The organism is Gilliamella apicola, from assembly GCF_003202915.1.
GTDB classification, from domain to species: Bacteria; Pseudomonadota; Gammaproteobacteria; order Enterobacterales; family Orbaceae; genus Gilliamella; species Gilliamella apicola_Q.
In genome coordinates this window covers 922,745-1,011,596 of record NZ_QGLP01000004.1, presented here as the reverse complement: position 1 = coordinate 1,011,596, position 88,852 = coordinate 922,745, and the positions used below count along the sequence as shown (strand labels likewise).

Genomic DNA, 88,852 nt, shown 5'->3' with positions numbered 1-88,852 from the left:
TGGCATTGATAAAGCCACAACCATTACAGGTAATGCCTGACGGATTGGCAATGATAACTTGTGCCTTTTGACCGGCGACTTCAAGAACACCATTGAGTTGACTTGGATTACGAGAGTTGACCTCATTCAAAATGATTTTAGCTGGTCCGCTACTTTTTAAAAATTCATTACCTTGTACATGACCAGCAATTTGTGTCTGACTGATTTTACTGCTGTTGTTTAATATCGCCCCTTGCTGTGCAACATCAAATTGTCGATATTTATTGTGGGAAACCCCTTTTTTGTTTGGTGTTTGAATATTGACCTGTGTAATACCGTTAGCGGCATTAATTACTTGCGGTTGTTGATGTTTCGCAGCTTGTTTATCGGCAACTATATCGCTGGCACCATAAACGGGTGAACTTAGGGTGACAAAACCCAATGAAAGAGATACGAATAAGGTTATCGGTTTGAGTGTATAAAAAAATGATTTGAGCAGTGGTAACTTTTCATCCTTAGCAGTTTTTTCTTTACCACCTAATGTTTTAGCGATTTCCGCTACCACCATTTGTAGACCACGCTTTTTATTAAAAATAACCCGATATAACTTCTTATTCATCATCTATTCCTTACTTAATACTGCTTATTCTTATTTTAGATTGACTACGGTAAAACGTTAGGACTTGCTTTTGTTTGTATTTATTGCTTCGTATGACTAAATAATTATTTTAATAGTTCCAATTAACATTAAAGCTTAATGTTAATGGCTTGGTTTTAAAACCTTTGAGTTTGTGAATCAGTTTGCCGGCAAAGAGGTCATAGTAAAAACCATAATTATTTCCTCGTATGCCTATTACGCCACCGGTTAAATTCTGCCAGCCAGATGAATAAGCTTATTGACAGGTTTAAACCACGGTGAGTTATCTATTTCCAATAATAGCGCTTGATTAACGTTAAGGTATAAAGGCTCAGTTGGAGAAATAACTTCACTGGTCGCGGTAATGGATGTTAATAAATGGATGTCTAGCGATGAAGGGATTAATGTATCTGGAAGTGCTTTTTCATGCGCTGGTAGATGGATAAACGGTTGTTCACTAAATTGCTGCGTGGGCGGAGGTTCGGCTAAGGCAACCGTCGCGGGTAGAACAATGAAACTCCATGCAAATAAATAGCTTTTCATTAATAAATCCATAATATTAACAATGAAACATCATCACACACAAATTTATACCGAACCATGCTAACATTAAATCAATTCAATGTCGATGCAAAAATTGATATTCATCATTTTATGATTTCTTTTAATATCTTATTTAATGCGATTTTTAATGGTAAACCTTGATTTGCTAGCCATCGTTGACATTAATCTATAGGTAAATTGGCATTAATGTAATCTAATTATCCGATAAAACTCCTCTGCCGATATTTTAAAGTCAGTCAGTCGAGTTATTACGCTGGCTAAAAAGTCCAATGAGATAACCTCACTCAACGAATATATTAAAAAACGGTATTGGCAACTCACAGCTCGCTTAGGTGCCCCAAAAATTTAGTGCATGATGCCAGAGATGCAGGATATCAAGTCCCAGACAAAAAGTAAGTCGAGTTCTTCAAGGCTTAGGTTGTTGAGTAAAGGCGTACATAAATTTAAGTATAAAACTGATATGATTATACCTCATAATGTCGTTAGTAATACGTTAGCAACGAAATTTAATCCCGACAAACTCAATATTATTTGGATAATGGATATCATATACATCAAAATAGGTGAAGGTTGGTTATCTCTGCATGTAATTATCGACTTGTATTGACGATATGCAATTGGTTGGCAAATCAGTCGTTATATTGACCGACATTTAGTCTGTGATGCATCAAAATATGCGTTATTTCGATGTTATTATTCTAAATAGGTATTAGTTCACCGTGCTCAAGGAAGTCAGCATGTTTGATTAATCACAATTACAAAATTAAACGGTTAAATTTTCGCTTATTGTGTAAATTAAATCATCACACTCTCAATCAAGATAGATAATACTTTTAAAATCATCGTGTTATTTATCAATAGTCTAGAGGAATAGTCACCAAATCATCGCCACAGCTGGAAAATTTCATATTGTTTTAGATGCTATTTTTTACTGATTAAGAGTTCAAGGATGAATAAAATAGTAAATCTATCAATGATTGTTATTGAGATATAGGATTTAGCAACTGCACGTTTTTCCAACTAGTTAAGTAACAGCATTGATGTCAGTAATTTTTCAATTTTTTTTTGCTTATTACTAAATTGCATATTGTTATAATTATTAATTAGTTTCATCTTTTATCGTTGCATCTATAATGATAATACTTATTAGCACTAACTGAATGATGCTATTTATCATTAGGCAATAAAAAGGATACTAACATGAGTAAAATATTTGATGATAATTCCCAAACCATTGGTCATACGCCTTTAGTTCGATTAAAACATTTTGGTAAAGGTAACATATTAGCCAAAATCGAATCTCGTAATCCTAGCTTCAGCATAAAATGTCGTATTGCATCGAATATGATTTGGGATGCCGAAAAAAGAGGCTTACTCACCCCTGATGTTGAACTTATTGAACCAACCAGTGGCAATACCGGTATTGCATTAGCCGCGGTGGCTGCCGCTCGTGGTTATAAGTTAACCTTAACTATGCCAGAAAGTATGAGTATTGAACGTCGCAAACTTCTTAAAGCTTTAGGTGCCAATCTTATATTAACCGAAGCGAGCAAGGGGATGAAAGGTGCCATCGAAAAAGCGGAAGAAATCGTTGCCAGCAACCCAAAACACAATATCATGCTTCAACAATTCAGTAATCCCGCCAATCCGGAAATTCACGAAAAAACTACCGGACCAGAAATCTGGCTTGATACTGATGGCCAAATCGATATTTTTATTGCCGGTGTTGGTACAGGTGGAACATTTACCGGCGTAACCAAATACATTAAAAAGACCCAAGGTAAAAATATCACTGCGGTCGCAGTCGAACCGACTACCTCACCAGTCATCACCCAAGCGCTTGCAGGTGAACCTATCAAACCAGGACCACATAAAATACAAGGTATTGGGGCTGGATTTATTCCTGATAACTTGGATTTAAGCTTGATTGATTTGGTCGAAAGAGTCTCTAACGAAGAAGCCATCGAAACGGCGCGAATAATAATGGAAAAAGAAGGCATCTTAGCGGGAATTTCATCCGGTGCGGCAGTATTTGCTGCTGACCGCTTGGCGCGACTACCAGAAAATGCCAATAAAACCATCGTGGTTATCTTACCATCTTCAGGTGAACGTTATCTTAGTACCGATTTATTTAGTGGTATTTTTACTGAAAAAGAACTTGGTTAATTTATATTACAAAAGCAAAACACCGCCAATCGGCGGTGTTTTATTAAATATTATGTCATTAAAACTGAATGTCAATTAGTTCAGTTAATCATTTTGAACAATACCAAAGTGTCGATAAGCATGCGGTGTTGCAATTCGTCCTCTTGGCGTTCTTTGGATATAGCCCTGTTGAATCAAAAAAGGTTCCAATACATCTTCAATGGTTTCACGTTCTTCGCCTATTGCAGCGGCAATATTGTCTAATCCTACAGGCCCACCCATAAACTTTTCGATAATAGCCAGTAGTAACTTACGATCCATATAATCAAAGCCCGCATTGTCGACATCTAACATATCTAAAGCTTGTGTGGCTATATGTTCATCAATAACGCCTTTAGATTTCACATCCGCATAATCTCGTACCCGTCGCAATAAACGATTGGCAATGCGCGGAGTTCCTCGTGAACGTTTAGCAATTAAGTAAGCTCCTTCTTTAGAGAGATCCATTCCTAAAAATTTTGCACTACGGCTTACAATATATTCCAAATCCTCAACCCGATAAAACTCAAGGCGTTGCACAATTCCAAAACGATCACGTAATGGCGATGTTAACGAACCAGCTCGTGTGGTTGCGCCAATAAGCGTAAACGGTGGTAAATCGATTTTGATTGAGCGTGCCGCAGGACCTTCACCAATCATAATATCCAGCTGATAATCTTCCATTGCAGGATACAAGATTTCTTCAACAACAGGGGATAAACGATGGATTTCATCAATAAATAGTACATCATTTGGCTCTAAATTGGTTAACATTGCCGCCAAATCACCTGCTTTTTCTAACACCGGACCAGAAGTTGTGCGCAAATTAACATTCATTTCATTAGCGACAATATTGGCCAATGTTGTTTTACCTAAGCCTGGTGGGCCAAAAATTAGAACATGATCAAGCGCATCACTGCGTTGCTTAGCTGCTTGAATAAATATTTTCATCTGCTCACGCACTTGAGGTTGACCAATATATTCATCCAAATATTTAGGACGAATAGCTCGATCTAGCGACTCTTCTTCTTTTTGAGCCTGTGGTGCAATTAAACGATCCGCTTCAATCATCATCGATCCCTACTTTTTTTATAATGCTGACTTTAATGCTTCACGTATTAGCGTTTCACAATCCATGTCCGGCTTAATGACTTTACTAATGATACGGCTCGCTTCTTGCGGTTTATAACCCAGAGCAATAAGCGCAGAAACCGCTTCACCTTCAATTTGATTGGATGATTTTTTAACGCTGCCGGTCTCAACTGTCGCATTCACATTAGCTAGCTCTTCACCAAATCGTTTAACACGATCTTTCATCTCAACAATCAATCGTTCAGCCGTTTTGGTACCCACTCCAGGTAATTTTACTAACGTCTTAATTTCACCTTGCTCAACTGCGCTAATAAATTGACCTGCGGACATTCCCGATAAAATGGCTAATGCTAATTTAGGCCCAACACCATTGACTTTAATCAACTCACGAAATAACTCTCGTTCTTGTTCATGATTAAAACCATATAACACTTGAGCATCTTCACGCACGGCAAAATGAGTTAACACTATTACTTCTTTGCCATTTTCAGGTAACTCATAAAAACAGGTCATTGGCATAAAAACTTCATAGCCAACACCACCAACTTCAACTAATACTTTGGGTGGTTGCTTTTCAATAATGATTCCACGTAAACGACCTATCACAGCATATCCTTAATAATTAATGTTAATTAAACAATTTGAATACGATAAGACCGATATTGAATAACTTTTACCCTACAACATCAGTCTTATTAGCATGATCAAAATTGAATTAGAATTATAAACGATTGTGAGTTAGTTTACCTGATAGGAAAAAATTAATAAAGATAAACTGTATAAATAGACAGGCGATAAATAGAAATTTTGCCAACATGAGTTGGCAAAACCAATAGTAAAATATAGCTTTAATTATCTAAATTAAAATGGCATTTTAAAACCAGGTGGTAATTGCATGCCACCAGTAACTTGAGCCATACGCTCTTTTTGAGCTTCTTCCAAACGTCGAGTGGCATCATTATAGGCTGCAGCGATCAGATCTTCTAACATCTCTTTATCGTCCTCGGTTAATAAAGATGGATCGATTTCAACGCGTTTACAACTATGTGTACCTGTAACGGTAACCTTTACGATACCTGCACCAGACTCTCCGGTAACTTCTAATTTAGCGATCTCTTCCTGAGCTTGTTGCATTTTTGCCTGCATTTGTTGGGCTTGTTTCATCAAATTACCCAAACCACCTTTTCCACCTGGAAACATAATTATTCCTCATTAAAAACATTTAGTCTGTAATTATACAGGACGAATACTCGATTCATCAATCTTGGCATCAAAATATTGACAAATCGTCTCAACTTTAGGATCTTGATGAATCGTCAACTTAGCTTGTTCAAGCTTTTGTTGATATAAATCCTCACGCAATTCTAACGGCGTTTTATTCGTCTTATTATCATCAATCACCACCTCTAAATTGAGTGTTTTTTGACGATAATTTGACAGCGCGGTTCGCAACTTAATACAATTTGCTGACGATTTAGTTAGATGCTCCACAGCCGAACGCGTATGCAAAATAATATGATTTTCATCAATTAATTCAGGATAGGAATTAATCGCAATTTGCTTAATTAACGGCGCAATCTCCAACTGTTCAATTTCCGCACTCCAAGCATCTTTGCCTACCATCTCTTCAATCAATTTTTTCGTCATCTCTGGCGTCTTATCAACTTTAAGCGATTCACGAACCGATTTTGCATCAATCAACGAGTCATTCTTAGAATCATTTAGTCCACTAGATTGCCATTGATAATTTTCTGCGGTAATTTCTTCTTCATCCACCAAATCATCAATTACCGGTACCTCTACATTACTCTTTGAGTTAGCTAATGGACTAATGCGATTCAATTTAGATTTAACTAGATTGCTTGCTGGTTGATTGACATCAACCGATTCAGACTTTTTTGGCTTCTGTTCCTCTTTGATTAACTGCATTCGCATCTCTAAAATATTTTTAGTGATGGATGACGCATCCTCAGGAAGCGATATCGACGAGTCAGATACAGTAGGCATAGCATTGTTAGCTTGATTGGCCTGTTGTGGTAATGCTGTATTATTGGCTGCCAAAGCAGGTAATTGTGTGTCCGTTTGCTTTTGGGGTTGTTCCTCAACTTGTGATTCAACTGATGACTTATTGGTCTCTTTGATTGTAGAGATCGGAGAAGAACTCACCGAGGTCGTTGCTACTGTTGCCGGCTCAATTTTTGGCAGATTAGACTTTTGGATGGGTGAATGTCTATTAGCCGATGCGCTAACGGTTGTAGCAGGTGGTGTAATCGAATCAATATTTTTAGGCATAAAAGCTAAAGCTCGTAAAAAGCTCATCTCAATGCCCATTTTCTTATCTGGCACAAAAGCGAGCTCTTTTCGACCCATTAATAAAATTTGATAGAATAACTGCACATCATTTGGTGCCATATATTGCGCTAAAAAGCGCAACTGCTCCTCATGATCAGCATAATCACCTAAAGCAGTAGGTACCACTTGCAATAATGCAATTTGGTGCAACAATGCAATACTTTCCGCCAATAAATTATCCCAATCAGCACCTTGTATTGCCGCCGCTGCAATTTGTTGCATCAACGCATTTCCATCACCTTGATAAAGCGCATTAACTAATGCAAATGGGATGCCCTTATCTAAGGTGCCTAGCATAGCTGCAACCGAAACGGCATCGACCTTACCATTGCCGAGTGCAATAGCTTGATCGGTCAAACTTAATGCATCACGCATGCTACCATTCGCAGCTTTTGCTAACAATTGAATCGCTTTTGGTTCACTCTCAATATGCTCTAATTGTAAAATATGATTTAGCTGTTCGCCAATTATCGATGTATCAAGCACATTCAAGTGCAAATGCAAACAACGTGACAAAATAGTAATAGGTAATTTTTGAGGATCAGTTGTTGCTAACAAGAATTTAACGTGTTCCGGTGGCTCTTCTAAGGTCTTTAACAGTGCATTAAAGCTACTGCGTGACAACATATGCACTTCATCAATTAAATAAACCTTAAAACGCCCTTTAGTTGGTAAATATTGAATATTATCTAAGATTTCACGAGTATCTTCGACTTTAGTACGTGAGGCGGCATCGATTTCCAACAAATCAACAAAACGACCTTGTTCAATTTCAAGGCAATTATCACACACACCACAAGGTGTTGCAGTAATACCACTTTCGCAATTTAAACCTTTAGCTAACAAACGGGCGATCGAAGTTTTTCCCACCCCTCGTGTACCTGAAAACAGATAAGCATGATGCACTCGACCAAGAGAAAGGGCATTAGATAAAATCTTCAAAACATGTTGTTGCCCTACTACCTCAGAAAATGATTTGGGTCGCCATTTACGTGCTAAAACTTGATAACTCATAATCACCATTACTTATTACTATTAAATTTTGCTAATCATACCACAATCAGTCAAATTAGTCTTTAAGATGCCGATCGCCGACTTAATAATTGACAACATATTATTGATAAGAAAGATTTGCATTCAATTAGGCTATTAAATCAACATTATTTACGAGAAAATTTACCATAGACACCATCTTAAATAAGGCATTTTTCATTAAAAATCCCTCTTTCTTAACTTTTTACCGATGGAGTAATTTGAACAACTTAAAACCTCATGTTATCTATTCTTAAGCGTAAAATCAGTAATCTCTTCTAAAAACAGATCTCCGTATTTCTCTAATTTAATTTTACCAACACCTGACACGTTAATAAGTTGTTTCTTACTTTCTGGCATAGTTTGCACCATTTCAAGCAAGGTTGCATCACTAAATACAATATAAGGAGGGATGTCATCCATATCGGCAATCTGTTTACGTAATCGCTTAAGATTATTAAATAAGATTCGTTCTTCGTAGGATAAAATAGTGGTTAAATTAATCGCCCTTGCATAACGATTAAGACGACTTTTCTTAACTATTTCTAATCGTGGTTTGGCTAACTTTAACGATACTTCACCTTTCAATATTGGCCTGGCATTTTCAGTCAATTGCAAAGTGACAAACGTTGAAATATTTTGATGCAAATAACCTAAAAAAATTAACTGTCTTATCACACTATGCCAATAATCAGAAGAGTGCTCTTTACCAATCCCATAGACCGATAACTTATCATGACCATTATCTTTAATTTGCGAACGTCCTGATCCGCGTAGAATATCAATAATATATTGCGCACCATAACGTTGTTCGACTCGATAAACACAAGACAAAATCTTTTGCGCATCAATCAATGCATCATATTGCTCAGGTGGATAAAGACAAATATCACAGTTATTACAAGGTTCGGTTCGGTGTTCACCAAAATAATTTAACAACACAATCCGCCGACAAGTCATACATTGAGCAAACGACTCAATCGCCTCAATTTTATGCTGTTCCACTTGCTTCTGCTCATTATCATATTTTTCAGCAATTTGCTGCTGATACCAATTTAAATCTTTATTATTAAATAGCAGTATCGCCTCTGCTGGGACACCATCACGACCTGCTCGACCTGTTTCTTGATAATAGGCCTCAATCGAACGAGGACAATCTGCATGAACAACAAACCTTACATTAGGCTTATTAATCCCCATACCAAAAGCAACCGTTGCAACAATGATTTGGGTATTATCTTTTAAAAAACTCTCTTGAGCGATTTGGCGTTCATTTGTTGATAGACCTGCATGATAAGCCATAGCAGAAAACCCTCGAGCTACAAGTCTGGTTGTCATATCTTCAACTTTAGAACGGCTAGAACAATAAACAATGCCACTATTGCCTTTTTGTGTTTCAATAAATGATACCACTTGCTCTGTGAGATTAAATTTTTCCACCACCGTATAACGAATATTCGGTCGGTCAAAACTGCGAACGACAACCAACGGATCGACTAAATTAAGCTGGTTAAGAATATCTTGCTGCGTCATTTTATCGGCAGTGGCGGTAAGAGCGATGATGGGCACTTTGGGAAAGCGCATTGATAAATGATTTAATTGACGATATTCAGGTCTAAAATCATGTCCCCATTGTGAAATACAATGCGCTTCATCAATAGCGATTAAGGATGGTGGATGTTGCTCAATCATTGACAAAAACGAAAAAACTGCCAGTCGTTCAGGAGAAATATATAATAGTTTTATTGAATGATTTAAATATTGTTGAATAATATATTGTTGTTCGGTTCCAGATTGAGTCGCATTTAAAAAAGCAGCTGGAATGCCATTTACCAATAACTGATCGACCTGATCTTTCATTAAGGAAATAAGCGGAGAAATCACCAAAGCGGTACCTGGCAAAACTACCGCCGGAATTTGGTAACAAAGGGACTTACCACCACCGGTCGGAATAACAGTTAAAACATCACGTCCGTCAATCACTGATTCAATAATATCTTTTTGTTGATTCCTAAATGACTTATAGCCAAAAACATTATGCAGAACATCTTCAATCTGATCTTTTAGTGACATAATAACCTGAACCAGTAATACTTAATAAAGTTGTGGAGTATAGCCAATTTAAAACTGGCAAACCACTAGCAACTTACATTTACTTATAAACAATAATAAAAATTGAATCAATTTCGAATAATCGTTTGGATTAGAGTAGAAATAGAATAATAAAAATGTGACTATTATTCGATTTTTCAATATAAATTTTGCTTATTTTACCATCAAATTTGTTCGACAGATTAAAAAAACAGCTATTTTTAATTATTTTACTTGAAACAAAACAATTTGCCCGCTAATATTTGCGTGTTTCCAAAATATACGCCCGTAGCTCAGTTGGTTAGAGCATCACCTTGACATGGTGGGGGTCAGTGGTTCGAGTCCACCCGGGCGTACCAATTCAAAGCCTTATCCTACAAAACTTACAAGATATTCTAATTAGCTTTAAAAAAACCGTTGAGGTAAAACCTCTGATAAGAAGTTTGTATTGTTAATATCAAAATAGCTAATTTTTGCAGTCCAATTTCTAAATTTTAGTTGATCACACTACTAATTCAGCTGGTGATTTTAATTCCTTACAGAACTATGGCGTTTTTTTTGGTTATTTATCTGTATAATCAGGCTTCAAATTTACACATTTGACGTTCATCTTTGAAAATTTGTTCGGAACCATTTGCGAAAGACAATAGGCAAATTGTCCATAATTATCGAATTAAGTTTGTAGATTGCTGCCGTGATAGCCAATGCGTGTACTACCCTTCTGATTAGATAACTCATATAGTAGCAATATATCATATATGGAAGCCATTTCTTTCCCATTAATAAATAGCATTATTTTCTCCAATTTTAGATATAAGAAACCACCCGAAGGTGGTTTTTAATATTGTATTTGTGTTTTTTAAAAATTAATATGGTCTTTCTGGGAAAGTGAGATTGATATCATTGACGTCTAATTTTTTTAAATTAATCCGATATAGTTTCCATTTCTTTAGCAATGTAATATCGTCATTAGTTGCGGCATCGAATTCTAACTTATCGTTCAGGATATCAATTTCAATGTTGGCTTCCTTCAACAACGATTCTTTAAATTGCTGATTTTGAGTTATTATTTGTTCACCTGTCAACTTCATTGGTTGCGGATCAACGAGAGTCAATTTATCATTTTCAACTTTTAACGCCCTACCTTCCTCATTGGCTTTTATCGCTGCTTCTGCATATTCTTGATTTGTAATTGTCATATTAATATCCTCTTACTGTCCAACGAACTAGTACTGCTCCAGGAATGCTTGATGTAAACGATGCTAGCCAAAACGCGGTTGGATAAACTTCTGCATAAGCAAACTCAGTTTGAGCCCAAGCACCACTATTAATCTTATCAATACTTATTCCATAATTATATGATTTCATTGGTTTTAGCAAATTAATGAATGTTCCGTGTATTGCATTAATGCTCTTAGTTTCTATATATTGAGCATCAGATTGTTCAATAAATCCATCGGAATAAACTCGATACCAAGCGTTACCATTATGATACGACTCAACAACATATCCGCGATTACTAACAGTATTTAAACTATCTTTAATTGAGTTAATTTTATTATCAACATCAGTTAAATCTGTGATTAATGATTTACCATCCACAGTCGGCATTTTTTTGAACTCAACATTAGAACATATTGAGTGGGTAGTTGTTCCATTTACAATACTTTTTGTCGCAGGTAAAGCACCAATTAGATCAGCAGATGCATTAGCGGTTGTAAGGGCCTCATACCAAGGTCCATTTCCTAACGTGTCTGAGCACCTATAATAAATCCCGGGCCGATTGTTATTAATAATTGAGCGCGTTTCAATGCCCAATGATTCACAAGTAGTTCCACATTGATAATTAGTTAATTTTTCACTCATATTTCCATCCTTTAAACAAAAATTCAAAGTACCAATAAGATAATTGAAATAGTTAATTGTGTTTCAGGTAATGTTCTGTTTATGAGTACTTTATAAAGTGCATTGGATCTGCATTTCATAAAATGACTCGTTAAAGATAATGCCACAATCTAAAAAATTAAGTTAATGAATGGATTTGTAATAAAAAATGATACAAGTGTAGTCAATTAGAAATAATTAATAATAGAAATAAAACCATTTGTAAAATAGTGAAGTTTTGTGTATCTGTTAACTTTATTTAGATTGGCTAAATCATTAATGTTCGATATAACAACGCGTTTACAAAATTCTATATTTAGCTATAATCTTAGCATTTCTACATCATCTTCTCACATATCTATAGCGATGGTGTTTTGAAGTGTTGATATATTTTGATTTCTTTCATTTAGCATTGAATTTTTTGATAGATTTTCAAAGCTTTTGTCCATCTTCTTTAAAATCCCTTTCTCGCCATTCCGAGCCAAAAAATAAAACGATCATAATCACGGTTAAAATCTTTCTTTAACCAACTTTGGAATATCTACACTTCAAATTTATATAAAAAGAGAAATCATTATTGCATGTTGTAGGTAGATTTTATGCAATTCGTCTAAAGAACATTTCCCACTAGGACCGTCACGATAGGATTAATAATTAAATTACAACTATTTGATTAATAAAATTAAAGAATAAAATATTTTAGTTTATGATTCATAAAACTAACCATTTTCAATCTCATACTAACAATAAAATACATCTATTTATATTAGGATGACGCCCAATGATAATGAAATAGAAGTGTCGGGCTAATGTTACGTGCTCAATAGTCACGACGATCATAACTTTGTTCGCTACTAAACTGATATCACTATGTGGAATATAATAGATTTTGTTATATAGTTAGATGCTATGAAGTATTAATTGTGAATATTATATCAGATTTATCAACCTAAAAAGCGCTTAACTTTATGTTAAGGGCTATATGTCCTTTTTCATTTATGATATTATTTAATCAGTATAAAAGGAGCAAAAATGTTTAAGTATTTTCATATAATTCATTTTTTAATGACTCATAATTTAAGTCAACTAAAAGAACATTGGCGAAGAGATATAATCAAAAGAAGAAAATTTAAATGGTCAAGACTACTAAAAACTATCACACGCTCAACAGATCTTAACCCCCGTTATTGGTTTTGGTGGAGGCTTGCTAGAGAAATGCATTTACATGGAAGCAAAAAACAAAAATCAATCTCAAATTTAATAAACCTAGGCTTAATCAAAAACTATAATATTGAAATAACCTTAAATGTAGATATTGGATTTAATCCTTTTATAAGTCACTTCTGTGGCATTGTCATTAACGGTAATGCAGAGATCGGGAATAACTTTATTTGCCGCCAAAATGTCACCATAGGCTGGAAAAGCCACCCTCTCAAGGTAATAATTGGAGATAATGTAAAGATCGGAGCATCAAGCGTAATTTTGGGTGGTGAGATAAAAATAGGTGACAATACAGAGATAGGCGCGATGTCATTTATTACTCGAGATATTCCCAATAACTGTATTGTTTACACAGAGAAAAAGAATAAAATCATTGAAAAAACAATTTATTAAATTATTAGCTAGAGCCATTATGTTTAGCGAAATATCTAGTTGGCTTAACTTTTTTATGCTTATAGAAATTTCAGTAATTCACTACTATCTTCTATATATTAAAATAACTGATTTATATTAAAATGGCATCAGATAGCTACAATATCTAGCTAACTGTCAAAAGTTCCATCATAGATATACACAACGATCATAACTACACTCCATAAATAGACGATCAATTGCTACCTAAATTGTACCAATCATTGTAACCACAAATTTAAGATTTTTGTCTTAACAGCTGCCAGCAATGTTATTATCAACCTTAATTCTACATATGCAGATGAAATAGGCTCGACTTATTGAAAAATCAATCCATATGGTAGTTTTTGTTAACCTTCATCTTCAAAACTTATAATGGCGCAATCATTTTTAATTAAGATTGCGCTATTATTCAATAATTGTCGATAATTGTACTCTATACATATCTACGTGATATAATTATAAGCCATCGGTTTAAATCCAGCCTAGAGTACAAATTCTAAACGCTATTTCTTAATTCTAAATTTTTAGTTTCGAAAATAACTTGTCTGAAAAAACGAGCATATACTAAATTAAACCTAATTAACTCTCTTAAATAAAGTAATAACTGAATAAATAGAGTTTATACCTAAATAGATGTTTTTTAATTTTTTGAATATCATTTTATTTTTACAAAACATGAAAAAACATATATTATATTCACTTTATAGTTTAAATTAAGAAAGTATTATTTGTAACATAATGTTTTATATCAAGTATATAAAATTCCAGTAAGAATTGAGGTGGTAAAAAGTAATTAAGAGAGTTATTTAAATGCTAAACCTATTCAAGTTATTTAGTAAAAAGTCAGACTCAAAAATATATGAACAAGAAGCTGTAGCAGAAATTCCCCCTCCTATTATTTTTGGTGAAAATAACACAATTATTTATAAAGATAATAATAATGAAATTCAAATAAATAACTTCAATTATCAAGATTATTTAATTGGGATTAATCTACATGTTATTGGTAATAATAATACTATTATTATTGATAGTAGCGCTAGTTTTAAAAATTCATCTATTAAAATAGACTATTCGAATAATGGCACCTTAAAAATTGAAGGAAATAGTGAACTAAATAATTTAGAAATAATCGCTGATTTAGCCGATAATTTTTTTATTAGCTTTGGTAGAGATAATAAAGTTCAAGGTGGATTATCTATTATATGTATCGAACATAACTCAGGATTTATATCAGGAAATGAATGTTTGTACTCCCATGGAATAAAAGCTATAAGTGGCGATGGTCATACAATTTTAGACCATAGTTCTGGACAAATCTTAAATAAACCTGAGCATTATATAACAATCGGCGACCATTGTTGGATTGGTGAAAGAGTATTATTAACCAAAAATACGCAAATATCTGATAATTCAATTGTTGCGATGGGTAGCATTGTAACCAAGAATTTTTTAGAAGAAAATATAATTATTGGTGGTAATCCTGCTAAAATCATAAAGGAAAATATTGACTGGCACAGTTGTAGAATTAGTGATTATATAAGAGAATTTCAATAAACGTTAATAGATCTATAATCTATTTTACAACAGCAAGCAGAGTTCTAATCACTTGATTATGAGCTTATCTATTAATTTCAGGCTCATTAAAGCATTCATTTTGAAATTTTATTTCATTGTTTTTTAACTTTCTGATTTACTTTTTATTTAATATTTGCACACTTTTGCGCTATATTAATAATCGATTTGACGTTTTGAAAGAATTCTGATTCATAAATTGTAAGCATTAATAACTATTTTAAAAAATTGATCAATTCCTTGTTTTATAGTTATCAAATATAAACAGTGTATATTCAAATTAATTATTTGTTTAGTTTGATTAATCAATTTTTTTGACTTTAAGGATATTAACAAGCAATTAAACTAGGAGCTACTTCTGATTTTCAATTTTATTTATAACTGAGCTCATACTCATTGACATAATGCGTTTGATGGGTAGGCATTTTTCATTATCAATCAACTTTTGAATTTGATCTAGGATGTCGTAGCACCACGGTTTATTTTGAATCAATTCGTGAACCTTTCTAAGGTTATCTTCTTTCATTTTTTTCAACAAATAGAGTATTTACCTAATTTGATAATATAACTTTTTCTGTTTATTGTTAACCTCTTAATAATTCGATCTAATTGCTTATTAGCATCATTAGAAAGCGATACTGCAATGATAAACTCATTCGCTATCAATCTTCCAAAATTTCACCTCACAAATATCATACAATTTGTTGTTTGTACCGTTGGAATAGCGTTACCAAATTGCCATAACTTCCCAGCAAAAAATCCTTAAACTCGTTTATTTTGTTAAAGAAGAAATTCTTCTATTAACTAGGATTAGTGATATAGGAGGCTCTAATTGGAAGCGTAGATTATATGATTCGCATAAAATTTATCAAATCCTTTTAAATATTTAGAAACAGAATGGGAAAAACTCAAAAAACAATTTAAAGATGCTCTAGATTTTTAAAAAAGTCTAATGACTGTTTGATAGCTGATAAATTTATAGAATAGATTGACATATTAAATTTGACCCCAGCAGGAATCGAACCTGCAACTAGCCCTTAGGAGGGGCTCGTTATATCCATTTAACTATGAGGTCAGCAACGATGATTATTCTAATAAATTTATCAAGATAATGCCATTTAATTAATGAAAAATTTTCTATTTTGAACAAACATGATACAATTCATTTATTCGACAATTTATTATTTTTATTCGGTAACATTATGAAAAAAAGAATAATAGGTATGATGTTCTCAGTTATGGCACTGACAAGTTGCGCAACCTATCAACCTGAAACTAACAGCTATAGTGACCCTTTATCAGGTTTTAATAAAACCATGTTTGATTTTAACTACTATGCACTTGACCCGTATATTTTACGCCCTGCTGCTGTAGTATGGAAAGATTACGTGCCAACACCAATACGTAAAGGCGTTGTGAATTTTTCATCTAACCTTTCTGAACCTGCATCGGTGGTCAATAGTGCTTTACAAGGTGAAGGACGAGAATCGGGTAAACATTTAGCCAGATTCTTCATCAACAGCGTTTTTGGTGTTGCTGGTGTTTTTGATGTTGCAGGAATGGCTGATCCTCAGTTACAAAAAGGTGCTAAACATAGTTTTGGTCAGACATTAGGTCATTACGATGTGCCTTATGGTCCTTATGTTGTGTTGCCTTTCTATGGTTCAGCAACGCTTCGTCAGGAAGGTGGTGATCTTGTTGATTCTTTGTATCCGCCACTTGTTTGGTTAGACTGGGAATGGGCATTAGTGCGTGGCGCTGTTGATGGTATAGAACTTCGCGCCGTAGCAATCGAGTATGAAGATTTACTTAAAAATAGCGATGATCCTTATAACTTTATGCGTAATGCTTACTTCCAACGTAATGATTTTAATGCGTCTGGCGGTAAAGTTGATGAGCAAAAAGAGAAACAACGTCAAGAAAGTATTAACAGCATTATTGGCGATATCGACGCCCAATAATTTTCGCTTCGCCTTAATACTAAATAAATTTGATAAAAAACGCCGATTTGTTCGGTGTTTTTTATTTTCCTTGCATTTCCGGCAAATGATGCCAAAACCGTTTTGGCATATTTTGTCGTTGTAATTTAGGGTTAATTCTTTCTTTAATCGTTAGCGCATTACAATAACGATACCACATGGTTTGAAAACGCTTTTCATCATCTGTCAAATAATCTTGATTGATTTTGTTATCAACAATGAGATGATCATCCTCATTTAGCGAAATTTGCTCAAGCTTTTCTAAATTATAAAAATAACCATACTGGCGCTTTTCATCATAAATTGCCCATTTTTGGTCAGCATAACGATCTTTGAAAAATCGTGTGGTTAATGGTAAAGCATTATAAATAGGCTCAATAACCGCAAAATAGATTTTTTCATCAATATCACTTGCTGGGTTTTGGATACTATTAAATCGTACAAATTGCTGTATATGATGCTTCTCTTTATTCACTTTTTTTGCTATATCGTGAACAGCAAGTACATCTGGATCGCCAAAATCGGTTTCAATTGGGCTGTTTGATTTAAAAACTTTGCAAATATAACGAAAGATGATTAAGTCACTTTCAGGCAGTTCAGATAACCACGTAAACAATAGTTGATTTAGGGCGATCGGCGATAACTTTTTCTGTAATGCCGTGTATACTCTTTCATATTTACTGTTCCGATATTCCACTTGGTGAGATTCCGACAGTAAAAGCGGCACTACGTCATCAGCCGTCAACAAACATTCAGGCATTTTTTTAAGTTTAAACGCATCAAAAACCGCACATAACAGCCCTTCAAAAGTTTTGTCATAATAAAACCCAAGCATAGCTTACCACCCCATCACTAGTTGTTGTGGAATAGGATCTTTGTTAATTTCAATAAGAGGCTGATCTTGCAAACTAAGTCGAATATATTCAGCGGATGAATCAAGTAATTTAAAGGTTCTCATTTCATGACAAACAATAAAGAATTGCGCACGTTTGAGCACCACGCCGATCCGTTTTAATGCTTCGATATTGAGTTTTCGATGTCGTCTTGCCATCACAATTAATTTTGCTGATTTCACACCAATACCTGGTACGCGCAAAATTTTTCGATAACTATCTCGATTTATATCGACAGGAAAAAACTGTGGATTACGAATCGCCCAAGATAATTTTGGATCGACAGTTAAATCAAGATCAGGATGATCATCATTAACAATCTCATCGACGTTAAAATCATAAAAACGTAATAACCAATCTGCTTGATACAAACGGTTTTCACGCACTCTCGGTACTTCTTGCAGTATGGGTAAACGTTTATCATAACTATTTACCGGAATAAATCCCGAATAGTACACTCGCTTCATACTTGGCCGTTTATATAACTTAGCGGTAAGTTGTAATATTTGATTATCCGTTTCATCCGTTGCGCCAATAATTACCTGCGTGCTTTGTCCTGCTGGCACAAATTTGGGTGTGGATTTGAGTTTTTTACGGTCTTCAATATTTTCTAGCAAATTCTGTTGAATATGGCGCATGGGTTGATAGATAGTTTGATGATCTTTATCCGGCGCAAGCAGTTTCAAATTGCGTTCCGTTGGGATCTCAAGATTGACACTCATTCGGTCTACCAATAACCCTGCTTCACGAATTAACTCATTACTTGCCCCCGGGATCGCCTTCATATGGATATAACCATTGAAGTGATATTCTTGGCGTAAAATTTTGACCACGCGAATCATTTTTTCCATGGTATGATCAGCACTACGCACAATACCAGAGCTTAAAAAAAGTCCTTCAATATAATTACGACGATAAAATTCAATCGTTAAATCAGCTAACTCTTTCGGCGTAAATCCAGCGCGAGGAATATCATTGCTTTGGCGATTGATACAGTAAGCACAATCAAACATGCAGTAATTGGTCAACATGATTTTTAGTAACGAAACACATCGGCCATCAGCAGTAAAGGAATGACAGATACCACAGCGTGAAGCACTACCAATGCCTTTGTTTTTATTACTGCGAGAAGTACCGCTAGATGCACACGAAATATCGTATTTTGCTGATTCCGCCAATATCTCAAGCTTTGATATCATTTTGTCTTGAATCATAATTATCACCAATAACTGTATATATTCACAGTATTATAGCGATTTTAGATGCCTTAGCAAGTAAATAATCCGATCTAAAATAACAAAGGTTTGTACTATTGAACCACTTTCATAAGCATTTTTATTAAGGAAGTATTAATAATATGTAAAGATTATTAATGCTATTGATAACTTATTTTACAAACCTCACCTTATTTAAATATTAATAAATAAAATCAATCATAGGGTATTGTTCAGCTTACAAGTGTACGCTATAATCAGTCCAATTTTTCATACGAAGCCAGTTAACTTAGGAGTAAAGCATTAGATGAAACGTGTAGTAATTACCGGATTAGGTATTCTTTCAAGCATTGGGAATAATACTAAAGAAGTTTTAGAGTCGTTGAGAGTGGGCCGAAGCGGTATTACTTTCTCGCAAGAAATGAAAGATAGCGGAATGCGAAGTCATGTATGTGGTAATGTTAAATTAGACACCACTGGATTAATAGATCGTAAAGTTGTCCGTTTTATGAACGATGCTTCTATTTATGGGTATCTTGCACTACAACAAGCAATCGAAGATGCAAAATTAACCCCAGAACAAGTATCTAATCCGCGCACTGGTCTCATTGCTGGTTATGGTGGTTCAACTAAAACTCAATACAATGTTGTTGCTGGCATGAAAGAAAAAGGTTTACGAGGTGTTGGCCCTTATGCAGTAACGAAATCAATGTCATCAGCAATTTCTGCATGTCTAGCTACCCCATTTAAAATTAAAGGTATTAGCTACTCAATGACATCTGCGTGTGCAACCTCTGTTCACTGTATTGGTCATGCAGCTGAACTTATCCAACTTGGTAAACAAGACGTGGTTTTTGCTGGTGGTGGTGAAGAATTATGTTGGGAAATGTCATGTGAATTTGACGCAATGGGTGCATTATCCACCAAATATAATGACACACCAGAAAAAGCATCTCGTGCTTATGATAAAAACCGTGATGGTTTTGTTATTGCTGGCGGTGCAGGAATGGTGGTGGTTGAAGAGCTTGAACATGCTCTTGCCCGTGGCGCGCACATCTATGGTGAATTAGTTGGTTATGGCGCAACATCTGATGGTTATGACATGGTTGCGCCATCTGGTGAAGGTGCAATGCGTTGTATGCAACTAGCTATTCAAGATCTTGATGGACCAGTTGATTATATCAATACTCACGGTACTTCAACACCTGTTGGTGACGTTAAAGAATTATGGGCAATTAAACAAGTATTTGGTGATAACATCCCGGCTATCTCTTCAACTAAATCAATGACAGGTCACTCATTAAGTGCAACGGGAGCCCAAGAATTGATCTACTCACTACTTATGCTTGAACACGGTTTTATCACACCAAGCATCAATATTGATGAACTTGCTGATGAAGCAGTAGGCATGAACATTATCACCGAACCGACCGAGCGTGAATTAACGACAGTCATGTCAAATAGTTTCGGTTTTGGTGGTACTAATGCTTCAATTGTAATGAAAAAATATAAAGCATAAAACCAGTTTGTATGTAACTCCAAGTTGAAAATCGCACTAGCCATTGGTTAGTGCGATTTTTTATTGCGGATTGCATAGTTAATCAGTTGTTAGATGAGGATAGTTATAACACTTTACTTAAAAACAACTGGGTTCTTTCATTTTGTGGTCGAGTGAAGATTTGCTCAGGCGAGCCTTGTTCTTGAATAATACCCTGATCGATAAAAATAACCCGAGTCGACATCTCTCTGGCAAACCCCATTTCATGGGTGACAACCACCATGGTCATCCCCTCTTGCGCGAGTGACTTCATTACCGCCAATACCTCACCAACTAACTCAGGATCAAGCGCCGAAGTTGGTTCGTCAAAAAGCATCACTTTCGGGTCCATCATTAATGCACGAGCAATCGCAACACGTTGTTGTTGTCCACCTGATAATTGATTGGGATAAGCATCAATCTTATCAATCAATCCAACCTTAACTAACAGACCTTCCGCCTTAGTTATGGCCTCATTTTTGGGCATTTTCTTTACATCCATTGGTGCCAAAATGAGATTTTGCAACACTGTCATATGCGGAAAAAGATTAAAGCGTTGAAAAACCATACCTACCGATTCACGCAATTGATTAATATTGGTTTTAGCGTCAGGTAATTTAAATCCATTAACTTCAATCTCCCCTGAAGTAATATCTTCTAATCCATTAATGCAACGTAAAAAAGTGCTTTTTCCTGATCCGGAAGGACCTATAATTGAAATCACCTCTTTTTCCTGAATATCACAAGAAATACCACGTAACACATGGATAGTACCAAATTGTTTTTGTAGATTTTTAATGTGAATCACTTTTGCCTAACCTTTTTTCTAAATATTTAACCAATAATGAAAGCGAGAACGTCATTACCCAATATACTATGGAAATAACAATATAAGGTTCAGAGTAAGAACCATACGCAGCACCTGATGTTCTTGCGGCAAAAGCTAAATCAGCAAGACCGATGGCAGCACCGAGTGACGAGTCTTTCAAAATAGCAATGGCATTATTACCTAACGGAGGAAGCATGCGTTTAAAAGCCTGCGGTAAAATCACCTTACGCATGGTACTGCCATAACTCATTCCAAGTGACCTTGCCGCTTCCATTTGGCCTTTATCGATTGATTCGATACCTGCTCTAAAAATTTCGGAAATATAGGCTCCAGCATTTAATGTAATTGCCGTAACACAAGAAATAAAAGCACCATACTCCGAACGCCAATAGCGAGCGGTAGCCACTGAGATAAGATTATCAGAGACCAATAATCCATCACGCGGATTTAGAAAAAACGGCATTAAAACATAATGCACTACCATGATTTGTACAAATAATGGTGTACCGCGAAAAGCACTAACATAAATTTTGACAGGCCATTGCACGCCATAATAAAGCACCCATTTCCACAAACCATATTTGGTGGATGCTGTTCGTCCAATACCTAAAGTCAATCCCCATAATGTCCCTAAAATCACACAAATAATAGTACATTGAACGGTAGTTTTTGCCCCTTCTATAAAAAGGGGGGTATATTCTTCAACAATTTGCCAATTAAATGCCATGACAATTCCACTTTACTCTTTAGAATCTAATGGTAAAGATGGAACATTGCTATCGAACCATTTTTTATAAATTGCAGCGTAAGTCCCGTTTGCAACAATCTTTTTAAGTCCTTCATTGATGCTATTACGTAGCTCAGTATTACCTTTAGCGACAGCTATACCAAAGTATTGCGATTCAAACGTATCATCATAAACTAAATTAAAATCTTTGCCGGGGTGCATTTTGATATAAAACTTAACTACACCAACATCACCAACCGCAGCACTAATGCCTTCTTCATAAAGTTCTTGAAGTAACAACGGAGTATTATCAAAACGTTTGATTGCCGTACTATTTTTACCTAATACTTTAGAAACAACCACATCAGCAGTACTACCGTTAACTACTCCAACAGTATGACTACTTAAATCATTAATTGATTTAATCTCAGTTGAATTTTGTGAAACGATAACTTGTTCAGCAGGAAAATAAGGCAATGAAAAATCGACAGAATTTTTACGTTTATCCGTAATCGTAATACCTGAAATAATGATATCGCGTTCACCATTATCTAAAGTAGCAAAAATACCTTCCCAAGGGGTGTTGATTAATTTGATGTTGAAGTTTTGTACTTCAGCAATCGCTTTAATAAGATCAATATCAAAACCTTCTAATTGTTTATCACTATTTTCGTATTCAAAGGGTCGATAGGTTCCACCAGCACCAACCACATAAGTTTGCTCGCTAGCAAAACTAAATGAAGAGATTAATAATAACAATGAAGATAAAATAACAGTAAAAAGAGAGTTGCGCATACACAGTCCTATCCATAAATAAGTGTTCAAAATATAATAACTTTTAAGCAAAATATTGCAACTTATTATTTAACTTGATTATTATTCTTGATTAAAAGATTGATGCATTTCGAGAGGCTAGATACCCTGCCCCTCAACTTTTTAGGTCAATTGCGTTCTATTTTTACCGTTGCTGCTCATTGCAAATCTTCATTCAGTATGAAATTAAGGATATTAACTAATACCACTAACCATTCACGTTTTCATTGATTGATATCAATAACGAACCGATTCTCGTTTAACTAAGTAAGGTTTAAATAGAAACTCGCGAGGTTCGATTTTATCGCCATTAAGCATTGCAATTAGGCGATCAACCATTAATGTTGCCATATCCGATAATGGTGAAGCTATCGATGTTAATGACGGACTAAACAGGGTATCTAAAAACATATTATCGATACCAATAACGGAGATATCTTGCGGGATTTTCACGCCTAAGCGAGTTAATTCAGAAATAATACCTATCGCTAACATATCGTTAATAGCGACTATTCCATCAGGCAACGCTTTGTTGTTTTTGATAATTTCATTTGCCAATAATTTACCTATTTCCGCTAATTCACTATCACCATAAGCAAATTGCGCCGTACCTTCAATAATACGATTATTAGTACTTAAACCGGCACTTTTTAAACTATCTAAAAAACCTAATATTTTGTTATTCCGACTGGTAATATTTCCTTTTATCGTAGCAAAGACAATATTTTTGCACCCTTGCTGTAATAAAAAATCTGCTGCAAGTTTTCCTGCTTGGAAATTATCCATTGAAATACTATCAATCAGAATTTTTTTGTTGTTATGAGCTTCCTCTGAAGTTAATCCGTCATAATTTACCATCACCATCCCTTTATTAATGGCGTTAATAAAATGTTTCTTTTCAATTGACGATGAAACCACTATGACACCTTTAACCCCAAAAGACAGCAGATCATTGAGAAACAATTTTTCTTGTTTATCTTGACGAGAGGTGTTGGCCAATAGGACTTGATAACCATATTTTTCTTTAGCTATTGATTCAATGTTGTTAACTAAGGCAGCAAAATTTGGATTCATGATGGAAGGAACTAATATCCCTAACATCTTTACATGTCCGGTTTTCAATTGTTGCGCAAGTTTATTCGGATGATATTTTAATACTTTGATACTCTCTTCTATGCGCTTTAATGTTTCTTTTCGCATTTGGTCTATTCGGCCATTTAATACATTAGAGACAGTACTTACAGAGACGCCGGCATGTTTAGCAACATCGCGAATGTCAACCATACTAAATTCCTTAAAGATTTTTATACGCTTTTAGATAAAATACACTATACAAAAAGTTTAGTAACAACTGAACTTATTTTAAAAGATGAGTATAAATAAAGATGGTAATTATGTTAATCAAGTTGTTTACAATTACACTAGTTGATTAAAAATTAATTTGCTAATTAAGTAAAACTTAACTAGCAAATTGATGGTATTAATATCCCATTATGTTAGGTAACCATGTTGTAATAAATGGGAATAAAGCGACTAAGATTATTCCAACAAATATTACCATCTGATATTTAAGCATAGGTTTCATAACATCTTTCATTGTTACTCCACAAATGGTACAGGTAGCATAGAGCCCTAATCCAATTGGCGGAGAAAACAATCCAAAACCCATAGCAAAAACCATTACTATACCATAATGTAATGGATGGAATCCTAGTTGAATTGCAATTGGTACCAGAATAGGAGCAAATATAATTAATGCTGGTGCACCTTCTAATACAGAGCCAAATACAATGAGTATTAAAATCGATAAGATTAAAAATAACCATGCGCCATGATTAGTACCGATAGATACCAAGATATCAGCACATTTTTGCGGGATCATCTCAATGGTTAATGCGTAAGATAAACTTGTTGCTGAGGCAACAATAAATAACAACATCCCTGACATGGCTGACATATCAATAAACAATTTGATGGTTGCTTTTAAGGTTAATTCTCTAAATGCAATGCGACCAACGACTATAGCGTAAACCACAGCAAAAGCCGAGATTTCTGTTGATGTAGCAATTCCAGCCACCACACCACGACCAATCATAAGAATCATTAATAACCCAACAGCTGCACCAAGGATTAACTGTTTTTTAGGCATAAGAACAGGATAAGCATCCGATACATTGATTTTCTTTCCAAAAATATTAGCCGTGATTAATAAAATAATTAACAAACATACGGCTGGTACTATACCGGCAATAAATAAAGCACCAATTGAAATATTTGCAACAAAGCCCATAACGATCAGATTAACACAAGGAGGGATTGATTCAGCCATTACCGCTGAGGCGGCAAATACACCGGCTGCATCTTCGCGACTCTGCTTTGTTCTTTTTACCGCTGGCATTAATACGCCACCGACTGCGGCTACATCAGCTAATTTTGAACCAGAAATACCAGAAAAAAAGGCCATGGATAACACGGTAGTCATATTCAAACCGCCTTTGAATCTACCCATTCCTCTAACAATAAATTCGACTAAACGAGAAGACATACCATTGATTTCCATTGCCGAACCAGCAAGTAAGAAAAATGGTATCGCTAATAATACGAAATGGTCTACGCCTGCCGAAACTTGTTGGGCGAAAAATACAAATGGTAAAGTTGGATTACTTAAGAAAAATACCATCGAAGATAGACCCAAAGTAAAGGCTATCGGAATCCCAGCTATAATTCCTAAGAAAAAACAAGCAAACATAAAAAAGGCTGGTAATGACTCTAATTCAGGAAATAATGAATAACCAGTAAAACCAATAACAATTAACCCTAAAACGCCAATACCACTTCTCAATACTATTTTCTTTTCTTGTTGAAATACATGTTCTAACGTTGCAACAAACATGACTATAGCGCCAATAAATACCGGTATATAAAATAATGCTAACGGCATGCCGGTTTCAGTTGTTTGTTCTAACGATATATAAACCAAATCATAACTTGAAATGACGAGACCAATTGAGACAAAGACTAAAATCCAGCGAGTACTATGCACAACATAGGCTCTTAGCGAGCTAGGTAATAATCCTAAAAATAAATCTATCCCTATATGCCCACCTCTGCCTGAAGAAGTGGCAACACCGAAAAAGACTAACGCTATCATTAATGCTCTAGCTACCTCTTCCGCCCACTCTAAAGGTGAATGGAAAGCATAGCGAAATATAACAGATGAAAATACCACAAGAACATTAATAAAGAGTGATAATCCCCCTAAAATCGCAGTTATTTTTGTTAAAAATCGACTTAATGGGGATATCACTGGGACAAGTAATGTGTTTGTACCAGTAATATCTGACATAACTTTCTCCTGACAACACTCTAAATTATTCAATTGATTGAATAAATTCTACAATTTCTTTTGTTTGTGGATATTTTTTAACAAAATCTTCATGCACATGTTTTGTTTTTTCTTTGTAATAAGCTCTATCCACAGTAACAAAATTGACACCTAGTGATTTAAGTTCATCGATAGCTTTTTGTTCAGAACTTGCCGATAAACTTCTTTCATGATCGGTTGCCTCTTTAGCTGCCGCAATAAAATCCTCTTTAAGTTCAGCTGGAAGGCGTTCAAAAGCATTTTTATTCATTACCGCTACGATTGGGTTATAAATATGTTGACTTAAAATAGCGTTTTTAGTTTGTTCATAATATTTACTGGTCAAAACAGTCGGTGCATCGTGTTCAACACCATCAATAACCCCCATCTGTAAGCCAGAATAAACTTCACCACCAGGCATAGGAATTGGCACAGCCCCCATACTTTTTATGGTTTCAAGGAAGTTAGGTACTGGAAGTGCTCTAATTTTAAGACTGTTCAAATCTTCCGGTTGATTGACTGGTTTTTTGGTATAGATATTTCTTGCACCCAAGCTATAACCAAATCCTAATACTTTAATATTGGCTTTTGTTTGCATAATTGAAGCAAGTTTGGTACCCGCATCACCATCTAATGATCGACCGACATGATCCATATCATTAAATAAATAACCTGAATCAAGAATACCTATCTCTGGTACAATCGTAGACCAAATAGACGTACCCGAAATCATGATATCAATTGCACCAATTTTTACCTGTTGTGCAGCATCGGCTTCTTTACCTAACATGGCATTAGGAAAATAGCTAAATTTAACTTTATCATTTACTCGTTTGGCTAAATTTTCTTTGAAGCTGGCATACCATATATAATGAGCAGAATTATCGTTTTCAGGTAGGGAAGAATAAACTCTGACATTAACTTGAGGTGCCGCATAAGATATTTGCGGAACCAATGCAAAAGAGGACAAGCACAATACAGCGCCAGTTATAATTTTTGTTGATAGCTGTTTTAAATTATTCATATTAAAAACCTTAATTTAGATTAATTGCAAAAAACTTTTTCATCCCGTACCAGCTATAACGTTTTACTGTAACGTTATAGTTAACTATAATTTCAATTAGATAAATTAGTAAACAAGTTTTTTAAGAAAATGTTAAATGTGTGATTTAGATCATATTTAAGAAAAATAATTAAACTGTAACGTTTTAGTGAATTACTTGTTGCAACCTAGCTTGATCGACTAAAGCTACTATTTTGATAAAAATACGATTATTTTATTCTGTGATTTATGTCACATTTTCTAAAAAAATTGGCTATATAATTTAAAACTCATCCCGTTACCAGTAACAGTCAAATTTTATTTCACATAAATTATCTAAAAGGAGATAAAAATGGGTAAGTTATCTGGTAAAAAAGTATTTATTACAGGTGCAGAACAAGGTATCGGCAAAGCAACAGCAAAAGAGCTGATTGAAGCCGGTTGTGATGTTTACCTGCACTATTTTAGTGGCGAAGAAGGCCCTAAAGAGTTAGTTGAGCTAGCCAATAAATTAGGTCAAAGAGCCGAATATGGTTACGCAGATTTAACCAAAGAAGAAGAAACACAACAATGTGTTAATGCGGCAGCAAAATTTTTAGGTGGCATTGATATTCTTATCAATAATGTAGGCGGAATTATTGCCAGAAAATGGTTAGGTGAAATTGATAAACAATTTTGGCAAACCGTAATTGATGTCAATATGACTACCATGTTAAATGTTACCCAAAATGCACTACCATATTTAAAACAAGCTAAAGATGGTGCTAGTATTATCAATCTAGCGTCGTTAGCTGGTCGATCTGGTGGTCATGCTGGTTCATTAGTTTACTCAATGACCAAAGGTGCGGTTTTAACTTGGACGCGATCTTTAGCTGCAGAACTTGGTGAGCATGGTATCCGAGTTAATGCTGTTGCGCCTGGTCTTATTCTTGGTACTCGTTTTCACAATCAGCATACCACTAAAGAGTCAGCAGATGAAACCATAAGATCCATTCCATTAGGTCGAGCTGGTAGTTCTGAAGATGTCGCGCGGGTTATTAAATTTTTAGCATCAGAATACGACGGTTTTGTTTCTGGCGCGACAATCGATATTAATGGTGGAGTTTATAGAATGTAATTAGTTGACTTGACATAATGTAAAGTTATGTCAAGAAACAAGGAAAATTGTATGATAAAAACTGAAATTCTTCATCCGCAGCTATTAGAAACATTAGCAAAATGCGGGCATAAAACAAATATATTAATTGCCGATAGTAATTATTCTTTTGTGACAAACTCTTCACCTAATGCCACAATTGTCTATCTTAATTTCTGTGTGGGAGAGATTAAAAGTACATTGATTCTCGAAAAAATCTTAAAATATATTAATGTTGAAAAAGCCGTTTTAATGGAAAGCCCAGCTGATTTTGTTAATGAAATTGAAGCAGAATACAAAAAACTACTCCCTGAAGCAGTAGAAATAGCACATGTTGCACGTAATGAATTTTATTCATTAGCTAAATCAAACGATACATTGTTAGTTATTGCAACCGGTGAAAATCGGCGATTCGCCAATATATTACTAACTGTTGGAGTGGTGGCTTAGCGAGTTTTTCACTTTCATCTCTATTATTCATCACAAAAAAATACTCAAACGAAGTTTGAGTATTTTTCTATTTCAACTCATCATTTTCAATGCTTTAAATATTCATCTTTTTGATGAAAAAGGTCAATATGGCTGAGCTTATTAACGCTATAACCATAAATAAGAAGGCATGGTTATAACCACCATTGGCGTTATCGATTAGGAAGCCGATGATGAATGGTGATAATACGCCAGCGACTTGGCCGCCAAAATTAACAATGCTTGAAGCTTTGCCCATGATTGCTGGTGGAATCATATGCATTAACATTCCCCAGAAGATAGCGAATGCAATAAACATAAATAGTGCCGATACACATTGGAAGACCATTGCCGCTTGAAGGTTTTCAACTTGGAACATCAAAAATAGAAATATTCCCGAGATGAAAGCCGTTAAGCCATAAACATATTTTAATTTTTGTGCAAACTTATCAGCAAAATAACCGCCAACTAAGGTGCCTAATGCGCCAAATAGAAAAGGTATTGCCGCTAAGATGCCGGTTTTGGATAGTGACAATCCTCTAGCTTCAAGTAAGTAACTTGGTAACCAAGTAGTGAAGCCCCAAAATGTGATGTCGAATAGAAACCAGATTAGCGATAATTTCCACAGTATTGGCATTTTTAATACATTTATTAATGAAGCCGAACTATTTGTGACAGTTTCAACGGTATTATCGTTGTTAATTGCTAATTCTTGTAGTTCATTTGCATCAATCAGCCTATTTTCCGTTGGATTGTTGCGAATAAATTTGTAGATAAAAAAGCCTAATATAAAACCGGGAATACTTAGAATGATGAAGACATCACGCCAACCTAACCATTCAATAATGGCAACCGCCACAATTACCGATATTGCTGGCCCTAAGGTATTAACTGATGATTGAATTGCCGTTGCTCGCCCGCGCTCTTTGGCGGGAAAATAAGTAGCAATAGTTTTCCAAGATGAGGCAGGAAAACAGCCTTCACCGGCACCAAACATAAATCGGGTTAATAACATTAAAGGCAATACATAGATAAGCCCAGTAAAAAGAGTAAACATTGACCACCAAATAATAGCAAAAGCCATCACTTTACGCGGGCCAAATTTATCCGCTAAGTAACCACCGGGAATTTGAAACAGTGCATAACCAATAAAGAAGGCACTGATAATAGAACCTTGCACAGTCTTATCAATACCAAGGTCGTGACCAATAAAAGGCAGTGATACACTCATGACCATGCGATCAAGAAATGAAAGTAACCAACCTGACCATAAAAGTAATAAGATGGTATACCGACCTTTCCATTTTTTTTGCTTATACCCAGAGGTAGGAATTTTAGTATTTAACTCATTCATACGATTTCCTTAAATAGTGTCATCCTAATTAACTTGGAACAACAGTTAACTTATTTTTGTTACAGTTTCTCAACTACATTTTTTAACTGCTCTATTTTTTACTGCTCTATCTTTAAGTATAATATTGAAAATTACCGTATTGATAACTATCGTATTGATAACTACCATATTGTTAATTGCAGTATTTTTATAGTAATTTGTCGCTAATTAGGTCAACAAATTACTATTAATCGTGGTAAATCAAAAGCTCAAAAATCCAATGGGTATAATTCCGTTCACTTTAGTGAACTTTTATTATTATATTTACTATTTGTTATAAACATTCCAAGCCGCTTGTAAACCAGCACCTTGGGTGGTTTTAAAGCCAACCCGATTTAACACGGCCTCGAAAGCGGTTAATGTTTGCATAACACAAGATTTTCTAGCATTGTAGCCCATAGTTCCGATGCGCCATACATTGCCTTTGAGCGGACCAAATGAAGCACCAATTTCAATACCAAAATCATTTAGCATTAAATTACGAACTTCGAGATCGTTGATATGTTCAGGGCGAACAACACCAACAACGTTATTCATTTTGTGATCCAGATCACCAAACAATTTAAGTCCCATGGCTTGTAAACCCGCAACCATCGCCGCCCCATTAATACGGTGACGTTCAATGACATTATCAAGACCTTCTTGCAACACAATTCGCGCACATTCACGTGCAGCATAAAGCATTGATGTCGCTTCGGTATGGTGGTTAATACGTTCTGAACTCCAGTAACGGATAATCATATCGATATCAAAGTAGTTAGAGTAGATCATCTCATCTCGGCCACCTTCATCATTATCCGCTCGAATACCAAGTTCAACACATTTACGAGCTTGGATAATTTCGACCATTTTTGGACTAAGAGTAAGAGGTGCAACTCCCGGAGGACCACTCAAACATTTTTGTAAGCTAACTGATACCCCATCAAGTTGCCATTTATCAACTTCTAGTGGATTGCCTACAATCGATGCAGTTGCATCCACATAAGACAACACCCCATGACGGCGACAAATTTCACCAATTTTATCTAGTGGTTGTAATAATGTGGTTGAGGTATCACCTTGTACACAAAGTAAGAGTTTTGGTTTAACTTTTTTAATGGCATCTTCGATCACATTAGGATCGAAAACTTCGCCCCATGGCACTTCAATAGTATGCACATCTGCACGACAACGATGGGCAATTTCACAAAGTAATAGACCAAAACGACCAAATACTGGCACTAATACTTTATCACCTGGTTTAATTGTTGACACCAGAACTGCTTCAATACCGGCTCTTGCAGTACCATCAATAACAAATGTTTGTTCATTTTGGGTTTTGAAAATATCCCGATAAAGTGACATAGTCTGATTCATATAATCAGTCATAACTGGGTCAAACTGACCAATTAAAGGTGCCGCCATCGCTCTAGTCACACGTGGATCAGCATTGATTGGACCTGGTCCCATTAATAGTCGCGTAGGCGGATTAATTTGGTCATATTTATCTAGGTCTAACATTATTTTTTTCCTTTATTATATCGAGTTAATTAGTTGAAGATTACACTGATTCATCTTCTTTTATCTATATTTTTTAAAAAATTGTTGGCAATGGGATGATGAAATTTAAATAGATTCACAATTTCATTCATCACTTTACCCATATGGGATTTTTTCCAAGCTAATGACAGTGGTGACGGTTTACGTTCATTCACCACTTTACATGCTATCAATTCACCTGACTCTAAATATGATTGGCAAATTGATTTTGGTAAAAAGCCAATACCTAACCCTTTTAAATGGCAAACTAGCTTGGTGCTTATGTTTGGCACAATAATTTCGGATTGACTTGGTAATAACCAGGCTACTCGTTTATTCATATGAACAGAAGTATCTTCAACATTAATTGCTGGATACTTACGTAAGATATCATTAGATAATGCGCCATCAATTTGTGTAATAGGATGATGTTTTGCCGCCACAAACACCCAACTCACTTCACCAAGTGGTAAGATATTAATCATGGTATCGAGCGATTCGGTACCCGTTGCACCGATAGCTAAATGGCATTCACCATGCAATAAAGAATCCCACACTCCCATATAGACTTGTCGATTGATATTGAAAGTTGTGAATGGGAATTTCTCTGTTAAAAACGTTAACAAATCAGTTACCGCTTCAACATCGTATAACAGATTATTGATGGTAATATTAATTTTACGCTCAACACCATCCCGAATTTGTTGCAACTCCTCCGGCATGGTTGATAACCAAAGTAACCATTGACTACATTGTTCATAAAGATGTTGTCCTGCTAGCGTAAGTGTCACGGTTCGCGTGGTGCGCTCAAAAAGCTGAGTATTGAGATCCGCTTCTAATGATTTGATACGATAACTAATTGCCGCCGGTGTTTTGTAAAGTAGCTTAGCCGCTTTAGAAAAGCTATTGCTCTCAACTACTTTTATAAAGGTTCGCATGGTTTCAGTATCTAGCATGATTTAATCCCTTAAAACAAAACGATCTATACCTAACCATATACCAAGTAACAAATCGGATCCAGAGGTGTGACCATAATTCACTAAGTTTTTTATTGATGAATGGTGATAATTATGTTTTTCAAATGATTTAATCACTTGTAACACCAATAAAGAAAATTTTCCTTGCAGTGCATAAGTCAAAAAACTAACACTCACCTTAGTAGTTAAGAAATCTAATGGCAATGGCTCAAAGGCTAATTTTAGTTGTCGCATTTGAGTGGTAAAACGATGATCGCCAGAAATAACTGCCAACATGCCGACAATAATATCATCAAAACTTGGGGTTAAACCCGGTCCTAAACCAATAAACGGTGTAATATCATCAGCGTTGCCATTCATTAAATTAGTCATAGTGCAACATAACATTTCAAGTTGCGGTGGATACTCGCCACTTAAATTATTGCTCAATTCACCAAATAAACCGGTTGGTTGGTTAATTTGCTTTAACAGACTGGCAATATCGGATTTATTAATTAATGAATGACTTTTAAGAGTTAACTGACAAACATGTGTTGCAAGTGAAATGAGATATAGCCCAATTTTCAGTTCGCCAGTTGGTAATTGATAAAGCGGTATCTCACCATCCAATAAAAACGTTAAAAGGTCATCAAAATCAGATGATTTAAGCACCATGCCCATAGGCGATAAGCCACTATTATAACGATGAATGGTGATTAATTTCTGATTTGGAGTGATTAAATTAATAGTTTGCGGATGAGTACTAAAAAGTGACAACTCACCCGCTTCTATCGGAATATCTGCACTAACTAAAAGAGGTTTGATAATATGCGTTGCTTGCGCTATAGCACGCGGTTGAAAAAGCTCAACAGCGCGCATATTTGGTCGCGCCTGATTAATCGGCTTATTTAAGCATTCATCATCGGCATATAGCAAACTCATAATCTACACTTCTAGTTTTTTGGCTAATGCCTCGAGTGCTTTTTCAAAACAGGCTAACGGTGCTCTAACTGTTCCTGCGCCAATTTGACCTATACCGGCTTGTTTATGGGCAATACCAGTATTAATCAATGGTGTGATCCCCGTTTCAACAACCAGACGAAGATCTAAGCCTAAACAGCATCCTTGAAAGTTCCATGTCGGAATTTGCAACAACATATTATGTTCTAGATAAATTTCACTCATCTCTTCAGATACTTCAAATGCTGCATCTGTACCACCCGCGCCAACAAAGCGAGTTACTCCCGGCGCAGCGACCATCGCCGCACCGCCAATTCCAAAGGTTTCAGTGATGGCACTATCACCGATATCTGGGTTAGCATCTTGTTGCGAATAGCCGGTAAAGAACAGACCTTGTGGTGTATTCACTGGAGCAGTGAACCATTGATCGCCAAGTCCACTGACTTTAATACCAAATTCTTTACCATTACGCGTCATTGCGGTAACAATAGTCCCTTCTTTAATCTGCGCCGCGCTATCCATAATCGACTTACAAAATGCCATCGCCACATTTAGGAAGAACTGATCTGTCACGCTTAAAAAGCTAAAGATTTTTTCCATTTCTGCTTTACTACGGTCAAGTAAAATTAATTTTGGAGAAAGTGTTCTTAATAATAACGCTGAAGCGGCAATATTTCGTTGATGGAATTCATCGCCCATGGTAATCGCTTGTGCCATCAAAGCGGTTAAATCGATACCATTATCAAACAGCTTTAACGCATCATTTAAGGCTGGTCCTAATGACTCTTTCATCCAACGATGACGATCTAACACCTCTTGACCATAAGCACCAAAACGCATCACTTTACCAATACCTTCGTTTAAATTGCAGTAGGCGCGATTACCATGGGTAACGTTTTCAACCACAATCATTGGCATATTGGCTGAGGTTATGCCCCCCATCGGACCAACCGCATTAACAGAGTGACAAGGAATAAATTCGACTTGGCCTGATTCTAATAACTGCAAAGCTTGTTTTTCATCTTGCGCCCAACCTTCAAACAAGCAGGCACCAATACAAGCTCCCTGCATTGGTCCAGTCATATCATGCCAAACAATCGGCGGACCAGCATGTAAAAGTTTTTTACCTTGCGCTAAGGTTGGTACGGCTTCTTTCGCAGCAACAACGCCTACCCAATGTGGTCTAGCCGCTTTAATTCTTTCAATAATTTTTTGGTTTGCTTCATTTATTGCGGTACTTAACATATCAAAACCTCTTAATTTAATTTTTGCAAAATAGCCGCTAATTTTTTATTGCCGCCGGCTATTGGCGCCCATTGATAATGCACAACAGGAATATTCGATGATTGAAGATCTTCAGCAAAACTTCTCAAACCAGCATTGATAACACTAATATGACTTAATAAAGGATAGGTTTTAATTAAGTTTGTTGATTTAGTTGGTGTGATCAGTTTTTTGGCAAGCAAAATAGCTTCAGGTAAATTATTCATCACAACAATATTGGCTGCTTTTAATGCTTCGATTTGCTTGCTACGGCATTGTGGATCTTGTTCTGAACCGGTCACGGTCGCGATAACAATCAGTGGATGATTTTCATCTCGCTTAGCACAGGCTTTTTGATAACCAGCAATCACTGATTCGGCTGGATCACCATTTGCACCATAGCCAATCACCAAATCCACAAGTAATACGCCAACATCAGGTTTATCACCTAACTGAGCGATCTCCTCTTCACGAATAGAAGGATCAATCATTGGATGAGGTTTACCCACCGTATAAAAATCATCACCTAAATCGAAAATTTTATGCCCTTGTTGATCTAACATAATTCCTTTATCGTGATGATGACTGGTGGTTAAACCGAGTTCCTGAGCAAGCAACATCGCCGCTTCGGAAGCTAAGGTTCCCCCAGTATATAAGCCAGTAATAGTTTTATTGGCTAAATTAGGTAACTTATTGGCTGTCGCCTCAACAGGACTGAGCAAACAGGCTAATCGTGCGGCTTCATCGAGTGTTCTGGCAAAATAGATATTATCGTCTTGAGGTTTATCGATTTTTGAGCCCAAAAATAGCGCTACTACTGGTTTAGGAATTAATTTCATCGCTGAAATCACGTTTTCCCGTACACTTTCTGCCGGTGGTTTAGAGATAAAGGTAATCACTTGGGTGTCGCTATCGCCCGCTAACATATTTAACGCGGTAAGTGCACTAATACCACCTACTTCAAGCGACAAATCACGGCCACCTAAGCCGATGGCTTGCGTGATACCTTGATTTAATAAAGCGATTTGCGAAACCACCTCTTGAATACCAGTACCAGATGCCCCAATTACGCCAATATTTCCTTTAGGAATAACATTGGAAAACGCTAATGGTGCACCGGCAATAAATGCGGTTCCACAATCTGGTCCCATCACAATTAAATCTTTTTTAGCTGCTTTAGTTTTTAAACGGATTTCGTCTTCGATAGATACATTATCAGAGAAGATCATCACGTTTTTATTATCATCTAATGCCTGATCGGCTAACTCAGCGGCGTACTCACCTGCAATCGAAATTAAGACTAAATTTGCATCAGGTAATTTTTTTGTTGCACTGACCAAGCGTCTAGCTTTAAGTAACTTGGCACCACCTTGTTGAGCTTGAGCAATATTTTTTAAAGCATCCTCAAGTTGTTGACTGATTAACTCAACAACATCTTTAGCATCATCTTTGGTTTTAATAGCGACGCAAATATCATTTGGTGTCGCATCATTAAAACTATCACTCCAAAACCCTGTTGCGGTTAATAACGATTTATTGGCAGGAGTACCCATCATGACAGATACTTCTTCAACCTCATCAAGATTACTGAGTTTTTTCGATATCAACATCAAACTGACAGAATCTTGAAAGCTTCCCTTTTTTATAAAAGATTGAATCATGAGAACAGGCCTCTCAATTATGAAAAATGCGATTAACTTTGAACCTCTTTAAGCTCATTATAAAAATCTACACGTTAGATAGTATTTATATATTACGGAAAAAATGCCGAATAAGCAGGTAATACATCACAAAACATTAACGATATCAAAAGTATAATATTATTTAAAATCAGTATGATAAAGAATTATTAAAAAATTTTTTATAATAATAACTCCTTAATTTAATTAAATTTCACAAACATAAAAAAGCTAGTTTGATCACATTATTATTTGCTATTAATAGTATGGTAAACAAAAAAACCATTTAAAATGATCGGTAATATCGAAATGATATACGCGGTTAATATCAAAAATAGTCGATGTTAACAATGATGGAGTTTTAAATAGCAGGTAAATATTTATGAATATTTTATACGATGATGTTGCTAATGCCGTTAAATGGATATCTAGCTTTGGTGGTTTAGAACAAGGTGGTACTACCCGATTACTTTATACAGCAGAGTGGCTAGCTGCCCAAAAAGCCATCCAAGAAAAACTCTCACATATTGGCATGAACACCTATTTCGATGATGTCGGCAACTTATATGGTCGATTTGAAGGTAGCAAATACAGAGATCAAGTTATCATGTCGGGATCGCATGTTGATACCGTGGTCAATGGTGGCAAACTCGATGGTCAACTTGGCATCATTGCCGCTATGCTTGCCATGAAATACCTTAAAGAAAATTACGGTCAACCGTTACGCACCTTAGAACTTATCTCCATGGCCGAAGAAGAAGGCAGTCGCTTTCCTTATGTCTTTTGGGGAAGCAAAAACGTATTTGCCATTGCTAATAATGAGGATGTTGCTTCAATTGAAGACAATAATGGTATTAAATTTGTCGACGCTATGCGCAACTGCGGATTCAAATTTAACAGCCAAAAAGCGCGTACCGACATCAAAGCCTTTTTAGAAATCCACATCGAACAAGGTGGTGTACTGGAAAGAGAACAAAAAAGCATCGGGGTGGTTACCAGCATAGTCGGCCAACGTCGTTATAATATTCGTTTAATTGGTGAAGCTAATCACGCCGGCACCACGCCAATGAGCTATCGCAAAGATGCCATCTATGCCTTTAGCCGAATTTGCCAAGAATCAATTAATAAAGCAATCAAAGTAGGCGATCCGCTGGTATTAACCTTCGGTCATGTCGAGCCAAAACCGAATGTGGTTAATGTGGTTCCTGGTGAAGTGATGTTCACAATTGATTGCCGTCATACAGATCAAGCAGACCTGAAGCAATTTACTGAAGAACTTGAAGCTGACATGTTACGTATTGCCAAAGAACTTGTTCTTGAAATTGAAATAAATCGTTGGATGGATGAACCACCAATTCCCATGGACAACAAACTAATCAAAATGCTTGAAAACATCTGCAAACAAGAAAATCTAAGCTATCGCGTGATGCATAGCGGAGCTGGTCACGATTCGCAAATATTCGCACCACGAGTGCCAACCGCGATGTTATTTGTACCTAGCATCAAAGGCATTAGCCACAATCCAGCAGAAGACACTAAAACTGAAGATTTAGTCGAAGGAATAAAAGCGTTAACTTACGCCCTTTATCAATTGGCTTATCAAGAATAATAAGGAAATAAAATGACAGAAAAAAAAGGTGGCATTCAGTACTGGCATAAAATCGTCGCTTTACTATTCCTTGGTTGGTTAGTCATGTGGATTTATCGTCCGGTTTTAGCTGCAATTTTTCCGGAAATTCAGCAAACTGTAGGACAGCAATCCAATACTGAACTTGGTTTAATTGCTAGCTGTTACTTTTTTTCCTATACCTTAATGCAAATCCCTGCTGGGATCTTAGTCGATAAATATGGCAAAAAAGCTGTCGTCATTCCCGGTTTTATCCTCTTTACCATTGCGGCAATTATGATTGGTAATGCACAAACTATGACGATGATCTACATCGGTAGTCTGCTCGCTGGTCTTGGTTGTGGATCTTATTATGGTTCGGCTTGGTCCCTGTCAGCTGAAAATATTCCTGCTGAAAACCGTAGTTTTGCTTCAGCCATTATCAATACTGGAGCCGCATTAGGTATGGGAGTGTGTTTACTATCGACTAGCTTTTTAGTTAAAGCTTTAGATATGCCATGGCAATATATGCTCTATATTATTGCTGTACTAACACTCTGCTTAATTGCTGGATTTGCGATCATTATCAAAGAACCATCAGTCAAAACCGTTATTGCTCAGAAAAAACAGCAAAAACCAGATACAAATATTGCGCAAAAAGAAAAAAACAATTTTTTTACTAGCCCGATGGTAGCGTGTTACATCATGTACTTTGCGACATGTTATGGTTACTACATGGTGGTAAGCTGGTTACCAAATTTTCTCGAAACTGAACGTGGTTTTACCGGTGGTAGTATCGGTTCGGCATCATCATTAGTGGCATTCGCCGCCATTCCTGGTGCGTTGGTTATCAGCAAAATTTCGGATAAATTTCGGTCTAAACGACTTTTCTTTATCATTGTCTTGGAACTGCTCTCAGCGATAACTCTTTTAATGGCAGTTCAATCCTCAACCATCACCTTATTATTAATGGGATTAATCCTTTATGGATTATTTGGTAAGTTTGTGGTTGAACCGATTCTCATTTCGCATGTGGCAGATATTGCGCCTAAAAACAGTTATGGTACAGCATTTGGGGTATTTAACTTCTTCGGTATGAGTTCATCAGTAATCGCTCCACCATTAACTGGTTTATTAGCGGATATAACAGGAACCAAAATTACTGGATTTTATGTTGCTATTGCAATCTTATTTATTGCAACAGCCTTATTCTTTGTAATTAATTTGCGTAAACACATAACCAATTAATTACGCAAACTAGCAACTATTTATCGACAAGAAATGCGATAAATAGTTGATTGAAATTAGTATGTTAACGGCATATTTAGCCTAAAATCTCAAGCATATGTTCCAAGGAGATCATTATGGGATATATCAACAATAACATCGGTTACCCAAAAGACCTATTAGCTTCACGCGCAGTGATCAAACGGCAAAATTTTGCCTTAATCCCTCCAGATGGTTTAGTTAAAAATATAATTCCTGGTTTTGAAAATTGTGACATTACTATTTTAGCTACGCCTAAACTTGGAGCTTCTTTTGTCGATTATCTTCTCACCATGTATCAAGGTGGACAAAACTTACAAGGATTTGGTGATGATGGCATTGAAGTATTTGCTTATGTGATTGAAGGCGAAGTTAGTGCTAAAGCTAATGAGCAAACATATCATCTACAAACTGGTGGCTATATCTATTGCCCCGCAGGCGTCAAACTCTATTTACAAAATTTGACGGCTTCGTCGCGTTTATTTTTATACAAACGCCGCTATAACCCTATTTCAGGATATCAAACACGTGTGATTGCCAATCATATTCAACATCTTGAGCGGGTAAATTATGAAAATATGGATAACGTATTCATCCAAGACTTACTGCCTAAAGAGCTCGGATTTGATATGAATTTCCATATTCTCACTTTCCTACCAGGCGCAAGTCATGGCTATATCGAAACCCATGTACAAGAACATGGCGCCTATTTACTTAGCGGTGAAGGTATGTATCTGCTTGATAATCAATGGATACCGGTCAAAAAGGATGACTACATTTTTATGGGTGCCTATGCTTTGCAAGCTTGTTACGCCGTTGGCCAGCAGCCATTAAGTTATATCTACTCTAAAGATTGCCATCGTGATGTGGAACTTTAAACAATAAACATAATATAGGACACCGTATGGAACTCATAGTTATAGCATTAGGTGGTAATGCGATTTCGAAACGAAACGAATTACTCTCTATTGATAACCAATATCAAAATATCAACAGCACCACTAAATTTATTGCAAAATTAGCCAATAAATATCGACTTGTTATTGTGCACGGCAACGGACCGCAAGTGGGACTTCTTGCCCTACAAAATGCTAGTTACCCCAATGTACCTGCTTACCCTCTGGATGTGCTGGTTGCACAAACACAAGGCATGTTAGGTTATATGATAAAGCAAAGCTTACAGCAATATGACAATGTCAACCAAGTCGCTTGTGTATTAACGCAAGTCGAGGTAGATAGTAACGACCCTTCATTTAAAGAGCCTACCAAATATATAGGGCCTGTATATCAACCAGCAGAACAACAAAAACTCCAAGCTCAATATGGCTGGCAATTTAAGCAAGATGGCAAATACCTGCGTCGAGTAGTCGCATCACCAAAACCACAAAAAATTATCGAGCTTGATACTATTAAAGACCTTGTCAACCAAGATACTATCGTTATCTGCAATGGTGGTGGAGGCATTCCGGTAATTAAAGATAAATCGGGCTACAAAGGTATTGAGGCGGTGATCGACAAGGATCATAGCGCCGCACAACTTGCCATTGAACTGAAAGCCGACCATTTAATGATCTTAACAGATACTGATGCCGTATATGAAAACTGGGGAACACCACAACAAACAGCTTTAGGCAAAGTCGATACTAAACGAATACAACCAATGGCAATTGATGACGGCGCTATGGGGCCAAAAATAAAATCAGTCATTGAATTTGTTCAGCAAACCGGTAACACAGCTTATATCGGCAACTTAACCGATATTGAATCGCTATTAGCACAAACCAAAGGCACCATTATCACACAATAGTGCAAAATCTAAATAGCCATAACCAATAGCGTGGCGAGGAGTTTTAAAATGAGACTAGATAGACCAACACTACACAACTTAATTGCCAAAAAATTATATAAAGCGGGATTGACTCAAGAGCATGCCGATATCGCCGCTGATACGCTAGCATTTGCCGATGCTCGAGGCATTCACTCACATGGTGCAGTACGAGTTGAATACTATGCTGAGCGCATTGCCAAAGGAGGCATGACTGCCTATCCTAATGTCAACTATAAACAGACTGGTCCATCGTCAGCAATATTAGATTTTGATAATGGTTGCGGTTTAGTTGCCGCTAAAGTTGGTATGGACAAAGCGATAGAAATGGCAAAAAAAAATGGCGTTGCCGTGGTAGGAATTCGTCGAATGTCGCATAGTGGCTCGCTTTGCTACTTTACTGAAATGGCTGCTAAACAAAACTTAGTCGCCATATCCATGTGCCAGTCTGACCCAATGGCTGTTCCCTATGGTGGCGCCGAAGAATTTTTTGGCACTAATCCTATCGCTTTTGCTGCACCAACTAACGATGAGCGTGTTGTTTCGTTCGACATGGCAACCACAGTTCAAGCATGGGGAAAAGTCTTATACGCAAGATCTAAAGGCGCTGCAATTCCACCAACTTGGGCGGTTGATGAACATGGTGAACCCACAACCGATCCCTACAAAGTAAATGCCTTATTACCAATCGCTGATGCCAAAGGTTATGGTTTAATGATGATGGTAGATGTTCTTTCTGGCATTCTACTTGGCTTGCCATTTGGCAAAAACGTCTCATCAATGTATGCCGACCTCTCTGAAGGTCGAAACCTCGGTCATCTGCATATTGTGATCAATCCTGAATATTTTATTGGCCTAGATATTTTTAAACAAACTATGTCCGCAATGCTTGACCAACTAAAACAAGCTAAACCAGCTAAAGGCGTTAGTGAAGTTTTCTTTCCCGGAGAAAGAAGCAAAAAACGTGAAGCCGATTACTTAAGAAATGGCATAGAGATTGTTGATGATATCTATAATTACTTAATTAGTGATGATATTCATTATAATCGTTATGATCACAAAAATAAGTTTGCGGAATAGACTTTGAATAGCAAAAACCACGTTCCTTTATTTTATTGCTATAAAAAACCATTACTTCAAAATAAACCAACCCCATTTGGGGCAAAAGTTCATTTTAAGCTCCAAAATCGCTTTTTATCTTCGACGCTAACAGCGCCATTGCCTGCCAAGGCAATTATTCTTTAACGTCCTAACGCTTTTTTCATATACCTAACTCTACAACCCCAGGGCTAAGAACTAAGTCCTAAGGATAGATACAAAGCCCACCTTCAGTCGTATTATTGCGTGCCACATAACCATCTGGCGCGTAAACGGTGAAATTGTAATCGCTATGTGATACCTCACTCGTCCAATAACTATAGCTATTGAAGTTAGCACCTGTGTAACTTCTCATGAGCCCCCACTCCGTGAAGAACCCGGCCCCAATGCGACGCTGGTAATGAGCACTAGATGACGATGGTGTAGCACCTTTACAAGTGTTGCTTCCATATCGACAAATCGCGTTAGTTAAATCCTTTATCTCAGGCAGCCGATAATCACCAATTTTTCTACACCACGATGTTGTACTAGAATTAGTGTAAAAACTAGTACCACGGTTGACGAACCACTGCTTTAATACAAAACCATACTTGACGATGACATTACCTCTACCACCAGGACTATCACGACCAACTAACTCAAATACCTGTGGCAAAGATAGCCTATCGATACGAGTTGGATTATCTGAATTCCGTTGCGAATCGTCAGTAACAGCCGGACCAGTTAAAGTGACTCGAACACTAGTTTGGGTTGGAGATGTCATCGTCGCCGTAATACCACCATGCGAAACGGGCTCCCAATATAAGTCCTGATTATTCCCACCTATATCTAAATCAAAATATAAATTATGCGCACCCGTAGTCGGAAAGTTTAAACCATAAGACGACGGCGTAACTGACTGAGGAAGAAACCCCTTATCAGGGTCCCATATGTTAGCAGGACCAGCATAATCATCTGTACCGTATCTGACGACAGGTTTTGCAAAACAAATTACTGGCGTTGCCTTAGGATTAATATAATAACTGACATTACTTGCACTAAAAGGACTTTCATTTGGTACACCATAACGTGTTTTTAATGTACCTTCAGTATTAGATAAGGTTAATTTATAAGGCGCATTACAAATTGTTAACACGGTATTACGTGATACAGCCTGATTATTTTTATCAACAATGGATATACTTAAACTACCCGTAGCAGTAATACCATCAACCCCTTGACCATCGCCATCATCATCCCCCCAATAATTATAGGGGGGACCAATAAGTGAACTTAATGCAATAGAATCTGTATTCGCTGGCACTAACATACCAATATCCAGAAAACTCTGACCGGCAACAGGTAACTCAATAGGATTGTCATTTGAATTAGGGGTTGCGGGAGTGAATTTTCTACCATCAGAAAGGGATATCCCAAGTAGCGCTTCGGTATTAGTCACCCGGGTTTGACCACCGTCGAAAGTTAAATAAGGTGCTGAACCTTGAATAATATTGGTCGTCTTAACGGTTAATGCATGATTAAAAAAAGAAATAGAAAGTAAAACAACCATAGTTAACGCGAAAACAATCTGCTGAGATAAAAAAACTAAACCAACAAATTTTGAAAAATTTTGTCGTGTTTGCTGAAAAAATAAATGGTAGTAAGTTAATAAACTATCTAAGCTTAACTTTAACGAATTTAAATTATAAGTTTGGCAGATTGAAGGGGGGTGACTACAATACATATTGACATTCCTGTCAATTAACTTAATGATTAATTGACAATTTTAAACTAACTTGGTATGAAATTATCCATTCATATAAATATGTTATAAAAGTATAGTGATTGAAAAAAACGATGCAACTTATTTTGACTGTTTAATTGTTAACTTTTGTAAAGTTCAATGAAAAATTATAATTCAAAACCAAAGTGTTAACGATAAAAACACCTACAAATTAAAAATTTGGTCCCTAATTTTTAGCCCTATTTTGAGTTGTTTTTACTTTTTTTGGTATTTTTATCAATTAAGAACATTTTAATCATTGAGCATTTTAAGTTCAAAAAACCGCTCCTCGTATTTTAGTTTATTTAATTTCAAATATTTGTTATTTTTAGCGGGTTTTGTGGCTATTTCTATATAACGTTTACGGCCGAATAAAGAAGGTTTGCGCGAACCCTCTTTACCAATACCCGCAGCGACTATGCAAGTGGTCACGATGTAACTACCTTCCGTCTTCGTTCGCTCTTAACGCACCGGTTTAATTTGTTTCTGACAAACTACAGCCTTGTCGAATTTCCCTGTTTTTGCCTGTTTACCATACTAATCTCTCTCGATTGTCAGTACTTTGCTAATGTCGCGCCACAAAATCGCTTTTATCGCACACTTTGTCAGCCTGCTTCCTTAGCTAGGCAATTATTCTTTAACGTCCTAACGCTTTTTTCATATACCTAACTCTACAACCCCAGGGCTAAGAACTAAGTCCTAAGGATAGGTACAAAGCCCGCTTTCAGTCGAATTATTGCGTGCCACATAACCATCTGACCCGTAAACGACGAAATTGTAATCTCTATGTGATACCTCACTCGTCCAATAACTATAGCTATTGAAGTTAGCACCTGTGTAACTTCTCATGAGCCCCCACTCCGTGAAGAACCCAGCCCCAATGCGACGCTGGTAACGATCACTAGATGACGATGGTGTAGCACCTTTACAAGTGTTGCTTCCATATCGACAAATCGCGTTAGTTAAATCCTTTATCTCAGGCAGCCGATAATCACCAATTTTTGTACACCACGAAGTTGTACTAGAATTAGTATAATAACTAGTACCACGGTTGACGAACCACTGCTTTAATACAAAACCATACTTGACGATGACATTACCTCGGCCATCAGGACTATCACGACCAACTAACTCAAATACCTGTGGCAACGATAGCCTATCGATACGAGTTGGATTATCTGAATTCCATTGCGAATCGTCGGTAACAGCCGGGCCAGTTAAAGTGACTCGAACACTAGTTTTGGTTGGAGATGTCATCGTCGCCGTAATACCACCATGCGAAACGGTCTCCCAATATAAGACCTGATTATTCCCACCTATATCTAAATCAAAATATAAATTATTAGCACCTGTAGTCGGAAAGTTTAAACCATAATTTGATGAAACAAATGACTGAGTACGAAAACCCTTATTAGGGTCCCATATGTTAGCAGGGCCAGCATAATCATCTGTACCGTATCTGATGGAAGGTTTTGCATAACAAATTACTGGCGTTGCCTTAGGATTAATATAATAAGTGACATTACTTGCACTAAAAGGACTTTCATTTGGTACACCATAACGTGTTTTTAATGTACCTTCAGTATTAGATAAGGTTAATTTATAAGGCGCATTACAAATTGTTAACACGGTATTGCGTGATACAGCCTGATTATTTTTATCAACAATGGATATACTTAAACTACCCGTAGCAGTAATACCATCAACCTCTTGACCATCGCCATCATCATCACCCCAATAATTATAAGGGGGGCCAATAAGTGAACTTAATGCAATAGAATCTGTATTCGTTGGCACTAACATACCAATATCCAGAAAACTCTGACCGGCAACAGGTAACTCAATAGGATTGTCATTTGAATTAGGGGTTGCGGGAGTGAATGTTCTACCATCAGAAAGGGATATCCCGAGTAGCGCTTCGGTATTAGTCACCCGGGTTTGACCACCGTCGAAAGTTAAATAAGGCGCTGAACCATGAATAATATTGGTCGTCTTAACGGTTAATGCATGATTAGAAAAAGAAATAGAAAGTAAAACAACCACGGTTAACGCGAAAACAATCTGCTGAGATAAAAAAACTAAACCAACAAATTTTGAAAAATTTTGTCGTGTTTGCTGAAAAAATAAATGGTAGTAAGTTAATAAACTATCTAAGCTTAACTTTAACGAATTTAAATTATAAGTTTGGCAGATTGAAGGGGGGTGACTACAATACATATTGACATTCCTGTCAATTAACTTATTGATTAATTGACGATTTTAAACTAACTTGGTATGAAATTATCCATTCATATAAATATGTTATAAAAGTATAGTGATTGAAAAAAACGATGCAACTTATTTTGACTGTTTAATTGTTAACTTTTGTAAAGTTCAATGAAAAATTATAATTCAAAACCAATGTCTTAACGATAAAAACACCAACAAATTAAAAATTTGCCCCCTCAATTTTTAGCCCTATTTTGAGTTGTTTTTACTTTTTTTGGTATTTTTATCAATTAAGAACATTTTAATCATTGAGAATTTTAAGTTCAAAAAACCGCTCCTCGTATTTTAGTTTATTTAATTTCAAATGTTTGTTATTTTTAGCGGGTTTTGTGGCTATTTCTATATAACGTTTACGACCGAATAAAGAAGGTTTGCGCGAACCCTCTTTACCAATACCCGCAGCGACTATGCAAGTGCATAGTCTAACTGATGAATAAGTGCTTAACTTCTTCTTACAAACTTAATCGTATTAACGGTAAAAAAATTTTGTTTTAAAGTAAAATATATCTTTTTTACACGTTTGTCAGACTAGTTGGGGATTTTAAACCGAATTTAAACTATAAAAAATTGTGTTCTTCAACTTCTTATAGACTGTTTATAATTTTTCAATCTCAATAAACTCCAAATAATTGAATATATAGAATATATGATTAACATTAATGTATTTACATTCCCCCAAAAGCACTTCTCACCTATTTTTACTGAAAAAAATACATTCCTCAAAAATAAACCTGACCAATTAGGGTAAAAGTTCATTTAAGCTCCAAAATCGCTTTATATCCTCGACGCTAACAGCGCCATTGCCTTGCCAAGGCAATTATTCTTTAACCTCCTAACGTTTTTTCATATATCTAACTCTACAACCCTAGGCTAAAAACTAATAAGGATAGACGCAAAGCCCGCTGCCCACCGAACTGTCATACACAGGCCCATTGTCCCCGTAAACTATGAAGTGATTACCATTATCTTTTGTATCACTCGTCCAATACCTACCGGTGTGGAAGTTAGCTCCAGTGTAACGTTCCATGTTCCCCCACTCCGCGAAGAAACCTGAACCAATGCGACGCTGGTAACGATTATTAGATGACGATGGTGTAGCACCGACAGCACCTTGACAGTGAGAACCGGAAAAAGTACCTTGACAAGTCGCGTTAGTTAAATCCTTTACCATAGGCACCCGATAATCACCAATTTTTGTACACCACGATGATGAACTTGAGTAATTGTAGTAACTAGAACCACGATGGACAAACCACTGCTTTAACACAAAACCATACTTAGCGATAACATTACCTTGACCACCAGGACTATCACGACCAACTAACTCAAATACCTGTGGTAAAGATGGCCTATCAATACGAGTGGGATTGTCTGAATTCCATTGCGAAGCGTCGGTAACAGCAGGGCCAGTTAAAGTGACTCGAACACTAGTTTTCGTTGCAGATGTCATCGTCGCCGTAATACCACCATGCGAAACGGGCTCCCAATATAAGACTTGATCATTAGCAGCTATAGTTAAATCAAAATATAAATTATTAGCACCCGTAGTCGGAAAGTTTAAACCATAAGACGATGGCGTAACTGACTGAACACGAAACCCATCATAAATATCCCATATGTTAGCTGGGCCAGGATCTCTAATGTTAGCTAAGCTAGGTTTTGCAAAACAAACCACTAGCATTGTTGTCTTAGGATTAATATAGTAAGTTACCTCACTCTCACTAAAACGACTTTCATTCGGTACACCATAACGTGTTTTTAATGTACCTTTAGTATTAGATAAAGTTAATTTATAAGGAGCTTTACATGCATCTACCGTTGTGTTGCGCGCAACTGGTTGATTATCTTTATCAACAATGGATAAACTTAAACTACCGGTAGCAGTAATACCATTAACCCCTTGTCCATCACCATCATCATCACCCCAATAGTTAAAAGGTGCGCCAATAAGTAAACGCAAATCAATAGAATCAACGTCCGTTGGCACTAACATACCAATATCCGCAAAACTCTGACCTGCAACAGGTAAAACGATAGGATTGTCACTTAAATTAGGGGTTGCAGGAGTGAATGTTCTACCATCAGAAAGGGATATCCCGAGTAGCGCTTCGGTATTAGTCACCCGGGTTTGACCACCGTCGAAAGTTAAATAAGGCGCTGAACCTTGAATAATATTGGTCGTTTTAGCGGTTAACGCATGATTAGAAAAAGAGATAAACAGTAAAACAATTACGGTTAATGCGAAAACAATCTGTCGAGATAAAAAGGCTAAACCAAGAAATTTTGAAAAATTTTGTCGTATCTGCTGGAAAAATAAACGGTAGTGAATTAATAAACCATCTAAACTTAACTTTAACGAATTTAAATTATAAGTTTGGCAGGTTGGGTGTTGGGTGTTGGGTGTTTAAAATTATAATCCATTTTCGACGTTCCTGTCAACTAACTTTATGTTTAATTTACATTTAATAACTATGAACGGCTAAAACTATAGCTGTTCGCTTCCTTTTAAGGGAAAATAGTATAAAGATTGAAAAAAATCCTCGCAACCTGTTTTAATTACCTAATTGTTAACTTTTGTAAAGAGCAGCACTAAAGTCGTTAAAATTGCATTGTTTAAAGCTTAGTCTAACTAATGAATAAGTGCTTAACCTCTTCTTACAAACTTAATCGTATTAACAGTAAAAAAATTTTGTTTTAAAGTAAAATATATCTTTTTTACACGTTTGTCAGGCTAGTTGGGGATTTTAAACCGAATTTAAACTATAAAAAAATTGTGTTCTTCAACTTCTTATAGGCTGTTTATAATTTTTCAATCTCAATAAACTCCAAAATCGCTTTATACCCTCGACACTAACAGCGCCATTGCCTTGCCAAGGCAATTATTCTTTAATGTCCTAACGTTTTTTTTCATATACTTAATTTACAACCCAAGGACTAAGAACTAATAAATAAGTACTAAGGATAGACGCAAAGCCCGTACCCGGGGTTACCACTTGAGTAGGTAACCACTTCACCATTTTTCGCGAAAACCTGGAAGTGGGTATCATCTTTTTCATCAGCCGCCCAATTATTCGAGTTGGGGAAAGATGCATTACCGTAGCTCCGCATGCTCCCCCACTCCGTGAAGAATCCGGCGCCAATTCGACGTTGGTAATGATTATTAGATGACGATGGTGTTGCACCGACAGAGCCTTCACATTTAGAACCAGCCCCATTTCCTTGACAAGTGGCGTTAGTCAATTCCTTTACCATAGGCACCCGATAATCACCAATCTTTTTACACCACGATAATGCACTTGAATAACTGATGTAATTATTATTACCGCGGGTGACAAACCACTTCTGTAACACAAAACCATACTTGACGATGACATTACCTCGGCCACCAGAACTATCACGACCAACTAACTCAAATACCTGTGGCAAAGATATCTTATCGATACGATCTGGATTATTTGTATTCTGTTGCGAAAGGGATCCAACGGCAGGGCCAGTTAGGGTGACACGAACACTTGTACTTGTTGATCTGGTCATAGTGGCCGTAATACCACCATGCGAAACGGGCTCCCAATATAAGACCTGATTAATACCACCTATATCTAAATAAAAATATAATTTATTCGCACCTGTAGTCGGAAAGTTTAAACCATAAGACGATGGTGTAACTGACTGAGTAAGAAAACCCTTATCAGGGTCCCATATGTTAGCAGGACCAGCATAATCATCTGTACCCATATTAGTGATAGGTTTAGCAAAACAAATCACTGGCGTTGCCTTAGGATTAATATAATAAGTGACATTACTTGCACTAAAATGACTTTCATTAGGTACACCATAACGTGTTTTTAATGTACCTTCAGTATTAGATAAGGTTAATTTATAAGGGGCATCACAAATTGTTAGCACGGTATTGCGTGATACGGGCTGATTATTTCTATCAACAATGGATAAGTTTAAACTACCGGTAGCAGTAATACCATCAACCCCTTGACCATCACCATCATCATCACCCCAATAATTATAGGGTGGACCAATAAGTGAAGTTAGTGCAATAGAATCTGTATTCGTTGGCACTAACATACCAATATCCGCAAAACTCTGACCGACAACAGGTAAAACAATAGTATTTTTGTTGGAATTATTAGTTGCAGGAGTAAATGTTCTACCATCAGAAAGGGATATCCCGAGTAGTGCTTCGGTATTAGTCACCCGGGTTTGACCACCGTCGAAAGTTAAATAAGGCGCTGAACCTTGAATAATATTGGTCGTCTTAACGGTTAATGCATGATTAGAAAAAGAGATAAACTGAAAAACAACCACGGTTAATACGAAAACTATCCGCCGTGATAAAAAGGCTAAACCAAGGAGATTTGAGAAATTTTGCCGAAATTGCTGAAAAAATAAATGGTGGTAAGTTAATAAACCATCTAAACTTAACTTTAACGAATTTAAATTATAAGTTTGGCAGATTGAAGGGGGGAGACTACAATACATATTGACATTCCTGTCAATTAAATTAATGATTAATTGACGATTTTAAACTAACTTGGTATGAAATTATCCATTCATATAAATATGGCATAAAAGTATAGTGATTGAAAAAAAACGATGCAACTTATTTTGACTGTTTAATTGTTAACTTTTGTAAGGCTCAATGAAAAATTATAATTCAAAACCAACTTGTTAACGATAAAAACACCAACAGATTAAAAATTTGCCCCTCAAATTTTAACCCCATTTTGAGTTATTTTGCTATGTTCTGGTATTTTTATCAATTAAGAACATTTTAATCATTGAGTATTTTAAGTTCAAAAACCTGCTCCGCACATTTTAGCTTATTTAGTATCGGATGTTTGTTATTTTTAGCGGTTTTGGCTATTTCTTTATAACGTTTACGACCGAATAAAGAAGGTTTGCGCGAACCCTCTTTACCAATACCCGCAGAGACTATGCAAGTGGTTATGATGTAACTAACTTCCGTCTTCGTTCGCTCTTAACATATCGGCTGTGATTTGTTCATTACAAACTACAACTTTACCAAACATCCCTGTTTGTCATGTTAATCTATCCCTGTTGTCAGCACATTGCCTTGCCAAGGCAATTATTCTTTAACCTCCTAACGTTTTTTATATATCTAACTCTACAACCCAAGGCTAAGAACTAATAAGGATAAACGCAAAGCCCGCTGCCCACCGAACTCTCATACACAGTCCCAAGGCCCCCGTAAACTGTGAAGTGATTACCATTATCTTTTGTATCACTCGTCCAATACTTACCGTCGTGGAAATTAGCTCCAGTGTAACGATCCATGCTCCCCCACTCCGCGAAAAACCCAGCGCCAATGCGACGCTGGTAACGATTATTAGATGATGATGGTGTTGCACCGACAGCACCTTGACAGTTAGAACCGGAAAAACTACCTTGACAAGTCGCGTTAGTTAAATCCTTTACCATAGGCACCCGATAATCACCAATTTTTGGACACCATGATGATGAACTTGAGTAATTGTAGTAACTAGAACCACGATGGACAAACCACTGCTTTAACACAAAACCATACTTAGCGATAACATTACCTTGACCACCAGGACTATCACGACCAACTAACTCAAATACCTGTGGTAAAGATGGCCTATCAATACGAGTGGGATTGTCTGAATTCCATTGCGAAGCGTCGGTAACAGCCGGGCCAGTTAAAGTGACTCGAACACCAGTTTTCGTTGCAGATGTCATCGTCGCCGTAATACCACCATGCGAAACGGGCTCCCAATATAAGACTTGATTATTAGCAGCTATATTTAAATCAAAATATAAATTATTAGCACCCGTAGTCGGAAAGTTTAAACCATAAGACGATGGCGTAACTGACTGAACATGAAACCCATCATAAATATCCCATATGTTAGCCGGGCCAGGATCTCTAATGTTAGCTAAGCTAGGTTTTGCAAAACAAACCACTAGCATTGTTGCCTTAGGATTAATATAGTAAGTTGCCTCACTCTCACTAAAACGACTTTCATTCGGTACACCATAACGTGTTTTTAATGTACCTTTAGTATTAGATAAAGTTAATTTATAAGGAGCTTTACATACATCTACCGTTGTGTTGCGCGCAACTGGTTGATTATCTTTATCAACAATGGATAAACTTAAACTACCGGTAGCAGTAATACCATTAACCCCTTGTCCATCTCCATCATCATCACCCCAATAATTAAAAGGTGCGCCAATAAGTAAACGCAAATCAATAGAATCAACGTCCGTTGGCACTAACATACCAATATCCGCAAAACTCTGACCTGCAACAGGTAAAACGATAGGATTGTCACTTAAATTAGGGGTTGCAGGAGTGAATGTTCTACCATCAGAAAGAGATATTCCGAGTAGCGCTTCGGTATTAGTCACCCGGGTTTGACCACCGTCGAAAGTTAAATAAGGCGCTGAACCTTGAATAATATTGGTCGTTTTAGCGGTTAACGCATGATTAGAAAAAGAGATAAACAGTAAAACAATTACGGTTAATGCGAAAATAATCTGTCGAGATAAAAAGGCTAAACCAAGAAATTTTGAAAAATTTTGTCGTATCTGTTGGAAAAATAAACGGTAGTGAATTAATAAACCATCTAAACTTAACTTTAACGAATTTAAATTATAAGTTTGGCAGGTTGGGTGTTGGGTGTTTAAAATTATAATCCATTTTCGACGTTCCTGTCAACTAACTTTATGTTTAATTTACATTTAATAACTGTGAACGGCTAAAACTATAGCTGTTCGCTTCCTTTTAAGGGAAAATAGTATAAAGATTGAAAAAAATCCTCGCAACCTGTTTTCATTACCTAATTGTTAACTTTTGTAAAGAGCAGCACTAAAGTCATTAAAATTGCATTGCTTAAAGCTTAGTCTAACTGATGAATAAGTGCTTAATCTCCTCTTACAAACTTAATCGTATTAACGGTAAAAAAATTTTGTTTTAAAGTGAAATTTATTATTTTCATAAATTTATGAGCAGAACTTTAAAAATTACCTTCGCAAAAATTTTACTAGCACTTTAATGGTTTATTTTTAACGAGTAATTGTTTATATTTTGCATGTTTTTTATGTTTATAAGCGATTTATAATATATATGATTGAGTAAAATTAGAAAATATAGATATTTCGCTAATATTAAATTTCCTATATTTGATTGTTCTTCAATTTGTTAAAAGTTGATTGAAGATGCTTTAGATAATTTCTGATTTTTTAATGATTTTAAGCGTTAAAATTGAAACATTTCAATGCTTACTCTTTCTCATTAAAATTCAATAGCTATCATAATTTAACAAGTATGGTTAATTTAAGTGATAACCCCGTTTGATTGTTAGCTGAGAAGAGTAATATATTAAGATTAATAAAGGCCGGTTTGAAAGCTAGTTATATTTTATTGTAAATAATACAAACTTCTTTATTTATTCCTAATCGTTTGTTTAAACAAATAGTAAAATTAAAAAATATTTTGATATTCTTATCCTTTTTTGAGAAGGACAAAAATAATTTTTCTCCTGTAATTTACTCCAACTAACTAGACTTGCATATTTCTGTTTTCTAGTTTAATTTATCGTCACTAACCAATTCACTTTTTGAGATGAAACATGACGATATCATTTAAAGAGCAGCAACAACGGATCAATTTTGTTAAACACTTTTTTGCTGAGCAACTAGCCAATAAACTTTCACTGATTGAGGTTCAAGCTCCGCTTTTAAGTCAAATTGGTGATGGAGTTCAAGATAATTTATCTGGCACAGAGAAAGCTGTTCAAGTTAATATTAAAAGTATTCCAAATGCGCAATTTGAAGTGGTGCATTCATTAGCAAAATGGAAACGTAAAATCTTAAGTCAACATCATTTTCCAGTTGGGGAAGGTATTTATACCAATATGAAAGCCCTACGCCCTGATGAAGAAAAACTTTCTCCTATTCACTCGGTTTATGTTGATCAATGGGATTGGGAAAAAGTAATTCGTCCTGAAGATCGTATTTTAACTTATTTAAAAAATACGGTTGAGAAGATTTATAGCGCAATTAAAACAACCGAAAAAGCGGTTTCAGAAAAATATCATCTTTCTTGTTTTTTACCAGAAACGATCACTTTTATGGATAGTGAGCAATTGTTAAAACGTTATCCTAATTTATCAGCAAAAGAGCGCGAAAATGCAATTACTAAAGAGTTAGGCGCGGTATTTTTGATTGGTATTGGTGGGGAATTATCAAACAATGAAAAACACGATGTCCGCGCTCCGGATTATGATGATTGGAGCAGTGATAATGAAATGGGGTCGAAAGGCTTAAATGGTGATATTTTAGTTTGGAATCCAGTGTTAAATAGTGGTTTTGAAATCTCATCAATGGGGATTCGTGTCGATCCTGAAACGTTAAAACGTCAATTAAAATTAACAAATAATGAAGATCGCTTACAATATGCTTGGCATAAGGCGTTAGCCGATGGTGATTTTTTGCAGACAATTGGTGGTGGGATTGGGCAATCTCGATTGACAATGCTACTTCTACAACAACAGCATATTGGTCAAGTCCAAGCTAGCGTTTGGGATGATGTGACTAAGCAAAATTATCAACAACTTTTGTAAATTAAATCCTATCTGCTTTTCCACTTATTAGTTGGAGAAGCAAGCTTATTATTCCCCTATTCCCTTCACTGGTTTTCAACATGTAGATAGAAGCTAACCAACAAGAAGTTTTTTGTGTTTAACGCACAGTCTATTTTTTTAGTGTATTAAATCGATAATGCGGATAACTTACTCATTTTTTTATGATATAAGGTTATCCGCACTGTCTATGTTAAAAACTAATTTGATGATTTATCATTCGATGTTTCACCTTCAGAGATTGGTTGATCATCTTTAGGGGCAACTTCTGGTACTACAGTATCATTTACTTCTGGTACTACGGTATCATTTACCTCGGGCACTTTTTCTTCTGATGTAGCAGATTCAGTTGTAGGAGCTTGAGTTGTTGTTTCCGTTGATGAGGTTACAGTAGGTTCAACTACTGATTGAATTTTCTCATTTCCAGATGAATCGGTAACAGGTGCAGTATCTTTATTTGGTATACCATCATCCTTCGGTGTTGTTGAGTTTGGTAATATTGATGGTTCAACTGGCGCTTTAGTTTCATCTTTAACTGATTTTATATTTGATGATGAACCGACTTTACCACGAATATAGATAATGCGTTTTTTACCGCCATTACATGAACCAACTACTTTACCCTGACCTTGTTTAACTTGATTAGCGGGGACCAGTTTTAGTTGAAAATTATTTTCAGGCACACCGTTATTTTTGATTTTTTCAGCGATATTTGTCTTAATTTCATCGCAATTAGACGCAGATACCACCACTGGAAAACTTAACAATAACATTATCGCTAACTTTTTCATAACCTTTCCTTTAAATTATCTAAATAAACATGAATATATTATAAAACGATTATATCATCTTTCCATATCGTTTTCATTGATACAACAAACATATCTTATCAAAATCATTGAAAAACTAGTTTAATATGAATAGGATAAAATTTTTCTCAACTACGCTCTTGATGTTGGCTTTCAAGTAATTTTAATTTATCTAAAACCCAAGCTCGAATATCAGATAATTCAGCCTCAGATAATCGATTTACAAAATCTCTTTTTTCATGAAGTTGTTTTCGATCATCTTCCGTCAAAACCACACCTTTTAAATTTAGTAACACTTCTTTGCGGTACATAGAATAAATAAAATCTTTTATCAAATCATCAGAAAGATTAATGTCAGTCATGGTGATTTCCTTATTTTATATCAATAACGTTCATCATATTAATCATCAAAATTTAATTATATTTGAGATAACAACATCATTACACTCTATTAATATCAAAGATGAATCCAGCCTAAAAAATAGACTGACTTTAACTATAATCTAATCAATAATGGATGACAATGATTGAATTGAATAAAACACTGATAAGTTAGTTCTTTCTAAAAAAAACAAGATGAAATTATCCACTTCATTACTTAATAAGTATTTAACAAACCTGTTGATAACTACATAGCATTTTGATTATTAATAATTTATTTCCTTGATTGAATTTTAACCTTCAACACTTTTTATATTTTGGGGGTAAAAATATTCAAATTTAATTTACAAAAATTACAATTCGTTTGATTGAACTTAAACGATAAAAGACAAAAAAATACAGCATAACGTTTAAATTATGCTGTAGTAAGAACAAAAAAATTAAACAAGAATTTATAAAGCAGTAAAGAAAGCGATTAAACCAAATAATACGCCAGGGAAATTAGCTATCGCAATTGGCCAATCTTTTTTCTGCTGTAATAAACCATAACAGACCCATAATGAGCAGTTAATTGCTGCCGCCAAAGGTTGTGTCGGATTAGTTTTAAATCCATGAAGATTGTCAATAATCTGCGGGATATAGGATACGTACATGCCTAATGATGCAATTGTTGCAACGACACCCAAATAATGGAAAGCTTTTGGAGAAAGATTCAAAATCAACCTACCTGCTCAAAAATGAATGGAGCAAGTAATCTAACATAGATAACAAGGGAGTTAAACCTTGTTATATCAAGGCGTGAGATAATTTTTTGTAAATAAAATGATAAAGTTTTGGCTTTATTTTTTTACCATTAAAACAACAGCATTAAGCTGCTGTTGTTGGTTTAGTTAATGTTTTGTGATAATTTTACTAACAATGCACTGATTATGAATTTATGTGATTATTGGTACGACTATTAAGGTTTTATTACTAAAACTGTTACCTTTTATTTTTATCATTATAGTTTGAATAATTGTTTTACCTCATCTATCTGCTTAGCATTTAATGCTCCGCCATAGTTCCTTGAATTGGCTTTTAAGTAACCATGTTTTTCAGCAACTGCTGTTTTTATCGTGGTAACAAAATCATCACCAATATTGTAAATATTTGATAAACGACTAATCTCTTTTTGTAGAAGTTGGATCTGATGAAAATCATTCTCATTAAATGCTTTCATTACACTTGCAAAGAGATCCGGCACCACATTATTTAGACCAGAAAGTACCCCAGCACCACCATTAAGTAAATTTGGAATAAAATATTCATCAAAACCAGCAAATACTGAGAAATCCTTACGGATAGACTGAGAAGCAAGCACAATGGAACGCGTATGTGAAGCACAATCAATCGTATCTTTAATACCTATAAATCTTGGACAATCTAGCATAAGTTTTGCGACAAGTTTTGCATCAACATCACAGCCAGTGCGAGCAGGAAAGTTATAAACAAACCAATCACCTAAAAACCGCGAATCTAAATATTTGTAATATTCATACAATTGATTGGTTGTCTGTGATAGGTAATAGTGAGGTAAAGCCATTACTGCTGGGTATCCTGCATCATACGACGCATCCGCTAAGCGGATCATGTCATCAACAACGGTGGTTGAAACATTGACAATTAGCGGTAAGTCAGTGAATTGATGAGCTTGTTTAATAATAGCCAATCGTTCCTTAATGCTTAGTGTCGCAAACTCACCAATGGTACCCATAACCAAAATACCGTTAATTTTTGCTTCGGTTAACATTTGGTAATGTTTTTCCATAGCGGCAAAATCAACACTATTTTTAGAATTAAATGGCGTGATGGCAGGACAAATGGTTCCTGAAAATTTAGGGGATTTTTTCATAATGAGATCCTTATGTTTTACACCAATATATTGAAATAATATAAAAACAGTTATAACAAACTAACTATTTAATCAATTTGCCAATTACTCAATAATATTTTTCAGTTATTGTGATCGAGATCACCAAATTAATACATAAATATGCCTAACAAATCATTGTAAAATATTATAGATGTATTTAAACTAAATTAATTTCAATATATTGGTGTGAATGTATGAGTAAAATATCTCAAGCGCCAGCCATCGATAAAGCAGCTCTAATTTTGAATTTTATTGCTCAAAATGGCGGAGTGACTTATACGCAAATCTATCAAGGGCTTTCCTTACCGCAAAGCTCTTCGTCATTAATCTTAAAAAGTATGGTAACTAATGGTTTGTTACGGCAAAAAGGAAATAAATACTTTTTAGGGCTTAATCTGTATGAGTTTGGTAACAAAGCAATTGAGCAATTTAATATTAAGGATTTAGCTCTCGAACCACTCTCGTTTTTACGAGACAAAACTCAGCTAGCTTGTCATTTAGGTATTTTAGATGGCGATGCGGCAATCTACTTAGCTAAAATTGAAAGTGATAATGCAATACAGATTAAAAGTTGGTTAGGTCGTCGGTTATCTTTACATAGTTCGGCACTGGGTAAAGTTTTGTTGGCTTGGTTACCAGAGCAACATATTGATGAGCTGTTTCCTAATGAACAATTACCGAGTAAAACCAAAAATACCATAGCAACTAAAACTGATTATAAAAAGGCATTACAAGTCGTAAGAAAACAAGGTTGGGCGTTTGACGATGGCGAAGATTTTGATGAAGTAACTTGCTTAGCAGCACCGATTTTTGATAAACATGGTAATGTTATCGCCGCCATAAGTACCTCAGGAATAAGGTTTCAAATGCCGCAAGAAAGAATTGCTGAATTTACAGAGTATTTGGTGACCGCTGCTAGCATGTTAACTAAGAAAATAATTGGCTAGTTGAAATATAAACCTTTTTCAACACTCAATTTAATTGAAAAAGGTTTTAATGCGTTAGCAAAGATGAGTTTGTTTGGTCTCTTTACCAAGGAATAATATAGCTAAAATAGCCACAAGAATTGATAAGCTAAATAGCCCAAATATTACGCTCACACTAACTTGGTTAGCCATTAAGAATCCCACCATCAGTGGACCTAATATGCCGCCAATTCGGCCAATTGAAGCAGCCATACCGGCACCCGTTGCGCGAATATTAGTAGTGTATTGTTCTGGGGTATAAGCATACATTGCTCCCCATGCGCCTAGATTAAAGAATGATAATAATGCACCACAGATAAGCAGTTGGTTAATTGAATCAACAATACCAAATAGATAGGCACTGATCAAGGTTCCTAATAGATACGCCATCAATACCCATTTTCGCCCTACTCGTTCAATCAAGCCAAGCGACAGTAAAATAACCCGGTAATTGCGCTAAAGTCATCATAAAAATGTAACCAAAACTTTTTACCATATCAAAGCCCTTATGCATCATCATGCTTGGCAACCATAAGAACATACCATAATATGAAAATACCACACAAAACCATACTATCCATAACATTATCGTTTGACGACGGAATGAGCTTGATAGGAGCGATTGTAATTTCTTGATGATTGGTTCTTTTTGAGCATTATGATCTTGATATTGATAGGAATGTGAGTCAGGTAAGTTAAAGCGTAGGTAAAGTGCATAAAAAGCCGGTATTGCCCATAAGATCATCGCGCCACGCCAACCGACAGCTAGTAGAGGAATTAAAAAGTAAGCGATCAACGCGGCCAAAATCCAACCTACAGCCTAAAAGCATTCGAGTAACACCACGACGCGACCACGTACTTTAGGTTCCACACTTTCACTCACTAGCGTTGATGCTACGGGCAATTCGCCACCTAAGCCCATACCAATGAAGAATCGTAAAATCAGTAAACTACCCAGTCCCCAAGCCAAAGCACTTAAGCCTCTGGCGATACTGAACATTAATAAAGTAAATAAAAAAGCGGATTTGCGCCCTTTTTTATCGGCATAAATACCAAATAAAAAGGCACCAACTGCCATACCAATTGAGTTTACACTACCTATCCAACCCAGTTGTGAAGGTGTTAGCCCCAATCTTGTTTTAAAGCAGCTAAAATAAAGGAGAGTAATCCCACGTCCATTGCATCAAAAAGCCAACCAGTGCCAGCAATGAGCAATAATTTGTTTGTAGATAATAAAACGGTTTTTGAATTTTCCATAATAATTTGACCAACGAAAAGCTTGGTAGACGTAATCAAATCAGATTTTCTTTAAAATGTCCATAGCTTAATCGTATTGAACCAAAATTATCCCCGAACTCAATGCCTTGGGACACAATTATATGTTTGGATAACAGTTGGTTTAAAATCACCAACTCTTGTGCGGCACTGTTAACGGGTAAATGAGCATATAAATGAAAACCACCGGTAGGTATTTGGTAAGTAATCTCTCCTTTGAAATAGTCATTGAACCAATCCATTAGTTGATTGGCTTTGTGTTTTAGTTGTTGACGTAACCATTTCTGATGGGTTTGATAGTGATAAGTTAAATACTCTTCGGCTAAAAGTTGCGGTAATATACTCAATCCAGAATCTATATGGTGCCGTATATTGGCTAATTTTTCGATGATTTCCTTTGGAGCAATCATCCACCCAATACGTATATTACGGCCAATATATTTGGATAATGAACCTAAATAGACCACTTGATTACTGGTATCGAATTTTTTTATTGGTGCAATGTCAACCTTTGCATCAAAGGCTAATCCACTATAAGCATCATCCTCAACAATACCAATACACTGTTGCCGACAAAAGGCCAATATCTGTTTTTTTCGTGGATTACTCATCACGCAACCAGTAGGGTTTTGAAATATCGGATTTAGAAATAACCATCTAATTTGCCGCTCTAACGCTACTTTTTGTAAGCTCTCTAAGGTTATCCCTTCGGCATCACATTCAATGCCATAAAGCCGAACACCAGCTGCTTGGAACAGGGGCAATGAATAAAAATAAGAAGGTGATTCAATACCTATTGCATCACCGGGCTTTAATAATCCTTGGGTAATTAAAAATAGTGATTGTTGGGTACCTGAGGTTATTAAGATTTGATTAGTATCAATTGTCATAGCAAATTGCGTTGACATATAGTTGGCGATTTGCTGTTTGAGTGAAGGTAATCCCAATTGCAAAGTGTCACTCTGCTTCTCATAAGCAACCATTTCATGAGAGGTGATATGGGGTAATATCAATTTAGGGATCATATTGGTTGGCAAATCACCATTAGCTAAATCACAAATATGCGCCATTTGTCGCCGAACCTGTAAAACTTTTTGTTGGTAGACATTTTTACGATGATGATAAAAATTGGCGGGTAATCGCCAATTTATGGTCGAATAAACTTGTAGCCCCCATTTTTGTTCATTAACAAAAGTCCCACTGCCCTGCTTACGAACTAATATTCCTCGTTCAGTTAAGATATCTAACGCATGCACAATAGTTGAACGGTTAACTTGTAGATCCTTGGCTAAATTACGCTCAGATGGTAATCGTTCGCCAGCTATTAACACTCCTTGTTCAATATAACTTTCAATCAATTGCGTGATTTTTTTAAATAATGCACCGCTGAAAAGGCTTAATTTTTTTTTATTCCACATCTTTTATTAATTAAGTTTTATAGAACTTATTACCTTAAACGCAAAATTGGATGGTTTAATTATAGTCCAATTGGCTGTTTATTGCAGTGATTTAATTCTGAATAATAGCGTCCAGACTAGACAGCTAACAATTCAGGAGTAACAATGAAAACAGGTACACAAACTGTAAAACGTGGAATGGCGCAGATGCAAAAAGGCGGCGTGATTATGGATGTCGTTAATGCCGAACAAGCAAAAATTGCTGAACAAGCTGGTGCAGTGGCGGTAATGGCTTTAGAGCGTGTTCCTTCCGATATTCGTGCTGCTGGGGGTGTAGCTCGAATGGCGGACCCAACTATCGTTGAAGAGGTGATGAAGGCGGTAACCATACCGGTGATGGCCAAAGCGCGAATTGGTCACATTGTGGAAGCGCGTATTTTAGAGTCAATGGGGGTGGATTATATTGATGAAAGCGAAGTACTCACCCCTGCTGATGAACAATATCATTTATTAAAAGATGAATTTACCGTACCTTTCGTTTGTGGTTGCCGTGATTTAGGTGAGGCATTACGCCGAATTGGGGAAGGAGCTTCTATGCTACGCACCAAAGGTGAACCAGGAACAGGCAATATTGTTGAAGCAGTAAGACATATGCGTCGTGTTAATGAGCAAATTCGTCTAGTGGTTGGCAAATCAAAAGATGAGCTGATGACGTTTGCTAAAGAAATTGGTGCACCTTATGAGTTAGTATTACAAATTAAACAACTTGGAAAATTACCTGTGGTTAATTTTGCTGCTGGCGGTGTGGCGACACCTGCTGATGCAGCACTAATGATGCAACTTGGTGCGGATGGTGTATTTGTCGGTTCGGGTATTTTTAAATCGCAAAATCCAGAAAAATTTGCCAAAGCAATCGTTCAAGCGACCACTTATTTTGATGATTATCCAAAATTGGCTGAACTATCAAAAGGATTAGGTGAAGCGATGAAAGGAATTGAGATCAGCAAATTAAGTGATTCAGAAAGAATGCAAGATCGGGGTTGGTAATGACTTCAAAGGTGAGTAAAACCATTGGTGTGCTTAACTTACAAGGTGCTGTAACTGAGCATTTAAATATGCTCGCCAGCCTTGATGGGGTGAACCCAATGATAGTTAAGCAACCCGAGCAGTTAAGCCAGCTTGATGGTTTGATTATACCCGGCGGTGAATCGACCGCTATTAGCCGTTTAATTAGACAAAATGGATTATTTGAACCAATCCAAACCTTGGCTAAACAAGGTAAAGGTATCTTTGGTACCTGCGCTGGATTGGTACTTTGTGGTAGCGCAACTCAGCATAATGAGGTTGAACAACTTGGTTTAATGGATATTACTGTCGAACGTAATGGTTTTGGTCGACAAATCGCCAGCTTTGAAACCATGTTAGATATTGCTCCTATCGGTCAACAAATTCAAGCCGTCTTTATTCGCGCACCTTATATTGCCCAAACGACTAAGCATGTAACACAACTCGCGTTTGTTGATAATCATTGTGTGATGGCAGAACAAAATAATATTTTAGTTTGTTCATTCCATCCCGAATTAACAACTGATAATCGCATAATGCGCTATTTTGTTGAAAAATGTTAATTGAAGATTCACCCCATTTTTAATGGATAAACATGGGGTGTTTTGTGAAAATTTGGTTATTACCATTAATTATTAGCCTCTTTATTACCACAAAAAACGTTCCTCCATCTTTTTGCTATTTTTCCTCAACGAAATTAATTATTAAGTCATCTGCATTATATTTTTTATTTATCTACAAATGATAAATCTGACAACTCAATAAAGAAATTAGGCGCTGATTATTCGCGGCTTTATTACCCGCAAAAGCCGATTTATTAACTTTTTTGCTATTTATCCAAATGAGGTCAATCATTAAACATCTATATCATATTTTAATTACCTGTATAATGCATTATGAGATGACAAATCTGATAAATAAGGAAATTAATTATGATGACCGGTAATTGCTTGTGTGGAGACATTATCTATCAACTTAATAGTGATATTAAAGCGATAGTTTTTTGTCACTGTTCACGTTGTCGCAAACAAACTAGTTCGGCTTTTAATTCGGCTACGGTGGTTAATAAAGAAGATTTAACCTTTATTAAAGGCGAAGACAATATCAAAGTCTATTCCGACGCTGGCGTTAATCGCCATTTTTGTGGTAAATGTGGTTCGCATATTTTTTCTAGTCGTGATAATGACACTAGTACTTACCGTTTGCGCATAGGTCTGATTAACGAACCGATTAATGCTGAAAAGCGTATTCATGTTTATACCGGTTCAAAAGCAAATTGGGATACTATTTGTGATGGTTACCCTGAATATGAAGAAGGTATTCCGACTAAGTAATAATAGGCCGGTAATAGTACAAATCGTAATTCGCCAGACGATAATGATGGCGAAACCAAAATATCATTGTCTTAAAGCACTTCACTACGTTGCCAATAAGTTTTATGTGCAAAACCCATTAGGTTACTGGTCATCTTAATTTCTTGTAAGCGAATAGACCAAATCGGAGCTTTCATCACTCTGGCAAAGGGAAATGCGTGATAATAAAGCTTATAGGCATGGCTTGCCTGATTTTCAGTAAGTAGTTCAGCTTTTGCTGAAAATTGAATGCCCTGAATCTTAGCGACCGATTTTGGACTAATACTAATTGTACCGGCGACATTTGTATTTTTTAACATTGCTTGTGCATGTTTGGTTTTTAATTCTGACAAGAGATATATGCAGCAATTTTCTTCATCAAATACATAGAATGCATTACACGTCCATGGTTGATGTTCTGCTAATATCACACTTAAACTTAAGACATGTTGCTGTTGAATAAATTTTATGATTTTAACATCGGGGAGTTTCATTCTACAATTCAGACTTTTGATTTAAATGCATATCTTCACCCCAACGTGGTAAGCTAGGTATGTCAATATCGAACAGATCAAGTGCTCTGGCAACACTGTGGGTAATCATATCATCGATACTTTCGATGTGTTGATATAGCGCAGGCACAGGTGGAAAAATAATACCGCCCATTAATGTCACCATTTCCATATTTTTAATATGGCCTAAATGTAATGGTGTTTCACGCGTCATTAAAACTAAACGACGGCGTTCTTTCAAGACAACATCCGCAGCACGGGTTAATAAATTATCGGATAAACCATGAGCTATTGCTGCCAGAGTTCGCATCGAACAAGGTGCGACTAACATGCCTATCGTTTTGTATGACCCACTGGCGATTGCGGCACCAATATTATCAACAGCATAGACGACATCGGCTAAGGATTCTAGCTGTGCTAATTGAGATTTGGAATGCTCGTAATTTCCTGTAATTTTAGCGGCTTTAGAGATAACAAGGTGAGTTTGAATGTCTATGGGTTTCAGGAGCTCTAAAGCTTTTATACCATAAGCAAAGCCTGTTGCACCACTTATGCCAATTATTATCCTTCTCACAGTCATTTAAATTCCTACTGTTAAATCTAATGTTAAAATTTGCTAACTATTTTAACTTAGATCAGCTTGTAATAGATAACGATATCTTTCCTATGAATAAGAATAAAATGCTAAAGGCGCGGAGTACACCACCAACCACTCGGTAGGTGGTGATATTGAGTATAACTTATTCTAAAGCCATTGGTTCGTCAACAACTGTAGTTTTTTGCTCCCCTTGAATCGCTTTGATAGCATTGTTGTAAGCTCTTACGGCTTCTTTATTAGATAATAAGCTATATTTTAAAGTAAAGTTAGCACTTTTTCCTGGTGGTAATTGACGGACACGCTTTTGTTCACGTTCAATAGTGACAGGATAAGCGAAACTTGTTCCAGGCTCAATTCCCGTTACATAACCTTGATTAATGGAATCAGTATTCTTCCATAAAGTAAGTACTGGTAATTCTCGGGTATTAAATGAAATACCTACCCCTTTATTACCTACCTTGTTAGCTAACATAACTTGAGTTTGCCCTTTTGCATCGGCATATGGATAAATATTAAAAACCATTTCATCAAAGTTTCTAGTTGGTCCTAAGTAGGTTTGCCAATTTTTTAGCCCCTTAATCGCATAATCATTAAATGGGGAAATTTCTTTAACTGGCGCAACAAATTTTGCCCCTCTTTCAAGAATTGGCGTACCAAAATTGCTGTGATAAATAATTTGATAATCTTTAGGATAATCGCTTCTATTTGTCAGCGTATCATGAACAGTGAATTCTTTACTACCTGGAACATGGCTAAGTCTAACCCATGTTTCTAAATTGCTTTTTTTGAACGCTTTTTCTTTAATAAGGCCACTTACGGTTATGGTGTATGGAGCTTTGTCTTCAATATCAACAAACAATTTTGCAACAGAGGTATTTTGCGCCCGTCCATGGAGGGTATACAGCATACCATCAGCTTGTACGGCATGACCAGTCCATTCAAAACCACAACGAACCATCATTTCATTAAAGCCTTCTAGCCAACCATTACCACCACGGCTTTCTAAATTGATATTCTGTGGATTGACAACTTCTTTAACTGGAGAATCCCAACCTAAACGAATACCATCACCTTCCACAGTCAAGATGCCTAAACCACGAGTTGGACTTAATCTAATGGTTAATCCATCACTTTGAATAGTTAAGACTTCAGAGTCATTTTGTAACCCGCCACTAAGAACAGTATTTTTTATTAAAAATGTTGGTGCATTTGGGTTAATGTCAGTATTATTAACAGTCCAAGCACCTTTTCTAACTTGTAAATCGGTATCTGTGATAACAAAATGTTGCGCACTAACAGAACATGAGATTAATCCCACAACAGCAGCTAACGAGAGTTTTCTTAGTTTCATGTGTTAATTCCTTCTTTTTTTTTAATATAAATCCGTCAAGAACAAGTATTTGTGTTAATTTGGTCTAACTTGCCCTGCTTTCCAGTGTTTCCGACAAACTGAATGGTATTCGCTGTCCCCTAAATATATCGAATTCCCATATTTAACTATTTGTCCATTTTCACCTTCTAAAAGAATCATTGTGGCTTTTTTACCACACCAACAAACCGTTTTCAGTTCTCTATAATTGTCAGCTATTTCTAATAGTGTTTTGGAACCTTCAAATAAGTGTCCCATATAATCTGTTTTTAGACCAAAAAACATCATTGGAACGCTAAATTCATCGCATACGTCAGATAATTTCCAAATGGTTTTAGAGGATAAAAACTGACTTTCATCTATCAAAATACAAGCATAGTTATTTCTTTTTATCTGTTCGATGATATCATCAACAGTATTATCATCAAGTTGTAATGCTTTTTTACGTAAACCCAGTCGAGAGACAATTTCAACAGCTGAGTCTCTAGTATCAACCGATGATTTAAGTAATAGTGTCTGCATATTATTGCTTAAATAATTATGATCGATTTGTAATAATTCAGTAGATTTTCCAGCGTTCATCACGCCATAAATATAGTAAATTTTTGACAAAATTAGCGTCTCAAAAAATAAATAGTAATAATCGGAATCAGAAAATTAAAAAGGTAAGTTTATCAACTTACCTTTGAGGGTAAAAAACTATTTTGCTTTACCCTGGTTGGCAACCGCTGCTTGTTTAGCTGCGATTTCATCTGCATTACCTAAGTAATAATGTTTAACCACTTTCATGTTGTCGTCAAATTCATAAACTAAAGGTACACCAGTTGGGATGTTAACATCGATAATATCATCATCACTGATATTGTCTAAATGTTTAACTAGAGCACGAAGAGAGTTGCCGTGAGCAGCAATAATAACACGTTCACCTTTTGCAACACGCGGCGCAATAGTTGATTCCCAGTAAGGAAGTACACGTTTGATTGTTAATGCTAAGCTTTCAGTTAAAGGTAATTCTGATTCAGGTAAGTTGCTATAACGTGAATCATGACCAGGGAAACGTTCGTCAGATTTTTCTAACGCAGGAGGAGTAATTGCAAAACCGCGACGCCATAATTTAACTTGATCATCACCATATTTAGCAGCAGTTTCAGCTTTATTTAAACCTTGTAACGCACCATAATGACGTTCATTTAATTTCCAATTTTTTTCAACAGGCAACCATGCTTGGTCAACTTCATCAAGAATGTGCCATAATGTATGAATTGCGCGTTTTAAAACTGAAGTATATGCATAGTCAAATGTAAAACCTTCTTGTTTTAATAATTTACCTGCTTCAGCAGCTTCTTTGTTACCTTTGTCAGATAAATCAACATCAGTCCAACCACAAAAGCGGTTTTCTTGATTCCAAACACTTTCTCCGTGACGAATGAGAACTAATTTTTTTACTGCCATGAATATAACTCCTTTGTTACATAAAATAAAATGGATAAATGAATTTGGTTTTCATTAAAAATGTACGTTTTAATTAGTACATTTTTAATGTTTTAATCATTTTTATTTATTTAAAATACTTACTAATTTGATAAGTATTTTAATGGATCGACTGATTGCGCTTTATATCGAATTTCAAAATGCAATCTTACTGATGAGGTCCCGGTTGCGCCCATTGTAGCAATTTGTTCACCTGCTCGAACATTTTGTTGCTCTTTAACTAAAATAGTTTGGTTATGCGCATAAGCTGTTAAATAGTCATCGTTGTGTTTCACTATGATTAAGTTACCATAACCAGGCAATGCATTACCAGAATAAACCACTCGACCATCAGCTGCAGAAACAACCTTATCACCTAAAACACCTGAAATATCAATTCCCTTAGTCGAGTTTGAGAATTTTTCAATGATCTTCCCTTGTGCCGGCCATTGCCATTTAATATTGGCCACATTAGAAGTTGTACTTGGTTGAGTTGGGAGCTTAGTTGGTGCCGTCGGTTGAGAAACTGGTTGGCTAATTGTTTCAACTGTCGTAGTTTCTACACTTGGAGTTTTAACAGTTGTCGTTTTAACAGTTGTTGTTTTGACCGGAGTTGATGTGGTTTTTTTAGTTTGAACAATCGTAGTACTACCACTTACATCAAGCACTTGACCTACACTAACCGCATAAGGTTCTTTAATGTTATTTTTAGCGGCTAATGCACGATAATCGTTACCAGTTACCCAAGCAATATAAAATAATGTATCGCCTCGTTTGACAGTATAGGTATCGCCTTTATATCCCCCTTTAGGAATATTATTATAATCTCGATTATAAACAATACGCTCAGTAGATGTTACAACTTGTTCTTGACTAGGGATAGAGCTAGTCGTCGTTGAAGAACGAGAAGCCGTTGTTGTAGGATAAGTCGAAGAAGATTCACCTCGATTACCAGTAGAAATATCTTTAGGCGGTTTAGAGTAAACCGATGAGGTTGAAGAGCCCTGACTAACAGAGATATCTTCTATTTCCGCAGGATTAGTTTGCGTACACGCAGCAATCATCAGACTTAAACAACTTAATGTGATAACTTTTTTCACAATAACACCTTTCATTAATTCGTATAGTTTTAATAAACATATTTTATCGTTTTTATAACAAATTGCTATTATATTAATTACTGGTAAGCTAAATCAATAAAATCACTTCTAAAAATGCTAATTTATTATTTAAAAGCTGTAAATTTATCAAAATTAGCAATTTATTATCCCATAATATAGTCTAATTAAACACAAAAGTATAATTATTAACCAATATTAAATTACTCGATTAACAGTGAAATTAACTATTATCGAAAAAATACTCTTAATTGATTGCCACTAAGACGATTTTCAATGTTAAGAGTATATACAATGAATCAATGTTTGGTATAGTATATTTCGTGCTTAAAATTGACAAAAATCTGAAATAATGACTCTATATATTGTTGCAACACCTATTGGTAATTTAGATGATATTACACTTCGTGCCATTAATACGCTTAAACAAGTTGATCTAATTGCCGCTGAAGATACACGTCATAGTGGGCTACTCTTACAACATTTAGCAATTAAAGCCAAACTCTTTGCCTTACATGATCATAATGAGCAAGAAAAGTCACAATTGTTGATTGAAAAATTAAAATCAGGTTTATCAATCGCCTTAATATCGGATGCAGGAACACCATTAATTAATGATCCTGGTTATCATTTAGTTAAAGCTTGTCGTGAAAATAATATTAATGTGGTACCTATTCCCGGTGCTTGTGCTGCTATCGCTGCGCTATCCGCTTCCGGATTACCATCTGATAAATTCAGTTATGAAGGATTTTTACCCGCCAAAACAAAAGCCCGGCAAGATTATCTAACCACATTACTTGATGAACCAAGAACGATGATTTTTTATGAATCAACACACCGACTTTTAGATACCTTGCAGGATATGCAAACCATTTGGGGAGGCGATAAACAGATTGTGCTAGCCAAAGAACTAACTAAAACTTGGGAAACTATCGTCAATTTTTCAATAATAGATCTGATTAATTGGTTACAAGAAGATAGTAATCGCCAAAAAGGGGAATTTGTACTGATTGTTGAGGGCAATAATAAAACTGATGATGTGATTGATACAAAAGCAATTAATACGCTAAAACTATTGCTTAAAGAGTTACCATTGAAAAAAGCTGCAGCAATAACGGCTGAAATATATGGACTGAAAAAAAACCAATTATATCAACTTGGTTTAACCTTTGAAGACTAAAACCATCTGATAGTTAATTATCTGATTTTGGCAATCAACTTTTAACAATTTTCTCTTTTGATTTCATTGAACTTTTTTTAAACTGTGTCAGCATTGGCACAATGAGCTCGATTTAGTATATAATTAGCGTCTATTATTAAGATTTTCATAACACAAGGTAATAAATAATATGGGATTTAAATGTGGTATTGTCGGTCTACCCAATGTGGGCAAGTCAACGCTTTTTAATGCATTAACTAAAGCTGGAATCGAAGCGGCTAACTTTCCGTTTTGTACTATAGAACCAAACACAGGTGTAGTGCCAATGCCCGATCCGCGTTTAGATCAACTAGCGGAAATTGTTAAGCCACAACGAACATTACCAACGACGATGGAATTTGTTGATATCGCAGGTTTAGTTAAGGGTGCGTCAAAAGGTGAAGGTTTGGGCAATCAATTCTTAGCGAATATCCGTGAAACCGAAGCAATTGGTCATGTTGTTCGTTGTTTTGAAAACGAAAACATTGTTCATGTTGCAGGGAAAATCGATCCGGCTGAAGATATCGAAATCATTAATACTGAACTGGCATTAGCAGATCTTGAAGCATGCGAAAGAGCAATCACCCGTTTACAAAAACGCGCTAAAGGTGGAGATAAAGACGCAAAATATGAACTTGAGATTCTTGAAAAGTGTCTTCCTCATCTTGAACAGGGTAAAAAACTATTACTTTTAAATTTAAGTAAAGAAGAGTTGGCTGCGATTAAATATCTCAGCTTCTTAACATTAAAACCAACTATGTACATTGCGAATGTCAATGAAGATGGTTTTGAAAACAACCCTTTTTTAGACAAAGTAAAAGCCATTGCTGAGCAAGAAAAAGCTGTAGTAGTACCAGTTTGTGCAGCTATTGAAGCCGAACTTGCTGAGTTGGATGATGCTGACCGTGATGAGTTTATGCAAGATCTTGGTTTAACCGAACCTGGGTTAAATAGAGTCATTCGCGCCGGTTATAGCCTACTTAATCTACAAACTTATTTTACTGCCGGTGTTAAAGAGGTTCGTGCTTGGACTATTTCTGTTGGTGATACTGCGCCGCAAGCTGCTGGTAAAATTCACACTGATTTTGAAAAAGGTTTTATTCGCGCGCAAACCATCGCCTTTGATGACTTTATTAAATATGGTGGCGAACAAGGGGCAAAAGAAGCCGGTAAAATGCGTTCAGAAGGTAAAGATTATATCGTGCAAGATGGCGATATTATGAACTTCTTATTTAACGTTTAATTACGTTTTAATTGGTGCCGTAGAGTTCGGCACCTGTTTTCTTGTTTAACTAGTAACTAAAGTTTGCAATTTGTTACCCCCCACAACTCAACGACTTATCACCTATCACGATAACGGACAAACAATTATAAGGAATTTTATTTATGTTATTAACCTTTGAACAAGCTAAAAAAGCTTTACTTGAGGCGGCATCATTAAATCATAAACCTTTAACTGAAAAAGTAACGTTATTAGCAGCCTTAGATCGTGTTACTGCTGAACCGGTGGTTTCGCCAATTAATGTACCTAGTTTTAATAATTCAGCTATGGATGGCTATGCGGTGCGGTTATCAGATATCAATCAGTCGAAGTTATTACCATTGGCAACCACTATTTTTGCCGGCGATGATATCTCAAATCTAAATTGGCCTATAGGGACTTGCTTACGTATTATGACAGGAGCGCCTGTTCCTGATGAAGCTGAGGCGGTTGTTATGCAGGAACAGACCGAATCAACCCCTGCAGGCATTAAATTTCCATATGAAATCAAATCAGGCAGCAATATTCGTTATATCGGTGAAGATAGCAAACAAGGTTCAGTGGTAGTGGATAAAGGAATTCGTTTAACCATTGCCACACTATCGAGTTTAGCTACACTTGGCATAGCAGAATTAACCGTATTTAGTAAATTAAAAGTCGCTATTTTCTCAACTGGCAATGAATTATTCGATATAGGCAATCCTCTGACAAATGATAGTGCTATTTATGATAGTAATCGATTTACGCTCAAATTATTATTGACTCAATTAAATTGCCAAATCATCGATTTAGGTATTATTGCCGATGATCCAAACCTAATTAAACAATCGTTAGAAACAGCATCTAAACTCGCTGATTTAGTGATTACTAGCGGTGGAGTTTCTGTCGGTGATGCAGATTATACTAAAACGGCTTTAGCGGAACTTGGTCAGATCAATTTTTGGAAAATTGCCATGAAACCAGGCAAACCGTTTGCTTTTGGCAAAATAGGTAATGCATTGTTTTGTGGATTACCTGGCAATCCAGTTTCAACGTTGGTGACTTTTTATCAGTTAGTTCAGCCTTTGATTCTCGCCCTTGTAGGACAAAGTTTAACTACTAATAGGATGTCGTTTAAAGTAAAAACAGCAACTAATCTTAAAAAAAGTGTTGGTCGATTAGATTTTCAACGTGGCAGGTTGCAAATCAATACTGACGGTGAATTAGAAGTGTTTTCAACAGGTCAACAAGGATCACATTTAACTCAATCATTTAATCACGCCAATTGTTTTATTGTAATTGAACAAGATAGAGGCAATGTTGCTAAAGGAGAGTTGGTGACAGTTGAGCTATTCAATAATTTATTAAAATAGCGCAACTAAAACGGCACCCGCCGCAATCATAGCAACACCAATGGCAGAAAGTAACGAAATTTTTTCACCAAATATGATAGCGGCAAAAATTACTGCAAAAACAACGCTTAATTTATCTATTGGAGCAACTTGTGATACTTTTCCTTCTTTTATTGCCAAAAAGTAGAATAACCATGATAATGCTCCTGCTACCCCACTCAATGCAATAATAAGAAGTGCCTTTTTATCGTTAAAAAACGTATTGATTAAATTTAGCTTTCCTTGAACTACTACCACACCGACCAAGAATATCGCCATGACAATTGCGCGAATTGCAGTGGCGGTATTGGCGTCAAGATGTTGTAAACCAATTTTGCCGAGAATAGCAACAGCCGCAGCGGAAATTGCCGATAACAAGGCATAAATAAGCCAAGGACTCATATTAATACCTATCGATTTGAATTAAGTATTGTTGGTTATTTGAATTTTTTTGACATTGTGCTGATTTACTCATCACACCACGACAATCTTCAAGTACGCCATGTGCTTTTGACCAATGATATTGTTTGCCTTCATCATTTTTACCGCCACAAGCCATTAAACTTAAGCTAAGCGTGATGCTAGTTAGAGCAAGAATTACTGATTTCATCTTATTTCCCTCTCAAATGTCAAAATATTATTTAAAATTATTATTGTGAATTATTTTAATGCATTATTAAGTGGATTGATAGCCAAGCTATCACCTATTTTTAATAAATGAAAAACTCGATCTTCTTTTAATGATTTTAATAAAGCTGGTGGCTCGTCTAATGGTTCATCAGCTAATTCAAAAGCACCCCAATGAATCGCAATAGCCGATTGGCAATTTAACTCATCATAAAGTTGCAATGCTTGCTGTGGATCGATGTGCTGTGATTGCATAAACCATCGCGGAGCATATGCACCAATTGGTATCAGCGCTAGGTCGATCTGTTTAAATCGGTCAGCAATTTTTTTTAAACTCGCTGAATAACCGGTATCCCCCATAAAGTAAATGGTTTTGGTTAACAATGGATTATCAATATCGGTTTGCATTACCCAACCACACCATAAGGCTTTATTTACATCAAAAACGCCACGATTACTCCAATGTTTTGCTGGGGTAGCGGTAAATGTTATCTCATGAGTATTTATAGATTGCCACCAGTCCAACTCAATAATATGCTTCGCTCCCCACCTTTTCAATTTTGCCTTGAGCCCTAAAGGAACCAAAATAGTCATTTGTGGAAAACGTGTTATAAGTTGCCGGATACTATTAAAATCAAGATGATCATAATGATTGTGCGATATCACAACCACATCAATCATAGGTAATTGATTAATAGTAATGGCGGGTTGGGTACGTCGTTTTGGGCCGATAAATTGAAACGGCGATACTCGGTTAGAAAAAACTGGATCGGTTAATATCCATTTGTTTTTAAGTCTTATCAACGTAGTTGAATGACCTATCCACCAAACTCTATTTCCTTCTAGGTTAATATCAATTGAGCTACACCATGTTTGATTAAATGCTTGATATCCGGCTTTTGGCGGTAAGACTTTACGTTTAATCCGCCAACGTAAAGCATCGGTTAATCTAATCGAAAAAGGTTCGATATTATCAAATCCTCTAGCCTTATGATGTGACATATCACTTAGTTCATTAAGTAACTCATTTAGCACTTTGTTTTGTTTATTCATTAATTTAATCTTGTTGAGGTTAATTAGCACTACGTTCAATTAGCACTGCAACATTACCAGCATTGGCAATAGCATCTGGTTTTGAAACTTTTATTTTTAACCATTGTACTGAAAATTGTTTAATGACTAATTCTGCAACACGTTCGGCTACCGTTTCGATAAGTTCAAATTTATTAGCTTCAATAAATGAAGTTATTGATTGGCAAACCACAAAATAGTCTAAACAAAACTCAACTTTATCGCTTTTTCCTGCTGGCTTATTATCCCAAGCAATTTCTAAATCAAGAATTAACTTTTGTTTTATGGTCTTCTCCCAATCATAGACGCCAATTGTGGTATAAACCGTTAGTGATTCAATTAGTACTCTATCTGTAATCATAAAGGTCATATTTAATTCCATATATTACTAATATTTAAAATAGAGATTACCGAAACTTAATAAATTACGCTATAATTTATTGCAAATTATAGTAAATAATAGTTTATATGACGCGAATTTTTCAGCCTTACTCGATTAATCAAAATAGTTTAATAACTTTGGATGATAATGCATTTAATCATCTAATCCGTGTTTTAAGAATGAAGCCCGGCGAATCCATAACTTTATTTGATGGTTCTAACCATATTACTCCCGCTGTGATCCAAGAAGTGAATAAAAAGACAGTTATGGTAAAAACAGCCAATACTGTCTTAGATGATCGTGAATCACCACTAAATATTCATTTAGGACAAGTGATTTCTCGTGGTGATAAAATGGAATTTACCATTCAAAAATCAGTTGAATTAGGGGTCACTACCATAACACCGTTACTTTCTGAACGTTGTGGCGTCAAACTTGATCAAGAAAGGCTGGAAAAAAAAGTACAACAATGGCAAAAAATTGTCATCTCAGCATGTGAACAATGTGGGCGTAACATCGTCCCAACTATAAATCCAGTAATAAAATTGGAAAATTGGTGTGCTAGTTTAACGGACAGTTTAAAACTAAACTTACATCCCAAAGCCGAAAAAAGGATTAACCAATTACCCTCAGATAATCAAAACCTGAGTTTATTAATTGGACCAGAAGGTGGGCTGTCTAATGAAGAAATTCAAATGACACATCAATATCAGTTTACTGATATCTTACTCGGACCACGAGTTTTACGGACTGAAACCGCTGCGCTCACAGCAATAACTGCTCTTCAGGTTCGTCTAGGTGATTTAGGTTAATTACTTAAAATGAATAAGTTAACAAATGATTGCTTTGCTTATTAATCGGTAACGAGTATGATAGTTGCAAATTTGATTACTCTTGCTAACACCACCCTCTGCCCTAATTTCGTATAAGATTTATTGAATAGGTAGAAAAGCATGCAGGTTATCAACACCAAATTTACTACAATCAAAAATTAGTACCATCAAATAAAATCAGTAAGGAGTCACCATGATCAAACTTGGTATTGTTATGGATCCCATTAGTCATATCAAACTAAAAAAAGATACCAGCTTTGCTATGCTACTCGAGGCACAACAGCGAGGTTATCAACTTTATTATATGGAGATGAATGATCTGTTTTTACGTAATGGTGAAGCATGTGCTACCACTCGAACATTAACGGTGCATAATAACAATGAACATTGGTTTGATTTAGGTGAGGATCAAACAATAGCTTTAAGTGAACTTGACGTAATATTGATGCGTAAAGACCCACCCTTTGATACCGAATTTATCTATGCGACCTATATTTTAGAGCGCGCCGAAGAAAAAGGCGTTTTAGTGGTAAACAAACCACAAAGCCTACGTGATTGTAATGAAAAATTATTTACGGCCTGGTTTGCTGATTTCACACCAGAAACCTTAGTTACTCGCCAAACATCACAAATTAAGGCTTTTCATCAACAGTATCAAGATATTATTTTAAAACCACTTGATGGTATGGGCGGTTCATCAATTTTTAGGATCAAACAAGATGATCCAAATATCTCTGTTATTATTGAAACGCTTACTGAACATAACCGCCGTTATTGTATGGCGCAAAACTTTGTACCCGCCATCAAAGATGGCGATAAACGGGTATTAGTTGTCGACGGTGTCCCTGTTCCTTATTGTTTAGCACGGATACCGCAAAAAGGCGAAACACGAGGAAACTTAGCTGCGGGTGGACATGGTGAAGTAAGAGCTTTAAGCGATAGTGATTGGAAAATTGCCAACAGTATTGGACCAACATTAAAACAGAAAGGACTGTTATTTGTAGGGCTTGATATCATTGGTGATAAGTTAACTGAGATAAACGTCACTAGCCCAACGTGTGTACGAGAAATTGAAGCTGCTCATCCTGATTTATCAATCACAGGGCTTTTAATGGATGCGATTGAATTAAGATTAAATAAAAAGAGTTAAACATGATTAGAGAATACCAAGCAAAAGATTTAGATGCCATAATGAATTTATGGTTACAAGGTAACGAGCAGGCTCACAATTTTATAGATCCTGAATTTTTTAAACAGAATTACGATATAGTTAAAATGTTGATTCCAATGTCGACGATTTATGTACAAGATATTAATGGTGTTGTCGGTTTTATCGGTTTGACTGAAAATTATATTTCTGGATTGTTTGTTGAAAAAAACTCTCAACATCAAGGTACTGGTTCGGCACTTTTAGAAAAAGCCAAACAGCACCACAAAGAACTATCAGTTCATGTATATAAACAAAATAGTGATGCGATAAACTTTTATTTATCACAAGATTTTGCAATTGTTGGGGAATCCATCAATGAGGAAACCAATTATCCTGAAGTATTAATGCGTTGTAATGTTGAACATAAAGTCAAAATTGGTAAATGTGCATTATAATTTAACTACAATGTGAGCGTATGAATTTAAAAAATCATTTTATTATTGCTATGCCAACAGTTCATGATTCTATATTTAGTCGTTCTGTGGTGTATATTTGTGAACATAATCGAGATGGTGCGATGGGCATTATTGTTAATAAGCCTATTTTAGAACTCAATGTTGAAACGGTACTATCTCGGCTCGAAATCACCGCCTCAAAAAGTTGTGCTGAGCTTGAGCATCCAGTATTTTGTGGAGGACCTCTTGCTGATGAGCAAGGATTTATCCTACATACACCGCATCAGGGATTTGCCTCTAGTATACAAATTTCTGACGATGTTATGATAACCACATCACTTGATGCATTGAAATCAATCGGCTCACCTGAACAACCGAAAGATATCTTTTTAGCGCTAGGCTACTCCAGTTGGTACTCTTTTCAACTTGAAGATGAAGTCGCCAAAAATGATTGGTTAGTTACTAAAGCTGATCCACAAATTATTTTTGAAGTTGCTATTGAAGATCGTTGGAAAAAAGCCGCTGAAGCATTGGGTATTAATATCAGTACGATTTCTCATCAAATTGGTAATGCATAAACCATGGCTACCATTATAGCTTTTGATTTCGGTACGGCCAGTATAGGGGCGGCTATTGGCCAAGATATTACTAAAACAGCAAATCCGCTTTGTTCATTTAAAGCGCGTGATGGCATACCCAATTGGCAATCTATTGAAAAAGTACTTAACGACTGGCAACCAGATTATTTAGTGGTAGGCTTGCCACTAAATATGGATGGTACAGAACAACCTTTAACAGCTAGAGCTCGTAAATTTGCTAATCGCTTGCATGGTATGTTTGGTTATCAAGTACATCTACAAGATGAACGATTATCAACTGTTGAGGCAAAATCACATATTTTTGCTTCGCGCGGTTACCGAGCTCTTGAAAAAGGCCATGTTGATGCAACTTCCGCCATTATTATTTTAGAAAGTTGGTTTGCAAATAACGATTCCATTTAATCAATGAGTTATTTTAGCAATAATTAGTCGCCAATAAATTTCATCCTTGCTAAAATAACCAGCAATTTTTCTACTGTAAGGACTGCTCCCCGTGTCAAATAACAAATCTCTTAGCTATAAAGATGCCGGTGTCGATATTGATGCTGGTAATGAATTGGTCAATCGCATTAAATCTGTCGTAAAAGAGACCAAACGTCCTGAAGTTATGGGTGGACTAGGTGGTTTTGGTGCACTATGTGCAATTCCACAAAAATATAAGCAACCTATTTTAGTGTCAGGTACTGATGGCGTTGGTACAAAATTACGTCTTGCGATGGATTTAAATCGTCATGAATCAATTGGTATTGATTTAGTTGCAATGTGCGTTAATGATTTGATTGTTCAAGGGGCAGAACCATTATTCTTCCTAGATTATTATGCAACCGGTAAACTCAATGTTGATGTAGCAGCAACTGTCGTTACAGGTATCGCTGAAGGTTGTAAACAATCTGGTTGTGCATTAGTTGGTGGTGAAACGGCGGAAATGCCTGGTATGTATCAAGGTGACGATTATGATTTAGCTGGATTTTGTGTCGGTGTTGTTGAAAAATCGGCAATAATTGATAGCAGTAAAGTACAAGATGGTGATGCATTAATTGCCCTTGCATCAAGTGGTGCTCATTCCAATGGTTATTCTTTGGTGCGTAAAATAATTGAAGTCAGTGGTGTAAACCCTGCTACAGAGCAATTGGATGGCAAACCATTAGCCGATCATTTACTTGCTCCAACTAAAATTTACGTCAAATCAGTGTTAGATTTGATTGCAAAAATCGACGTTCATGCGATTGCCCATATTACCGGTGGTGGGTTTTGGGAAAATATTCCTCGAGTTTTACCGGATAACACTCAAGCGATTATTGATGAATCTAGTTGGCAATGGCCGGCCATCTTCAACTGGCTACAACAGGCTGGTAACGTAAGCCGTCATGAAATGTATCGCACATTTAACTGCGGTGTCGGTTTAATTATCGCTTTACCAAAACAGTCAGTAGACCAAGCTATCCAGTTACTTAATCAACATGGTGAAAAAGCATGGCTATTAGGTGAAATAAAAACGTCATCATCCGCTGAGCGAGTAATTATAAAATAACGCCTCTTTTTTTATATTATTCAACTACAACTAGTTGGATAATATAAATTTTTACATAAGTACTGCCTATCATGTATCATGACTAAGCATAATTCAGACGTTAAAAATCTTCATAGCTATTAACGCTTTTAATTAGCTCAGTAATTAATCTTTTCTCTACAGTTTACAGCTAATAATTTCCTTAGTTGTGATTAAAAACGACCAGCTACAACGAAAAATTTAACATAAAAATAACTAAAAGCTATCAGACTTTCTGGTACAATAGCCAAAAATATAATAATGAAGTAATGTCATAACACTATAAAATACAAGGTTTTTTAATGATCATATCAGATGCTAATAGTGCGGTGTCATCTGTCGCATATCGTGCAAACGAAGTCATTGCTATTTATCCAATTACACCAAGTTCATCCATGGCTGAGCAAGCAAGTACATGGGCAGACTTTAATAAACCCAATGTATTTGGTGATACGCCAAAAGTGGTAGAGATGCAATCCGAAGCCGGTGCAATATCAACCGTGCACGGTGCTTTAATGACGGGCGCATTAGCAACATCGTTTACCTCTTCCCAAGGTTTACTATTAATGATTCCTTCGCTATATAAAATAGCCGGAGAGTTAACCCCCTTTGTTTTACATGTTGCCGCTCGTACTGTTGCAACTCATGCGTTATCTATTTTTGGTGATCACTCAGATGTCATGTCAATCAGGCAAACTGGGTTCGCTATGCTTTGTTCTAGCTCGGTACAAGAAGCACAAGATTTAGCGTTGATTTCGCAAATAGCAACCTTTAATAGCCGTGTGCCATTTGTCCACTTTTTTGACGGCTTTAGAACATCACATGAAGTTAATAAAATTCATCCAATTAGTGATGATCAAATTCGTCATTTATTACCTTCCGAAGCGATAGATGCGTTTCGAGCTAGAGCATTAACACCAGATAAGCCGGTAATACGTGGAACTTCAGCCAATCCGGATACTTACTTTCAATGTCGTGAAGCGGTTAATTCGTATTATGAAAATGCTTACCATCATGTTGTTGATGCGATGCAAGCATTTGCAAAAGAGACCGGAAGAAAATATCAACCTTTCGAATATTATGGCGCAAAAGATGCTGAGCGTATTATCGTCATCATGGGCTCTGGTGTCAGTACAACTAAAGAAGTGGTCGATCATCTTATCAAAAACGATGAAAAAGTTGGTCTAGTTATCGTTAGATTATTCCGCCCTTTTTCAGCAAAACATCTTCTTGATATTATTCCGCAAAGCGTGAAAAAAATCGCGGTGATGGATCGCACCAAAGAGCCGGGAGCTCAAGCTGAACCACTTTATTTAGATGTAATGACCGCATTTGCAGAAAGCTTTTCTCGTGGAGAACGTAATTATTTACCTCAAATTATTGGTGGTCGTTATGGTTTATCATCAAAAGAGTTCGATCCTCGCTGTGTATTAGCGATATTTAACGAATTAACAACTGATAAACCAAAACCTCGCTTTACTGTTGGCATTTACGATGATATTACCGGTTTGTCATTACCGTTACCCGAACAATCTATACCGCAAAAATCAGCCCTCGAAGCCTTATTTTATGGATTGGGAAGTGATGGAACGGTATCAGCGACTAAAAATAATATCAAAATCATTGGTGATAGCTCTCCATTTTATGTTCAAGGTTATTTTGTTTATGACTCGAAAAAGGCTGGCGGTTTAACCACTTCTCATCTTAGAGTAAACCTTGATCCAATTGATTCTCCTTATTTAATCACCAGTGCGCATTTTATCGGTTGTCATCAAGATCAGTTTATCGATAAATACCAAATCGTTGAAAGATTGAAGGATGACGGTATCTTCTTGCTAAATACACCTTATAGCAAGGATGAGATTTGGCATCGATTACCTAAGGAAGTTCAAGTCCTACTAATTAAGAAAAGAGCGCATTTTTATATAATTAATGCGGCTAAAATCGCTCGAGAATGTAATTTAGGGGCGAGAATTAATACCGTAATGCAAGCAGCATTCTTCCATTTATCTGAAATATTTAAAAATGATTTCAGTATTAGCCAGCTAAAAGAAGTTATTGCCAAAAGTTACAGCAGTAAAGGGCAAGAAATTGTTGAAAATAACTGGAAAGCGCTTGATTTGGCCATTGCATCACTTGAACAAATTCCGTTAAGTTGTGTTGATCAAAGCAGTCCTTCGCGACCTCCTATCGTACCAAGTAATGCACCTGATTTTGTTAAGATGGTAACAGCTACCATGTTATCTGGTTTAGGTGATACCTTACCGGTTTCGGCTTTCCCGCCGGATGGAACATGGCCTGTTGGTACAACCAAATGGGAAAAACGTAATATTGCCGAAGAAATTCCAATTTGGAAACCTGATCTTTGTACTCAATGTAACCACTGTGTGGTAGCCTGTCCGCATGCCGCTATTCGAGCTAAAGTAGTAACACCTGATGACATGGTTAATGCACCTGAATCACTAAGCTCACTTGAAGTAAAAGCACGAGACATGAAAGGTCAACGATATGTATTACAAGTTGCCCCTGAAGATTGTACCGGATGTAATTTGTGTGTTGAAGTTTGCCCATCACGTGATCGCAATAACTTTGATATCAAAGCAATCAACATGCAATCACGCATCGATAATCTTGAAACACAACGGAATAATTACAACTATTTTACAGCCCTGCCTGACCGTGAGATTAAAACACTTGAACGTATAGATATTCGAACATCACAACTATTAACCCCATTATTTGAATATTCTGGTGCATGTGCTGGTTGTGGTGAAACACCTTACATCAAGTTACTAACACAGCTGTATGGAGACCATCTTGCTATTGCCAACGCGACCGGTTGTTCATCAATTTATGGAGGTAATTTACCCTCATCACCATATACTACTGATCGTAGTGGTCGTGGTCCTGCTTGGGCTAATTCATTATTTGAAGATAATGCAGAGTTTGCTCTTGGTTATCGCATTACCTATAACCAACATAAAAAACGAGCATTACGTTTACTGGAACATGTCGCTGGTGAAATTTCGCCAGAGATTGTAATGAGTTTACAATCACCGGATCTTTCCATTGATGAAAAACGTAAGCAAGTCGATATACTGCGTCAACAATTAACGCATTTAAACTCGTCCGAAGCTAAAGAGCTAATGCAGAATGCCAACTACCTGATCGACAAATCTGTCTGGGCAATTGGCGGTGATGGTTGGGCCTATGATATCGGTTTTGGTGGGCTCGACCATGTAATGAGTTTAACCGAAAATGTTAACATCTTAGTACTTGATACCCAATGCTACTCAAATACCGGTGGCCAACAATCTAAAGCAACCCCAATGGGAGCTGTGTCTAAATTTGCTGATTTGGGTAAAAATAAAGCCCGAAAAGATCTAGGGGTAAGTATAATGATGTACGGTCATGTTTACGTCGCTCAAGTTGCATTAGGTTCGCAACTGAACCAGACACTTAAAGCATTGCAAGAAGCTGAAGCCTATGACGGTCCTTCTCTTGTTATTGCTTATAGTCCTTGTGAAGAGCATGGCTATGATTTATCCAAATCTCATGAACAAATGAAAGATTTGGTTAAATCTGGTTTTTGGCCTCTATATCGTTACGATCCTCGTCGTACGCTTGAAGGTAAACCAGGTTTAGCATTAGACTCAAAAGCACCAAATAGCGAATCATTAACGGATGTGTTACTCAGAGAACAACGTTTCCGCCGTTTGGAAACACTCGAACCTATAATTGCCAATACCTTACATACGCAATCCGCTAAAATGGTGAACTCTAAATTTAAATTCTTACAGATGCTAGCCACCTATTCTGATATAGAAACGCCAGCAGATAGTTAAATTAAAAAACGGATTAGTTTACTAAACTAATCCATATAACTTTATTAAAAACAGATTTGGTAAGATTGAAAATTTTTTGAGGAATAAAAAAACTCTCTAAAGTTAACCTATAGAGAGTTTTTTTTATTTTTTAGCATTATTAAATCTTACTAACTACCTGTCACACGCCGTGTCATCCAATAATGTTTTTTCCAATAGGCATCATTCAAATTAGAATAGATAACACCTTTTGATGTTGAAGCATGTAAAAATTGACCATTAGCATAATAGATACCAACATGTAAACCACTACTACTACGTCCAGTTTTAAAGAACACTAAATCACCCGCCTTAGGTTTAGTCACTTGATGACCTAATTTAGCTTGTGCGGCAGCTGTTCTTGGTAGATTTTTTGATAATTTATTTTTAAAGAAATTCATTACTAAGGCCGAACAGTCACTACCCGCTAATGTAGATCCACCATAACGATAGGGAGTTTTCTTCCATTTATTGTAATGTTGTTCAATTTTTGTCAACATTTCAGGATCAGACTTAACAGACATCTGCCCCTGGCTGCTACTACAACCAAATAATAAGAATATCGATAAAATCAGAGTTGTTACTGAAAATCGCTTTTTAACTAAGTTGCAACTGTTGTGCAACATCGTTAATAATCGATTGTCTTTTTTTGTCATTTCTTCTTGTTCCTTTACTTAAAGTCGACCAATGCGAATAACGTCTTGCTAACTTTAAACTTTTCGGCAAAACCCCTTTTTGCCACTCGTTCTTGTCTAATTTGGACAACCTAACTGGGTTAAGATTAGCATGACTACGATAATTTAAACTTTCTTTAAGTCGAAGTAATCGTAAAGAAAGAAAACAAATAATCACATCATCAACACTTAGTTTACTATATCCAGAAAGCTGATAACGCATTCTAGAACCATAATGCTTTGCTGTTTGCATCAAACTACCAACAACAGCACCTATTAATGCAGCGGAACCAAATGATAATCCGCCGGTAGCTAAATCGATGCTTGCACCAATTGTCGCACCTGACACAAAACCTTTAGTCAAGTGAATCCCCATCATTTTTAACGCATCAATATTAAATAAATCTGCATTATATCTACCTTTAATTAAAGGTAGATTCTCTTCACTTTCTTGAGTTGAATCGAATTGATAGAGCTTTAATAAATCATTAATTGCTTTCTGTTCACGTTTTCTGACTTTATCTTGCATATCAGCTATAGCCTGCTTATCATCGGATTTTGCCATTTCATAAAAAGCAGTCACGTCGACTAATGCTTCGGCAATAATCAAATTAGCAGTATGATTACGTGATTCACGAATTTCAGCAATGTTAATCAGCCAATTATCCAATATTCTTTTTGCTGGTTCAATCAGTAACGCTAGGCTTTTGTATAATTTTTCTTCACCATCCAAATGCGGGAAAACAGCGTTGAACCCAATAATAGCATGAATTCCCATTCTTGAAAGTAGCCTTTTCCATTCCTTTTCATTTTGTTCTTCTGTTAAAACAAAGTTAAGTACAGCAAGAATCGGTTTATCACTATTGGCTAAGATAGCTAATTCATCGTGATATTTAGGTAGAACTGGCTCCCGCACGTCGATCACATAGATAGCTGCATCACAATTTAACACCTGCCGGATCACTTTCGCTTCTTGATTAAATAGGTTTTCAGCTTCAGGGCTTTGTAAAAATAACGTTAATTTATCAACACCGTCAAGTTTAGTATCTTGTGGAATAAGCTGATTAATATAATCATACAGCGTCAAACTATCTTCGAATCCAGGGGTATCATAAAAAGTTATATCGGTATTATCTGCTAAAGGTAGTTTGATCGACTCCACATGTCTGGTTGTGCCAGGCTTATCAGAAACATCACCAAAATGACTATCACGTATCAATGCACGTAACAGCGAAGTTTTACCAAAATTTGCATGTCCGACTATCGCTAATTTTAATGAAGTTATCATATTAATTATCCTGTTTTAACCAATTAGGGTTAGCTAATGGTAAAGATAACGGTTGCCAATTATGATACTGTTTACCTTGATTAATAAACCATATTCGGCTTTGTTGTGATTTATTCATCAATTGTTGAATAAAGTTTAATATCCCGCGGTCGGGGGCGCGGTCAGTATCAATTGCAATTAACAATTTATGGGCAGGCTTTAATTGCAAATAATCTAATAGAGCCCTTCGTTCTTCACGAGTATTTAAAAAACCATAAAAAGTAACGGATTCGGGGGGATTCCAATTTTCATCAATATCTACAGCCACTAAATAAACGCCCTGTCCATCTTCAATCTGCGATATTGGCAATTGCCATTTATGTTCACCTAACTTATCTTCATCAACTACTTTATTCAAAAGTGGTTGTAATTGTTGAGCAAGAATTTGATAATCGGGATCATTCAAATTTAATTTGATTTTTCGGCTACTGACTAGCCAAGTAATCCCACAAATAATCATCAACACGAACCGTACAGCCAATCCATAACAGATAAAAATACCCAACAACCAAATTGCCCAAGAAGAACGTATATCACCAGGGTTTAATGCATGTTCACTGAGTTTAATCACTTCATCTTTCGGTAGAGAAAAACCAAACAAAGAAGGCAAATAACCTAAATAATGGGTTAAGCGAATAATGGCATCAGCACTCAACAATGTACTTTTCCACTCAAAGCTATAATGTTGAGTTGAGAACAACACAATTAAAATGATTAATGCACTACTTAAAATAACTGTCCAAAACAGATTTAGAACAAAACCAATCAACCAACGAATTCGAGAACCAAATAGCGAGATAAAAGCGGGGATTAGCTGTTGCACGGTCTTTTTTTGATACAGTTTTTCGGCTATCCATAACCAACAATGAATTAATAGACTTCCCCCAAAACGTGAAAAGAAGAAAAATGAACCAAGCCAAATAATGAGTGTAATAAAATGAACACCTAATAAACTAAATAGCGCCCAATACAAATTAATTGGATTTTGACTCAATGCACTAAAAGTTAATGAACTACCTAAAAATATCGATAATAACAGTAACAAAAAAAAAGAGAGCTTTATAGAACGCAAAATAATTTTCTGAGCCGAATACAAACCATTTCGTTTTGACAACAAAGTAGCACGCAAAACGATGCGATTAACCAAAGATGTTGGCATAGCACTAACTTGTCGATTAATATCTTGATCAGCAAATCGTCCAGATTCTGACTCAATTAAATGAATAGTTTCAGTAAGCCATAGAGTTTTTAACTGTTCACGCATTTAAATATCGTCTTCACGTTAGTTGAACATAATAAAAGAAACGCGACCTAAGTCGCGTTAAAAAAGATTGAATCGTTTACTGTGTTATTTCACCAATTTTGCTTAACAGAGTTTGAATACGTTGTTGCCAAATCTGTTGATCTTGTTTTAACTTCTCATTTTCGTCACGTAATGTTTTCATTTCATCAGAACTTTCATTAATTAATTGTTCAAGTTCTTGATTACCTTGTTTTAAAATTGCAATCTCTTGTTTCAGAGTATTAATTGTGTTTACTGTGTTTTGAATTTTAGTTTCTAACTGATTCAATATTTCTAATGACATATTTTTCCTCAAGCTCAATTTATTTGGTGTATAATAACAATTATTATAACCAATTCATTATGAAATCAACACCTTTTTAAATCTTAAGTTGGAGAAAATTATGCGAAAACCTCTCGTTATGGGTAACTGGAAACTCAATGGTAGTATCGGAATGGCAAAAGACTTAGTTGCAGGGCTAAGATCTGAGCTATCAACGGAAGCAAACTGTGGTATTGCAATTGCACCACCAACGGTTTATTTAGATTTCGTTAGACATCAATTAGGTGGCTCAAATATTCTATTAGGCGCACAAGATGTTGGTGTTCATCTTTCAGGTGCCTACACTGGTGAAGTCTCGGCTACTATGTTAAAAGAGATCGGTGTGACTCATGTCATTATTGGCCACTCTGAACGTCGTACTTATCATAAAGAATCAGATGAATTTATCGCGCAGAAATTTGGCGTATTAAAAGAAGCCGGACTAGTTCCAGTTCTTTGCATTGGTGAAACAGAAGCTGAAAACGAAGCAGGTCAAACTCAAGCGGTTTGTGCACGCCAAATTGATGCTGTAATAAACGCCTTAGGTGTTCAAGCGTTTAATGGTGCAGTGATTGCTTATGAACCAGTTTGGGCAATTGGAACAGGTAAATCTGCAACTCCAGCTCAGGCACAAGCCGTTCACAAGTTTATTCGTGATCATATTGCGAAACAAGATGCAACTGTCGCTAAACAAGTTATCATTCAATACGGTGGTTCAGTAAATGACAAAAATGCCGCTGAGCTATTTACTCAACCGGATATTGATGGAGCTTTAGTGGGTGGTGCTTCATTAAAAGCAGATGCCTTTGCTGCAATTGTTAGAGCAGCAGAACAAGCTAAGAAATAAAATATAAAATAAAATGCAAGACGCCTTTAAAAGGCGTCTTTTTAATTAATTCTGAAAAATAATAGAAAATTTAATTTTTACCTTTTTTTTCATATCTTGATGGCCAAATTTGCTCAACAGGTACATTCAAATATTCTGAGATAATACGTTCGTACTTTGGACAATGACGATATAAAGCATTACGTAAAGTATCAGCCTGTAAACCACTTGAACGGGAAAGTGACCTTAAATTTCCGCCTCGTATTTTAATTTCACCTACAACTCTTGATGGTGTCCAGTCTTGATCTTGTTCTCTCATTATGAGATCCTCTATTAGTTAAATTTTTTTGCTATTGTACAGATTATCGGTATCATAAGATTAATCCGATATGAAATCATCAGAAAGGATAACACATAAAAAAACGAATTAAAATAATAAAAACAAAAAATCAACGATAAATGGAATTTAATAGAATGAAAAACAAAGTAAAAAAACCATCAGAGCAAGAAAAAACACGAAACCTAACTGAGACAGGTGTAATAAATTTTAAAAATCGATTAACTCTCGTATTAGAAGGTCT

At 36.0% G+C, this 88,852-nt stretch carries 77 protein-coding genes, 2 tRNA genes and 1 pseudogene (1 of these 80 only partly in view); 30 read left to right on the top strand and 50 right to left on the bottom strand.

Translation table 11 applies throughout. The features are described 5' to 3' along the window. On the bottom strand, window positions 1-598 hold a 598-nt coding region (locus DKK79_RS06030), incomplete at its 3' end, for a two-partner secretion domain-containing protein (protein ID WP_181415240.1). A gap of 246 nt (window positions 599-844) precedes the next feature. Next, window positions 845-1,159, bottom strand: coding sequence for a hypothetical protein (locus tag DKK79_RS06025; protein ID WP_110423281.1), 315 nt, complete (start codon window positions 1,157-1,159; stop codon window positions 845-847). Between the two features lie 1,221 nt (window positions 1,160-2,380). Between DKK79_RS06025 and cysK the strand changes: the two genes are divergently transcribed. Continuing rightward, window positions 2,381-3,346, top strand: a complete 966-nt coding sequence (cysK, locus tag DKK79_RS06015) for a cysteine synthase A (RefSeq protein ID WP_110423279.1) — start codon at window positions 2,381-2,383, stop codon at window positions 3,344-3,346. A gap of 84 nt (window positions 3,347-3,430) precedes the next feature. Here cysK and ruvB read toward each other — a convergent pair whose 3' ends face one another. From ruvB to recQ, 5 genes are all read right to left on the bottom strand, one after another. Next, on the bottom strand, window positions 3,431-4,435 hold the full coding sequence (gene ruvB / locus DKK79_RS06010) for a Holliday junction branch migration DNA helicase RuvB (protein ID WP_110423278.1): 1,005 nt from the start codon (window positions 4,433-4,435) through the stop codon (window positions 3,431-3,433). A gap of 18 nt (window positions 4,436-4,453) precedes the next feature. Continuing rightward, the gene (gene ruvA / locus DKK79_RS06005) at window positions 4,454-5,062 is read right to left on the bottom strand and encodes a Holliday junction branch migration protein RuvA (protein WP_110423277.1); all 609 of its coding nucleotides are present in this window, start codon (window positions 5,060-5,062) and stop codon (window positions 4,454-4,456) included. 255 nt (window positions 5,063-5,317) lie between these two features. After that, entirely contained in the window at window positions 5,318-5,656 is a 339-nt protein-coding gene (locus DKK79_RS06000; RefSeq protein ID WP_110423276.1) for a YbaB/EbfC family nucleoid-associated protein, read from the bottom strand. Window positions 5,657-5,689: 33 nt separating this feature from the next. After that, window positions 5,690-7,822, bottom strand: a complete 2,133-nt coding sequence (gene dnaX / locus DKK79_RS05995) for a DNA polymerase III subunit gamma/tau (protein WP_110423275.1) — start codon at window positions 7,820-7,822, stop codon at window positions 5,690-5,692. A gap of 261 nt (window positions 7,823-8,083) precedes the next feature. Next, complete coding sequence (gene recQ / locus DKK79_RS05990) at window positions 8,084-9,913, bottom strand: DNA helicase RecQ (RefSeq protein ID WP_110423274.1); 1,830 nt, start codon at window positions 9,911-9,913, stop codon at window positions 8,084-8,086. A 300-nt stretch (window positions 9,914-10,213) separates the two neighbouring features. Between recQ and DKK79_RS05985 the strand changes: the two genes are divergently transcribed. Next, window positions 10,214-10,290 (top strand) — tRNA-Val (locus DKK79_RS05985). Window positions 10,291-10,797: 507 nt separating this feature from the next. On the opposite strand, the gene DKK79_RS05980 is transcribed toward DKK79_RS05985, so the two are convergent. Together DKK79_RS05980 and DKK79_RS05975 are read right to left on the bottom strand one after the other, a co-directional pair. Beyond that, window positions 10,798-11,130, bottom strand: coding sequence for a tail fiber assembly protein (locus DKK79_RS05980; protein WP_110423273.1), 333 nt, complete (start codon window positions 11,128-11,130; stop codon window positions 10,798-10,800). Window position 11,131: 1 nt separating this feature from the next. After that, a complete protein-coding gene (locus tag DKK79_RS05975; RefSeq protein ID WP_110423272.1) occupies window positions 11,132-11,797 on the bottom strand; it encodes a hypothetical protein in 666 nt (221 codons plus the stop codon). A gap of 1,050 nt (window positions 11,798-12,847) precedes the next feature. Here DKK79_RS05975 and DKK79_RS05970 point away from each other — a divergent pair. Together DKK79_RS05970 and DKK79_RS05965 are read left to right on the top strand one after the other, a co-directional pair. Next, a complete protein-coding gene (locus DKK79_RS05970) occupies window positions 12,848-13,429 on the top strand; it encodes a serine acetyltransferase (RefSeq protein ID WP_110423271.1) in 582 nt (193 codons plus the stop codon). 831 nt (window positions 13,430-14,260) lie between these two features. After that, a complete protein-coding gene (locus tag DKK79_RS05965) occupies window positions 14,261-15,007 on the top strand; it encodes an acyltransferase (protein WP_110423270.1) in 747 nt (248 codons plus the stop codon). Between the two features lie 1,021 nt (window positions 15,008-16,028). On the opposite strand, the gene DKK79_RS05960 is transcribed toward DKK79_RS05965, so the two are convergent. Beyond that, a tRNA-Arg gene (locus tag DKK79_RS05960) sits at window positions 16,029-16,100 on the bottom strand. 127 nt (window positions 16,101-16,227) lie between these two features. On the opposite strand from DKK79_RS05960, the gene DKK79_RS05955 reads away from it, so the two are divergent. Continuing rightward, on the top strand, window positions 16,228-16,986 hold the full coding sequence (locus DKK79_RS05955; protein WP_110423269.1) for an MlaA family lipoprotein: 759 nt from the start codon (window positions 16,228-16,230) through the stop codon (window positions 16,984-16,986). 61 nt (window positions 16,987-17,047) lie between these two features. Here the strand turns inward: DKK79_RS05955 and DKK79_RS05950 are convergent, their stop codons facing one another. Both DKK79_RS05950 and DKK79_RS05945 read right to left on the bottom strand, forming a co-directional pair. Further along, window positions 17,048-17,839, bottom strand: coding sequence for a TIGR03915 family putative DNA repair protein (locus tag DKK79_RS05950; RefSeq protein ID WP_110423268.1), 792 nt, complete (start codon window positions 17,837-17,839; stop codon window positions 17,048-17,050). Window positions 17,840-17,842: 3 nt separating this feature from the next. Then, window positions 17,843-19,108 (bottom strand): putative DNA modification/repair radical SAM protein, encoded by a 1,266-nt coding sequence (locus tag DKK79_RS05945; RefSeq protein WP_110423319.1) that lies wholly within the window; start codon window positions 19,106-19,108, stop codon window positions 17,843-17,845. Between the two features lie 310 nt (window positions 19,109-19,418). Here DKK79_RS05945 and fabB point away from each other — a divergent pair, with 310 nt between their 5' ends. Beyond that, complete coding sequence (fabB, locus tag DKK79_RS05940; protein WP_110423267.1) at window positions 19,419-20,630, top strand: beta-ketoacyl-ACP synthase I; 1,212 nt, start codon at window positions 19,419-19,421, stop codon at window positions 20,628-20,630. Between the two features lie 103 nt (window positions 20,631-20,733). Here the strand turns inward: fabB and DKK79_RS05935 are convergent, their stop codons facing one another. From DKK79_RS05935 to DKK79_RS05910, 6 genes are all read right to left on the bottom strand, one after another. After that, window positions 20,734-21,456, bottom strand: a complete 723-nt coding sequence (locus DKK79_RS05935; protein WP_110423266.1) for an amino acid ABC transporter ATP-binding protein — start codon at window positions 21,454-21,456, stop codon at window positions 20,734-20,736. Beyond that, window positions 21,443-22,204: an amino acid ABC transporter permease gene (locus DKK79_RS05930; RefSeq protein ID WP_110423265.1), complete on the bottom strand. Its 762-nt coding sequence runs from the start codon at window positions 22,202-22,204 to the stop codon at window positions 21,443-21,445. The genes DKK79_RS05935 and DKK79_RS05930 overlap by 14 nt, the downstream gene beginning before the upstream one ends. 12 nt (window positions 22,205-22,216) lie before the next feature. After that, window positions 22,217-22,999 (bottom strand): basic amino acid ABC transporter substrate-binding protein, encoded by a 783-nt coding sequence (locus DKK79_RS05925; protein WP_110423264.1) that lies wholly within the window; start codon window positions 22,997-22,999, stop codon window positions 22,217-22,219. Window positions 23,000-23,254: 255 nt separating this feature from the next. Beyond that, the gene (locus DKK79_RS05920) at window positions 23,255-24,301 is read right to left on the bottom strand and encodes a LacI family DNA-binding transcriptional regulator (protein WP_110423263.1); all 1,047 of its coding nucleotides are present in this window, start codon (window positions 24,299-24,301) and stop codon (window positions 23,255-23,257) included. A 196-nt stretch (window positions 24,302-24,497) separates the two neighbouring features. Then, window positions 24,498-26,363, bottom strand: a complete 1,866-nt coding sequence (locus DKK79_RS05915) for a TRAP transporter large permease (protein WP_110423262.1) — start codon at window positions 26,361-26,363, stop codon at window positions 24,498-24,500. A gap of 25 nt (window positions 26,364-26,388) precedes the next feature. Beyond that, window positions 26,389-27,405 (bottom strand): TRAP transporter substrate-binding protein, encoded by a 1,017-nt coding sequence (locus DKK79_RS05910; protein WP_110423261.1) that lies wholly within the window; start codon window positions 27,403-27,405, stop codon window positions 26,389-26,391. Between the two features lie 370 nt (window positions 27,406-27,775). On the opposite strand from DKK79_RS05910, the gene DKK79_RS05905 reads away from it, so the two are divergent. Beyond that, the gene (locus DKK79_RS05905; protein ID WP_110423260.1) at window positions 27,776-28,540 is read left to right on the top strand and encodes an SDR family NAD(P)-dependent oxidoreductase; all 765 of its coding nucleotides are present in this window, start codon (window positions 27,776-27,778) and stop codon (window positions 28,538-28,540) included. Window positions 28,541-28,591: 51 nt separating this feature from the next. Further along, the gene (locus tag DKK79_RS05900) at window positions 28,592-29,008 is read left to right on the top strand and encodes an RbsD/FucU family protein (protein WP_110423259.1); all 417 of its coding nucleotides are present in this window, start codon (window positions 28,592-28,594) and stop codon (window positions 29,006-29,008) included. Between the two features lie 94 nt (window positions 29,009-29,102). On the opposite strand, the gene DKK79_RS05895 is transcribed toward DKK79_RS05900, so the two are convergent. From DKK79_RS05895 to fdrA, 6 genes are all read right to left on the bottom strand, one after another. Further along, entirely contained in the window at window positions 29,103-30,380 is a 1,278-nt protein-coding gene (locus DKK79_RS05895; RefSeq protein WP_110423258.1) for an MFS transporter, read from the bottom strand. Window positions 30,381-30,686: 306 nt separating this feature from the next. Further along, complete coding sequence (locus DKK79_RS05890) at window positions 30,687-31,919, bottom strand: pyridoxal-phosphate-dependent aminotransferase family protein (RefSeq protein WP_110423257.1); 1,233 nt, start codon at window positions 31,917-31,919, stop codon at window positions 30,687-30,689. A 50-nt stretch (window positions 31,920-31,969) separates the two neighbouring features. Further along, window positions 31,970-32,893 carry an HTH-type transcriptional activator AllS gene (allS, locus tag DKK79_RS05885; protein WP_110423256.1) on the bottom strand — a complete coding sequence of 308 codons (924 nt, stop codon included), beginning with the start codon at window positions 32,891-32,893 and terminating at the stop codon, window positions 31,970-31,972. A 3-nt stretch (window positions 32,894-32,896) separates the two neighbouring features. Further along, on the bottom strand, window positions 32,897-33,835 hold the full coding sequence (locus DKK79_RS05880; RefSeq protein WP_110423255.1) for a DUF2877 domain-containing protein: 939 nt from the start codon (window positions 33,833-33,835) through the stop codon (window positions 32,897-32,899). A gap of 3 nt (window positions 33,836-33,838) precedes the next feature. After that, window positions 33,839-35,098, bottom strand: a complete 1,260-nt coding sequence (locus DKK79_RS05875; protein WP_110423254.1) for a DUF1116 domain-containing protein — start codon at window positions 35,096-35,098, stop codon at window positions 33,839-33,841. An 11-nt stretch (window positions 35,099-35,109) separates the two neighbouring features. Beyond that, entirely contained in the window at window positions 35,110-36,777 is a 1,668-nt protein-coding gene (gene fdrA / locus DKK79_RS05870) for an acyl-CoA synthetase FdrA (protein WP_110423253.1), read from the bottom strand. A 400-nt stretch (window positions 36,778-37,177) separates the two neighbouring features. On the opposite strand from fdrA, the gene allC reads away from it, so the two are divergent. The 5 genes from allC to allD all read left to right on the top strand — a co-directional run bounded on the left by allC (window position 37,178) and on the right by allD (window position 42,572). Then, a complete protein-coding gene (allC, locus tag DKK79_RS05865) occupies window positions 37,178-38,404 on the top strand; it encodes an allantoate deiminase (protein WP_110423252.1) in 1,227 nt (408 codons plus the stop codon). A gap of 12 nt (window positions 38,405-38,416) precedes the next feature. Beyond that, window positions 38,417-39,649, top strand: a complete 1,233-nt coding sequence (locus DKK79_RS05860; protein WP_110423251.1) for an MFS transporter — start codon at window positions 38,417-38,419, stop codon at window positions 39,647-39,649. A 116-nt stretch (window positions 39,650-39,765) separates the two neighbouring features. After that, window positions 39,766-40,545 (top strand): (S)-ureidoglycine aminohydrolase, encoded by a 780-nt coding sequence (gene allE, locus DKK79_RS05855; RefSeq protein ID WP_110423250.1) that lies wholly within the window; start codon window positions 39,766-39,768, stop codon window positions 40,543-40,545. A 26-nt stretch (window positions 40,546-40,571) separates the two neighbouring features. Next, window positions 40,572-41,474 carry a carbamate kinase gene (locus DKK79_RS05850; RefSeq protein WP_110423249.1) on the top strand — a complete coding sequence of 301 codons (903 nt, stop codon included), beginning with the start codon at window positions 40,572-40,574 and terminating at the stop codon, window positions 41,472-41,474. 48 nt (window positions 41,475-41,522) lie between these two features. Next, on the top strand, window positions 41,523-42,572 hold the full coding sequence (allD, locus tag DKK79_RS05845) for an ureidoglycolate dehydrogenase (protein WP_110423248.1): 1,050 nt from the start codon (window positions 41,523-41,525) through the stop codon (window positions 42,570-42,572). Window positions 42,573-42,795: 223 nt separating this feature from the next. On the opposite strand, the gene DKK79_RS05840 is transcribed toward allD, so the two are convergent. From DKK79_RS05840 to DKK79_RS05815, 5 genes are all read right to left on the bottom strand, one after another. Beyond that, on the bottom strand, window positions 42,796-44,313 hold the full coding sequence (locus DKK79_RS05840; protein ID WP_110423247.1) for a hypothetical protein: 1,518 nt from the start codon (window positions 44,311-44,313) through the stop codon (window positions 42,796-42,798). 738 nt (window positions 44,314-45,051) lie between these two features. After that, window positions 45,052-46,569 (bottom strand): hypothetical protein, encoded by a 1,518-nt coding sequence (locus DKK79_RS05830; protein WP_110423245.1) that lies wholly within the window; start codon window positions 46,567-46,569, stop codon window positions 45,052-45,054. 928 nt (window positions 46,570-47,497) lie between these two features. Next, window positions 47,498-48,742: a hypothetical protein gene (locus DKK79_RS05825; protein WP_110423244.1), complete on the bottom strand. Its 1,245-nt coding sequence runs from the start codon at window positions 48,740-48,742 to the stop codon at window positions 47,498-47,500. An 833-nt stretch (window positions 48,743-49,575) separates the two neighbouring features. After that, a complete protein-coding gene (locus DKK79_RS05820) occupies window positions 49,576-51,114 on the bottom strand; it encodes a hypothetical protein (protein ID WP_110423243.1) in 1,539 nt (512 codons plus the stop codon). 666 nt (window positions 51,115-51,780) lie between these two features. Next, window positions 51,781-53,025, bottom strand: coding sequence for a hypothetical protein (locus tag DKK79_RS05815; protein ID WP_110423242.1), 1,245 nt, complete (start codon window positions 53,023-53,025; stop codon window positions 51,781-51,783). Window positions 53,026-54,248: 1,223 nt separating this feature from the next. Here DKK79_RS05815 and asnA point away from each other — a divergent pair. Then, complete coding sequence (gene asnA, locus DKK79_RS05810; protein WP_110423241.1) at window positions 54,249-55,241, top strand: aspartate--ammonia ligase; 993 nt, start codon at window positions 54,249-54,251, stop codon at window positions 55,239-55,241. A gap of 218 nt (window positions 55,242-55,459) precedes the next feature. Here the strand turns inward: asnA and DKK79_RS05805 are convergent, their stop codons facing one another. The 4 genes from DKK79_RS05805 to DKK79_RS05790 all read right to left on the bottom strand — a co-directional run bounded on the left by DKK79_RS05805 (window position 55,460) and on the right by DKK79_RS05790 (window position 58,340). Continuing rightward, window positions 55,460-56,050, bottom strand: a complete 591-nt coding sequence (locus DKK79_RS05805) for a DUF1161 domain-containing protein (RefSeq protein WP_110423240.1) — start codon at window positions 56,048-56,050, stop codon at window positions 55,460-55,462. A 146-nt stretch (window positions 56,051-56,196) separates the two neighbouring features. Continuing rightward, complete coding sequence (locus DKK79_RS05800; protein WP_110423239.1) at window positions 56,197-56,430, bottom strand: hypothetical protein; 234 nt, start codon at window positions 56,428-56,430, stop codon at window positions 56,197-56,199. Between the two features lie 471 nt (window positions 56,431-56,901). Beyond that, the gene (locus DKK79_RS05795) at window positions 56,902-57,165 is read right to left on the bottom strand and encodes an SWEET family sugar transporter (RefSeq protein WP_258363435.1); all 264 of its coding nucleotides are present in this window, start codon (window positions 57,163-57,165) and stop codon (window positions 56,902-56,904) included. Window positions 57,166-57,449: 284 nt separating this feature from the next. Further along, the gene (locus DKK79_RS05790) at window positions 57,450-58,340 is read right to left on the bottom strand and encodes a dihydrodipicolinate synthase family protein (RefSeq protein WP_110423238.1); all 891 of its coding nucleotides are present in this window, start codon (window positions 58,338-58,340) and stop codon (window positions 57,450-57,452) included. A 215-nt stretch (window positions 58,341-58,555) separates the two neighbouring features. On the opposite strand from DKK79_RS05790, the gene DKK79_RS05785 reads away from it, so the two are divergent. Further along, window positions 58,556-59,308, top strand: a complete 753-nt coding sequence (locus DKK79_RS05785) for an IclR family transcriptional regulator (protein ID WP_110423237.1) — start codon at window positions 58,556-58,558, stop codon at window positions 59,306-59,308. Between the two features lie 54 nt (window positions 59,309-59,362). On the opposite strand, the pseudogene DKK79_RS14885 reads toward DKK79_RS05785, so the two are convergent. Both DKK79_RS14885 and DKK79_RS05775 read right to left on the bottom strand, forming a co-directional pair. Then, a pseudogene (locus tag DKK79_RS14885) lies at window positions 59,363-60,583 on the bottom strand (MFS transporter). Between the two features lie 35 nt (window positions 60,584-60,618). Then, a complete protein-coding gene (locus DKK79_RS05775; protein WP_110423236.1) occupies window positions 60,619-62,019 on the bottom strand; it encodes an aminotransferase-like domain-containing protein in 1,401 nt (466 codons plus the stop codon). Window positions 62,020-62,163: 144 nt separating this feature from the next. Here DKK79_RS05775 and pdxS point away from each other — a divergent pair, with 144 nt between their 5' ends. The 3 genes from pdxS to DKK79_RS05760 all read left to right on the top strand — a co-directional run bounded on the left by pdxS (window position 62,164) and on the right by DKK79_RS05760 (window position 64,397). Then, on the top strand, window positions 62,164-63,045 hold the full coding sequence (gene pdxS / locus DKK79_RS05770; RefSeq protein WP_110423235.1) for a pyridoxal 5'-phosphate synthase lyase subunit PdxS: 882 nt from the start codon (window positions 62,164-62,166) through the stop codon (window positions 63,043-63,045). After that, window positions 63,045-63,626, top strand: coding sequence for a pyridoxal 5'-phosphate synthase glutaminase subunit PdxT (pdxT, locus tag DKK79_RS05765; RefSeq protein WP_110423234.1), 582 nt, complete (start codon window positions 63,045-63,047; stop codon window positions 63,624-63,626). Before pdxS ends, pdxT begins: the two co-directional genes overlap by 1 nt. 369 nt (window positions 63,627-63,995) lie before the next feature. Further along, entirely contained in the window at window positions 63,996-64,397 is a 402-nt protein-coding gene (locus DKK79_RS05760; protein ID WP_110423233.1) for a GFA family protein, read from the top strand. Between the two features lie 71 nt (window positions 64,398-64,468). On the opposite strand, the gene DKK79_RS05755 is transcribed toward DKK79_RS05760, so the two are convergent. From DKK79_RS05755 to DKK79_RS05730, 6 genes are all read right to left on the bottom strand, one after another. Next, window positions 64,469-64,909: a hypothetical protein gene (locus DKK79_RS05755; protein ID WP_110423232.1), complete on the bottom strand. Its 441-nt coding sequence runs from the start codon at window positions 64,907-64,909 to the stop codon at window positions 64,469-64,471. A gap of 1 nt (window position 64,910) precedes the next feature. Then, on the bottom strand, window positions 64,911-65,507 hold the full coding sequence (locus tag DKK79_RS05750) for a UbiX family flavin prenyltransferase (RefSeq protein WP_110423231.1): 597 nt from the start codon (window positions 65,505-65,507) through the stop codon (window positions 64,911-64,913). Between the two features lie 160 nt (window positions 65,508-65,667). Continuing rightward, window positions 65,668-66,876, bottom strand: coding sequence for an aldose 1-epimerase family protein (locus DKK79_RS05745; protein ID WP_110423230.1), 1,209 nt, complete (start codon window positions 66,874-66,876; stop codon window positions 65,668-65,670). Between the two features lie 54 nt (window positions 66,877-66,930). Then, entirely contained in the window at window positions 66,931-67,506 is a 576-nt protein-coding gene (locus tag DKK79_RS05740) for a thymidine kinase (protein ID WP_146211990.1), read from the bottom strand. An 87-nt stretch (window positions 67,507-67,593) separates the two neighbouring features. Next, window positions 67,594-68,346 (bottom strand): 2,3-diphosphoglycerate-dependent phosphoglycerate mutase, encoded by a 753-nt coding sequence (gpmA, locus tag DKK79_RS05735; protein WP_110423228.1) that lies wholly within the window; start codon window positions 68,344-68,346, stop codon window positions 67,594-67,596. 122 nt (window positions 68,347-68,468) lie between these two features. Continuing rightward, window positions 68,469-69,428: a peptidoglycan DD-metalloendopeptidase family protein gene (locus DKK79_RS05730; RefSeq protein WP_375537973.1), complete on the bottom strand. Its 960-nt coding sequence runs from the start codon at window positions 69,426-69,428 to the stop codon at window positions 68,469-68,471. 406 nt (window positions 69,429-69,834) lie between these two features. Here DKK79_RS05730 and rsmI point away from each other — a divergent pair, with 406 nt between their 5' ends. From rsmI to moeA, 3 genes are all read left to right on the top strand, one after another. Further along, window positions 69,835-70,662, top strand: a complete 828-nt coding sequence (rsmI, locus tag DKK79_RS05725) for a 16S rRNA (cytidine(1402)-2'-O)-methyltransferase (protein ID WP_110423226.1) — start codon at window positions 69,835-69,837, stop codon at window positions 70,660-70,662. A 169-nt stretch (window positions 70,663-70,831) separates the two neighbouring features. Next, entirely contained in the window at window positions 70,832-71,923 is a 1,092-nt protein-coding gene (gene ychF, locus DKK79_RS05720; RefSeq protein ID WP_110423225.1) for a redox-regulated ATPase YchF, read from the top strand. A gap of 143 nt (window positions 71,924-72,066) precedes the next feature. Further along, window positions 72,067-73,293, top strand: coding sequence for a molybdopterin molybdotransferase MoeA (gene moeA / locus DKK79_RS05715; RefSeq protein WP_110423224.1), 1,227 nt, complete (start codon window positions 72,067-72,069; stop codon window positions 73,291-73,293). On the opposite strand, the gene DKK79_RS05710 is transcribed toward moeA, so the two are convergent. Genes DKK79_RS05710 through folB form a run of 4 tightly spaced genes read right to left on the bottom strand, consistent with a single transcriptional unit; the run spans window position 73,285 to window position 75,379 of the window. Then, window positions 73,285-73,713 (bottom strand): EamA family transporter, encoded by a 429-nt coding sequence (locus DKK79_RS05710; RefSeq protein ID WP_110423223.1) that lies wholly within the window; start codon window positions 73,711-73,713, stop codon window positions 73,285-73,287. The two genes, moeA and DKK79_RS05710, sit on opposite strands and share 9 nt — an antisense overlap. A 1-nt stretch (window position 73,714) precedes the next feature. Then, window positions 73,715-73,921, bottom strand: a complete 207-nt coding sequence (locus DKK79_RS05705; RefSeq protein ID WP_110423222.1) for a hypothetical protein — start codon at window positions 73,919-73,921, stop codon at window positions 73,715-73,717. A gap of 50 nt (window positions 73,922-73,971) precedes the next feature. Continuing rightward, complete coding sequence (locus DKK79_RS05700) at window positions 73,972-74,991, bottom strand: MBL fold metallo-hydrolase (RefSeq protein ID WP_220019018.1); 1,020 nt, start codon at window positions 74,989-74,991, stop codon at window positions 73,972-73,974. Window positions 74,992-75,010: 19 nt separating this feature from the next. Beyond that, window positions 75,011-75,379 (bottom strand): dihydroneopterin aldolase, encoded by a 369-nt coding sequence (folB, locus tag DKK79_RS05695; protein ID WP_220019013.1) that lies wholly within the window; start codon window positions 75,377-75,379, stop codon window positions 75,011-75,013. 98 nt (window positions 75,380-75,477) lie between these two features. On the opposite strand from folB, the gene rsmE reads away from it, so the two are divergent. From rsmE to nifJ, 7 genes are all read left to right on the top strand, one after another. After that, entirely contained in the window at window positions 75,478-76,203 is a 726-nt protein-coding gene (rsmE, locus tag DKK79_RS05690) for a 16S rRNA (uracil(1498)-N(3))-methyltransferase (RefSeq protein ID WP_110423221.1), read from the top strand. Window positions 76,204-76,417: 214 nt separating this feature from the next. Beyond that, a complete protein-coding gene (gene gshB, locus DKK79_RS05685; RefSeq protein WP_110423220.1) occupies window positions 76,418-77,374 on the top strand; it encodes a glutathione synthase in 957 nt (318 codons plus the stop codon). A 2-nt stretch (window positions 77,375-77,376) separates the two neighbouring features. Continuing rightward, on the top strand, window positions 77,377-77,829 hold the full coding sequence (locus tag DKK79_RS05680) for a GNAT family N-acetyltransferase (RefSeq protein ID WP_110423219.1): 453 nt from the start codon (window positions 77,377-77,379) through the stop codon (window positions 77,827-77,829). Between the two features lie 20 nt (window positions 77,830-77,849). Next, window positions 77,850-78,407 carry a YqgE/AlgH family protein gene (locus tag DKK79_RS05675; protein ID WP_110423218.1) on the top strand — a complete coding sequence of 186 codons (558 nt, stop codon included), beginning with the start codon at window positions 77,850-77,852 and terminating at the stop codon, window positions 78,405-78,407. A gap of 3 nt (window positions 78,408-78,410) precedes the next feature. After that, on the top strand, window positions 78,411-78,830 hold the full coding sequence (ruvX, locus tag DKK79_RS05670; protein ID WP_110423217.1) for a Holliday junction resolvase RuvX: 420 nt from the start codon (window positions 78,411-78,413) through the stop codon (window positions 78,828-78,830). 91 nt (window positions 78,831-78,921) lie between these two features. Next, window positions 78,922-79,959, top strand: a complete 1,038-nt coding sequence (gene purM / locus DKK79_RS05665; RefSeq protein ID WP_110423216.1) for a phosphoribosylformylglycinamidine cyclo-ligase — start codon at window positions 78,922-78,924, stop codon at window positions 79,957-79,959. 320 nt (window positions 79,960-80,279) lie between these two features. Next, window positions 80,280-83,822: a pyruvate:ferredoxin (flavodoxin) oxidoreductase gene (nifJ, locus tag DKK79_RS05660; protein ID WP_110423215.1), complete on the top strand. Its 3,543-nt coding sequence runs from the start codon at window positions 80,280-80,282 to the stop codon at window positions 83,820-83,822. A 149-nt stretch (window positions 83,823-83,971) separates the two neighbouring features. Here the strand turns inward: nifJ and DKK79_RS05655 are convergent, their stop codons facing one another. The 4 genes from DKK79_RS05655 to zapB all read right to left on the bottom strand — a co-directional run bounded on the left by DKK79_RS05655 (window position 83,972) and on the right by zapB (window position 87,427). Continuing rightward, window positions 83,972-84,364, bottom strand: coding sequence for an NlpC/P60 family protein (locus DKK79_RS05655; protein ID WP_181415239.1), 393 nt, complete (start codon window positions 84,362-84,364; stop codon window positions 83,972-83,974). A gap of 73 nt (window positions 84,365-84,437) precedes the next feature. Beyond that, the gene (locus DKK79_RS05650; RefSeq protein ID WP_110423213.1) at window positions 84,438-85,802 is read right to left on the bottom strand and encodes a DUF3482 domain-containing protein; all 1,365 of its coding nucleotides are present in this window, start codon (window positions 85,800-85,802) and stop codon (window positions 84,438-84,440) included. Between the two features lies 1 nt (window position 85,803). Beyond that, the gene (locus DKK79_RS05645; protein ID WP_110423212.1) at window positions 85,804-87,105 is read right to left on the bottom strand and encodes a DUF2868 domain-containing protein; all 1,302 of its coding nucleotides are present in this window, start codon (window positions 87,103-87,105) and stop codon (window positions 85,804-85,806) included. A gap of 76 nt (window positions 87,106-87,181) precedes the next feature. Beyond that, a complete protein-coding gene (gene zapB / locus DKK79_RS05640; protein WP_110423211.1) occupies window positions 87,182-87,427 on the bottom strand; it encodes a cell division protein ZapB in 246 nt (81 codons plus the stop codon). Between the two features lie 100 nt (window positions 87,428-87,527). Between zapB and tpiA the strand changes: the two genes are divergently transcribed. Further along, complete coding sequence (gene tpiA / locus DKK79_RS05635) at window positions 87,528-88,292, top strand: triose-phosphate isomerase (RefSeq protein WP_110423210.1); 765 nt, start codon at window positions 87,528-87,530, stop codon at window positions 88,290-88,292. Window positions 88,293-88,362: 70 nt separating this feature from the next. Here tpiA and DKK79_RS05630 read toward each other — a convergent pair whose 3' ends face one another. Beyond that, complete coding sequence (locus tag DKK79_RS05630) at window positions 88,363-88,590, bottom strand: helix-turn-helix domain-containing protein (RefSeq protein ID WP_110423209.1); 228 nt, start codon at window positions 88,588-88,590, stop codon at window positions 88,363-88,365. A 155-nt stretch (window positions 88,591-88,745) separates the two neighbouring features. On the opposite strand from DKK79_RS05630, the gene DKK79_RS05625 reads away from it, so the two are divergent. Next, window positions 88,746-88,852 carry the 5' portion of a LexA family transcriptional regulator gene (locus tag DKK79_RS05625; RefSeq protein WP_181415238.1) on the top strand. 580 nt of this gene lie beyond the right edge of the window, so only the first 107 of its 687 coding nucleotides appear in the window; the start codon lies at window positions 88,746-88,748; the stop codon falls past the right edge of the window.

Bases quoted from the DNA above. Each gene is read 5' to 3' on its own strand.
- DKK79_RS05895 (WP_110423258.1), bottom strand. From the start codon at position 30,380: ATGAATGAGTTAAATACTAAAATTCCTACCTCTGGGTATAAGCAAAAA.
- DKK79_RS06000 (WP_110423276.1), bottom strand. From the start codon at position 5,656: ATGTTTCCAGGTGGAAAAGGTGGTTTGGGTAATTTGATGAAACAAGCC.
- DKK79_RS05880 (WP_110423255.1), bottom strand. From the start codon at position 33,835: ATGAGTTTGCTATATGCCGATGATGAATGCTTAAATAAGCCGATTAAT.
- DKK79_RS05905 (WP_110423260.1), top strand. From the start codon at position 27,776: ATGGGTAAGTTATCTGGTAAAAAAGTATTTATTACAGGTGCAGAACAA.
- DKK79_RS05950 (WP_110423268.1), bottom strand. From the start codon at position 17,839: ATGCTTGGGTTTTATTATGACAAAACTTTTGAAGGGCTGTTATGTGCG.
- DKK79_RS05655 (WP_181415239.1), bottom strand. From the start codon at position 84,364: ATGTCTGTTAAGTCTGATCCTGAAATGTTGACAAAAATTGAACAACAT.
- dnaX (WP_110423275.1), bottom strand. From the start codon at position 7,822: ATGAGTTATCAAGTTTTAGCACGTAAATGGCGACCCAAATCATTTTCT.
- DKK79_RS05875 (WP_110423254.1), bottom strand. From the start codon at position 35,098: ATGTTAAGTACCGCAATAAATGAAGCAAACCAAAAAATTATTGAAAGA.
- zapB (WP_110423211.1), bottom strand. From the start codon at position 87,427: ATGTCATTAGAAATATTGAATCAGTTAGAAACTAAAATTCAAAACACA.
- DKK79_RS05745 (WP_110423230.1), bottom strand. From the start codon at position 66,876: ATGAAACTAAGAAAACTCTCGTTAGCTGCTGTTGTGGGATTAATCTCA.
- allE (WP_110423250.1), top strand. From the start codon at position 39,766: ATGGGATATATCAACAATAACATCGGTTACCCAAAAGACCTATTAGCT.
- DKK79_RS05965 (WP_110423270.1), top strand. From the start codon at position 14,261: ATGCTAAACCTATTCAAGTTATTTAGTAAAAAGTCAGACTCAAAAATA.
- tpiA (WP_110423210.1), top strand. From the start codon at position 87,528: ATGCGAAAACCTCTCGTTATGGGTAACTGGAAACTCAATGGTAGTATC.
- cysK (WP_110423279.1), top strand. From the start codon at position 2,381: ATGAGTAAAATATTTGATGATAATTCCCAAACCATTGGTCATACGCCT.
- DKK79_RS05915 (WP_110423262.1), bottom strand. From the start codon at position 26,363: ATGTCAGATATTACTGGTACAAACACATTACTTGTCCCAGTGATATCC.
- ruvX (WP_110423217.1), top strand. From the start codon at position 78,411: ATGGCTACCATTATAGCTTTTGATTTCGGTACGGCCAGTATAGGGGCG.
- DKK79_RS05925 (WP_110423264.1), bottom strand. From the start codon at position 22,999: ATGCGCAACTCTCTTTTTACTGTTATTTTATCTTCATTGTTATTATTA.
- DKK79_RS05790 (WP_110423238.1), bottom strand. From the start codon at position 58,340: ATGAAAAAATCCCCTAAATTTTCAGGAACCATTTGTCCTGCCATCACG.
- recQ (WP_110423274.1), bottom strand. From the start codon at position 9,913: ATGTCACTAAAAGATCAGATTGAAGATGTTCTGCATAATGTTTTTGGC.
- DKK79_RS05970 (WP_110423271.1), top strand. From the start codon at position 12,848: ATGTTTAAGTATTTTCATATAATTCATTTTTTAATGACTCATAATTTA.
- DKK79_RS05805 (WP_110423240.1), bottom strand. From the start codon at position 56,050: ATGAAAAAGTTAGCGATAATGTTATTGTTAAGTTTTCCAGTGGTGGTA.
- DKK79_RS05955 (WP_110423269.1), top strand. From the start codon at position 16,228: ATGAAAAAAAGAATAATAGGTATGATGTTCTCAGTTATGGCACTGACA.
- allS (WP_110423256.1), bottom strand. From the start codon at position 32,893: ATGCTAGATACTGAAACCATGCGAACCTTTATAAAAGTAGTTGAGAGC.
- gshB (WP_110423220.1), top strand. From the start codon at position 76,418: ATGATCAAACTTGGTATTGTTATGGATCCCATTAGTCATATCAAACTA.
- DKK79_RS05785 (WP_110423237.1), top strand. From the start codon at position 58,556: ATGAGTAAAATATCTCAAGCGCCAGCCATCGATAAAGCAGCTCTAATT.
- nifJ (WP_110423215.1), top strand. From the start codon at position 80,280: ATGATCATATCAGATGCTAATAGTGCGGTGTCATCTGTCGCATATCGT.
- DKK79_RS05910 (WP_110423261.1), bottom strand. From the start codon at position 27,405: ATGAATAATTTAAAACAGCTATCAACAAAAATTATAACTGGCGCTGTA.
- folB (WP_220019013.1), bottom strand. From the start codon at position 75,379: ATGACCTTTATGATTACAGATAGAGTACTAATTGAATCACTAACGGTT.
- moeA (WP_110423224.1), top strand. From the start codon at position 72,067: ATGTTATTAACCTTTGAACAAGCTAAAAAAGCTTTACTTGAGGCGGCA.
- ychF (WP_110423225.1), top strand. From the start codon at position 70,832: ATGGGATTTAAATGTGGTATTGTCGGTCTACCCAATGTGGGCAAGTCA.
- allD (WP_110423248.1), top strand. From the start codon at position 41,523: ATGAGACTAGATAGACCAACACTACACAACTTAATTGCCAAAAAATTA.
- rsmI (WP_110423226.1), top strand. From the start codon at position 69,835: ATGACTCTATATATTGTTGCAACACCTATTGGTAATTTAGATGATATT.
- DKK79_RS05930 (WP_110423265.1), bottom strand. From the start codon at position 22,204: ATGGCATTTAATTGGCAAATTGTTGAAGAATATACCCCCCTTTTTATA.
- pdxS (WP_110423235.1), top strand. From the start codon at position 62,164: ATGAAAACAGGTACACAAACTGTAAAACGTGGAATGGCGCAGATGCAA.
- DKK79_RS05680 (WP_110423219.1), top strand. From the start codon at position 77,377: ATGATTAGAGAATACCAAGCAAAAGATTTAGATGCCATAATGAATTTA.
- DKK79_RS05630 (WP_110423209.1), bottom strand. From the start codon at position 88,590: ATGAGAGAACAAGATCAAGACTGGACACCATCAAGAGTTGTAGGTGAA.
- DKK79_RS05775 (WP_110423236.1), bottom strand. From the start codon at position 62,019: ATGTGGAATAAAAAAAAATTAAGCCTTTTCAGCGGTGCATTATTTAAA.
- allC (WP_110423252.1), top strand. From the start codon at position 37,178: ATGAATATTTTATACGATGATGTTGCTAATGCCGTTAAATGGATATCT.
- DKK79_RS06025 (WP_110423281.1), bottom strand. From the start codon at position 1,159: ATGAAAAGCTATTTATTTGCATGGAGTTTCATTGTTCTACCCGCGACG.
- DKK79_RS05920 (WP_110423263.1), bottom strand. From the start codon at position 24,301: ATGGTTGACATTCGCGATGTTGCTAAACATGCCGGCGTCTCTGTAAGT.
- DKK79_RS05840 (WP_110423247.1), bottom strand. From the start codon at position 44,313: ATGTATTGTAGTCACCCCCCTTCAATCTGCCAAACTTATAATTTAAAT.
- DKK79_RS05830 (WP_110423245.1), bottom strand. From the start codon at position 46,569: ATGTATTGTAGTCACCCCCCTTCAATCTGCCAAACTTATAATTTAAAT.
- DKK79_RS05675 (WP_110423218.1), top strand. From the start codon at position 77,850: ATGAATTTAAAAAATCATTTTATTATTGCTATGCCAACAGTTCATGAT.
- DKK79_RS05975 (WP_110423272.1), bottom strand. From the start codon at position 11,797: ATGAGTGAAAAATTAACTAATTATCAATGTGGAACTACTTGTGAATCA.
- DKK79_RS05850 (WP_110423249.1), top strand. From the start codon at position 40,572: ATGGAACTCATAGTTATAGCATTAGGTGGTAATGCGATTTCGAAACGA.
- rsmE (WP_110423221.1), top strand. From the start codon at position 75,478: ATGACGCGAATTTTTCAGCCTTACTCGATTAATCAAAATAGTTTAATA.
- DKK79_RS05700 (WP_220019018.1), bottom strand. From the start codon at position 74,991: ATGAATAAACAAAACAAAGTGCTAAATGAGTTACTTAATGAACTAAGT.
- asnA (WP_110423241.1), top strand. From the start codon at position 54,249: ATGACGATATCATTTAAAGAGCAGCAACAACGGATCAATTTTGTTAAA.
- pdxT (WP_110423234.1), top strand. From the start codon at position 63,045: ATGACTTCAAAGGTGAGTAAAACCATTGGTGTGCTTAACTTACAAGGT.
- DKK79_RS05820 (WP_110423243.1), bottom strand. From the start codon at position 51,114: ATGTATTGTAGTCTCCCCCCTTCAATCTGCCAAACTTATAATTTAAAT.
- DKK79_RS05860 (WP_110423251.1), top strand. From the start codon at position 38,417: ATGACAGAAAAAAAAGGTGGCATTCAGTACTGGCATAAAATCGTCGCT.
- DKK79_RS05650 (WP_110423213.1), bottom strand. From the start codon at position 85,802: ATGATAACTTCATTAAAATTAGCGATAGTCGGACATGCAAATTTTGGT.
- DKK79_RS05900 (WP_110423259.1), top strand. From the start codon at position 28,592: ATGATAAAAACTGAAATTCTTCATCCGCAGCTATTAGAAACATTAGCA.
- DKK79_RS05750 (WP_110423231.1), bottom strand. From the start codon at position 65,507: ATGACTGTGAGAAGGATAATAATTGGCATAAGTGGTGCAACAGGCTTT.
- DKK79_RS05890 (WP_110423257.1), bottom strand. From the start codon at position 31,919: ATGTTAGACCTAGATAAATATGACCAAATTAATCCGCCTACGCGACTA.
- DKK79_RS05800 (WP_110423239.1), bottom strand. From the start codon at position 56,430: ATGACTGACATTAATCTTTCTGATGATTTGATAAAAGATTTTATTTAT.
- DKK79_RS05705 (WP_110423222.1), bottom strand. From the start codon at position 73,921: ATGAAATCAGTAATTCTTGCTCTAACTAGCATCACGCTTAGCTTAAGT.
- fdrA (WP_110423253.1), bottom strand. From the start codon at position 36,777: ATGATTCAATCTTTTATAAAAAAGGGAAGCTTTCAAGATTCTGTCAGT.
- DKK79_RS05730 (WP_375537973.1), bottom strand. From the start codon at position 69,428: ATGATTGCTGCGTGTACGCAAACTAATCCTGCGGAAATAGAAGATATC.
- DKK79_RS05980 (WP_110423273.1), bottom strand. From the start codon at position 11,130: ATGACAATTACAAATCAAGAATATGCAGAAGCAGCGATAAAAGCCAAT.
- gpmA (WP_110423228.1), bottom strand. From the start codon at position 68,346: ATGGCAGTAAAAAAATTAGTTCTCATTCGTCACGGAGAAAGTGTTTGG.
- DKK79_RS05760 (WP_110423233.1), top strand. From the start codon at position 63,996: ATGATGACCGGTAATTGCTTGTGTGGAGACATTATCTATCAACTTAAT.
- ruvB (WP_110423278.1), bottom strand. From the start codon at position 4,435: ATGATTGAAGCGGATCGTTTAATTGCACCACAGGCTCAAAAAGAAGAA.
- DKK79_RS05710 (WP_110423223.1), bottom strand. From the start codon at position 73,713: ATGAGTCCTTGGCTTATTTATGCCTTGTTATCGGCAATTTCCGCTGCG.
- DKK79_RS05645 (WP_110423212.1), bottom strand. From the start codon at position 87,105: ATGCGTGAACAGTTAAAAACTCTATGGCTTACTGAAACTATTCATTTA.
- fabB (WP_110423267.1), top strand. From the start codon at position 19,419: ATGAAACGTGTAGTAATTACCGGATTAGGTATTCTTTCAAGCATTGGG.
- DKK79_RS05755 (WP_110423232.1), bottom strand. From the start codon at position 64,909: ATGAAACTCCCCGATGTTAAAATCATAAAATTTATTCAACAGCAACAT.